General features: G+C 71.5%; 111 protein-coding genes and 1 pseudogene (1 of these 112 running past the window's edge). 27 read left to right on the top strand and 85 right to left on the bottom strand.

Annotated elements, in window-relative coordinates; genetic code table 11:
* Nucleotides 1-520: the 5' end (the start) of an ATP-binding protein gene (locus AC069X_RS00685; RefSeq protein ID WP_478723631.1), read on the bottom strand. Its footprint begins 587 nt before the window's first position; only the first 520 of its 1107 coding nucleotides appear in the window; the start codon lies at nt 518-520; its stop codon lies off the left edge, out of view.
* Nucleotides 521-654: 134 nt separating this feature from the next.
* On the opposite strand from AC069X_RS00685, the gene AC069X_RS00680 reads away from it, so the two are divergent.
* Both AC069X_RS00680 and AC069X_RS00675 read left to right on the top strand, forming a co-directional pair.
* A complete protein-coding gene (locus AC069X_RS00680; protein WP_478723629.1) occupies nt 655-1992 on the top strand; it encodes an SWIM zinc finger family protein in 1338 nt (445 codons plus the stop codon).
* Between the two features lie 304 nt (nt 1993-2296).
* Nucleotides 2297-3868 (top strand): DUF5691 domain-containing protein, encoded by a 1572-nt coding sequence (locus tag AC069X_RS00675; protein WP_478723627.1) that lies wholly within the window; start codon nt 2297-2299, stop codon nt 3866-3868.
* Between the two features lie 179 nt (nt 3869-4047).
* Here the strand turns inward: AC069X_RS00675 and AC069X_RS00670 are convergent, their stop codons facing one another.
* The gene (locus tag AC069X_RS00670) at nt 4048-4452 is read right to left on the bottom strand and encodes a cobalamin B12-binding domain-containing protein (RefSeq protein ID WP_478723625.1); all 405 of its coding nucleotides are present in this window, start codon (nt 4450-4452) and stop codon (nt 4048-4050) included.
* A gap of 210 nt (nt 4453-4662) precedes the next feature.
* Between AC069X_RS00670 and AC069X_RS00665 the strand changes: the two genes are divergently transcribed.
* Entirely contained in the window at nt 4663-5496 is an 834-nt protein-coding gene (locus AC069X_RS00665; RefSeq protein WP_478723623.1) for an alpha/beta fold hydrolase, read from the top strand.
* Between the two features lie 294 nt (nt 5497-5790).
* Nucleotides 5791-7368, top strand: a complete 1578-nt coding sequence (locus AC069X_RS00660) for a peptidoglycan DD-metalloendopeptidase family protein (RefSeq protein ID WP_478723621.1) — start codon at nt 5791-5793, stop codon at nt 7366-7368.
* A 106-nt stretch (nt 7369-7474) separates the two neighbouring features.
* Here AC069X_RS00660 and pcrA read toward each other — a convergent pair whose 3' ends face one another.
* Nucleotides 7475-9952, bottom strand: coding sequence for a DNA helicase PcrA (gene pcrA, locus AC069X_RS00655; protein WP_478723619.1), 2478 nt, complete (start codon nt 9950-9952; stop codon nt 7475-7477).
* Nucleotides 9953-10038: 86 nt separating this feature from the next.
* Here pcrA and AC069X_RS00650 point away from each other — a divergent pair, with 86 nt between their 5' ends.
* Together AC069X_RS00650 and AC069X_RS00645 are read left to right on the top strand one after the other, a co-directional pair.
* Entirely contained in the window at nt 10039-10395 is a 357-nt protein-coding gene (locus AC069X_RS00650) for a hypothetical protein (RefSeq protein WP_478723617.1), read from the top strand.
* A gap of 251 nt (nt 10396-10646) precedes the next feature.
* A complete protein-coding gene (locus AC069X_RS00645) occupies nt 10647-11699 on the top strand; it encodes a C40 family peptidase (protein WP_478723615.1) in 1053 nt (350 codons plus the stop codon).
* A 7-nt stretch (nt 11700-11706) separates the two neighbouring features.
* On the opposite strand, the gene AC069X_RS00640 is transcribed toward AC069X_RS00645, so the two are convergent.
* From AC069X_RS00640 to AC069X_RS00630, 3 genes are all read right to left on the bottom strand, one after another.
* The gene (locus tag AC069X_RS00640) at nt 11707-12819 is read right to left on the bottom strand and encodes an alpha/beta hydrolase (protein WP_478723613.1); all 1113 of its coding nucleotides are present in this window, start codon (nt 12817-12819) and stop codon (nt 11707-11709) included.
* Between the two features lie 85 nt (nt 12820-12904).
* On the bottom strand, nt 12905-13600 hold the full coding sequence (locus AC069X_RS00635) for a LuxR C-terminal-related transcriptional regulator (protein ID WP_478723611.1): 696 nt from the start codon (nt 13598-13600) through the stop codon (nt 12905-12907).
* The gene (locus AC069X_RS00630) at nt 13597-14892 is read right to left on the bottom strand and encodes a PspC domain-containing protein (protein ID WP_478723610.1); all 1296 of its coding nucleotides are present in this window, start codon (nt 14890-14892) and stop codon (nt 13597-13599) included. Before AC069X_RS00630 ends, AC069X_RS00635 begins: the two co-directional genes overlap by 4 nt.
* 131 nt (nt 14893-15023) lie before the next feature.
* Here AC069X_RS00630 and AC069X_RS00625 point away from each other — a divergent pair, with 131 nt between their 5' ends.
* Entirely contained in the window at nt 15024-16352 is a 1329-nt protein-coding gene (locus tag AC069X_RS00625) for a PspC domain-containing protein (RefSeq protein WP_478723608.1), read from the top strand.
* Nucleotides 16339-16563 carry a hypothetical protein gene (locus tag AC069X_RS00620; RefSeq protein WP_478723606.1) on the top strand — a complete coding sequence of 75 codons (225 nt, stop codon included), beginning with the start codon at nt 16339-16341 and terminating at the stop codon, nt 16561-16563. Before AC069X_RS00625 ends, AC069X_RS00620 begins: the two co-directional genes overlap by 14 nt.
* Here the strand turns inward: AC069X_RS00620 and AC069X_RS00615 are convergent.
* The 4 genes from AC069X_RS00615 to guaA form a co-directional block, all read right to left on the bottom strand.
* Entirely contained in the window at nt 16527-17018 is a 492-nt protein-coding gene (locus tag AC069X_RS00615) for a DoxX family protein (RefSeq protein WP_478723604.1), read from the bottom strand. The genes AC069X_RS00620 and AC069X_RS00615 overlap by 37 nt on opposite strands.
* A 19-nt stretch (nt 17019-17037) precedes the next feature.
* Entirely contained in the window at nt 17038-18294 is a 1257-nt protein-coding gene (locus AC069X_RS00610; RefSeq protein WP_478723602.1) for a hypothetical protein, read from the bottom strand.
* Nucleotides 18295-18388: 94 nt separating this feature from the next.
* On the bottom strand, nt 18389-19174 hold the full coding sequence (locus AC069X_RS00605) for a class II aldolase/adducin family protein (protein ID WP_478723600.1): 786 nt from the start codon (nt 19172-19174) through the stop codon (nt 18389-18391).
* A gap of 151 nt (nt 19175-19325) precedes the next feature.
* Entirely contained in the window at nt 19326-20918 is a 1593-nt protein-coding gene (guaA, locus tag AC069X_RS00600; RefSeq protein WP_478723598.1) for a glutamine-hydrolyzing GMP synthase, read from the bottom strand.
* A 336-nt stretch (nt 20919-21254) separates the two neighbouring features.
* Between guaA and AC069X_RS00595 the strand changes: the two genes are divergently transcribed.
* Nucleotides 21255-21551, top strand: coding sequence for a chorismate mutase (locus tag AC069X_RS00595; RefSeq protein WP_478724319.1), 297 nt, complete (start codon nt 21255-21257; stop codon nt 21549-21551).
* Nucleotides 21552-21854: 303 nt separating this feature from the next.
* On the opposite strand, the gene AC069X_RS00590 is transcribed toward AC069X_RS00595, so the two are convergent.
* The 6 genes from AC069X_RS00590 to AC069X_RS00565 all read right to left on the bottom strand — a co-directional run bounded on the left by AC069X_RS00590 (nt 21855) and on the right by AC069X_RS00565 (nt 33835).
* Nucleotides 21855-23465 (bottom strand): peptidase, encoded by a 1611-nt coding sequence (locus AC069X_RS00590; RefSeq protein ID WP_478723596.1) that lies wholly within the window; start codon nt 23463-23465, stop codon nt 21855-21857.
* A 181-nt stretch (nt 23466-23646) separates the two neighbouring features.
* Nucleotides 23647-25446, bottom strand: coding sequence for a GMC oxidoreductase (locus AC069X_RS00585; protein ID WP_478723594.1), 1800 nt, complete (start codon nt 25444-25446; stop codon nt 23647-23649).
* A gap of 9 nt (nt 25447-25455) precedes the next feature.
* Entirely contained in the window at nt 25456-27087 is a 1632-nt protein-coding gene (locus tag AC069X_RS00580; protein ID WP_478723592.1) for a succinic semialdehyde dehydrogenase, read from the bottom strand.
* A 125-nt stretch (nt 27088-27212) separates the two neighbouring features.
* On the bottom strand, nt 27213-28883 hold the full coding sequence (locus AC069X_RS00575; RefSeq protein WP_478723590.1) for a serine/threonine-protein kinase: 1671 nt from the start codon (nt 28881-28883) through the stop codon (nt 27213-27215).
* Nucleotides 28884-28997: 114 nt separating this feature from the next.
* Nucleotides 28998-31616 carry a protein kinase gene (locus AC069X_RS00570; protein WP_478723588.1) on the bottom strand — a complete coding sequence of 873 codons (2619 nt, stop codon included), beginning with the start codon at nt 31614-31616 and terminating at the stop codon, nt 28998-29000.
* A gap of 86 nt (nt 31617-31702) precedes the next feature.
* Complete coding sequence (locus AC069X_RS00565) at nt 31703-33835, bottom strand: serine/threonine-protein kinase (protein WP_478723586.1); 2133 nt, start codon at nt 33833-33835, stop codon at nt 31703-31705.
* Between AC069X_RS00565 and AC069X_RS00560 the strand changes: the two genes are divergently transcribed.
* Nucleotides 33741-34388, top strand: a complete 648-nt coding sequence (locus tag AC069X_RS00560; RefSeq protein ID WP_478723584.1) for a pentapeptide repeat-containing protein — start codon at nt 33741-33743, stop codon at nt 34386-34388. The two genes, AC069X_RS00565 and AC069X_RS00560, sit on opposite strands and share 95 nt — an antisense overlap.
* Nucleotides 34389-34474: 86 nt before the next feature.
* Here AC069X_RS00560 and AC069X_RS00555 read toward each other — a convergent pair whose 3' ends face one another.
* Nucleotides 34475-36181 carry a glycerol-3-phosphate dehydrogenase/oxidase gene (locus AC069X_RS00555; protein WP_478723583.1) on the bottom strand — a complete coding sequence of 569 codons (1707 nt, stop codon included), beginning with the start codon at nt 36179-36181 and terminating at the stop codon, nt 34475-34477.
* Between the two features lie 254 nt (nt 36182-36435).
* On the opposite strand from AC069X_RS00555, the gene AC069X_RS00550 reads away from it, so the two are divergent.
* Together AC069X_RS00550 and AC069X_RS00545 are read left to right on the top strand one after the other, a co-directional pair.
* Nucleotides 36436-37665, top strand: a complete 1230-nt coding sequence (locus AC069X_RS00550; RefSeq protein ID WP_478723581.1) for a nucleotide sugar dehydrogenase — start codon at nt 36436-36438, stop codon at nt 37663-37665.
* Nucleotides 37666-37871: 206 nt separating this feature from the next.
* The gene (locus tag AC069X_RS00545; protein WP_478723579.1) at nt 37872-38345 is read left to right on the top strand and encodes a hypothetical protein; all 474 of its coding nucleotides are present in this window, start codon (nt 37872-37874) and stop codon (nt 38343-38345) included.
* Nucleotides 38346-38419: 74 nt separating this feature from the next.
* On the opposite strand, the gene AC069X_RS00540 is transcribed toward AC069X_RS00545, so the two are convergent.
* The 4 genes from AC069X_RS00540 to AC069X_RS00525 form a co-directional block, all read right to left on the bottom strand.
* Nucleotides 38420-39544: a GuaB3 family IMP dehydrogenase-related protein gene (locus AC069X_RS00540; RefSeq protein WP_478723577.1), complete on the bottom strand. Its 1125-nt coding sequence runs from the start codon at nt 39542-39544 to the stop codon at nt 38420-38422.
* Nucleotides 39545-39688: 144 nt separating this feature from the next.
* On the bottom strand, nt 39689-41188 hold the full coding sequence (gene guaB / locus AC069X_RS00535) for an IMP dehydrogenase (RefSeq protein ID WP_478723575.1): 1500 nt from the start codon (nt 41186-41188) through the stop codon (nt 39689-39691).
* Between the two features lie 150 nt (nt 41189-41338).
* The gene (locus tag AC069X_RS00530; RefSeq protein WP_007265958.1) at nt 41339-41968 is read right to left on the bottom strand and encodes a sigma-70 family RNA polymerase sigma factor; all 630 of its coding nucleotides are present in this window, start codon (nt 41966-41968) and stop codon (nt 41339-41341) included.
* A gap of 342 nt (nt 41969-42310) precedes the next feature.
* Nucleotides 42311-42922: a response regulator transcription factor gene (locus tag AC069X_RS00525; protein WP_003948568.1), complete on the bottom strand. Its 612-nt coding sequence runs from the start codon at nt 42920-42922 to the stop codon at nt 42311-42313.
* Between the two features lie 379 nt (nt 42923-43301).
* Between AC069X_RS00525 and AC069X_RS00520 the strand changes: the two genes are divergently transcribed.
* Nucleotides 43302-43628 carry a WhiB family transcriptional regulator gene (locus AC069X_RS00520; protein ID WP_030298281.1) on the top strand — a complete coding sequence of 109 codons (327 nt, stop codon included), beginning with the start codon at nt 43302-43304 and terminating at the stop codon, nt 43626-43628.
* A gap of 126 nt (nt 43629-43754) precedes the next feature.
* Here AC069X_RS00520 and AC069X_RS00515 read toward each other — a convergent pair whose 3' ends face one another.
* Nucleotides 43755-44663: a LysR family transcriptional regulator gene (locus AC069X_RS00515; RefSeq protein ID WP_478723573.1), complete on the bottom strand. Its 909-nt coding sequence runs from the start codon at nt 44661-44663 to the stop codon at nt 43755-43757.
* 174 nt (nt 44664-44837) lie between these two features.
* Here AC069X_RS00515 and AC069X_RS00510 point away from each other — a divergent pair, with 174 nt between their 5' ends.
* Both AC069X_RS00510 and AC069X_RS00505 read left to right on the top strand, forming a co-directional pair.
* A complete protein-coding gene (locus tag AC069X_RS00510) occupies nt 44838-45611 on the top strand; it encodes an SDR family NAD(P)-dependent oxidoreductase (protein ID WP_478723571.1) in 774 nt (257 codons plus the stop codon).
* 73 nt (nt 45612-45684) lie between these two features.
* Nucleotides 45685-46377 (top strand): ester cyclase, encoded by a 693-nt coding sequence (locus tag AC069X_RS00505; protein ID WP_478723569.1) that lies wholly within the window; start codon nt 45685-45687, stop codon nt 46375-46377.
* Nucleotides 46378-46495: 118 nt separating this feature from the next.
* On the opposite strand, the gene groL is transcribed toward AC069X_RS00505, so the two are convergent.
* Both groL and groES read right to left on the bottom strand, forming a co-directional pair.
* The gene (gene groL / locus AC069X_RS00500) at nt 46496-48124 is read right to left on the bottom strand and encodes a chaperonin GroEL (protein WP_478723567.1); all 1629 of its coding nucleotides are present in this window, start codon (nt 48122-48124) and stop codon (nt 46496-46498) included.
* Nucleotides 48125-48234: 110 nt separating this feature from the next.
* Nucleotides 48235-48543: a co-chaperone GroES gene (groES, locus tag AC069X_RS00495; protein WP_030230757.1), complete on the bottom strand. Its 309-nt coding sequence runs from the start codon at nt 48541-48543 to the stop codon at nt 48235-48237.
* A 298-nt stretch (nt 48544-48841) separates the two neighbouring features.
* On the opposite strand from groES, the gene AC069X_RS00490 reads away from it, so the two are divergent.
* From AC069X_RS00490 to AC069X_RS00475, 4 genes are read left to right on the top strand one after another with little or no spacing between them, the layout of a single operon-like run.
* Nucleotides 48842-49522: a response regulator transcription factor gene (locus AC069X_RS00490; RefSeq protein WP_478723565.1), complete on the top strand. Its 681-nt coding sequence runs from the start codon at nt 48842-48844 to the stop codon at nt 49520-49522.
* Complete coding sequence (locus AC069X_RS00485) at nt 49515-50933, top strand: sensor histidine kinase (RefSeq protein WP_478723563.1); 1419 nt, start codon at nt 49515-49517, stop codon at nt 50931-50933. The genes AC069X_RS00490 and AC069X_RS00485 overlap by 8 nt, the downstream gene beginning before the upstream one ends.
* 53 nt (nt 50934-50986) lie before the next feature.
* Nucleotides 50987-52249 carry an LCP family protein gene (locus tag AC069X_RS00480; protein ID WP_478723561.1) on the top strand — a complete coding sequence of 421 codons (1263 nt, stop codon included), beginning with the start codon at nt 50987-50989 and terminating at the stop codon, nt 52247-52249.
* Nucleotides 52237-53664, top strand: a complete 1428-nt coding sequence (locus AC069X_RS00475) for an FtsW/RodA/SpoVE family cell cycle protein (RefSeq protein WP_478723559.1) — start codon at nt 52237-52239, stop codon at nt 53662-53664. The genes AC069X_RS00480 and AC069X_RS00475 overlap by 13 nt, the downstream gene beginning before the upstream one ends.
* A gap of 129 nt (nt 53665-53793) precedes the next feature.
* Here the strand turns inward: AC069X_RS00475 and AC069X_RS00470 are convergent, their stop codons facing one another.
* Nucleotides 53794-54204 carry a VOC family protein gene (locus AC069X_RS00470; RefSeq protein WP_478723557.1) on the bottom strand — a complete coding sequence of 137 codons (411 nt, stop codon included), beginning with the start codon at nt 54202-54204 and terminating at the stop codon, nt 53794-53796.
* Nucleotides 54205-54239: 35 nt separating this feature from the next.
* A complete protein-coding gene (locus tag AC069X_RS00465) occupies nt 54240-54548 on the bottom strand; it encodes a putative quinol monooxygenase (RefSeq protein ID WP_478723555.1) in 309 nt (102 codons plus the stop codon).
* Nucleotides 54549-54647: 99 nt separating this feature from the next.
* Between AC069X_RS00465 and AC069X_RS00460 the strand changes: the two genes are divergently transcribed.
* Nucleotides 54648-54995 (top strand): ArsR/SmtB family transcription factor, encoded by a 348-nt coding sequence (locus tag AC069X_RS00460; protein ID WP_478723553.1) that lies wholly within the window; start codon nt 54648-54650, stop codon nt 54993-54995.
* 41 nt (nt 54996-55036) lie between these two features.
* A complete protein-coding gene (locus AC069X_RS00455) occupies nt 55037-56086 on the top strand; it encodes an aldo/keto reductase (protein ID WP_478724318.1) in 1050 nt (349 codons plus the stop codon).
* 505 nt (nt 56087-56591) lie between these two features.
* On the opposite strand, the gene AC069X_RS00450 is transcribed toward AC069X_RS00455, so the two are convergent.
* Nucleotides 56592-57164, bottom strand: a complete 573-nt coding sequence (locus tag AC069X_RS00450) for a GNAT family N-acetyltransferase (RefSeq protein WP_478723551.1) — start codon at nt 57162-57164, stop codon at nt 56592-56594.
* Between the two features lie 494 nt (nt 57165-57658).
* On the opposite strand from AC069X_RS00450, the pseudogene AC069X_RS00445 reads away from it, so the two are divergent.
* Nucleotides 57659-57930 (top strand): annotated as a pseudogene (locus tag AC069X_RS00445) (hypothetical protein).
* Between the two features lie 511 nt (nt 57931-58441).
* Here AC069X_RS00445 and AC069X_RS00440 read toward each other — a convergent pair.
* Together AC069X_RS00440 and AC069X_RS00435 are read right to left on the bottom strand one after the other, a co-directional pair.
* A complete protein-coding gene (locus AC069X_RS00440; protein WP_478724316.1) occupies nt 58442-59311 on the bottom strand; it encodes a polysaccharide deacetylase family protein in 870 nt (289 codons plus the stop codon).
* Nucleotides 59312-59325: 14 nt separating this feature from the next.
* Nucleotides 59326-60273, bottom strand: coding sequence for a polysaccharide deacetylase family protein (locus AC069X_RS00435; protein WP_478723549.1), 948 nt, complete (start codon nt 60271-60273; stop codon nt 59326-59328).
* A gap of 90 nt (nt 60274-60363) precedes the next feature.
* Here AC069X_RS00435 and AC069X_RS00430 point away from each other — a divergent pair, with 90 nt between their 5' ends.
* A complete protein-coding gene (locus AC069X_RS00430; protein ID WP_478723547.1) occupies nt 60364-61545 on the top strand; it encodes a class I SAM-dependent methyltransferase in 1182 nt (393 codons plus the stop codon).
* A 106-nt stretch (nt 61546-61651) separates the two neighbouring features.
* On the opposite strand, the gene AC069X_RS00425 is transcribed toward AC069X_RS00430, so the two are convergent.
* The 5 genes from AC069X_RS00425 to tsaB form a co-directional block, all read right to left on the bottom strand.
* A complete protein-coding gene (locus tag AC069X_RS00425; protein ID WP_478723545.1) occupies nt 61652-62323 on the bottom strand; it encodes a hypothetical protein in 672 nt (223 codons plus the stop codon).
* A 106-nt stretch (nt 62324-62429) separates the two neighbouring features.
* The gene (locus AC069X_RS00420) at nt 62430-62711 is read right to left on the bottom strand and encodes a hypothetical protein (protein WP_478723543.1); all 282 of its coding nucleotides are present in this window, start codon (nt 62709-62711) and stop codon (nt 62430-62432) included.
* On the bottom strand, nt 62708-63859 hold the full coding sequence (gene tsaD / locus AC069X_RS00415) for a tRNA (adenosine(37)-N6)-threonylcarbamoyltransferase complex transferase subunit TsaD (protein ID WP_478723541.1): 1152 nt from the start codon (nt 63857-63859) through the stop codon (nt 62708-62710). Before tsaD ends, AC069X_RS00420 begins: the two co-directional genes overlap by 4 nt.
* Nucleotides 63852-64373 (bottom strand): ribosomal protein S18-alanine N-acetyltransferase, encoded by a 522-nt coding sequence (rimI, locus tag AC069X_RS00410; RefSeq protein WP_478723540.1) that lies wholly within the window; start codon nt 64371-64373, stop codon nt 63852-63854. The genes tsaD and rimI overlap by 8 nt, the downstream gene beginning before the upstream one ends.
* Nucleotides 64370-65032: a tRNA (adenosine(37)-N6)-threonylcarbamoyltransferase complex dimerization subunit type 1 TsaB gene (gene tsaB, locus AC069X_RS00405; RefSeq protein ID WP_478723538.1), complete on the bottom strand. Its 663-nt coding sequence runs from the start codon at nt 65030-65032 to the stop codon at nt 64370-64372. The genes rimI and tsaB overlap by 4 nt, the downstream gene beginning before the upstream one ends.
* A 135-nt stretch (nt 65033-65167) precedes the next feature.
* Here tsaB and AC069X_RS00400 point away from each other — a divergent pair, with 135 nt between their 5' ends.
* The gene (locus AC069X_RS00400; RefSeq protein WP_478723536.1) at nt 65168-65725 is read left to right on the top strand and encodes a hypothetical protein; all 558 of its coding nucleotides are present in this window, start codon (nt 65168-65170) and stop codon (nt 65723-65725) included.
* A gap of 92 nt (nt 65726-65817) precedes the next feature.
* Here the strand turns inward: AC069X_RS00400 and AC069X_RS00395 are convergent, their stop codons facing one another.
* From AC069X_RS00395 to AC069X_RS00355, 9 genes are all read right to left on the bottom strand, one after another.
* Nucleotides 65818-65994 (bottom strand): hypothetical protein, encoded by a 177-nt coding sequence (locus AC069X_RS00395; RefSeq protein WP_478723534.1) that lies wholly within the window; start codon nt 65992-65994, stop codon nt 65818-65820.
* A gap of 170 nt (nt 65995-66164) precedes the next feature.
* Entirely contained in the window at nt 66165-66719 is a 555-nt protein-coding gene (tsaE, locus tag AC069X_RS00390; RefSeq protein WP_478723533.1) for a tRNA (adenosine(37)-N6)-threonylcarbamoyltransferase complex ATPase subunit type 1 TsaE, read from the bottom strand.
* Nucleotides 66676-67920 (bottom strand): alpha/beta fold hydrolase, encoded by a 1245-nt coding sequence (locus tag AC069X_RS00385; RefSeq protein ID WP_478723532.1) that lies wholly within the window; start codon nt 67918-67920, stop codon nt 66676-66678. Before AC069X_RS00385 ends, tsaE begins: the two co-directional genes overlap by 44 nt.
* A complete protein-coding gene (alr, locus tag AC069X_RS00380) occupies nt 67865-69001 on the bottom strand; it encodes an alanine racemase (RefSeq protein WP_478723530.1) in 1137 nt (378 codons plus the stop codon). Before alr ends, AC069X_RS00385 begins: the two co-directional genes overlap by 56 nt.
* Before the next feature lie 263 nt (nt 69002-69264).
* A complete protein-coding gene (locus AC069X_RS00375) occupies nt 69265-70728 on the bottom strand; it encodes an NAD(P)H-hydrate epimerase (protein ID WP_478723528.1) in 1464 nt (487 codons plus the stop codon).
* Between the two features lie 3 nt (nt 70729-70731).
* Nucleotides 70732-71100 (bottom strand): holo-ACP synthase, encoded by a 369-nt coding sequence (locus tag AC069X_RS00370; protein WP_478723527.1) that lies wholly within the window; start codon nt 71098-71100, stop codon nt 70732-70734.
* 69 nt (nt 71101-71169) lie between these two features.
* The gene (gene glmS, locus AC069X_RS00365) at nt 71170-73029 is read right to left on the bottom strand and encodes a glutamine--fructose-6-phosphate transaminase (isomerizing) (protein ID WP_478723525.1); all 1860 of its coding nucleotides are present in this window, start codon (nt 73027-73029) and stop codon (nt 71170-71172) included.
* A 122-nt stretch (nt 73030-73151) separates the two neighbouring features.
* Nucleotides 73152-73928 (bottom strand): hypothetical protein, encoded by a 777-nt coding sequence (locus tag AC069X_RS00360; protein WP_478723523.1) that lies wholly within the window; start codon nt 73926-73928, stop codon nt 73152-73154.
* Nucleotides 73925-74701: a hypothetical protein gene (locus AC069X_RS00355; protein WP_478723521.1), complete on the bottom strand. Its 777-nt coding sequence runs from the start codon at nt 74699-74701 to the stop codon at nt 73925-73927. The genes AC069X_RS00360 and AC069X_RS00355 overlap by 4 nt, the downstream gene beginning before the upstream one ends.
* Nucleotides 74702-74999: 298 nt before the next feature.
* Here AC069X_RS00355 and coaA point away from each other — a divergent pair, with 298 nt between their 5' ends.
* Entirely contained in the window at nt 75000-76019 is a 1020-nt protein-coding gene (gene coaA, locus AC069X_RS00350) for a type I pantothenate kinase (RefSeq protein WP_478723519.1), read from the top strand.
* Between the two features lie 16 nt (nt 76020-76035).
* A complete protein-coding gene (locus AC069X_RS00345; protein WP_478723517.1) occupies nt 76036-77001 on the top strand; it encodes a DUF389 domain-containing protein in 966 nt (321 codons plus the stop codon).
* A 4-nt stretch (nt 77002-77005) separates the two neighbouring features.
* Here AC069X_RS00345 and glmM read toward each other — a convergent pair whose 3' ends face one another.
* The 41 genes from glmM to rpsL all read right to left on the bottom strand — a co-directional run bounded on the left by glmM (nt 77006) and on the right by rpsL (nt 105975).
* Nucleotides 77006-78364 (bottom strand): phosphoglucosamine mutase, encoded by a 1359-nt coding sequence (gene glmM / locus AC069X_RS00340; RefSeq protein WP_478723515.1) that lies wholly within the window; start codon nt 78362-78364, stop codon nt 77006-77008.
* A gap of 136 nt (nt 78365-78500) precedes the next feature.
* Nucleotides 78501-79016, bottom strand: a complete 516-nt coding sequence (gene rpsI / locus AC069X_RS00335; RefSeq protein ID WP_478723513.1) for a 30S ribosomal protein S9 — start codon at nt 79014-79016, stop codon at nt 78501-78503.
* 42 nt (nt 79017-79058) lie between these two features.
* Nucleotides 79059-79502: a 50S ribosomal protein L13 gene (rplM, locus tag AC069X_RS00330; RefSeq protein ID WP_045945297.1), complete on the bottom strand. Its 444-nt coding sequence runs from the start codon at nt 79500-79502 to the stop codon at nt 79059-79061.
* 236 nt (nt 79503-79738) lie between these two features.
* Nucleotides 79739-80998, bottom strand: a complete 1260-nt coding sequence (locus AC069X_RS00325; protein WP_478723511.1) for a glycosyltransferase family 87 protein — start codon at nt 80996-80998, stop codon at nt 79739-79741.
* A 50-nt stretch (nt 80999-81048) separates the two neighbouring features.
* Nucleotides 81049-82668, bottom strand: coding sequence for an ABC-F family ATP-binding cassette domain-containing protein (locus tag AC069X_RS00320; protein WP_478723509.1), 1620 nt, complete (start codon nt 82666-82668; stop codon nt 81049-81051).
* A 49-nt stretch (nt 82669-82717) separates the two neighbouring features.
* Nucleotides 82718-83569 (bottom strand): tRNA pseudouridine(38-40) synthase TruA, encoded by an 852-nt coding sequence (truA, locus tag AC069X_RS00315; RefSeq protein ID WP_478723507.1) that lies wholly within the window; start codon nt 83567-83569, stop codon nt 82718-82720.
* A gap of 97 nt (nt 83570-83666) precedes the next feature.
* Nucleotides 83667-84131, bottom strand: a complete 465-nt coding sequence (gene rplQ / locus AC069X_RS00310) for a 50S ribosomal protein L17 (RefSeq protein WP_215023458.1) — start codon at nt 84129-84131, stop codon at nt 83667-83669.
* Nucleotides 84132-84237: 106 nt separating this feature from the next.
* Nucleotides 84238-85260: a DNA-directed RNA polymerase subunit alpha gene (locus tag AC069X_RS00305; protein WP_007265920.1), complete on the bottom strand. Its 1023-nt coding sequence runs from the start codon at nt 85258-85260 to the stop codon at nt 84238-84240.
* 137 nt (nt 85261-85397) lie between these two features.
* A complete protein-coding gene (gene rpsK / locus AC069X_RS00300) occupies nt 85398-85802 on the bottom strand; it encodes a 30S ribosomal protein S11 (RefSeq protein WP_003956432.1) in 405 nt (134 codons plus the stop codon).
* 54 nt (nt 85803-85856) lie between these two features.
* A complete protein-coding gene (gene rpsM / locus AC069X_RS00295) occupies nt 85857-86237 on the bottom strand; it encodes a 30S ribosomal protein S13 (protein WP_007265919.1) in 381 nt (126 codons plus the stop codon).
* A 198-nt stretch (nt 86238-86435) separates the two neighbouring features.
* Entirely contained in the window at nt 86436-86549 is a 114-nt protein-coding gene (gene rpmJ / locus AC069X_RS00290; RefSeq protein WP_003956441.1) for a 50S ribosomal protein L36, read from the bottom strand.
* A gap of 73 nt (nt 86550-86622) precedes the next feature.
* Nucleotides 86623-86844, bottom strand: coding sequence for a translation initiation factor IF-1 (infA, locus tag AC069X_RS00285; RefSeq protein ID WP_003956442.1), 222 nt, complete (start codon nt 86842-86844; stop codon nt 86623-86625).
* Nucleotides 86845-86983: 139 nt separating this feature from the next.
* Nucleotides 86984-87835: a type I methionyl aminopeptidase gene (gene map, locus AC069X_RS00280; protein WP_478723504.1), complete on the bottom strand. Its 852-nt coding sequence runs from the start codon at nt 87833-87835 to the stop codon at nt 86984-86986.
* A 172-nt stretch (nt 87836-88007) separates the two neighbouring features.
* The gene (locus AC069X_RS00275) at nt 88008-88655 is read right to left on the bottom strand and encodes an adenylate kinase (protein ID WP_478723502.1); all 648 of its coding nucleotides are present in this window, start codon (nt 88653-88655) and stop codon (nt 88008-88010) included.
* Nucleotides 88655-89968, bottom strand: a complete 1314-nt coding sequence (secY, locus tag AC069X_RS00270; protein ID WP_478723500.1) for a preprotein translocase subunit SecY — start codon at nt 89966-89968, stop codon at nt 88655-88657. The genes AC069X_RS00275 and secY overlap by 1 nt, the downstream gene beginning before the upstream one ends.
* Nucleotides 89969-90153: 185 nt before the next feature.
* Nucleotides 90154-90609, bottom strand: coding sequence for a 50S ribosomal protein L15 (gene rplO, locus AC069X_RS00265; protein WP_478723498.1), 456 nt, complete (start codon nt 90607-90609; stop codon nt 90154-90156).
* A gap of 2 nt (nt 90610-90611) precedes the next feature.
* Nucleotides 90612-90794: a 50S ribosomal protein L30 gene (gene rpmD, locus AC069X_RS00260; RefSeq protein ID WP_005313525.1), complete on the bottom strand. Its 183-nt coding sequence runs from the start codon at nt 90792-90794 to the stop codon at nt 90612-90614.
* Nucleotides 90794-91396, bottom strand: a complete 603-nt coding sequence (gene rpsE, locus AC069X_RS00255) for a 30S ribosomal protein S5 (protein WP_007265914.1) — start codon at nt 91394-91396, stop codon at nt 90794-90796. Before rpsE ends, rpmD begins: the two co-directional genes overlap by 1 nt.
* A gap of 45 nt (nt 91397-91441) precedes the next feature.
* A complete protein-coding gene (gene rplR / locus AC069X_RS00250; protein ID WP_007265913.1) occupies nt 91442-91825 on the bottom strand; it encodes a 50S ribosomal protein L18 in 384 nt (127 codons plus the stop codon).
* A gap of 2 nt (nt 91826-91827) precedes the next feature.
* The gene (gene rplF, locus AC069X_RS00245) at nt 91828-92367 is read right to left on the bottom strand and encodes a 50S ribosomal protein L6 (RefSeq protein ID WP_478723496.1); all 540 of its coding nucleotides are present in this window, start codon (nt 92365-92367) and stop codon (nt 91828-91830) included.
* A 20-nt stretch (nt 92368-92387) separates the two neighbouring features.
* Nucleotides 92388-92786, bottom strand: a complete 399-nt coding sequence (rpsH, locus tag AC069X_RS00240) for a 30S ribosomal protein S8 (protein ID WP_007265911.1) — start codon at nt 92784-92786, stop codon at nt 92388-92390.
* Between the two features lie 224 nt (nt 92787-93010).
* Nucleotides 93011-93196: a type Z 30S ribosomal protein S14 gene (locus AC069X_RS00235; RefSeq protein WP_003956452.1), complete on the bottom strand. Its 186-nt coding sequence runs from the start codon at nt 93194-93196 to the stop codon at nt 93011-93013.
* A 5-nt stretch (nt 93197-93201) separates the two neighbouring features.
* Complete coding sequence (rplE, locus tag AC069X_RS00230) at nt 93202-93753, bottom strand: 50S ribosomal protein L5 (protein WP_030298216.1); 552 nt, start codon at nt 93751-93753, stop codon at nt 93202-93204.
* Nucleotides 93753-94064 (bottom strand): 50S ribosomal protein L24, encoded by a 312-nt coding sequence (gene rplX, locus AC069X_RS00225; protein WP_478723494.1) that lies wholly within the window; start codon nt 94062-94064, stop codon nt 93753-93755. The genes rplE and rplX overlap by 1 nt, the downstream gene beginning before the upstream one ends.
* Nucleotides 94065-94066: 2 nt before the next feature.
* Complete coding sequence (gene rplN, locus AC069X_RS00220) at nt 94067-94435, bottom strand: 50S ribosomal protein L14 (protein WP_003956455.1); 369 nt, start codon at nt 94433-94435, stop codon at nt 94067-94069.
* A gap of 98 nt (nt 94436-94533) precedes the next feature.
* Nucleotides 94534-94815 carry a 30S ribosomal protein S17 gene (gene rpsQ / locus AC069X_RS00215; protein WP_030008467.1) on the bottom strand — a complete coding sequence of 94 codons (282 nt, stop codon included), beginning with the start codon at nt 94813-94815 and terminating at the stop codon, nt 94534-94536.
* The gene (gene rpmC, locus AC069X_RS00210) at nt 94815-95039 is read right to left on the bottom strand and encodes a 50S ribosomal protein L29 (RefSeq protein WP_007265907.1); all 225 of its coding nucleotides are present in this window, start codon (nt 95037-95039) and stop codon (nt 94815-94817) included. Before rpmC ends, rpsQ begins: the two co-directional genes overlap by 1 nt.
* Entirely contained in the window at nt 95039-95458 is a 420-nt protein-coding gene (gene rplP, locus AC069X_RS00205) for a 50S ribosomal protein L16 (protein ID WP_007265906.1), read from the bottom strand. Before rplP ends, rpmC begins: the two co-directional genes overlap by 1 nt.
* A 5-nt stretch (nt 95459-95463) precedes the next feature.
* Nucleotides 95464-96303, bottom strand: a complete 840-nt coding sequence (gene rpsC, locus AC069X_RS00200; protein WP_007265905.1) for a 30S ribosomal protein S3 — start codon at nt 96301-96303, stop codon at nt 95464-95466.
* Nucleotides 96303-96650, bottom strand: a complete 348-nt coding sequence (rplV, locus tag AC069X_RS00195) for a 50S ribosomal protein L22 (protein ID WP_007265904.1) — start codon at nt 96648-96650, stop codon at nt 96303-96305. The genes rpsC and rplV overlap by 1 nt, the downstream gene beginning before the upstream one ends.
* Nucleotides 96651-96693: 43 nt before the next feature.
* On the bottom strand, nt 96694-96975 hold the full coding sequence (gene rpsS / locus AC069X_RS00190; RefSeq protein WP_007265903.1) for a 30S ribosomal protein S19: 282 nt from the start codon (nt 96973-96975) through the stop codon (nt 96694-96696).
* Between the two features lie 12 nt (nt 96976-96987).
* On the bottom strand, nt 96988-97824 hold the full coding sequence (rplB, locus tag AC069X_RS00185) for a 50S ribosomal protein L2 (protein WP_007265902.1): 837 nt from the start codon (nt 97822-97824) through the stop codon (nt 96988-96990).
* A gap of 39 nt (nt 97825-97863) precedes the next feature.
* Nucleotides 97864-98187, bottom strand: a complete 324-nt coding sequence (rplW, locus tag AC069X_RS00180) for a 50S ribosomal protein L23 (protein WP_007265901.1) — start codon at nt 98185-98187, stop codon at nt 97864-97866.
* Nucleotides 98187-98837 (bottom strand): 50S ribosomal protein L4, encoded by a 651-nt coding sequence (rplD, locus tag AC069X_RS00175; protein WP_042812330.1) that lies wholly within the window; start codon nt 98835-98837, stop codon nt 98187-98189. Before rplD ends, rplW begins: the two co-directional genes overlap by 1 nt.
* 4 nt (nt 98838-98841) lie before the next feature.
* Nucleotides 98842-99486 (bottom strand): 50S ribosomal protein L3, encoded by a 645-nt coding sequence (gene rplC / locus AC069X_RS00170; RefSeq protein WP_125594709.1) that lies wholly within the window; start codon nt 99484-99486, stop codon nt 98842-98844.
* A gap of 14 nt (nt 99487-99500) precedes the next feature.
* Nucleotides 99501-99809 carry a 30S ribosomal protein S10 gene (rpsJ, locus tag AC069X_RS00165; RefSeq protein WP_003948644.1) on the bottom strand — a complete coding sequence of 103 codons (309 nt, stop codon included), beginning with the start codon at nt 99807-99809 and terminating at the stop codon, nt 99501-99503.
* A gap of 456 nt (nt 99810-100265) precedes the next feature.
* The gene (locus AC069X_RS00160) at nt 100266-101408 is read right to left on the bottom strand and encodes a hypothetical protein (RefSeq protein ID WP_478723491.1); all 1143 of its coding nucleotides are present in this window, start codon (nt 101406-101408) and stop codon (nt 100266-100268) included.
* Between the two features lie 206 nt (nt 101409-101614).
* Complete coding sequence (gene tuf, locus AC069X_RS00155) at nt 101615-102808, bottom strand: elongation factor Tu (RefSeq protein WP_125603751.1); 1194 nt, start codon at nt 102806-102808, stop codon at nt 101615-101617.
* 150 nt (nt 102809-102958) lie between these two features.
* Nucleotides 102959-105091 carry an elongation factor G gene (gene fusA, locus AC069X_RS00150; protein WP_478723489.1) on the bottom strand — a complete coding sequence of 711 codons (2133 nt, stop codon included), beginning with the start codon at nt 105089-105091 and terminating at the stop codon, nt 102959-102961.
* A gap of 39 nt (nt 105092-105130) precedes the next feature.
* Nucleotides 105131-105601, bottom strand: coding sequence for a 30S ribosomal protein S7 (rpsG, locus tag AC069X_RS00145; RefSeq protein WP_007265894.1), 471 nt, complete (start codon nt 105599-105601; stop codon nt 105131-105133).
* A 2-nt stretch (nt 105602-105603) separates the two neighbouring features.
* Complete coding sequence (gene rpsL, locus AC069X_RS00140; protein ID WP_007265893.1) at nt 105604-105975, bottom strand: 30S ribosomal protein S12; 372 nt, start codon at nt 105973-105975, stop codon at nt 105604-105606.
* A gap of 401 nt (nt 105976-106376) precedes the next feature.
* Here rpsL and AC069X_RS00135 point away from each other — a divergent pair, with 401 nt between their 5' ends.
* Nucleotides 106377-108857, top strand: a complete 2481-nt coding sequence (locus tag AC069X_RS00135) for a YfhO family protein (protein WP_478723487.1) — start codon at nt 106377-106379, stop codon at nt 108855-108857.
* A 128-nt stretch (nt 108858-108985) separates the two neighbouring features.
* Here the strand turns inward: AC069X_RS00135 and AC069X_RS00130 are convergent, their stop codons facing one another.
* Nucleotides 108986-112885 carry a DNA-directed RNA polymerase subunit beta' gene (locus AC069X_RS00130; protein WP_478723485.1) on the bottom strand — a complete coding sequence of 1300 codons (3900 nt, stop codon included), beginning with the start codon at nt 112883-112885 and terminating at the stop codon, nt 108986-108988.
* Between the last annotated feature and the right edge of the window lie 185 nt (nt 112886-113070).

The raw sequence follows: 113070 nt of genomic DNA, 5'->3' as shown, positions 1-113070 counted from the left end.
CCTGGACGTCGGCCGGGATGCGGGTGAGCTCCTCGACGCGGGCGGTCATGCCCTCGGCCATGGCCCGCATGACGGGGCTGGGGACGAGGGCTTCGCGGCTGGGGCCGTGGGCGAGGAGGCGGGCGTAGTTCCAGCCGTAGCGGATGGCCTCCTCGGGGGTGCCGGCGGTGCCCTGGACCAGGAGGGTGGAGTCCCCGCTGACGGCGGCGGCGAGGTGTTCGGACACCCATGTCTTGGCGGTGCCGGGGACGCCGAGCAGGAGCAGGGCGCGATCGGTGGCGAGGGTGGTGACGGCGACCTCGACGATCCGGCGGGGGCCGACGTACTTGGGCGTGACGACCGTGCCGTCGGCGAGGGTGCCGCCCTGGAGGTAGGTGGCCACGGCCCACGGGGAGAGCTTCCAGCGGGCCGGGCGGGGCCGGTCGTCGTGGGCGGCGAGGGCTTTCAGTTCGTGTGCGAAGGCGTCTTCGGCGTGCGGTCGCAGTGCCTCGGATCCGCTGCCGTTCCCGTGCGTGGTCATGGTCCCCCTCCAGTGCTCGGCAGCCGCTCCCGACTGCTGGATCCACCGTGCACCATGCCACTGACAACGCCCCTTGTTCGGGGCGTCGTTGCAGGTCAGAGCGATTGTCAGTGGGGCTCTCTACGGTGGTTGACATGACTGAGCAGGGGGTCCGCTGGACGGCGGAACAGGTACTGGCTCTGGCTCCTGACGAGGCGTCGCGCAAGGCGGGGGGCAGGCTGGGCGGGGCGGGTCCGTGGTCGCAGACCGGAGGTTCCGCTTCCGGTGCGGTGTGGGGGTTGTGCAAGGGCAGCGGCAGTACGCCGTACCGGACGGTCGTCGACCTGACGGGGCCCGCGTACAAGTGTTCCTGCCCGAGCCGGAAGTTCCCGTGCAAGCACGCTCTGGGGCTGCTGCTGCTCTGGGCGGCGGAGGGGTTCGGCGATCCGGCCGGCGCCCCGGACTGGGCGGGGGAATGGCTCGCCGGGCGCGCGGCGAAGGCGTCGCGCCCGGCGGCCGGCCCGGTCGACGCGGAGGCCGCCCGCAAGCGGGCGGAGCGGCGGGCCGAGCGCGTCGGCGCGGGCGTCGCCGAGCTGGAGCAGCGTCTCGTGGACCTGCTGCGCGGCGGGATCGCCGGTCAGCAGCAGGCGGGCTACGCCCCCTGGGAGGAGGCCGCGGCCCGGATGGTCGACGCCCAGGCTCCCGGACTGGCGGCGCGCGTAAGGGAGTTGGGGGCAATACCCGGTTGCGGCCCCGGCTGGCCCGCCAGGATGCTTGAGGAGTTCGCGCTGCTGCACCTGCTGGACAGGGCCTGGCTGGGGGTGTCCGGGCTGCCGGAGCCGCTGGCCGCGACCGTCCGGAGCCGGGTGGGGCTGCCGTCCCCGGCGGAGGGTGAGACCGTCCGGGACCACTGGCTCGTACTGGCCCAGTACGACTCGGTGTCCCCGGACGGCCGGCTCACCACCCGTCGGATATGGCTGCGCGGGCTGGCGAGCGGACGCCCGGCACTGGTGCTGGACTTCGGCCCGCCCGGGCGGCCGCCGGGGCTGGCACTGCCCGTCGGACTGGTGCTGGAGGCGGAAGCCCGCTTCCGGCCCGGATCGGCGGGGCTGCGGGCGGAGTTGGGGGACCGTACCGCGGCCGCGGTGCCGGCCGCCCGCACTCCGCCCGGGGTGGGCACCGCCGAGGCCCTGGAGGCCTACGGGGCCGCGCTGCGGGAGGACCCGTGGCTGGAGTCCTGGCCGGTGGTGCTGGGCCCCGTGATCCCGATACCGGGTGAAGGGGGCGAGGCGGCCTGGCAGCTGGCGGACGCGCAGGGGACGTCCGCACTGCCGGTGGCGCTCGGGCAGGGCCGTTCGCGGTCCGGGCTGTGGCAGCTCGCCGCCCTCTCGGGCGGCGGGCCGGTCACGGTCTTCGGGGAGTGCGGCCACCGCGGCTTCAACCCGCTGACGGCCTGGCAGCCCGGCTCGGCCGAGCCGGTGGCCCTGGTCTGAGCCGCAGCGGAACCAACCGAGAAGACAGGGGGCCTGGGGGCCCGTATGCCGTCGGAGGGGGGCGGCGAGGGGAGGGACGGACGGGCGCGGGGGCGCCGGTCCGCGAAGAGCACGAGAAGCCGGGGGGCTTGAAATGAACGACAACCACGCCAGCTGAACGCACGCACACCGCGCACCGGCGGTCCGGTCCCGGGAAGGGGCCGGGACCGGACCGCCGGACGGCGCGGCCGACCGGTGGGGACCAGCGGAGACCGGCGGCGGGCCGCCGGGCGGTAACGGGCACGAGTGACGAGGGAGGGGTCCGATGGGCAAGGGTGACGAGGGGTCCGAGGCGTACCGGGACTGGGAGGAGCTGGTCACCGCCGCGCTGCTGGGTACCGAGCGGCGGGGCGGCTCACCGGAGGCGCTGCTCGACGAGGCGGCGGTGCAGACCCTGCGCCGCCGCGCCGGGCTGCGGCCCGCCGAGGCCGCCGGGCCGCCCCGGCCCGCCGCGCGCGATCCGCGCCCGGCGCCCCCGGACGCCGCCCGGCGCAGACTCGCACAGCTGCTGGCCGGCCGGACCGCGGCGGGCGGCGGGGGCCGGCGGGGGTCCGCCCCGGATCTGACGGAGCTGCTCCCGCAGTGGCTCGCGGCCGCCGCGCGGCACGGCTACCGTGCGCCGTCGGCCCTGGTCCCGGCACTGCTGGACGCCGCCCGGGCCCGGACCGACCTGCGCCCGCAGGCGCTGGCCCTGGCCGGAGCGCGGGGGCTGTGGCTGGCCCGGCTGAACCCGGAGTGGCGATTCGCCCTGCGCGGCGCGCCCGGGGGCACCGGGGAACTGCCCGACCCGGCCGACGGGGAGGCGGTGGCCCGGCTGTGGGAGGAGGGGCTGTTCGCGGAGCGGGTCGCCCTGCTCGGCGCCGTCCGGGCGCACGAGCCGGCGGCGGCTCCCCGGCTGCTGGCCACGACCTGGGCCACGGAGCGCGCCGAGGACCGGCTGATGTTCCTCGACTCGCTGCGGTCCGGGCTGTCGTACGGGGACGAACCCTTCCTGGAAGCGGCGCTGGCCGACCGCAGCCGCAACGTCCGGGCGACGGCCGCCGAGCTGCTGTCCGCGCTGCCCGCCTCGGCTCTGGCCGGGCGGATGGCGGAGCGGGCGCTGGCCTGCGTCGGTCCGGAGGCGGTGGTGCCCCCGGCGGAGTGTGACGCGGGGATGCTGCGCGACGGCGTGGTCAAGCGCCCGCCGGCCGGGCGCGGGGAGCGGGCCTGGTGGCTCGGGCAGCTGGTGGAGGCGGCTCCGCTGTCCTGTTGGCGGGAGCGGTTCGGCGGGCTCGGCCCGGCGGAGATCGTGGCCCTGCCGGTGGCGGAGGGCTGGGCGGAGGAGATACACGCCGCCTGGTGCCGGGCGGCGGTGCGCCAGCGCGATCCGGAGTGGTCGAAGGCCCTGCTGGGTCCCGCGTCGGCGCCGCCCGCGGCGGGCCCGGGCACGGCGTCGCTGGCGGAGCGGGCGAAGCTGCTGGAGACCCTGACCGAGGAGGAACGGGCCGGCTGGGTCGCGGAGTTCATACGCGCCCACGGGCTCTCGGAGGCCTTCCAGCTGCTCGGCGTCTGCCTGGTCCCCTGGGCGGGGGCGCTGGGCCGGGCTGTGGTGGACGCGCTGGACGCGGCGCGCGAGGCGGGCAGTTACCCGTGGAGCTTCAGCGGGGTGATGGGCCTGGCCGAGCGCTGCCTGGACCCGGCGGAGGCGGACCGGCTGGAGGCCCTGACGGCCGCCGCGCAGGAGCCCGCGGACGGGTCGCCGGGGGCCGCCGCCTACTGGGCCGAGGCCTTCCAGCGGCTGGTGGCCACGCTGCGGCTGCGCGCGGCGATGCTCGCCGAACTGACACCGGCGGCCTGAGCCCGGCGGCCTAAGGCCGACGGCCTGACCCCGGCGGCCGGTCCTGCGGCGGGGACACCGCGCGGGACCGGTTCCCTCCCCCGGATCCCCCGGACAGCGTCCCCGGGGGGCCGTCACTGCGCCCGCTCCTCCCCCGGCCCGCCGGGAGGTACCCCGGGCCGGGCTGGAGGGTGCCGGGGTCAGGCCTGGCGGACGTTGGCGTTGACCCAGTCCACGATCGAGGTGGTGGTGGCGCCGGGCGTGAAGATCTCGGCGACGCCCTTGGCCTTGAGGGGGGCGATGTCGTCCTCCGGGATGATCCCGCCGCCGAAGACCTTGATGTCCTCCGCGTCGCGCTCCTTGAGGAGGTCGATGACGCGGGCGAACAGCGTGTTGTGCGCCCCGGAGAGGATGGAGAGGCCGATGGCATCCGCGTCCTCCTGGATGGCGGTGTCCACGATCTGCTCGGGCGTCTGGTGGAGGCCGGTGTAGATGACCTCCATGCCGGCGTCACGCAGCGCCCGCGCGATCACCTTGGCGCCGCGGTCGTGGCCGTCGAGACCCGGCTTGGCCACCACCACACGGATCGGACCGGTCACACCCATCGCACTGCCTCCCGAGTGAACGAACGTTAAGTACAGCATTGCGCACGGCACCGTTTCACGGTCAACGGGGAGGGGGAAATCACACGTGGGACGCCGTTGATTCACCACCGCCCCGCCGCCCCGCCACCGCGCCGACAGCCGCACGGCATGGGGGTGGGGCCGCGCCGGCAGCACGGCCCCGCACCCGAATGGTCCAGGGGGAGGCCGTCCATGGGGATGACTTTCGCGCCGCTGCCCGTGCCGCGCTCGGGCGCCGCCCTGCGGGCGGCGGTCCTGGAGGCGGCGGTGCTCGCCGGGCACCTGCTCCTCTACCCCACGGGGATACGGGAGGAACGCCCTCGTGCCCTGCCTCCGGCCCGTGCACCGGGACAGCCGCCGCCCGTGCTGCTCCTGCACGGCTTCACCGACAACCGCTCGGTCTTCGTCCTGCTGCGCCGCGCCCTCGGCTCGGGCGGCCGGCGGCGCGTGGAGACGTACAACCACTCCCCCTTCACCCGCGATCTGCGCGTGACCGCCGGCCACCTCGCCCGGCGTGTCGAGGAGCTGTGCGAGCGCGGCGGTCAGGAGCGGGTGGACCTCATCGGGCACAGCCTCGGCGGGCTGGTCGCCCGGTACTACGTCCAGCGGCTCGGCGGCGACGCGCGCGTGCGGACGCTGGTCACCCTGGGCACCCCGCACGACGGCACCCGGGTCGCCCCCTTCATGGACGCGCACCCGCTGGTCCGCCAGATGCGCCCGGACTCCGAGGTGATGGCGGAGCTGCGCGCGCCCGCGCCCGGCTGCCGCACCCGGTTCGTGGCGTTCTGGAGCGAGTTCGACGCGCTGATGGCCCCCACCGGCACGGCCCGGATCGAGCACCCGGACCTGGACGCGACGAACGTGCAGGTCACCGGCATCGGGCACCTCGCCCTCCCCGTCCATCCCGCCGTCATCACCGCAGTCCGGCGCGCCCTCGACGGCCCGCTCCGCGCCGCGGACGCGGCGCCGCCGCCCGCGGAGAGCGCCCCCGCTCCTGGAACCGGGGACCAGAGCCTCGTCGTCTGAAGCCCCGCCCGTCCGACAGTGCGCGCACGCCCGCCCGTCTGCCCGTCTGCCCGTCTGCCCGCCCGCGCCTACAACACCGGTCGACCTCCAGTCGAACGAATTTCGAACTCAAGGCCAAGGCTCGGTCTCGCCGCGACCGAAAGACGGCCGAATGCCCGGTTCCGCTGAGGACGAAACCCCCGGAAGATTGTCGAGGCGAGTAACCGCCGGGTACAGTCACGCCACTGCTCTCCTCCGGTGAACCTTGAGTTCCCCGGCCACCCAGGCCCCACTGCCGAGGCGAAAGAGAAGTTGGTGAACGACCGCCCGACGTCGGGCCAGTACCCCGATTCGGGGTACGACGGCCTTTCCACCACCACTTTCGCTGGTGACCAGGGGTACCTGTCCTACGAAACGCAGGGCCAGGGGTATCAGTACGTCACAGACCCCGCCGCCTCCGGCAGTTATGGAACGTACGACGCGTACGGGGCGTACCCGTCCGCCGCCGGCACCGGCGCGTACGACAGCACCGCCTGGACGACGCCGGAGAGTTACCTGTCGAGCGTCCCGGCCCAGAGCGTCCCCGAGGACACCACGGGCCAGTTCGACGCGAGCGCCTGGAACTCCGCGACCGCCGACTACCAGCCGGCCTCCTACGGCTACGACTCCGCGGGCGTCGAGCAGACCGGCCACTGGACCCTCCCCGGCTACGGGCAGGAGACCGGCACCTACGACGCCACCGCCTGGAACGGCGGCGGCTCCGACGAGGTCCCGGCCACGGGCTACGAGGCCACGACCGTGGTCCCGGTGTTCACCGAGGCAGGCTCCGCGGAAACCGGCGGAGCGGGCGGCTACACCGACGCCGACGCGTACGCCGACACCCCCGCGTACGCCGGCACCCCCGCGTACGCCGACGCCGACGCGTACACCGATCCGTACGCCGACGACGAGACCTCCGTCTTCGAACCCCTGGCCGTCACGGCCGAGGACGAGCCGGACCTCCCGGACGCCCCCGTCCACGACATGCCCACGCAGGCCATGGCCGTCACCCCGGCGGCCGCCGCGCCCCGCGCCGGCCGCCGGGCCGGCGGCAAGGGCGGCAAGGGCGGTGCCGGCCGCAGCACCACCGCCAAGGCCAACCCCGCCGCCGGAAGGGGCCGCCGCAACCCGGCCAAGCGGTCCGCCCTCCTGACGGTGGCCGTGCCCTCGGCCTGCGTGATGGGCGTCGCGGGTGTCGCCGCCGCCTCCGTCGGCGGACTCACCGGCGGCGACAAGCCGGCCGAGGAGACGACCACGATGGCCGCCCCCGACCCGGCGTCGGTGAAGCCGGTCGAGGCGAACAACAAGCTCGACACGCAGCTGGCGGCGCTCAGCGCCGACGCCGGCGACTTCGCGGACCGCGCGAGCCGCACCCAGGAGCGCATCGACCTCAAGCAGCGCCAGGAAGAAGAGAAGAAGAAGCGGGCGGAGGAGGCGGCGGCCAAGGAGGCGGCCCGTCCCAAGTTCGCGGTGCCCGTCGCCCAGCGCGGCCTGAGCGCCAGCTTCGGCCAGGCGGGCGGCATGTGGATGTCGGTGCACACCGGCATCGACTTCCCCGTCGGCTACGGCACGCCGGTCATGGCCGCCACCGACGGCACCGTGCGCACCCAGTGGAACAGCGCCTACGGCAACATGGCCATAGTGACCTCCCCCGACGGCACCGAGACCTGGTACTGCCACCTCGGCAGCACCAAGATCCGCTCCGGCAAGGTCAAGGCCGGTGACGTCATCGCGTACTCCGGCAACTCCGGCAACTCCACCGGCCCGCACCTCCACTTCGAGGTGCGCCCCGGCGGCGGTTCCGCGGTCGACCCCGCGGCCTGGCTGCGCAGCCACGGCCTGGACCCGAGCTGAGCCGACGCCGGTGACGGGCCGGGGCCCCGAAGGCCCCGGCACCCCGCATCCGAACCCCGGCGCCCCGGGCCCCGGGCCCCAGGCCCCAGGCCCCAGGCCCCAGGCCCTACAGCTTCTGCACCGGCGCGTAACGCAGCAGCAGCCGCTTCGGCTTGGCGTCCCCGAAGTCGATGGTGGCCTGCGCGTCCGCGCCGGCACCCCGGACCTCCATGACCGTGCCGAGCCCGAACTGGTCGTGCGTGACCCGGTCCCCGACGGACAGCGCGACGACCGGCTTGTCGGCGGCCCGGCGCGTGGCGAAGCCGGACGGGCCGGACCGCGTGCGCGACGAGGACAGGAACGCCTCGGGCGAGGTCCCGAAGGAAGCCTTCCCGGAGGACGAGCCGTACCCGGAACCGCGCACCGGCCCCGCCGGCTTCTGCGCGGCGCCCGTGCGCTTCCACTGGAGGTACTCGGCCGGGATCTCCTCCAGGAACCGCGAGGGCGGGTTGTACGAGGGGGTGCCCCACGCGCTGCGCATGCCGGACCGGGTCAGGTACAGCCGCTCGCGGGCGCGGGTGATGCCCACGTAGGCGAGGCGGCGCTCCTCCTCCAGCTCCTTGGTCTGGCCGAGCGCGCGCATGTGCGGGAAGACACCGTCCTCCATGCCGGTCAGGAAGACGACCGGGAACTCCAGGCCCTTGGCGGTGTGCAGGGTCATCAGCGTGATGACGCCCGAGCCGTCCGTGTCCTCGTCCGGGATCTGGTCGGAGTCGGCGACGAGCGCGACCTGCTCCAGGAACTCCGCCAGCGTGCCCGGGTTGGACTCGTCACGGGCCTGCTCGAACTCCAGGGCCACGGCCGCGAGCTCCTGGAGGTTCTCGATCCGGGTCTCGTCCTGCGGGTCGGTCGACGCCTGGAGCTCGGCGAGGTACCCGGTGCGCTCCAGCACCGCCTCCAGCACGACGGCCGGGCCGGCGCCGGAGTCGGCGATCGTCCGCAGCTCCTCCATCAGCACGTTGAACCGCTTGACGGCGTTGGTCGAGCGGGCGGCCATGCCGAAGGCCTCGTCGACGCGCCGCAGCGCCTGCGGGAAGGTGATCTTCTCGCGGAGCGCGAGGGCGTCGATCATCGCCTCGGCGCGCTCGCCGATGCCGCGCTTGGGCACGTTCAGGATCCGGCGCAGCGGGACGTTGTCCTCGGGGTTGGCGAGGACCCGCAGGTAGGCCAGGACGTCCCTGACCTCCTTGCGCTCGTAGAAGCGGACACCGCCGACGACCTTGTACGGGAGACCGACGCGGATGAAGATCTCCTCGAACACGCGCGACTGGGCGTTGGTCCGGTAGAAGATCGCGACGTCGCCGGCCTTGGCGTCGCCGGCGTCGGTGAGCCGGTCGATCTCGTCGGCGACGAATTGGGCCTCGTCGTGCTCGGTGTCGGCGACGTAGCCGGTGATCACGGCGCCGGTGCCGGCCTGGGTCCACAGGTTCTTGGCGCGGCGGTTCTCGTTGCGCTCGATGACCGCGTTGGCGGCCGAGAGGATCGTCTGGGTGGAGCGGTAGTTCTGCTCCAGCAGGATCGTCGTCGCGTCCTTGTAGTCCTCCTCGAACTGGAGGATGTTGCGGATGGTCGCGCCGCGGAAGGCGTAGATCGACTGGTCGGCGTCACCCACCACGCACAGCTCGGCCGGCGGCAGGTCCGGGTAGCCGGGGCCGACCAGCTCGCGCACCAGCGTGTACTGGGCGTGGTTGGTGTCCTGGTACTCGTCGACCAGGACGTGGCGGAAACGGCGCCGGTAGTGCTCGGCCACGTCCGGGAAGGCCTGGAGGAGGTGGACGGTGGTCATGATGATGTCGTCGAAGTCGAGCGCGTTGGCCTCGCGCAGCCTCCCCTGGTACATCGCGTACGCCTGGGCGAGGGTCTTCTCGAAGCCGTCGGCGGCCTGGGCGGCGAAGGCGTCCTCGTCGATCAGCTCGTTCTTCAGGTTCGAGATCTTGGCGTTGAAGGACTTGGGCGGGAACTTCTTCGGGTCCAGGTCCAGGTCGCGGCAGACGAGCGCCATCAGGCGCTTCGAGTCGGCCGCGTCGTAGATCGAGAACGACGAGGTGAAGCCGAGCCGCTTCGACTCGCGGCGCAGGATGCGCACGCACGCGCTGTGGAACGTGGAGACCCACATGGCGTTGGCGCGGGGGCCGACCAGGCCCTCGACGCGCTCCTTCATCTCGCCGGCGGCCTTGTTGGTGAAGGTGATCGCCAGGATCTGGCCGGGGTGGACGTTCCGCGCGGACAGCAGGTGGCCGATGCGGTGGGTGAGCACCCGGGTCTTGCCGGAGCCGGCGCCGGCGACGATGAGCAGCGGCGAGCCGGCGTGCACCACGGCGGCGGCCTGCTGCTCGTTCAGCCCGTCCAGGAGGGTCGCGGGGTCGATGACGGGGCGCGGGGCGCCGTCCCGGTAGTACGCGTCCCCGCTCATGGGCAGGTCGAAGGCACCCCCGAAGAGGTCGTCCGCGCCGGGCTCCGGCTCGGGGTGCTCCTCGGGCGGCGGGGGGACCTCGTCGGAGGGGGTGAGGTCGGCCAGGAAGCTGTCGTCAAAGAGGCTGCTCATCGCCTTCCGAGTCTAGGGGGCGGGACCGACAGCCGGTCCCGCCCCCGGGAAATCCCGCGGAAACCGTGCCCCGTACGCTCGGCGGCATGACGGTTCTCACCAACATCTTCGTCGGCCTGCACATCATCGGCATCGCCTCCCTCCTCGGCGGGTTCCTGACCCAGATGAAGGCGATGGGCGCGGGCACGGCACGCTTCGTGCCCGCGATGCTGCACGGCGCGCTGACCATGCTCGTCACCGGCGTGCTGCTGGTGGGCTTCCGCGAGATGGGCGACGGCGCCCCGCTCAACCACGTCAAGATCGGCGTGAAGCTGGCGATCCTGTTCGTGGTCCTGGCGCTCGTCTACGTGAAGCGCGACGAGGAGCGGGTCGAGAAGGGCGTCTTCGCTGCGGTCGGCGGTCTGACCGTGGCCAACGTCTTCATCGCCGTCCTCTGGCGCTGAGCCTCCGGCCTCTGGCCTCCGGCCTCCGGCCTCCGGCCTCCGGAACGGAAACTCCGTCCTCCGGCGCTGAGGCGCCGGCCTGCGGAAGGGAAACGCCGTCCTCCGGCACCGCCCGGTCAAGCAAGATCCATTACCGGTCGGACGAGGACAGTTCCGGTCATCTCGTCATCTGCCCGTTACCTTCAGGTTTAGCGTCCTCCCCCAAGACCTCCCCGGTACCTACGGGACGAGCGGAAGGACGTGAGGCCCCCGTGGCCAGTCATCGAAAGCCCAGGCAGCGCCCGTTCTCCGGCGGCACCGTACGGACCGCCGCCACCCTCGCCCTCGCGGGCGCTGCCACGGCCACCGCCTTCGAAGGCACCTCGCACGCCGACCCCCAGGCCGGCCCCGCCCAGGTCAAGGCGGAGGTCGACCGGCTCTACGGGGAGGCCGAGGCGGCGACCGAGAAGTACAACGGGGCGAAGGCCGGGGCGGAGGAGGCCGAGCGGGCGCTGACCGGCCTGCGCGAGGAGACCGCCCGCAAGACGGACCGGCTGAACACCGCCCGCAGCGCCCTGGGCTCCCTCGCCGCCACCCAGTACCGCAGCGGCGGCCTGGGACCGGCCCTCCAGCTGGCCATGGCCTCCGATCCGCAGGACTACCTCGACCGGGCCGGCCTGCTCTCCCGGGCCGGCGACCGGACCGCCTCGGAGGTGGCCGCCGTCAAGCGCGGCCTCGACGAGGTCGGACGGCTGCGCGGCCAGGCCGCCGCCCGGCTCGCGGACCTGCGCGACCGGCAGCACGAGCTCGCCGAGCAGAAGGCCGTCATCGAGCGCAAGCTCGCCACCGCCCGGCAGCTGCTGGCCCGGCTCACCGCCGAGGAGCGGGCCGCGTACGAGGCCCGTTCCGGCACCGGAACGCCTGCGGCCGCGTCCGGGCCCGGCCGCCCCCAGTCACCGCCGCCGCCCTCCGACGGCTCCCGGGCCGCCCGCGCGGTGGCGTTCGCGTACGGCGCGATCGGCAAGCCGTACGTCTGGGGCGCGACGGGGCCGGGCTCGTACGACTGCTCCGGCCTGACCCAGGCGGCGTGGCGCGCGGCCGGGGTGTCCCTGCCCCGCACCACCTACACCCAGATCAACGCGGGGCGGCGGGTCTCCCGGGACCAGCTGGCCCCCGGGGACCTGGTCTTCTTCTACTCCGGGGTCACCCACGTGGGCATGTACGTCGGCAACGGCCAGATGATCCACGCCCCGCGCCCCGGCTCCACGGTCCGGCTGGCGCCCGTCGCCTCCATGCCCTGGGCGGGCGCCTCCCGTCCCGCGTGAGGGGCGGCTACGGCGTCTTGACCTGCTGGCTGAGCCATCCGAAGGTCTGCGGGAGCTGCTTGGACCACGCCTCCAGGTTGTGGCCGCCGGTGATCTTCTCCGCGTGCACCGTGGTCGGGCTCTGCGCGAGCGCCTTGAGGTCCGTACCGGACAGGTAGCCGTCGTGCTCGGCGCCCGACATCCACAGCGCGACCGGCGGCGGGGCCGGCTGGGTCCTGAGCAGTTCCTTCAGGTTGTGGGCGCGGCGCAGCTCCGGGTCCTTGGCCACCAGCGAGCTGGGCTCCTGGCCGGGGTCGTTGTAGCCGGAGAGGGAGACGGCGGCGCTGTAGCGGTCGGGGTGCAGGATGGCCAGCTTGGCGGCGCAGTACGCGCCCGCCGAGTAGCCGGCGATGCCCCAGGTGCGGGCCTCGTCGGAGGCGCGGAAGTTGTCGGTGACCATCTTGCGGACGTCGACGCTGAACCAGCTGTCGGCGTTGACCTTGCCGGGGATGTTGGCGCAGCCGGTGTCGCCGTTGCCCAGCAGCATGGCGCGCGGGGAGACCAGGATGAAGGGCTGGACCTTGCCCTCCTTCATCAGCGGCTCCAGCACCTCGTGCGCCTTGAGCCCCTGGAACCAGGACTTGCCCGTGCCGGGTATGCCCGGGATCAGCTCGACGACCGGGAACTTCCTGTCCTTGTGGGCGGGGTCGTCGTACTGCGGCGGCAGCCACACCAGGACGTCGCCCTTGACCCCGGAGATCTTGCCGTCGAGCTCGGTCTTCTTCACCCGCCCGCCGAGGCCCTCGACCGGTACGAACTCCTGGCGTGCCTTCGGCTCCTGCCTGACCTGTTCGGCCTTCTTCCCGCCCATGCCGTCGGGGCCGAGGTCGGGGGCGGCCTGGACGTACGTGCCGGTGCCCATCAGGTCGGCCCAGGAGACGTAGAAGTTCATCTCCCGGTTGAGCCCGACGAACACCAGGGCGACCGCGGTCACCTGCGCGAAGACCACCATCACGGCGCGGACGGCGACGCGTGCCGCGGCGGGGCCGCGCACCTTGCTCCACACGGCCAGCGGCAGGACGACGGCGATCACGGTCAGGGCGACCGCCGTCGCGAAGAGGGGGGTCCCCGTCAGGCTCATCACGCCACCCAAGAGTCGGGTGCGCCGCCTTCCGGTTGCCCCCCGCGCCTGCGGCGTGGATCACATCCGGCCGGGTCGGGCCGGATCAGACCAGCCGGCGGGCCGTCGCCCAGCGGGTCAGCTCGTGCCGGTTGGAGAGCTGGAGCTTCCTGAGGACCGCGGAGACGTGCGATTCGACGGTCTTCACCGAGATGAACAGCTGCTTGGCGATCTCCTTGTACGCGTACCCGCGCGCGATCAGCCGCAGTACCTCGCGCTCGCGCTGGGTGAGCCGGTCCAGGTCCTCGTCGACCGGCGGGGCGTCCGTGGAGGCGAAGGCGTCCAGGACGAAGCCGGCCAGGCGGGGCGAGAACACCGCGTCCCCGTCCTGGACCCGGAAGACGGAGTCCACCAGGTCGGTGCCGGTGATGGTCTTGGTGACGTAGCCGCGCGCACCGCCGCGGATGACGCCGATGACGTCCTCGGCGGCGTCCGACACGGACAGCGCGAGGAACCGCACCGGGTTCTCAGCCGCCGCCATCAGCGGGGCGCAGCGCCGCAGCACCTCGACGCCGCCGCCTCCGGGGAGGTGCACGTCGAGGAGGACCACCTCGGGGCGGGTGGCGGTGATGACGGTGACGGCCTGGTCCACGTCGGCGGCCTCGCCGACGACCTCGACCCCGGTCCGGGCGGTCTCGCCGATCTCGGCCTGGACGCCGGTGCGGAACATCCGGTGGTCGTCGACGAGGACCACCCGGACCCTCCTGCTCGCGCCGCCGGTGGTCGCGTTGTCCTCGGTCATGCTGTCTTCGCCGCCCTCTCCATCTCCAGCTCGACTACCGTGCCGCCGTCGGGTGCGGACCGCAGCGTCGCGGTCCCCCCGTTGCGCTGCATCCGGCCGATGATCGATTCTCGTACGCCCATGCGGTCGTCCGGTACCGCGTCCATGTCGAAGCCCGGTCCGCGGTCCCGTACGGACACGAACACCGTCTGGCCCTCGACCTCCGCGTACACCTGGACGGGGCCGCCGTCGCCACCGTACTTGGCGGCGTTGACCATCGCCTCGCGCGCGGCCTGGATCTGGGCGCCCAGCTTCTCGTCGAGCGGGCAGTCTCCGACGACGACGACCTCGATCGGGACGCCGTGGTGGTCCTCCACGTCCGCGGCGGTCTTCTTCACGGCCTCGGCCAGGGTGGCCGGCTCCTCGGCCTCGTCCTTGCCGGTGCCCTCGGGCTTGTACAGCCAGTTGCGCAGCTCCCGCTCCTGGGCGCGGGCCAGGCGGCGGACCTCGCCGACGTCCTCGGCGTTGCGCTGGATCAGGGTGAGGGTGTGCAGCACCGAGTCGTGGACGTGGGCGGCGACCTCGGCGCGCTCCTGGGCGCGGATGCGCATGAGGCGCTCCTCGGAGAGGTCCTGGGTCATGCGGATCAGCCAGGGTCCGGCGAGCAGGGCTATGCCGACGAGGACGGCGAGGACGGCGGTGAGGAGGTTGCCGAGCTGGGCCGCGGAGCCGCGTACGACGATGAACACGGTCAGGCCCACCCCGACCAGGACGACGCCGGCGAGCGCGCGGGCGGCCTGGAAGACGCGCTTGCGGCGGTCCCCGGCGCTGCTCCAGTGGGCGCGGCGGGCGTTGTCGGCCTGGCGCCAGACGAGGACGACCCCGGCCCCGACGAGCAGGGTGGGCCAGATGTAGCGGCCGTTCTCGCCGCCGAAGCGGAGCTGGGAGAAGAAGATGCCGGCGCCGACTGCCAGCGCGATCAGGCCGGAGACCGCTCCCTTGTCGGGCTTGCGCAGGCGGCGGGTGCCGTCGTCGAAGCTCTCGAAGAAGGAGTGGTGTCCGGTCTTGCCGCCCTGGCCGAGCGGTACGAAGACCCAGAACGCCGCGTAGAGCAGGACGCCGAGCCCGTCCCCGAACGTGAACGTGCCGAGGAAGGCGAGCCGGACCCAGATCACGGGCAGCCCGAGGTGTCCGGCGAGGCCGCGCGCGACCCCGCCGAGCATCCGGCCGTCCGCGCTGCGGTACAGCCTGCGCTGCGGGACGTCCTCCTGGTCGGGGGCGTGGGGGATGCGTGGGGCGGCGACTGCGGGCATGTCACCAAGGGTCACACGCCCGGGCGCGGCCCGGCATCAGGGCATCCCCCCAGTTCGGTAGGGGGGATATCAGGGTTGCGCCAGGGTCGGGCCCGGTGCCGCGGGCCCGCACCGCCCGTCACCATGGACACATGACCGACGTACACGACGCCCCGTCCGGGGGCACCTCCGGGCCGGGTCCCGGGGACGATCCGGGGGCGCCCGCCCCCGCCGAGCGGCCGCCCCTGCGGCGCGGCAGGCGCGACAAGGTCCTCGCGGGCGTGTGCGGCGGCCTCGGCCGCTACTTCGACCTGGACCCGGTGGTGTTCCGGATCGTGCTCGGGGTGCTCGCCGTCACCGGCGGCGTCGGTCTGATCTTCTACGGCTTCGCGTGGCTGCTGCTGCCCCTGGAGGGCGAGGAGGACAGCGAGGGCAAGCGGCTGCTGACCGGCCGGGTCGAGGGCGCCACCCTGGCGGCCGTGTTCACCGCGCTGGTGGGCTGCGCGCTGTTCCTGTCGATGCTGGACAACGGGGTGATGGGCGCCTTCTCGGTGCTGGTCGTCCTGGCGCTCGGCGGGGCCTCGTACTGGTCCCGGCAGCGCCGCGGCGCTGCCGTCCCGCAGGCGCAGGCGCAGGCGTCGGCCGCGCACCGTCCGGCGCCGCCCGAGACGCAGGCGCCGCCGGTGCCGGGCAGCCCCTCCTGGTGGCGGGACCCGCTGGTCAAGGACGGCACCACGGGCCCTGTCGGTTCGAGCGGCTACCTGTGGGGGCCGGACGACGAGGGCTCGGACCGGGACCGGCCGGGCGCCGGCCCGGCGAAGCCCCGGCGCGGCGCGGCCGCGCGGTCGCGCGGCGGCATCGGCGGCCGGGTGTTCGTGCTGGCCCTGCTGGCGGGGGCGGCCGGCACCGCCGCGGTGTGGGAGGACAGCACCCTCGGGCACGCCCTCCAGGTGGGCCTGGCGTCCGCGCTGGCCGTCTTCGGGCTGGGTCTGGCGGTCAGCTCCGTCAAGGGCCGCACCGGTTTCGGCACGGTCCTGCTCGGCCTGCTCACCGCCGGGCTGCTCGCGGGGGCGATGGTGCTGCCGCGTGAGATCGGCACCGACTGGCAGGACGTGGCCTGGCGGCCGGCGGCGGTGGCCGACGTACGGCCCGCGTACGAGGCGCGGACGGGGTTGGCGACCTTGGACCTGAGCCGCCTGGACGTGCCCAAGGGGACCACCGTGACGGTGCGCGCCTCCATCGAGGCGGGCCGGCTGAAGGTGGTCGTGCCCCGGGAGGTCACCGCGCAGGCCGACGTGTCGATCCGGGTCGGGGACATCGAGATGCCCGGGGACACCGGCCCCGGCATCCGGATCAAGAGCGGCGGGGAGAACCGGCGGGCGACCCTGCCCCCGGCGGCCGGCACCGAGGCCGGCGGGACGATCGAGCTGCGCCTGGAGGCGGGCGTGGGACAGGTGGAGGTGGCCCGTGCGGCGTCATGAGTTCCAGCCGGGACGGCTGCTGGCGGGGCTGGTCCTGACCACGGCGGGGGTGCTCTACCTGCTCGACGCGGCCGGCGAGGCGGACGTGCCGTGGTTCCTGGTGGTCCCGTTCGCGATGGGCGGGCTGGTGCTGGCCGCGCTGGTCGGTCTGGTGACGTACGCCGTACGCCGGGATCAGCGCGACCGGATCATCGAGTCGAACGACCAGTAGGGCGCCCCCGCGAGGACCAGCGGGGTCCAGGCCATCAGGTAGGCGAGGTCGTTGCCGTAGTAGTACGGGGTGACGGCCCAGGAGACGGTGAGCCACAGGCTGAGCGAGATCAGCAGTCCGCCGGCGGCGGCGATCCGGGTCAGCACCCCGGCGAGGACGCCGAGTCCCACGAGGAGTTCCCCGATGGCGATGGCGACGCCGAAGCCGACGGGGGCCTTCAGGGCCAGGTCCACCAGGGCCGGGACGGCGGAGGTGTCGCGCACCCCGCGCATCATCTCGCCGATCGAGCCGCTGCCGGTCTCGGCGAGGAATCCGGCGGCCGTCAGCTTGTCGATGCCCGCGTAGACGAAGGTCACGCCGAGGAAGATCCGCAGCGGGAGGAGCGCGTAGCGGGTGGCCCGCTCCTTGAGCGGGGTGGTCCGCTGCCCGGATGGGGCGTCAGTTCGGGTCGTCACGCCCCCATGTCTACCCCGTTCACTCGGCCACGTCGATGATGCAGCGGTTGGATTCCACCCCGGCGGCCGTGACGACCTGGATGTCCACCCGGCCGGGCTCGACCTCCGCGGGCACGGGGACGGTGAGGACCGAATCGGAGGGGTTGGTGAACCCGCCGGCGACGGGGACGAGCGGCACGTGCACGTGGACCGCCCCGACCCGTACGACCAGCCGGGCGAGCATCTCGGGGGTCCGCGCGCCGGGCGGTACGAAGCCGACGCCCCGGATCTCGATGTCGTCGCCGGGCCGGACGGCCGCGTCGATGTCCCCGGGTTCGCGCCGGCGGACCACCGAGAGCACCAGCGGGCGGCTGCCCTCGGCGTACTTCGCCGCGAGGTACACGGCCGCCGACAGCGCCACCAGCAGGGCCAGCGCCCACGGCAGGTGCGGCAGCCGGTCGGGGAAGCGGGCCAGCGTCACCGCCGCGTAGGCCAGCACGACCGTGGAGACGAGGACGTACTGCGCGTCCGGGAAGCTGCCGCGGCCGTCGTCGTCGGTGAGCAGGTCCACGCCGCGCGGCCGGTCCGCCGGGAGCTTCTGGAGCCGCTGCCCGGCGATCCGTACGCAGACCACCCGGCGCACCAGCACCGCCACCGCCGAGGTCAGCGCGACCACCGACAGCAGCGGCAGCGCCCGCCCCAGCGCGAACCCCTGGTACAGGGCTTCGCGCGCGGGGCCGGGCGGGGAGGCGGCCAGCCGCAGCGCGGGCAGCAGCGCCGCGAACGCGGTCAGCACCAGCCAGGCGCTCGGCACGGCCTTCGAGGTGGACAGCCGGTTGTCCTCCCCGACGACCGGCGCCAGCAGCCCGCCGCGCAGCGACTGGGCGCGGGCGGCGACGGTGAGCAGCCCGGCCAGGACGAGGGCGGCGAGGAGTCCGGCGGTGCGGGCGGTGGACCAGCCGGTGCCGACGGCGGTGGCGACCTGCACCAGCAGCAGGACCCCGGCGGCGATCCACAGGGCGAGGACGGCCCGCCGCGAGAACAGGTACAGCCAGGAGTTGCCGGCCTCCCGTCCGCGGTCGGCGACCGTGCGGGCGGACAGGGTCAGCTCGTCGGAGACCCACTGGCGGGAGGCGCCGAGGGAGTGGGCGACCGCGGCCGGCACGCCCTGCCCGGCGGCGAACTCGTCCCGTTTCTCCAGGAACGCGGCGACCGCTCTGCGGTGCCCCTCCCGCGCGCAGTCGTCGCAGGCGCAGACGGCGGTATGGGTACTCCGGGACATCTCTTGGACAGCCACGTGCGTGCCGCCTCTCTGAACTACGGTGCAATGCCAGCGAATTGTGCACCACTGCGGCAGTGCTCCGGATTGCGCACGATGTCAGAGCAGGTGATTAACGGTTCATGATGTTGACGCCACCGTCCGCGACGGTCTGCCACAGCGGCTGGTAGCTCACCCAGGCGGCGAGGTCGCCGCCGAACCGGGCGCGGGTCGCCCGGGCCGCGCGGTGGTCGACGGGCACGGGTTTGCCGGCCGCCCGGGCGGTCAGCTGCACCCGTGCGGCCCGCTCGGCCGCGATGAACCACCAGGCGGCCGCGTCGACCGAGCCGCCGACCGTCAGCAGCCCCTGGTTGCGCAGGACCAGTGCCTTGTACGGGCCGATGGCGCGGGCGATCCGGCCGGGGTCGGCGGCGCCGTCGCCCGGGTACTCGTCCAGGAGCGCGTGGTCCTCGTAGAAGGCGCAGGCCTCCTGGGTGACCGGGGCCAGCAGCTCGCCGAGGCAGGCCAGCGCCCTGCCGTACGGGCCCTGCGTGCGGACCACCGCGACCGCGTCGGGCCGGGCCCGGTGCACGGCGGCGTGCACGGCGAAGGCCAGCTCGTTGAGCCGCCGGCCGCCCTCCAGCACCCGCCCGTCCCCGTCGGCCAGCAGCAGGTCCTCCGGGCGCAGGCCGACGAAGGCCCGGCCGAAGGGGTTCACCCAGTAGCAGTCCTCGAACTCCGGGTCGCGCGCGGTGACGTGCCCCGAGACGCCGTCCTCGTACCCGAGGCGCCCCAGCAGCCGCAGCGCCCCGGCCAGCCGCTCCTTGCGGTGGGCGCGCTCCTCGGCGGGGTCCTCGTGCACGGGCGGCATCTCGAAGGCCAGCCGGTCCACCGGCACGGGTACGGGTCGATCCGGCATGCGCCCTCCTTCGGGTGTCGACGGCGCGCGGCCGTGCGCGGCGCAAGCTACCGGGGCCGCCCCGAAGTGGCCAGAGCGCGGCGGCGGGAAAGGCGGAAGCCGCCGCCCCCTCGCAGGGGGCGGCGGCTCCGGCGCGCACGGCGGGTGGGGACTACTCCCACTCGATGGTGCCCGGGGGCTTGCTGGTGCAGTCCAGGACCACGCGGTTCACGTCCGGCACCTCGTTGGTGATGCGGGTCGAGATCCGGGCGAGCACCTCGTACGGCATGCGCGTCCAGTCCGCGGTCATCGCGTCCTCGGAGGAGACGGGGCGCAGCACGATGGGGTGGCCGTAGGTGCGGCCGTCGCCCTGGACGCCCACGCTGCGGACGTCGGCGAGCAGGACCACCGGGCACTGCCAGATCTCGCGGTCCAGGCCGGCGGCGGTGAGCTCGTGGCGGGCGATGGCGTCGGCCTCGCGCAGCAGGTCCAGGCGCTCCTTGGTGACCTCGCCGACGATGCGGATGCCGAGGCCGGGGCCGGGGAAGGGCTGGCGCTGGACGATCTCCTCGGGCAGGCCGAGCTCCTGGCCGACCATCCGGACCTCGTCCTTGAACAGCTGGCGCAGCGGCTCGACGAGCTCGAACTCGATGTCGTCGGGCAGGCCGCCCACGTTGTGGTGGGACTTGATGTTGGCGGTGCCGGTGCCGCCGCCGGACTCCACGACGTCCGGGTACAGGGTGCCCTGGACGAGGAAGGCGACCGCCGGGCCGTCCTCCTGGAGGATCTCCAGCTGGGCCTGCTCGAAGACGCGGATGAACTCGCGGCCGATGATCTTGCGCTTGGTCTCCGGGTCGGAGACGCCGGCCAGCGCGGTCAGGAAGCGCTCCTGCGCGTCGACGACCTTCAGCTGGACGCCGGTGGCCGCGACGAAGTCCTTCTCGACCTGCTCGGTCTCGCCCTTGCGCATCAGGCCGTGGTCGACGTACACGCAGGTCAGCTGGGAGCCGATGGCCTTCTGCACGAGGGCCGCGGCGACCGCGGAGTCCACGCCGCCGGACAGTCCGCAGATGGCGCGCTTGTCACCGACCTGCGCCTTGATCGCGGCGATCTGCTCCTCGACGATGTTGCCGGTGGTCCAGGTGGGCTTCAGGCCCGCGCCCCGGTAGAGGAAGTGCTCCAGGACCTGCTGACCGTGCGTGGAGTGCATCACCTCGGGGTGGTACTGCACGCCGTACAGCTTCTGCTCGTCGTTCTCGAAGGCCGCGACCGGGACGACGTTCGTCGACGCGGTGACGGTGAAGCCCTCGGGGGCGGCGGAGCAGGCGTCGCCGTGGGACATCCACACCGACTGGTGCTCGGGGGTGCCCTCGAAGAGGGTGGAGCCGGTCTTGGAGACGGCCAGCGGGGTACGGCCGTACTCGCGCGCGCCCGTGTTGTCGACGGTGCCGCCGAGGGTCGTCGCCATCAGCTGGAAGCCGTAGCACATGCCGAAGACGGGGACGCCGGACTCGAAGAGGCCGCGGGCGTCGTCCAGGCGCGGGGCACCCTCCTCGTACACGGAGGACGGGCCGCCGGAGAGGATGATCGCCTTCGGGTCCTTGGCGAGCATCTCGGCCACGGGCATCGTGCTGGGCACGATCTCGCTGTAGACGCGGGCCTCGCGGACTCGGCGGGCGATGAGCTGGGCGTACTGCGCGCCGAAGTCGACGACGAGGACCGTGTCCGGGGCGCTGTCGTGGGCGGCGGAGGGTGCTTCTGGCACGGGACGGCCTTCCGGCGGAAAGAGGTGGCTGTTTTGTCGATTCTACCGGTGGCGCCGACCGCCGGTTTGTCGCACCATCCGAGGCCCACGTCACGGCCGGGGCGCCCGGCCGTGACGTGGACGCGCCGCCGCCGGGGCGTCTCAGCATCCGGGCCCGGTTGGCCGGGGCGCGGGCAGGGGGGCCATAATCCACACCATGCGCAAGCAGCTGAGCTTCCTCTTTACCTATGGCACCGGCCGGTCCGGTCGCCATGGGTCCGCGTGATGCTCGCTTGAGCCGCTGACTTCCCAGAGCGCCCCGGTCCGACAGGACCGGGGCGCTCCGCGTTTCCGCTCCTGTCGGCCACCACCCACCACAGGAGAGACGCCATGAGCACGATCACCACCACCCCCGAGCAGCTGATCGCCGGATCCCGCGAGCGGATCGACGCCCTCGACGACCGGATCATCGGGCTGATCCAGGAGCGGATGGCCGTGTCGGCCGTCATCCAGGAGGCCCGGATCGGGGCGGGCGGGCGGCGGGTGCACCTGTCGCGCGAGATGGAGGTGCTGTCGCACTGGAGCGACGCCCTCGGCAAGCCCGGGACCGCCCTGGCGATGACCCTGCTGGAGCTGTGCCGGGGACGCGTCTGACGACACGGTCGCCCGTTCGTCACCCGTCCGGGCCGTGACCGGCCCCGGGAGTCTTCGTTGGTGAGGTTGTCCGTGCCAGCCAGGCGCGGGAAGCAGCACCACGCGTGGCTCCACGGGAGCGATGAGGCGCGACGCCCGACGGCGCGCGTCGTGGGACCTCGCTCCCTCCGCGTGACCGGACGGCAGGGGACAGCAGCCCGGTCACCCATGAGGACGGCCGGCCCGGGGGACGCCCCGGGCCGGCCGTTCGCCTTTCCGCCCTCCCGCGCGACTCCGCCGCCGAGCGGCTACGCGGCTACGCGCCTACGCGTGCGCGCCGCCGTTGGCGCGGCGGCGGAAGGACAGGTACAGCGCGGCGCCGACGGCGGTCAGGCCGGCGCCGGCGATGCCGACCAGGCCGGCCGTGCTGCCGGTGGAGGCCAGCGGGCCGCCGGTGCGGCCCGCGGCGGCCGAGGCGTTGTTGCCGCTGGTGGCTCCGGTGCTGCTCCCCGCGGAGGCCGAGGCGCTCGCGGAGGTGCTCGCCGAGGGGCTGCCGGAGGTGGAGGGGCTCGGCGACTTCGTCGGGGTGACCGTCGGGTTCGCCGTGAACGCGGCCTGGTTGTTGGCCAGCTCCGGGTCGAAGCGGTGCTTCTCGGGCTCGCCCTTCGCGCCGAGGCGGCCGACGGTGATGGCGCCCTTGGCGTCCTTGACGGCCTTCTCGATCTTCAGCTCGAAGGGGAAGGCGAGCTTCTCCTTCTCCAGCACGGACGCTCCGGTGGCGCAGCGGTACAGCCCCGGCTGCGCCTCGCGGCAGGCGGCCGGAGCCGTGAGGACCTTCACGCCCTTCGGGAGGAGGACGTCGACCACGGCGGCGGGGCCGGTGCCGGTGACCCAGGCGGGGCCGTTGTTGCGTGCGGCGACGACGGCCTTGACCCTCGCTCCGGCGGCGCCCTTGACGGTGAGGGGCTCGGCGGCGAAGTCGGCCCGGTTCGGCACGGTGAGCTCGACCACGCGCTTGTTGTCGGCCGGGTTCAGGTCGGGAGCGGCCTCCGCCTTCTTGCGGGCGGTCAGCTTCCGGCCGACGACGGTGGTGGCGGCGGCGCCGGCCGCGTCGGGCGCCTTGGCGTCCGGCGCGTTCTGCGGGTCGCCCGCCGGGTAGATGCCGTAGCCGAAGCGCTCGTCGAGGGCGTGCGCGCCGGCCTTCAGGTGCAGCGGGCTGTCGCCGGCCAGCTCGTAGGTGGCCTTGGCCTCGAAGTCCCCTTCGACGGTGCAGACGGCGGTGGTCGAGACGCGGGTGGTGCGGTAGGTGCAGTTGTCGTACCGCTCCGGGAACTCCAGGCCACGGGTGGCCTCCAGGTGCAGGACCACCCCCTTCGCCGGCTGCGTGCCGTCGTTGCGGAACGCGAGGGGCACGGCCTGGCTCTCGCCCGGCTTCGGGTCCTTCTTCAGGTTCAGGTCCCGCATGACCAGGTCGGGGCCGCCGATCGTGAGGGTGGTCCCGGCGGCGGTGACGGTGGCTCCGGCGGCCGTGCCGGTGACCGCGAGCCGGCCCGAGGCTCCGTCCCGGGCGTCCTTCACGGCGGTGGCCACCAGCTCCACTCCGGCGTGGGGGCCCGTGTCCTTGCAGACGAGGGTGGTCCCCTTGTCCTCGCACTTCCTGCCCCCCGCCGCTTCCTTCACGGAGGCGATGCCGGCGAGCTTGGCCAGGTCGACGGTGAAGGTGAACTCGCCGCCGAAGGAGCCGGTGTCGCCCAGTCGGAAGGACATGGACACCGGCTGCGGGGTGCCCGTCGCCGGGTGGGGCCGGAGGGCGAGGGCGGTCGGCCCGTCGAGGCGGAAGACGGGGTCCGCGGATTCGGCGGCCATCGCGGTGGGGGTGGTCAGCCCCACGGCCACCAGGCCGCACGCGGCCAGCAGGGAGATGCGCTGTCTCATGCCCCCCTTGACCCCCGGACCACCGTCGCGGTTGCGCTTCCGACCGTGTGACCGACACCACAGCCCGCAGCAAAGGATTCCGGTACAACCTTTTTCGGCAACCGCCTGTCCACTCTTGTACTGCGGTGAGTACCGCGCTCGGAGGGGGAGCGCGGTGCTCGCCGCGGTCGTGTTCCCGGCGTCAGCGCTCGGGTTCCGGTTGCCTCGGCGGGACTTCGGGGACCGCGAGGAACGGCAGCCGCAGCGCCCCGAAGGCCTCCTCGGGCACCGCCGGACGGGCCGGCTCCACCGCCTCCAGCCGCTCGTACGCCTCCCCCTGCGCGGGCCGCCGGTCCGCCTCGCCCTTGTTGGGCCAGTACGACATCGCCCGCTCCGCCTGCGCCGTGATGGTCAGCGACGGGTTGACCCCGAGGTTCGCGGAGACCGCCGAGCCGTCCACCACCGAGATGTCCGGGTGCCCGTAGAGCCGGTGGTACGGGTCCACCACGCCCTCCGCGGCGGAGGCGCCGATGGGGCAGCCGCCGAGGAAGTGCGCGGTCAGCGGGGTGCCCATCAGCTCGCCGATGTTGCTGCCGGGGAAGCCGTTGATCTCCTCGGCCAGCAGGGTCGCCGCCTCGGTGGCCTCCGCGATCTGCACCGGGTTGGGCGCGCCGTGCCCCTGGCGGGCGGTCAGCAGGCCTTTTCCGAGGCCGCCGGGCTTGCGGTAGGTGGTCAGGGAGTTGTCCAGGGACTGCATGACGAGGCCGATGATGGTCCGCTCCGACCAGCGCCGGTTCGACAGGGAGCGCAGCAGCTGCACCGGGTGGGTGGCGGTGCGGGCGAACCAGGCCCGTACCCGGTGCGTGGCGTGCGGCACCTGGAGGATCGTCAGGAACCCCATGGCGTTGGAGCCCCGGCCGTAGCGGACGGGCTCGATGTGTGTGTCGGCGTTGGGGTGCACGGACGAGGTGATGGCCACGCCCCGGGTGAAGTCCGCCCGTGCCGCGCCGCCGTGGCGCCTGCGGTAGCGGCGGTCGTCGGTCTGGGCCCCGACCAGGCCCTCGGAGTTGGTCCGGGTCAGGTCGCCGAGCCGGTCGGAGATCCGCGGCAGCTCGCCGAGGTCCTTCATGGTGTGCAGCAGGGTCTGGGTGCCGTACGTGCCGGCCGCGACGACCACGTGCCGGGCGCGCAGCACCTGGGCCTTGCCCCCGCGGCGGTCGGAGGTGGGGACGATCCGGACGCGGAGGCCGCCGTCGGGGTGCTCGGAGAGGGCGGTGACGGTGGTCATGGGACGGATCTCCGCCCCGGCCTTCTCCGCGAGGTACAGGTAGTTCTCGCCCAGGGTGTTCTTCGCGCCGTGCCGGCAGCCCGTCATGCACTCCCCGCACTCGGTGCAGGCCCTGCGGGCGGGTCCCACGCCTCCGAAGTAGGGGTCGGGGACCTCCTGGCCGGGGCGGACCTTCTGCTGTCCCCGGGCGTCGGCGCCGTCGCCGAAGAAGACGCCGACCGGGGCCATGTGGAAGGAGTCGCCGACGCCCATCCTCTCGGCGACGGCCTTCAGGTGCACGTCGGAGGGGGTGAGCGTCGGGTTGAGCCGTACGCCGAGCATCCGCTTGGCCTGGTCGTAGTACGGGGCGAGTTCCGCCCGCCAGTCGGTGATGGACGCCCACTGGCGGTCTTCGAAGAAGGCGGCGGGCGGCACGTACAGGGTGTTGGCGTAGTTGAGGGAGCCGCCGCCGACCCCGGCGCCGGCGAGGACCATCACGTTGCCGAGCAGGTGGATGCGCTGGATCCCGTACAGCCCGAGGGCGGGCGCCCACAGGTAGTTGCGCAGGTCCCAGCTGTTGCGGGGCAGGTCCTCGCGGGTGAAGCGGCGTCCTGCCTCCAGGACGCCGACCCGGTAGCCCTTCTCGGTGAGGCGGAGCGCCGCGACGGATCCGCCGAAGCCCGATCCGATCACGATGACGTCGTAGTCGTACGAGGAGTCGCTGTCGTGCGGCACGGGTTCCCCTTAGCGCAGTCGGAGGGCCTTGAGGACCTTGAGGCTGCTCGTCATGAAGCGGGCGTACTGCTCGTCGTCCATGCCGAGCGAGGGGGCCATCGGGAGCAGCCGCTGGTGGGCGACGGTCTGCGCCTCGGTGTACTTGAGGATGCCCTCGGAGCCGTGGCGGCGGCCGAGGCCGGAGTCCTTCATGCCGCCCATGGGGGCCTGGGCGCTGCCGTAGGCGGGGGCGTAGCCGTCGTTGATGTTGACGGTGCCGGTGCGCAGCCGGGCGGCGACGGCGTGGCCGCGGCGGGCGTCCTTGGTCCAGACGCTGGAGTTGAGGCCGTAGGCGGTGGCGTTGGCCTGGGCGATGGCCTCGTCCTCGTCGGTGAAGCGGTAGATGGAGACGACCGGGCCGAAGGTCTCCTCGGCGCAGACCGACATGGGGGCCTCGACGCCGTCGAGGATGGTGGGCTCGTAGAAGAGGGGGCCGATGTCGGGGCGGGCGAGGCCGCCGGCGACGAGGGTGGCGCCCTTGGCGACGGCCTCGTCCACGTGCCGCCGTACGGTCTCCAGCTGGCGTTCGCCGACGAGGGAGCCCATGTCGGCGCCGTAGGCGAGGGAGGCGCCGAGCCGCATGGCCTTCGTGCGGGCGGCGAAGCGCTCGACGAAGGCGTCGGCGATCGAGGCGTGGACGTAGAGCCGCTCGATGGAGATGCACAGCTGTCCGGCGGAGGAGAAGCAGGCGCGGACGGCGCCGGCGGCGGCCTTCTCCACGTCGGCGTCGTGCAGGACGAGCATGGCGTTCTTGCCGCCGAGTTCGAGGGAGACGCCGACCAGGCGGGCGGCGGCGCCCTGGGCGACCTCGCGGCCGGTGCGGGTGGAGCCGGTGAAGGAGACGTAGTCGGCGTGGCGGACCACCTCGGGGCCGACGACGGGACCCTCACCGAGGACTATCTGGAAGACCTCGGCGGGCAGTCCGGCCTCGATGAGCAGGTCGCGGGCCCACAGGGCGGTGAGCGCGGTCTCGGTGTCGGGCTTCATGACGACGGCGTTGCCCGAGACGAAGGCGGGCAGGGCGTCGCCGACGGACAGTTCGAGGGGGTAGTTCCAGGGGGCGATCTGGCCGACGACCCCGCGCGGCTGGCGCAGCTCGGTGACCTTGGTCAGGGTGGGCATGGCGCCCGTGTGGCCCTTGGGCCGCAGGTAGGAGGGGGCCTTGCGGCCGTAGTGCCGGGCGGCGACCGCGACGGCCTGGACCTCTTCGTGGGCGTGCAGGCGGGCCTTGCCGGTCTCCAGCTGGATGAGGTCGAGGACCTCGGACTGGCGGGCGAGGACCAGGTCGTGGAAGCGCAGGAGTACGGCGGCCCGTCGGCGTACGGGGACGGCGGCCCAGGCGGGCTGGGCGGTGCGGGCCCGCGCGAAGGCGGTGGCCACGTCCTCGGGGGTGGCCTCGGGCAGGTCCGCCAGCTTGGCCCCGGTGAAAGGGGTGTGGTTGGCGGTCCGGCCGGAGCCGATCACTCCGCGGGTGAGCCGGGCGACCAGGGCGGGGGTCACCACGTCGGCGGCGGTACGGGCGCCTGCCGGGGCCGGGGCGACCGGGTTGGTGGGCTGCGGTGCGGAGCGGAGGGGGGCGGCGGGGGCCTGCGAGTCCGTCATGGCGGTGAGCGTATTGCGCGGCCGGGCCTTTGGGTACCCGTGGGTAACCGGATTTTGCCAAATCTGCCAGCGATCGCTGGCAGGATGGCCGGGGAGGGCGGCCCGGTTCCCCTCGCGGGGTGGGCTCAGCTCCCCTTCCCGGCCGGCTCCCAGCCGCTGAGCACGGTGTCGAACTGCTGGCGGGTCGTGGCCCAGTCCGCCGCGGGGCCCGTCATGTAGATCGCGTACTCGGTGCCGTTCGGGGCGTAGTACATCTGCTCGATGGCGCGGCGCGGCCCGGCGTGCACCCCCTTCTCGGTCCACGTGAAGTCCCACAGCACGGCATCGGTGCTCCCCCGGAAGGTGTTCGGGGCGAGCTTCTGCCGCTTGTAGTCCGTCCGCTTCGCCACCTGCTTCTCCAGGTCGAGCACGTGCGCGTACGGGTCCTTGAAGTCCGGGGTGCGGTCGGCGGCGATCCGGATGTAGTGCTTGCCGTCGTCCCCGGTGTAGTCGATCTGGTCGCCGAACACCTGGCGCTTCCAGCCCTTGGGGACGAACAGCGTGAAGCCCTCCGGGTCCGTGACCTTCTCCCACCCGGCCGGCGGGGTGGCGGCCTTCTGGCCGGTCTCGCCGTTCTCGCCCGTCTGGCCGGTCTGGCCCGTCTGGCCGGTCTGGCCGCCGGTGGCACTCGCGTTCTTGTCGGAGCCGCCGCCCTTGTCCGCGTCCCCGTCGTCGCCGGTGAACTTCAGCAGCCCGAACACCGCGCCGCCGCCGAGCAGCGCCGCGACCAGGGCCACCGCGGCGGCCCGCCGCAGCCGGCCCGGCGGGCGCACGGCGGGGGCCGTGGGCCGCTCGGGCAGGGCGGTGGCCGGGGCAGGGGCGGGCGCGGGGGCGGGCTCCGGCGCCGGGGGCACGGCCGCCTGCGCGGAGGCCCGCTCCTCGTCGCTCACCGCGCGCGTGGGCACGTACGCCTGGGCCGCCTTCGGCTCGCGGCCCTCCATCGCCTCCAGCAGCATCCGCTCGGCCTCCGCCGCCGAAGGGCGCTCGGCCGGGTCCTTGCGCAGCAGCGCGGTGATGACCGGGCCCAGGGGGCCGGACTGGCGCGGGACGGGCGGCTCGTCGTTCACCACCGCCTGGAGGCTGGAGATGGGCGACGTACGGCGGAAGGGCGAGCGCGCCTCGACGGCCGTGTACAGGGTGGCGCCCAGCGACCACAGGTCGGAGGACGGGTCGGGGGCGCCGCCCGTGACCCGCTCCGGGGCCAGGTAGTCGATGGACCCGACGAGTTCACCCGTCCGCGTGATCGACGAGTCGCCCTCGATCGCCGCGATCCCGAAGTCCGTCAGCAGCACCCGGCCGTCCTTGGCCAGCAGCACGTTGCCCGGCTTGACGTCCCGGTGCATCACGCCGACCGCGTGCGCCGCGCGCAGCGCGCCCAGCACGTGCAGGCCGATCCGGGCCGCTTCGCGGGGCTCGATCCGCCCGGCCGCCTTCGCGGCCTCCGCGAGGGAGGGGCCGTCGATGTGCTCCATGACGATCCACGGCCGGTCGTCGTGCTCCAGCACGTCGTGGACGGTGACGACCGCCGGGTGCTGGATCCGGGCCGCCGCCCGGGCCTCCTTCTGCGTACGGGCGTGCATGACCTCCCGGTCGGCCTGCGAGACGTACAGCCCCGCCGTCAGCTCCTTGACCGCGACCGTCCGGTGCAGCAGCTCGTCGTGCGCGCGCCACACCTTGCCCATGCCACCGCTGCCGATGGGCTCCACGAGCCGGTACCGGCCCGCCAGCACCGCACCCGCGCCTGTCTGCTGTTCCACGAATTCCCGCCGCTCTGTGCACTCCACGCCAGATTACGGAGCCCACGGGCACTGCCGGAACCGAGCGGGGCCCGTAAGCCGGCACTGTGACGCAATCGCCGTACTGATCGCCCGTCAGCCCCCGGATTTGTAACTCGCCGTCGCCTTCTCGAAGACGTCGGTGACCTTGTCCTGGTTGTCCTCCGGTCCCGTCACCATCACGACGTGGTAGCTGCCGCCCAGCGCGACGACGAAGTTGCGGGCGAACAGGGACCGGCCCGCCGCGTCGATCCAGGTGTAGCGGCCCGTCACCCGCAACTGCTGGCCCACCTTGGTGGACTTCACGTCCCCGCCGGAGGCCCAGGTGGAGTTGCGGTACGGGGCCAGCTCGGGCTCCTTGTCCTTCTGGTAGCCCAGCGGATCCGGACTCCCGCCCTCCACCCGGTCCCGGCCCGGTACGACGATCAGGGTGAACTGGCCCTGGGTATAGCGCACCTGCCCGGCCTCGTTGATGGACTGCCGCTCCCAGCCGTTGGGCACCGCGATGCTGAAGTGCGCCGGGTCCTGCTGGACGGTGTACCCCTCCGGCGCGGGCGCGTCGCCCTGCGGGGCGGGCTTCGACTCCGGGGCTCCGCTCGGGGCCGGGCCGGGGGTCTGCGCGGGCTTGGACGCCGGGCCCTGCTGGGGGCTGCCCGGGCCGGAGGCGGAGGCCGCCGGGCTCTGGGCGGCGGTGGGCTGCTGCCCGGCGTCCGTCGCGCGCGGCATGAAGAGCACCGCGTACGCCACCCCGCCCACGAGCAGGGCCATGACGCCGCCCAGCAGGAGGCGGCCGAGGGAGCGCGGCTTGCGGGGGGCCGCGGGGTTGCGGTGGCGCCCGTGCAGGTCGCCCCGGCGGCGCGGGACGGGCAGCCGGGCCGGGTCCGGCTCCGGCAGCGGGAGCCCGGCGAAGTCCCCGTCGGGCTCGGGGGCGGAGCGGACCAGCGAGCGCAGCCAGCCGCGGAGCTCCTCGAAGTCGGGCCGCTCGGCGGGGTCCTGGCGCAGCAGGGACTCCACGACGGGGCGCAGCGGGCCGCAGTCCTCGGCGAAGGCGGGCGGCTCGGCGCAGACCATCTCGACGAGCTCGGCGACGCTGTCCTCGGGGTACGGGGCGTGCCCCTGGACGGCGCGGTACAGCAGGGCCCCGAGGGCCCAGAGGTCGGCGGCGGGGCCGACGGGCGCGGCCAGCTGCCAGTTGCCGTGGACGGGGCCGGCGGCCTGCTCGGGGGCCCAGCGCTCGGTGAGGGGGCCGACGACGGCCATCCGGGTCTGGCGGGCGCGCTCGGCGTCGAGGCCGGTGCGGGGACCGCCCCAGGCGCCGCCGGCTTCGCGCGGGCGGGCTTCGGGGGCCGGGAACGGGCGCGGGGCCGGGCGGGGGGCCGGCACCGGGGTGCGGGCGGGCGCCGGGGGCGCGGGCGGCTCGGCCTGGCGGTAGCCCTGTGGGAGGGCGAGCTGCGCGGGCAGCGCGGGCCGGGCCGGCTCGACGGGCGGGCCGGGCCGCGGCGGCTCCGGCTCCGGTCCGGGCCGCTGCCGAGGCGGCTCCGGACGCTCCGGCGGCTGGGGCTGCGTCGGCCGCTCCGGCTGCTCCGGCGCGGGCTGCGGCTCCGGCGGCTGCGGCTGCGGATGCGGCTCCGGCGGCTGCGGCTGCGGGTCGGGGCCGGCCTGGCGGCGCGGGCCCACCCCGTGCCAGGGCGTGGCGGCGGCGGTGTCCGGCCCCCCGTACGGGTACGCGTACTCCTGCGGCAGGTTGGCCCCGGTCGGCGGCAGCACCGGCACCACCACCGGGCCGCGCTCGCCGCGCTGCCGCGCCACCTCGGCCGTCGCGGCCCGGGTCCCCGCCCGGTACGCGGCGATGGTCCCGGCGCGGGCGGCCGCCTCGGCGGCGGCCGGGTCCTGCCCGGCCGGTGCGGTCCGCGCGGGCGGCCCGTCCTGCCGGGGCGCCGGCGGCGGGACGGGCCGGGACGGCTCGGGCTCCGGCTCCGGCTCCGGCTCCGGCGTGATGTGGTCCGTGTAGCGCGGCCCGGTGTCGTAGCCCGGCGCCACGAGCGGCGCGTACCGGGGCTCCTCGTCCCGGACCTCCGCCGGCGCGGGGCCCGGGGGCGCCGGGGTGCCCCAGGCTCCGTCCGCGTCCCCGCCGGGCTCCCCGGTGTCCGGCGGCGGCACCGGGTCGTACCCGCACAGGGCCTCCTCGGCGGCGCCGGCCGCCAGGCCCGTCAGGACGACCCGTCCGTCCTCGCATATCAGCACGGTCCGGGCCGTGATGTTGCGGTGCGTCCAGCCGTGGGCGTGCAGCACCCGCAGCGCGGTCAGCACGTCGGAGGCGACCTCCGCCGCCCGGTACGGGTTCAGCGGTTCGTCGGCGATCAGCGCGGCCAGCGGCCTGGCGGGGACGAGTTCGCTCACTATCCACAGCGAGCCGTCCTCCTCGAACACGTCGAAGACCTGGTCGAGGCGGGGGTGGTCCGGCACGGAGGCGGCCGCCTGCGCGGCGGCGATGGCCCGCCGGACGGCGGGGAGTTCCCCGGCGGCCACGGTGTGCGCCGGGGTGCCGTCGAGCAGCTCCGCGTCCACCACCTCGGGCAACGGCACCTGGCAGACGAGGACTTCCTGCCCACTGCGCGTGTCGAAGGCGCGGGTCTCTATCAGCTCGTACTCGTCGGACGGCGGAATCGGCAGACGGTAGCGGCCGGACAGGATCCGGCCGGCGTAGTCCTCCACATCGCCTCCCCCGAGTGCGGTCCCCCATGGCCCGCTGGACACGATACGTCGCCGGGGGCGCCCGCGTCCCGGGCTTGCGAGGGCCGTCAGCCCAACTGCTGGAAGGTCTGGAACGCGGTGTTGCGCAGCTGCGTGCATTCGGGGCCGTCCCACTGGTCGGCGGCGCAGCTGATCATGATGGCGTAACCGTGCGTGGCGTCCGTCTTGAAGCCCCGGTCCAGGACGCGGACCCGCACCCCCTGCTGCTCCCGCTCGAACTCCCAGTCCGCGACGGTCGGGTAGCCCCGGTACTCCACGGTGTCCAGGCGGATCTGGCGGTAGCCCTTGCTGCTGCTCGCGACGGCGGGGGCGAGCTTGGCCCAGGCCAGGCGGGCGTCGTTGCCCGGGCTGTTGGTGTAGTCGACCTGGATCCTCGGGAAGCCGCCGTCGCGGCTGTATATCGCGCCGGAGTTCTCACCGGCGGTGTCGGTCTGGCGGAAGCCCTCGGGCATCGCCATGGAGAAGTGGTACCGCAGGTCGGTCACGGTGGTGAAACCGGCCGGGAGTCCGGCGCCGGGGCCGCCCGGGCTGGCTCCCTGCCCCTGACCCTGACCCTGGCTCTGCCCTTGCCCCTGACCCTGGCCCTGGCCCTGGTCGGTGGCGCCCGGAGTGCCGCTGGGCGCGGGCGTGCCGGGGGTGCCGCTCGGGGTCGCGCCGGCCGAGGAACCGGCGGACGCGGCCGGCGCGTTGCCGGCGGAGCCGCCCGGCGAGGGGCTGCCGGACACGGCCGGAACGCCGCCGCCCTTGCCCTCGTTCTTGCGGCCGTCGGACTTGTCGCCGCCCTTGACCATGTAGGCGATGAGCGAGCCGACCACGGCGAGGACGACGACCACGGCGGCTATGGCCAGCACGATGGTGCGGCGCGGCACCACGTCGGTGATCGAGGCCCCGGCCTGCGCGGGCCGGGCCGGCGGGGCCTCGGCCGCGGCGGCGGTGGCCGCGGCCTGGGCGGCGGCGGCCTTGCGGGCGGCCTTCAGCGCGGCACGGGTGCGCTCGCGCTGTTCCCGCTCACGGCGCTCGCGTTCCTTCTTCGCCGCCTTCTCGGCCGCCGCGTCGGCCTTGGTGAGGGAGATCGGCCGGGTCTCCTCGACCGGCGGGAGCGGATCGGGCTGCGCGGGGACGGCGGGCTCGGGGGCGTTGACCACGGCGGTGAGCATCGTCCGCGCCTGCTCCTCGGCGAGGCGCCGGGCCGGGTCCTTGACCAGCAGTCCGTAGATGACCTCGGTCAGCTGCGGGCCGGCGTTCCGCGGCGGGTCCACGGGCTCGGTCATCACGGCGGTGAGGGTGGCGAGCGCGTTGCCCTTGTCGTACGGGGGCACGCCCTCGACGGCCGCGTACAGCAGACCGCCGAGGGACCACATGTCGGCGGGCGGGCCGGGCTTCTGGCCGCGGGCGCGCTCCGGGGAGATGTAGGAAGGGGCGCCGACGAGCATGCCGGTGGAGGTGATGGAGGGGTCACCCTCCACCTGCGCGATGCCGAAGTCGGTGAGCACGACGCGGCCGGAAGCGGCGATGAGCACGTTGGACGGCTTCACGTCACGGTGCAGGATCCCCTGGCGGTGCGCGGCGCGGAGCACGTCGAGCACGGCCAGGCCGACCTCGGCCGCGCGCTGGGGGGTCAGCGGGCCGTTCTCCCGGATGAACTCGGCGAGCGAGGGGCCCTCGATGAGCTCCATGACGATCCAGGGGCGGGCGTCCTCGTCGACGACGTCGAAGACGGTGACGGCGCCTTCGCTGCGGATGCGCGCGATGGCCTTGGCCTCGCGGAGCGTCCGGGTGATGAGGCGGCGCTTCTCGTCCTCGTCGACGCCGTTGCCGAAGCGGAGTTCCTTGACGGCGACGGTCCGGCCGAGGACCTCGTCCTCGGCGCGCCATACGGTGCCCATGCCGCCCTTGCCGAGCACGGCGCCCAGCCGGTACCGCCCGGCCAGCAGCCGCCCTTCGCGCCGCGCGTCCTCGGCGGCCTCCTCGGCGTCGCCCTCGCCACCGGCGGGCGCGGCCTTCGCCGGGGCGCCGGCGGGCGCGACGGCACCCGCCGCCGGCTCGTCCGCCGCCTGCGCGGCCCCGGCCGCGTCCGCACCGGCCTTGGCGGACACCGGCTTCTCCACCGACACCTTCGCGGGCACGTCCTTCGCCGCAGCCGCCTTGCCGGGCGCGTCCTTCGCCGGCACGTCCTTCACGGGCGCGTCCTTCACGGACTCACCCTTCGCCTCAGCCACCTTGCCGGGCTCACCCTCGCCGGGCTCACCCTTCGCGGGCGCGTCCTTCACGGGCGCGTCCTTCGCCGAAGCGCCCCCTGCCACGGCCGCCTTCGCGGGAGCGGCCTTGCCGGGCTCACCCTTCGCGGGAGCGGCCTTGGCGGGAGCGTCCTTCCTGGGTTCCGTCGCCGGTTCCGCGTCCTCGGCGGGCCCGGCCGCCTTCGACACCGACGCCTCCGCGGCGGCATCGGACCCGGCGGTGTCCTCGGGTTCCGCTTCGGCGTCGGTGGCCTTCTCCGCGTCAGAACGCGGCTCCGTCACGGACGCAGGCTCGCTCCCGGCCGTGCCGGAGCGCGGCCGGGGCACAGCGGCGGGCTCCGCAGCGGCGGCGGAACCGGCAGCCCCGGCCCCGCCGTCCGGCTTCGCCGCAGGCGCCCCGGCAGACGACTCGGTGTGCTCCGGCTTCGACATGCGTCCCCTCTGCGATCGTGCAGCCTGCCCCGGCTGCCTCGGCAGCCGCCGGGGGGCACGGTAATCCACCCCGGCAGAAACCTCATTGTTGCTCACTCCGCATCCGACGGGAGCCCCGGGGCCGCCGGTTCCCCCTCCTGTATCTCGGAGTTACAACGGGACGATGTCGGGCGCCCCCAGCCGCGCCGCGTCCGCCGTCTGGTCGTCCGGCTGGCGCTGCGATTCCCGCTCCGCCTGTACCCGCTTCTCGTAGTGCTCGATCTCCTTCTCGATCTGCTGCTTGTCCCAGCCCAGCACCGGAGCCATCAATTCCGCGCACTGGCGGGCCGATCGCGTCCCCCGGTCGAAGGTCTCGATGGAGATCCGCGTCCGCCGCGTCAGGACGTCGTCCAGGTGCCGGGCCCCCTCGTGCGAGGCGGCGTAGACGATTTCCGCCCGCAGGTAGTCCTCCGCGCCGGTCACCGGCTCCCCCAGGGCCGGGTCGGCCGCGATCAGGTCGAGCAGTTCCTCCGACAGCGATCCGTACCGGTTCAACAGGTGTTCCACCCGCGCCACATGGAGTCCCGTCCGCGCCGCGATCCGGGCGCGGCCGTTCCACAGGGCGCGGTAGCCCTCGGCGCCCACCAGCGGCACGTCCTCCGTCACGCACGCCGCGACCCGCTGGTCCAGCCCGTGCACCGCCTCGTCCACCGCGTCCTTCGCCATGACCCGGTACGTCGTGTACTTGCCTCCCGCCACCACCACCAGCCCCGGCACCGGGTGGGCCACGGTGTGCTCGCGCGAGAGCTTGCTCGTCGCGTCCGACTCCCCGGCCAGCAGCGGCCGCAGGCCCGCGTACACGCCCTGGACGTCGTCCCGCGTGAGGGGCACCGCCAGCACCGAGTTCACGTGCTCCAGCAGGTAGTCGATGTCCGCGCTCGACGCCGCCGGGTGCGCCTTGTCCAGGTCCCAGTCCGTGTCGGTGGTCCCGACGATCCAGTGCCGGCCCCACGGGATCACGAACAGCACCGACTTCTCGGTCCGCAGGATCAGTCCGGTGCTGGAGTGGATCCGGTCCTTGGGGACGACCAGGTGGATCCCCTTCGACGCCCGTACGTGGAACTGCCCGCGCTCCCCGATCAGCGCCTGGGTGTCGTCCGTCCACACACCGGTGGCGTTCACGATCTGTTTGGCGCGGATCTCGTACTCGCCGCCGCCCTCGACGTCGCGCACCTTCGCCCCGACCACCCGCTCGCCCTCGCGCAGGAAGCCGACCACCCTCGCCCGGTTGGCGCAGTGCGCCCCGTACGCGGCGGCCGTCCGGACCAGCGTGGTGACGTAGCGCGCGTCGTCCATCTGGGCGTCGTAGTACTGCAGGGCGCCCACCAGCGCGTCCTTGCGGAGCGCCGGGGCGATGCGCAGGGCGCGCTTGCGCGAGAGGTGGCGGTGGGTGGGCAGTCCGCGCCCGTGCCCGCTGGAGACGGACATCGCGTCGTACAGGGCCACGCCCGAGCCCGCGTAGAACCGCTCCCAGCCCTTGTGCTGGAGCGGGTACAGGAAGGGCACCGGTTTCACGAGGTGCGGGGCGAGCCGCTCCAGCAGCAGCCCGCGTTCTTTCAGCGCCTCCCGTACGAGGGCGAAGTCGAGCATCTCCAGGTAGCGCAGGCCGCCGTGGATCAGCTTGCTCGACCGGCTGGAGGTCCCGGAGGCCCAGTCACGGGCCTCCACCAGACCTGTCGACAGGCCTCTGGTCACGGCGTCGAGCGCGGTGCCCGCGCCGACCACCCCCGCGCCGACGACCAGGACGTCCACTTCCCGCTCGGCCATCCGGGCGAGCGCCTCCGCGCGCTGCGCCGGTCCCAGTGTCGCTGTCCTCACGGCTGCCTCCCGTTGGTGCGGGCCGTACCCGCTCGGTGCGGGTGATCCCGCTCACATCCCCCGCTTCCTGATTCTGACCGGCCGCACCGACATCAGCCACCGCCTGTGGACAACACAACGGCAACCACCACCCCACAATGCGACATATCTGTCATATATACGCCTAGTCTGACATTGCGCCAGCTCCAGAGGTCCACAGGACTTGCGCGCACCGCCCCCTCATGCATGCCAGGGAAGGGAAGGGACGGCCCCCCATGCCCGCAGATCTCGCCGTCATCGGCCTCGGCCACCTCGGCCTCCCCCTCGCCCAGGCGGCCGTCGCCGCCGGAATCGAGACCGTCGGCTACGACAGCGGCCCCGCCACGGACAGCACCCTCACAGCCGCCGAGATCCGCCGCATGTCGGCCGCCGGATTCCGGGTCACCACCAACCCCGCCGAACTCGGCCGGGTCCGCACCGCCGTCATCTGCGCCCCCACCCAGCTCGGCGCCGACCGCGCGCTCGACCTCGGGGCCGTCGGCGAGGCCGGCCGCACCCTCGCCGCCCGGCTGCGCCCGCACACCACCGTCATCCTGGAGTCCGCCGCCCACCCCGGCGTCACCGAGGACTACCTGCGGCCCATCCTCGAAGAGGGCTCCGGGCTGCGGGCCGGCCGGGACTTCCACCTGGCCTACTCCCCCAGCCGCCTCGACCCCGGCAACCGGACGCACACCATCTCCAACACCCCCAAGGTGATCGGCGGCCTCACCCCCGCCTGCACCGAATCCGCGCACGCCTTCTACGCCCGCCTCACCGAGAAGGTCGTCCGCGCCCGCGGCCTGCGCGAGGCCGAGACCGTACAGCTGCTGGAGACCAACTACCGCCACGTCAACATCGCCCTGATGAACGAGATGGCCGTGCTCTGCCACGACCTCGGCGTCGACCTCTGGGACGTCATCCGCTGCGCCGAGACCAAGCCCTACGGCTTCCAGGCCTTCCGCCCCGGCCCCGGAGTCGGCGGCCACGGCGTCCCCCTCGACCCCAACTACCTCCCCCACACCACCCGCACCCCCGGCCACCCGCTGCGCATGGTCGGTCTGGCGCAGGAGATCAACAACCGGATGCCGCAGTACGTCATCCAGCGCTGCGCCACCCTGCTGAACGAACACGGCAAGTCCGCGCGCGGCGCCCGCGTCCTCCTCCTGGGCGTCACCTACAAGCCCGACCTCGCCGACCAGGAGGGCTCACCGGCCGGCGAGATCGCCAGCCGGCTCCTCGACCTCGGGGCGCTGATCAGCTACCACGACCCGTACATCGCGGGCTGGCGGGTCCGCGACCAGCCCGTGCCGCGCGCCGACTCGCTCTACGAGGCCGCCGCGAACGCCGACCTGACGATCCTGCTCCAGCACCACCGCACGTACGACATGCAGGGCCTGGCGGTGAAGGCCCAGCTCCTCCTCGACACCCGCGGCGCGAGCCCGGCCGGCGCGGCCCACCGCCTCTGACGGACCCCACCGGCCCGGCCACGGCCCCGGCCACGGGCCGGGCCGGGCAGGGCAGGCTCCGGTTCCGGTTCCGGTTCGGCTTCGATCATCCGACCGAAATCCCCTCCTGGAATGCCGGGGTCCCCTGTTAGCCTGCGGCGTCACTTATCTCGCACTTACGCCTGACGGGCACCCGTGCGTCCGAATCCCTGGGGGGGATTTCCCGTATGAGCCAGAACTTCCAGCCGCCCGCACCCTCCTCCTCCACCGAGGTCCCCGCCCCGGCCCCGGCCCGCGGCGGCAACGTCGCCCTCGGTGTGGTCGCCGCGGTCGTGGCGGCGCTGGCCTCGGCGGCCGCGTACGGCGGCATCATGAACGCCATCGACCGCGAGATCGGGTACGCGGCCGCGGGCGTCGGCCTGCTGGTGGGTCTGGCCGCCGGCAAGATCGGCGGTCGCAACCCGGTCCTCCCGGTGGTGTCCGCCCTGCTCTCCCTCGGCGCCGTGTACCTCGGCCAGCTCTTCTTCATCACGCTCGCGATGGCCGACTTCGGCAACATGGGCGCACTCGACGTCCTCGACAAGATCGGCGTCACCGGCCTGAACGACGTCTGGAAGGAGGGCATGGACTTCATGACCCTCGTCTTCCTCGGCATCGGCGGCTTCGTCGCCTTCGGCGCCGCCAAGAAGGTCGGCGACTGACCGGACGCCCCGCGCACGCCGGAGGGCCGGCACCCCGAGCGGGGTGCCGGCCCTCCGGCGTGCGTACGACAGGGTCAGCGGCTGTGCTGCGAGTCCGCGACCGTGACCTCGACCCGCTGGAACTCCTTGAGCTCGCTGTAGCCGGTGGTGGCCATCGAGCGGCGCAGCGCGCCGAAGAGGTTCATCGAGCCGTCGGGGCTGTGCGACGGGCCGGTGAGGATCTCCTCGGTGGTGCCGACGGTGCCGAGGTCGACCTTCTTGCCGCGCGGCACGTCCTCGTGGACGGCCTCCATGCCCCAGTGGTTGCCCTTGCCGGGGGCGTCGGTGGCGCGGGCCAGCGGGGAGCCCATCATCACGGCGTCGGCACCGCAGGCCACGGCCTTCGGGATGTCGCCGGACCAGCCCACGCCGCCGTCGGCGATGACGTGGACGTAACGGCCGCCGGACTCGTCCATGTAGTCGCGGCGGGCCGCGGCCACGTCGGCGACGGCGGTGGCCATCGGGACCTGGATGCCGAGGACGTTGCGCGTGGTGTGCGCGGCGCCGCCGCCGAAGCCGACGAGGACGCCCGCGGCGCCGGTGCGCATCAGGTGCAGGGCCGCCGTGTAGGTGGCGCAGCCGCCGACGATGACCGGGACGTCGAGCTCGTAGATGAACTGCTTGAGGTTCAGCGGCTCGGCGGCGCCGGAGACGTGCTCGGCCGACACGGTGGTGCCGCGGATCACGAAGATGTCCACGCCCGCCTCGACGACGGCCTTGGAGAACTGGGCGGTGCGCTGCGGGGAGAGCGCGGCGGCGGTCACGACGCCGGAGTCGCGCACCTCCTTGATGCGCTGCCCGATCAGGTCGGCCTGGATCGGCGCGGCGTAGATCTCCTGGAGGCGGCGGGTGGCCGTCTCCTCGTCCAGCCCGGCGATCTCGTCGAGCAGCGGCTGCGGGTCCTCGTAGCGGGTCCACAGGCCTTCGAGGTTCAGCACGCCGAGGCCGCCGAGCTCGCCGATGCGGATCGCGGTCTTCGGGGAGACCACCGAGTCCATGGGGGCGGCCAGGAACGGGAGCTCGAAGCGGTACGCGTCGATCTGCCAGGCGATCGAGACCTCCTTCGGGTCCCGCGTACGCCGGCTGGGGACGATGGCGATGTCGTCGAAGGCGTACGCCCGGCGGCCGCGCTTGCCGCGCCCGATCTCGATCTCAGTCACGTGTGGTGGCCTTTCCTCTGGGTCTGCCCGTCCAGTATCCCCGAACGTCGGGTGACCGCGTTCCGGTGACCGCTGTACGGACGACCGGGGCACGCCCGAGGGGGCGGGCCCGTGCGGGCCCGCCCCCTCGGGCGGTCATCGTGTTCAGCTCATCCGGCTGTAGTTCGGTGCTTCCACCGTCATCTGGATGTCGTGCGGGTGGCTCTCCTTGAGGCCCGCCGAGGTGATGCGGACGAAGCGGCCCCGGTCCTGGAGCTCGGGGACGGTGCGGCCGCCGACGTAGAACATCGACTGGCGCAGGCCGCCGACCAGCTGGTGGACGACCGCGGAGAGCGGGCCGCGGTAGGGGACCTGGCCCTCGATGCCCTCGGGGATCAGCTTGTCGTCGCCGCCGACCCCTTCCTGGAAGTAGCGGTCCTTGGAGAAGGACTTGCGCTCGCCGCGGGACTGCATCGCGCCGAGCGAACCCATGCCGCGGTACGACTTGAACTGCTTGCCGTTGATGAAGAGCAGCTCGCCCGGGGACTCCTCGCAGCCCGCGAGCAGCGAGCCGAGCATCACCGTGTCGGCGCCCGCGACGAGGGCCTTGGCGATGTCGCCGGAGTACTGGAGGCCGCCGTCGCCGATGACGGGGATGCCCGCGGCCTTGGCGGCGAGGGAGGCCTCGTAGATGGCGGTGACCTGCGGGACGCCGATGCCGGCGACCACGCGGGTGGTGCAGATGGAGCCGGGGCCGACGCCGACCTTGATGCCGTCGCAGCCGGCGTCGATCAGGGCCTGGGCGCCGTCGCGGGTGGCGACGTTGCCGCCGATGACGTCGACGGAGGAGTTCGACTTGATCTTGGCGACCATGTCGCCGACCAGGCGGGAGTGGCCGTGGGCGGTGTCGACGACGATGAAGTCGGCGCCCGCCTCGATCAGCGCCTGGGCGCGCTCGTACGCGTCGCCGGCGACACCGACGGCGGCGCCGACCAGCAGGCGGCCGTCCTTGTCCTTGGCGGCGTTCGGGTACTTCTCGGCCTTGACGAAGTCCTTGACCGTGATGAGGCCCTTGAGGATGCCCGCGTCGTCGACCAGCGGCAGCTTCTCGATCTTGTGGCGGCGCAGCAGCTCCATGGCGTCCACGCCCGCGATGCCGACCTTGCCGGTGACCAGCGGCATCGGGGTCATGACCTCGCGCACCTGGCGGCTGCGGTCCGACTCGAAGGCCATGTCGCGGTTGGTGACGATGCCGAGCAGCTTGCCGGCGGGGTCGGTGACCGGGACGCCGGAGATGCGGAACTTGGCGCAGAGCTCGTCGGCCTCGCGCAGCGTCGCGTCCGGGTGGACCGTGATCGGGTCGGTGACCATGCCGGACTCGGAGCGCTTGACCAGGTCGACCTGGTTGGCCTGGTCGGCGATGGAGAGGTTGCGGTGCAGCACGCCGACGCCGCCCTGGCGGGCCATGGCGATGGCCATGCGGGACTCGGTGACCTTGTCCATGGCGGCGGACAGCAGCGGAACCTTCACCCGGACGTTGCGCGAGATGAGGGAGGAGGTGTCGATCTCGTCCGGAGCCATGTCCGACGCGCCCGGCAGCAGCAGCACGTCGTCATAGGTCAGTCCGAGCGTGGCGAATTTGTCGGGCACTCCGTCGGCGGTCATGACACCTTCCCAAATGGTCTTGCTCAGCGCGGATGTCCATGCTAACGGGATCCCGGCACGTCTCATTCCACGACCAAGATCAACCGAGATTTTCGTCGTTTCCTACGATGGAAATGCCGCGAAACGGAACGTGGACCTCCGGGGCGGCGGTCACTGTTCCGCGAGCGCGCGGAGCCGGCTGAGGGCCCGGTGCTGGGCCACCCGCACCGCGCCCGGGGACATGCCGAGCATCTGGCCGGTCTCCTCGGCGGTCAGCCCGACGGCCACCCGCAGGACGAGCAGCTCGCGCTGGTTCTCCGGCAGGTTCGCGAGGAGCTTCTTGGCCCAGGCCGCGTCACTGCTGAGCAGTGCGCGCTCCTCCGGGCCCAGCGAGTCGTCCGGCCGCTCCGGCATCTCGTCGGAGGGCACGGCCGTGCTCCCCGGGTGGCGCATGGCGGCCCGCTGGAGGTCGGCGACCTTGTGCGCGGCGATGGCGAAGACGAAGGCCTCGAAGGGCCGGCCCGTGTCCCGGTAGCGGGGCAGCGCCATCAGCACGGCGACGCAGACCTCCTGCGCGAGGTCCTCCACGAAGTGACGGGCGTCACCCGGGAGCCGCGACAGACGGGTACGGCAGTAGCGCAGGGCGAGGGGGTGCACGAAGGCCAGGAGGTCGTGCGTGGCCTGCTCGTCCCCCTCGACGGCACGGCGTACGAGCGCGCCGACGGCCCCGGCGTTGCCGCCTTTGGCGGCGCCGGTGGGGCCTGTGGCCGCTGGGGACCCCAGGGCCTCGTCGTCGCGCATCAATCCATGGTGCCTTGGCGCGGGAGCGTTCGCGGCACCGTGGTCCGTGTTGTGCATCGAAGCGTTATGAGCGGGTGCGCCGGAACTCGTCATTTGCGCCCTCCCCTCCGCTCGGCCCGAATCGTCGTCCCCGAGGACTCGACCTCTCCAAGAATGCGGCACACCATCAAGGATGCGGCATCGCGCCCGAAGCGACACGTCCCCCGGATTGTGCCCCGCCAATCCCCGGCGGAACACCGGGTGCGGCGGGACTTCCGCACCGGCGGCGCCGGCGGACGCCTGCCGCCCCGCCCGCCTCGTGGCGGACGGGACCGCGCCGGCCGCCGGCCGCCGGTGTCGCGGTCAGCGGACGAGACCCCAGCGGAAGCCGAGCGCCACGGCGTGCGCCCGGTCGGAGGCCCCGAGCTTCTTGAACAGCCGGCGGGCGTGCGTCTTGACCGTGTCCTCGGAGAGGAAGAGCTCGCGCCCGATCTCCGCGTTGGACCGGCCGTGGCTCATGCCCTCCAGCACCTGGATCTCGCGCGCGGTCAGGGTGGGGGCGGCCCCCATCTCGGCCGAGCGGAGCCGGCGCGGGGCCAGCCGCCAGGTGGGGTCGGCGAGCGCCTGGGTGACCGTGGCCCGCAGTTCGGCGCGCGAGGCGTCCTTGTGCAGGTACCCCCGGGCGCCGGCGGCGACCGCGAGGGCCACGCCGTCCAGGTCCTCGGCGACCGTCAGCATGATGATGCGGGCGCCCGGATCGGCGGACAGGAGCCGGCGGACCGTCTCGACACCGCCCAGGCCGGGCATCCGTACATCCATCAGAATCAGGTCGGAGCGGTCGGCGCCCCAGCGGCGGAGGACTTCCTCGCCGTTGGCAGCCGTCGTCACACGCTCGACGCCGGGCACGGTGGCAACCGCGCGACGGAGCGCCTCTCGGGCAAGCGGGGAGTCGTCGCAGACGAGGACGGAAGTCATGACCGCCCTCCGCAGCTGCTGATGCGCGTCACCTTGAGCCTCCAGGCTGGTACGTATCGTCACCTGTGCGGTCGATGCCCTCGGACACCTGTCCGGGAACCTCTCGTTTCAACCGCACTCGCTCTCTCAACGATGGTCACTCGAAAGAGTTACGGGTCGGACGGACACCTTCGGCACTCTACGTGAGGAAGCGATCACCGCGCCGGAGCCACGAGTCAGCCGTCCTCCATCTGGAGGTATGCCCTATTTGGCGGCTTTCCTTCCGTTTGCCATGTGTCTGAGGCTAGGGTCCCAATGAGTCATATTTACATCTACTAAGACAGTAGGTGTGGAGACATGGACCGTATCCGCGTAGTACCCGGCACCAAGAGGACTACCAATGGCAGATTTCTCCCGCCTCCCCGGACCGAACGCCGACCTCTGGGACTGGCAGCTGCTGGCCGCCTGCCGCGGAGTCGACAGCTCCCTCTTCTTCCACCCGGAAGGCGAGCGGGGCGCGGCCAGGAGTGCGCGCGAGGCCTCGGCTAAAGAGGTCTGCATGCGCTGCCCGGTGCGTTCGGAATGCGCCGCGCACGCACTCGCCGTCCGCGAGCCCTACGGGGTGTGGGGAGGGCTCACCGAGGACGAACGCGAGGAGCTGATGGGCCGCGCACGGCACCGGCTGATCCCCGCGTCCAGCACGATCGGCCCCGTCCCACCGCACTGACGGCCGGTCCGACCCGGACGGACACCCACCCGAAGGAACGTTCCCTCAGATCCGCGCGCGCTCCCGGGCGCGTCGCCACGGCTCAGGTGCGGGCCGTCACCCGTCCGGCCGTACGCCCCCGTACGGTCAGCGCGCGGCGGCCCGCACCAGCTCGCCCAGGGTCGCCGCCACCGCTGGTACGCGCGCCAGGTCCGGCAGCGTCAGCGCCACGACCTCCCGCTCCACGGCCGGCTCCACGGCCAGGGTGCTCACGCCCTTGGCCCGTACGGACTCCACCGCCAGCTCCGGCAGCACCGCCACCCCGAGGCCCGCCCCGACCAGCCCCACCACGGCCGGGTAGTCGTCGGTGGCGAAGTCGATGCGCGGGGTGAAGCCCGCCCCCTCGCACACCTCCACCAGGTGGCGGCGGCAGCGCGGACAGCCCGCGATCCAGGGCTCGCCGGCCAGCTCGGCCATGCCCACCCGCTCGGCACCCGCCAGCCGGTGCCCGTCGGGGACCAGCCCGACGAGCCGGTCGGTCAGCAGCGGGGTGACCACCAGGTCCTCCCACTCGGCCGCGCTCGCCGCCGCCGGGCCGTCCCCGCCGTAGCGGAAGGCCAGCGCCACGTCGCAGTCGCCCTCGCGCAGCATCTCCACCGAACGCGGCGGCTCCGCCTCGACGAGGGAGATACGGGTGCCCGGGTGCTCGGCGCGCATCGCCGCCAGCGCGGTCGGCACCAGGGTGGAGCTGCCGCTGGGGAAGGAGACGAGCCGGACCCGGCCCGCGCGCAGCCCGGCGATGGCCGCGACCTCCTCCTCGGCGGCCGTCAGGCCGGCCAGGATCCCGGCGGCGTGCCGCACCAGGGCCTCCCCCGCCTGCGTCAGCCGCATCTCCCGGCCGGTGCGCACCAGCAGCGGGGTGCCGGCCGACTGCTCCAGGGCCTTCATCTGCTGGGAGACGGCGGGCTGCGTGCAGCCGAGCTCGCGGGCGGCGGCGGAGAAGGAACCGGTCCCGGCGACAGCGCGCAGGATCCGGAGGTGGCGTGCCTCAATCACCCTTCGAGCATAAGACCGGCTTTGACGAAGGCGCCAACCCCCCAGTCGCCGCTTTGAGCGGGAGGGCCGGCGGAGCCGTGGCCGGGGCCCCGGGCGCGGCTGCCGGGGAACACGGGATCGCACGCGCGTACCCGCCATGACACGGGAGCCGGCCCGGGCGGCTATTTTGCGCACATGACGACTGCGCTGATCACTGGATCCACGGCGGGCATCGGCGCCGCCTTCGCCCGGCGGCTCGCTTCCCAGGGCCACAACCTCGTACTGGTGGCCCGCGACACCAAGCGGCTGGCCGAACAGGCCACCGAGCTGCACGACCGGCACGGCATCGAGGCCGAGGTACTGGCCGCCGACCTCTCCACCGAAGAGGGCATCGCGGCCGTCGAGACCCGCCTCGGCGACCGTACGCACCCGGTCGACCTGCTCGTGAACAACGCGGGCTTCGGCAACAAGGGCCGCTACCTCGAAGTCTCCATGGCCGACGAGCTGACCATGCTGAAGGTGCACATCGAGGCGGTGCTGCGGCTGACCTCGGCGGCGACGGAGTCGATGCGCTCGCGCGGGCGCGGCGGCGTCATCAACGTGGCCTCGGTGGCCGCCTTCGTGCCGCGCGGCACCTACGGCGCCAGCAAGGCCTGGGTCGTGCAGTTCACCCAGGGCGCGGCGCGGGACCTCGGCGGGTCCGGGGTGCGCCTGATGGCCCTGTGCCCCGGTTTCGTGCGGACCGAGTTCCACCAGCGGGCGGGCATGGGGACGGACAACATCCCGGGCTGGCTGTGGCTCGACGCGGACAAGCTGGTGGCCGCCGCGCTGGCCGACCTGGCGCGCGGCCGGACCGTCTCGATCCCGGACCCGCGCTACAAGGCGCTGATGGGCGTGGTGAAGCTGACGCCGCGGGGGCTGCTGGGCGGCGTGTCCTCCCGTACCGGGCGCAAGTACGGACCCCAGTGACCCACCGGTAAACGGAGCGAAAAGGTGAATCCTCCCTAAACTGGACATGTCCCATCCAGCACGGGAGCCCACCATGACATTCGTACAACTGGTTGATTACAGGACTCACCAGCCCGAGGCGATGAACGACCTGCTGGACAAGTACGTCGCGCAGAGCCAGGGCAAGCGCACGGTCACCCACAGCATCGTGGGCAAGGACCGCGAACAAACGGACCACTACGTGAACTTCGTCGAGTTCCCGTCGTACGAGGAGGCCATGAAGAACTCCAACCTCCCCGAGACGGACCGGATGTTCCACGAGATGGTGTCCCTGTGCGACGGCATGCCGACCTTCACCAACCTCGACATGGTCCGCGACGAGCACCTCAACACCCTGCTGGCGAACCGGATGTACGACGACATCGCAATGAAGGGCGAGATGTCCGTCATCGAGGAGATCTTCGCCCCGGACTACCACGACCACGACGTCTCCAACCCCGAGGACAAGCACGGCTACGCCGCGATCCGCGAGGACGTCGAGATGTGGCGCGCCGCCTTCGACTTCACCTTCACCCGTGACGCCCAGATGGCGCAGGACGACTACGTCACCACGCTGTGGACCTGGACCGGCACGCACAAGGGCGAGTTCATGGGAGTCGCCCCGACCGGCAAGACCTGCACGATGACCGGCACCACGGTCTTCCGATGTCAGGACGGCAAGATCAAGGAAGGCTGGTGGCACTACGACGCCATGGCCGTGATGCGGCAGCTGGGCATCATGAAGTGACGCCCGCCCGGGCGGCCCGGGCATGCGGCCCGGGCATGCGGCCCGGGCATGCGGGAAGGCCCCCGTCCCACCGTGTGAACGGCGGGACGGGGGCCTTCCGTCGAAGCGCGCGGACGCGTCAGTGGCTGTGGCCGTGACCGTGGCCGTGACCGGCGTCGGCCTCCTCCTCCGCCGGCTTCTCGACGACCAGGGTCTCGGTCGTGAGGAGCAGGGAGGCGATGGAGGCGGCGTTCTCCAGGGCGGAGCGGGTGACCTTGACCGGGTCGATGACGCCGGCCTTGACCAGGTCGCCGTACTCACCGGTGGCGGCGTTGAAGCCCTGGCCCTTGTCGAGCTCGGCGACCTTCGAGGTGATGACGTAGCCCTCGAGGCCGGCGTTCTCGGCGATCCAGCGCAGCGGCTCGACCGCGGCGCGGCGGACGACCGCGACACCCGTGCCCTCGTCGCCGGCCAGACCGAGGTTGTCCTCCAGGACCTTGACGGCGTGGACGAGCGCGGAGCCACCGCCGGAGACGATGCCCTCCTCGACCGCGGCGCGGGTCGCGGAGATGGCGTCCTCGAGACGGTGCTTCTTCTCCTTCAGCTCCACCTCGGTGGCGGCGCCGACCTTGATGACGCAGACGCCGCCGGCGAGCTTCGCCAGGCGCTCCTGCAGCTTCTCGCGGTCCCAGTCGGAGTCGGTGGACTCGATCTCGGCCTTGATCTGGTTGACGCGGCCCGCGACGTCAGCGGCGTTGCCGCCACCGTCGACGATGGTCGTGTCGTCCTTGGAGATGGTCACGCGGCGCGCGGAACCGAGGACGTCCAGACCGGCCTGGTCGAGCTTGAGGCCGACCTCTTCGGCGATGACGGTGGCACCGGTGAGGGTGGCCATGTCCTGGAGCATCGCCTTGCGACGGTCACCGAAGCCCGGGGCCTTGACGGCGACCGCGTTGAAGGTGCCGCGGATCTTGTTGACGACGAGGGTGGAGAGGGCCTCGCCCTCGACGTCCTCGGCGATGATCAGGAGCGGCTTCGAGCCACCGGCCTGGATGACCTTCTCCAGCAGCGGCAGGAGGTCCTGGATGGAGGAGATCTTGCCCTGGTTGATCAGGATGTACGGGTCGTCGAGGACGGCCTCCATACGCTCCTGGTCGGTGACCATGTAGGGGGACAGGTAGCCCTTGTCGAAGGCCATGCCCTCGGTGAACTCGAGCTCCAGGCCGAAGGCGTTGGACTCCTCGACGGTGATGACACCGTCCTTGCCGACCTTGTCCATCGCCTCGGCGATGAGCTCGCCGACCTGGGCGTCCTGCGCGGAGAGCGCGGCCACGGCGGCGATGTCGGACTTGTCCTCGATCGGGCGGGCGGTCGCGAGGAGGTCCTCGGACACGGCCTTGACCGCGGCGTCGATGCCCTTCTTCAGGGCGGCCGGGGAGGCGCCGGCGGCGACGTTGCGCAGACCCTCACGGACGAGCGCCTGGGCCAGCACGGTGGCGGTGGTGGTGCCGTCACCCGCGATGTCGTTGGTCTTGGTCGCCACCTCCTTCACCAGCTGCGCGCCGAGGTTCTCGTACGGGTCGTCCAGCTCGACCTCGCGGGCGATGGTGACACCGTCGTTGGTGATGGTGGGGGCGCCGAACTTCTTGTCGATGACGACGTTGCGGCCCTTGGGGCCGATCGTCACCTTGACCGTGTCGGCAAGCTTGTTGACGCCGCGCTCGAGGGCGCGACGGGCGTCCTCGTCGAACTTCAGGATCTTCGCCATGGGAGCGGTTCAGCCCTCTCGAAAACTAGGTTTAACGAACCGCGCCCCTCGCCGCCCGGCAATCAGCGGGGTGACCAGGGGCGCAGCTCAAGCAAACTTCTTGAAGCGAATTACTTCTCGACGATCGCGAGCACGTCGCGGGCCGAGAGGACGAGGTACTCCTCGCCGCTGTACTTCACTTCGGTGCCGCCGTACTTGCTGTACAGCACGATGTCGCCGACGCTGACGTCCAGCGGGAGACGCTGGCCGTCCTCGAAGCGGCCCGGGCCGACCGCGAGGACGACGCCCTCCTGGGGCTTCTCCTTCGCGGTGTCCGGGATGACCAGGCCGGAGGCCGTGGTCTGCTCGGCGTCGAGCGGCTGGACCACGATGCGGTCCTCAAGCGGCTTGATGGCAACCTTGGAGCTGGCGGTCGTCACGATCCGACCTCCCCCTTCGGAGATCCGGGGTTAACTGTCTGAGGTGGCGACCAGGTCGATCCGTCGTCGCGGGTGCCGGACCTGCCTGTCGCTGTGTTGGCACTCACCGGGGGCGAGTGCCAGGTGCGAGACTATTCCGGCGATTAGCACTCGGTCAAGCGGAGTGCCAACACGGTCCGCCGGTTCCACGTATTCCGGCCGCCGAACCCCCCGTTCGGCTGAACCCCGACCCGGCCGGCACTGCCCCGCCGGGCGCCGGGGCCCGGGGATCCGCTGCCCGGTATGTGAGGCTTGGGGGGTGCGCATCCTCGTGGTCGAAGACGAAGAGAACCTGGCCGAATCCCTCCGTCAGGGCCTGTCCGCCGAAGGCCACCGCGTCGAGGTCGCCCACGACGGCCACCGCGGCCTCGAACTGGCCCTCACCGGCGGCCCGTACGACGTCGTCGTCCTCGACCGGATGCTCCCCGGCACCGACGGCACCGGGATATGCGCCCGGATGCGCGCCCACGGCGACCCCACCCCCGTCCTGATGCTGACCGCCCGCGACGGCGAGTACGACGAGGCCGAGGGCCTCGACGCCGGCGCCGACGACTACCTCACCAAGCCCTTCTCCTCCGTGGTCCTGGCCGCCCGCCTGCGCGCCCTCGTCCGCCGCGCGGCCGCCCCCGAACCCCCCGTGCTCCGGGCCGGGGACCTCTTTCTCGACCCTCCGGGCCGTCGCTGCCGCCGCGGCACGCACGACATCGAACTCACCGCCCGCGAGCTGGGCGTCCTCGCCTGCCTGATGCGCCGGCCCGGCACGGCGGTCCCCAAGCAGGACGTCCTCGACGAGGTGTGGGACTCCCCGCACGGCATCGACCCGAACATCGTCGAGGTCTACGTCTCCTCCCTGCGCAGGAAGATCGACGCCCCCTTCGGCCGCCGCTCCATCCTCACCGTCCACGGCACCGGCTACCGGATGGCGCCCGACGGTGGGTAGCGGGAGCCCGCGCGTCGGCGGCCCGCGCGTCGCAGGTCCGCGCGTCGGCGGTCTCCGGGCGCGGACCGCCCTTGCCGCCGCCCTCGCGATGGCCGCGGTCCTCGCCGCCGGCGGGCTGTGGCTGTACACCCTCATGCGCGCCAACCTCCTCGACAACACCACCGGCCGCACCGAGCTCGCCGCGCGCAAGGTCGCCGCCCAGCTCGACACCCGGACCCTCCCGCCCGGCGGCCGGCTGCCCGCGCCCGAGGGCGGGGTGGACCTGGTCCTCGTACGGGACGCCCGGGGCCGCGAGGTCGCCAGCACCGCCGCCGGAGCGCCCAAGGACCCGCCGCGCCTCGACGGGCTCCGCCCCGGGCCCGGCCAGGACTCCCGCTCGGCCGTACTGCCGCCCGCCCGCCCCGGCGCGCAGCGGCACGTGGTCGTCGCGGTCGAGGCCCCCGGCCCGCCGGACGCGCACGACCCGCACACCGTGTACGCGGTGACCGTGCTCGGCGACGTCGACGACGCCACCCGCGCCGTCGCCACCGGCCTCCTCCTCGGCGCTCCCCCGCTGACCGCCTTCGCGGCGGCCCTCGCCTGGTGGGCCACCGGGCGCGCGCTGCGCCCCGTCACCGCGATCCGCACCGGGCTCGCCGCCGTCACCGCGAGCGAGCTCGGCCGGCGCGTGCCCGACCCCGGCGGCGCCGACGAGATCGGCCTGCTGGCGCGCACCGTCAACGACACCCTCGACCGGCTGGAGCGCTCGGACGCCCGGCAGCGCCAGTTCACCGCCGACGCCTCGCACGAGCTGCGCAACCCCCTGGCCGCGGTGCGCTCCCGGCTGGAGGTGGCCCTCGCCATGCCGCGCCCCGACCGGGCGTCGGTCGCCGCCGCGCTGACCGACACCGAGCGGCTCCAGCGGATCGCCGCCGACCTCCTCCTGCTGGCCCGCCTCGACGGCGGACCCGCGCCGCGCCCCGAGCCGGTGGACCTGGCGCTGCTGGCGGCGGAGGACGCGGCGCGCCGGCCCGCGCCCCGGGTGCCGCTGCGGCTGGAGGCGCCCGCGCCCGTACCGGCGTACGGGGATCCGGCGCGGCTGGAGCGGGCCCTCGCCAACCTGGTGGACAACGCCCTGCGGTACGCGGACGCCGAGGTGGTGGTGCGGGCGGCCGCGCGGGACGGCTGGGCGGTGCTGGAGGTCGCCGACGACGGCCCGGGGATCCCGCGGGCGGACCGGGACCGGGTCTTCGAGCGGTTCGTACGGCTCGACGCGGACCGGGGCCGGGCCGGCGGCGGCACCGGGCTGGGGCTGGCCATCACCCGCGAGATCGCCCGGGCGCACGGGGGCGGCGTACGCGCCCTGGCGGGAGCCGGGGGGCGGGGCGCGCGGCTGGAGCTGCGGATCCCGTCGGGGCGGGGCGGCCGCTGACCGGGGTCGGGTTTCAGGATTCCTTCAGCGCCGCTGCGTCAGGATCGGGCGGTATGAGTGCGCGACGGAGGAAGACCACCGGCCACCGCAGGCCCTCCCGGCGCCGGCGGCTCGGGCGCACGCTGCTGCTCACGGGCTGCGCCCTGGCGGTGATGGCGGGCGGCGGCATCTGGTACGCCTACCACGACCTGGCCGCCGGCATCGGCAGCTCCAAGGCCCTGGACGGCGCCGAGAAGTCCGCCCACGGCGATGTGAACATCCTGCTGCTCGGGCTGGACAGCCGCCGCGACCAGAACGGCGAGCCGCTGCCGGAGCAGGTCCTCGACAAGCTGCACGCCGGCGGTTCGGACATCGGCGGCTACAACGCGAACACCATGATCCTGCTGCACGTACCGGGCGACGGCGGCGAGGCGAAGGCCTTCTCGATACCGCGCGACGACTTCGTGCAGATGGCGGGAGAGACCCCGGGCCACAAGGACAAGATCAAAAAGGCGTACGGGCTGGCGAAGGCGGCGAAGGAGGAGCAGCTCTCCCGGCAAGGGGTCAAGGACCGCCGCCGGCTGGAGCGGGAAGGGCGCGAGGCGGGGCGCAGGGCGCAGATCGAGACGGTGCGGAACTTCCTGGGCGTCCCGGTCGACCACTTCGCCGAGCTGAACCTGGCGGGCTTCTACCACCTGGCGGACGCGCTGGGCGGCGTACCGGTGTGCCTGAGGAAGCCGGTGAAGGACAGGTACTCGGGCGCCGACTTCCCGGCGGGCCGGCAGACCCTGAACGGGCAGCAGTCCCTGGCCTTCGTACGGCAGCGGCACGGTCTGGCCGGGGGCGACCTGGACCGGACGAAGCGGCAGCAGGCCTTCCTTGCGGGTGCGACGCAGAAGCTGAATTCGGTGGGGACCTTCGCGGATCCGGTGAAGCTGATAAAGCTGATCGACACCGCGAAACAGGACGTCGTGACGGACGAGGGGTGGGACCTGATGTCGTTCGTGAAGCAGGCGAAGAACCTCTCCGGAGGCAAAGTGCAATTCACGACACTTCCGGTGGAGGGCTTCGGAAGGAACCATGGGGAGGACATCAACGTCGTAGATGATATGAAGATAAAGCGCCTCATTGCCGAGCAGATCGGTCCCGGTCCGACCACTGCGACGACCCCGGGTGCGCCGGACGCCGTGCCGTCCGCTTCCGCTTCTTCCCCGTCCCCGTCCGCCACTTCCTCGCCCCCGTCGTCCGCCCCGCCGCCGCCCGCGCCCGCCCCTGCGCCGCAGGAGGAGAAGGAGAAGGACGTCATCGACGGCGGCGGCGTCCCGTGCGTGGACTGAGGCCCTCGTCGGTGTCGGGCGCCCGGCGCCGCACCGAAGCACTGCTGCTCGCCCTGGTCATCGGCACCGCCGTCTTCGGCCACGTCAGCGCCGGACTCGCCATGAACGGCGAGCTGCCGCAGCACCTCACCAGCTTCGTGATCAGCATGACGCTGCTGTCACTGGTGGGACACCTGGGGATCCGCCGGTTCGCGGCGTACGCGGACCCGCTGATCTTCCCGCTCGCCATGCTGCTGACCGGGCTCGGGCTGGTGCTGATCCACCGGCTCGACCAGGGCTACATCGAGCGGTGGAACTCCGTGGCCAACGCGCCCGACCAGCTGATGTGGACGGTGGTCGGGGTCGCCGCGTGCCTGCTGGTGGTGGCGCTGCTGCGCGACCACCGGCTGCTCCAGCGGTTCATCTACATCACCATGGCCGTCGCACTGGTGCTGCTGATCGCGCCGGCGTTCTTCGGCGCGGACACGTACGGCGCGAAGCGGTGGATCATCCTCTTCGGCTTCTCGCTCCAGCCGGGCGAGTTCGTGAAGATCATGATCGCGATCTTCTTCGCGGGGTACCTCGTCATCCACCGCGACTCCCTGGCGCTGACGGGCCGGAAGTTCCTGGGCATGCGGCTGCCGCCGATGCGCCAGCTCGGGCCGATCATCACGGTGTGGATCATCTCGCTGCTCGTGCTCGTCTTCGAGCGCGACCTCGGCACGTCGCTGATCTTCTTCGGCGTCTTCGTGGTCATGCTGTACGTGGCCACCGAGCGCACCAGCTGGATCGTGTGCGGCCTGCTCATGGCGGCGGTGGGCGCCTTCGTGGTGGGCTCGACCGAACCGCACGTCAAGGCGCGCGTCGCCGCCTGGCTGAACCCGCTGGCGATCTACTCGCCGAACCCCCCGGAGGGCCTGAACTCGGAGCAGTCCGCGCAGGCCCTGTTCAGCTTCGGCACGGGCGGCGTCTCGGGCACCGGCCTCGGGATGGGTCACCCGGAGCTGATCAAGTTCGCGGGGCGCAGCGACTTCATCCTGACGACCGTGGGCGAGGAGCTCGGCCTGGCCGGGGTCATGGCCGTCCTGATCGTCTACGCCCTGCTGGTGCAGCGGGGCCTGCGGATGGCGCTGGCCGCGCGGGACCCGTTCGGCAAGCTGCTGGCGGTGGGCCTGGCGGCGGCACTGGCGCTCCAGGTCTTCGTGGTCGCCGGCGGCGTGACGGGCCTGATCCCGCTGACCGGCAAGGCCCTGCCCTTCCTGGCGAAGGGCGGCTCCTCGCTCCTGGCCAACTGGATCATGATCGCCCTGCTGCTGCGCATCAGCGACAGCGCGGAACGCCAACGCGAAGCGGACGCCCGCGGCCCGGCGGAAACCACGATCACCCCGGTGGTGGCGGGCGCGGGAGCGGCGGGCGCGGGAGCGGCGCTTCGGTAGGGGCTCTCGGCGCGGGCCGAGAGCCGGAGCCGGGGGGGCGGTGGGGCGATGGGCCGGTGAGGCGTTGGGCCCGTGGGGCGTTGGGCCCGTGGGGCGTTGGGCCCGTGGGGCGTTGGGCCCGTGGGGCGACTAGTCGCGCTCGGGCCAGACGGGGCCCTGATCGGTCCAGGTGACACCCTTGTTGCGGCAGAGGCAGAAGGGGTGGCCGATGGGGTCGACGTAGACGCGGAAGCCGTAGCCGTCGGGGTCGACGCAGTCCCGCCGGAGGGTCGCGCCGAGGGCCAGGACACGACCCTGTTCGGCCTCGATGTCGTCGACCTCGAAGTCGAGGTGGAACTGCTTGGGATGCTCGCTGTCGGGCCACTGCGGGGCGCGGTAGTCCTCCACCTGGATGAAGGCCAGTTCGATCTCGCCGAACCGGATGCCGGCCCAGTGCTCGTTGCTGCCCTCCTTGACCGGGAGCCCCGTCACCTCGGAGTAGAAGGCGGCCAGCTTCATCGTGTCCGGGCAGTCGATGATGAAATCGGTCAGTCGCAGCATTCCGCGATCTTGCCACAAGGCCGGAAGGGCAGGGCCTAGTGGCCGTGCGGGCTGCGCATCTCCACGAAGCGGAGCTCCAGGTCCGTGGCCAGGTAGTCCATCCGGCGTTCCCAGAACTCCCGCAGGTGCGGCAGCGCCAGGTGGGCGTCCAGGTCGGCCTGGCTGCGCCACACCTCGTAGAACACGAAGACGCCGGGCTCCTCGCGGTCCTCGTGGAAGTGGTACTCCAGGCAGCCCGGCTCCCGCCGCGTGGGCTCGACGAAGGAGAGCAGAAGCTCCATGAGCTCCGCGGCGCGTTCGGGCTTGGGGCGGGCGACGCCGACGACTGTGACGAGCTGGTCCATCAAGGTTCTCCCCCACAGGTAGGTACGAGCTGGTTCGTACCTCTCGGACGGTAGCAGCCGCCGGAGGTAAGATCCAGTCCATACCTGAGGGAGGTCGCCATGCCCGACGACGAGGGCCATCCGGACGTCGAGGAGATCGCGCTCGGCAAGGTGCTGTCCGCACTCGCCGATCCACTGCGCCGCCGCGTGGTGCGCGAGCTGGCCACCGCCCCCGAAGGAACGGCGCGCACCTGCGCCTCCTTCGCCCTGCCGGTCTCGAAGGCGACGGTCACCCACCACTTCCGCACCCTGCGGGAGGCCGGCCTGATCCACCAGGTCGACCGGGGCAACAGCCGGATGGCAGGCCTTCGCCGAGCGGACATCGAGGCCCGCTTCCCCGGACTCCTCGCCATCCTGACGGCCGAACCGGACGACGGGGCCGCCGGGCCGCCGGCCGCGAGGGGTTGACCTGGAGTCCGCTCGAACTCCTAGAGTCCGCCGGTATGACCATGCGATACCGAAACCTGGGCGGCACCGGCATCGAGGTGAGCACGTACTGCCTCGGCACGATGATGTTCGGCGCGATCGGCAATCCCGATCACGAAGACTGCGCGCGCATCATCCACACCGCCCTCGACCAGGGCATCAACTTCGTCGACACCGCCGACATGTACTCCGCCGGCGAGTCCGAGACGATCGTCGGCAAGGCGCTCAAGGGGCGCCGGGACGACGTCGTACTCGCCACCAAGGTGCACTTCCAGATGGGCGAGGGCCGCAACCGCAGCGGCAACTCGCGGCGCTGGATCACCCGGGCCGTCGAGGACAGCCTCCGGCGCCTCGACACCGACTGGATCGACCTGTACCAGGTACACCGTCCCGACCCCTCGACCGACATCGAGGAGACCCTGGCCGTCCTCGGCGACCTCGTCCGAGCCGGGAAGATCCGTGCCTTCGGCTGCTCCACCTTCCCCGCCGCGGAGATCGCCGAGGCACACCACGTCGCGGAGCGCCGCGCGCTGCCGCGTCCGCGGACCGAGCAGCCGCCGTACTCGATCCTCGCGCGCGGCATCGAACGGGACGTCCTGCCCGTCGCGCAGCGCCACGGCATGGGGGTGCTGACCTGGAGCCCGCTGGCGTCCGGCTTCCTGAGCGGCAAGCACCGGCTGGGCCGTGACATCGACATGACCACGGGCCGGGCGGCGCTGCACCCCGCGCGCTTCGACATGTCCATCCCGGGGAACGTCGCCAAGCTGGAGGCCGTCGAGAAGCTCGCGGAGGTGGCGGACGGGATCGGCCGGACGGTGCCGGAGCTCGCCCTCGCCTTCCCCCTCGCGCACCCGGCCGTCACCTCGGTCATCATCGGCCCGCGCACGGCCGGGCAGCTGGAAGCCGCGCTGAAGGGGGCCGACCTGGTCCTGGACGACGCGGTGCTGGACCGGATCGACGAGATCGTCCCGCCGGGCACCAACCTCTACCACCCGGACGGCGTCTGGCAGCCACTCGCCCTCACCGACCCGTCCCGACGCCGCCGCCCGCTCAACGACCGCGCGGCGGGGTAGGGGGGCGGGGGCTGGGGCTGCCCACCCCCTCGCCTGCCGGGCGGGGTGCGGGGGCGGTGGCCCCTGGGGCGGGGTCGGGGAGGGGCTGGGGGTTTCCCGTCAGTCCCATCGTCGTTCCGTGTCGTGCCGGCCTGTCAAGGGCGCTCCTTCGTCGCGTCACTTCGTGATCGCCTTCGGCGACCCTTGACAGCCCGACCCGCCCCGGAAAGCCGAAAGACTGCCGGGAAACCCCCAAAAGAACGGTCACGGGGCAGAAGAGGGAGGAGCGGGTCCCTCAGTGCTGAGGCGAGGGGCCGGGAGCCGGCCCGCCGGGCATCCGGGCGGCCTTGAGCACTGATTCAGGGCCGGGGGCCCGGCTACCTGCAAGGGAGGTTGATCAGAGCGACCTGCGGACCACCCAAGCGCGATGGATCGCTACGCGCTCCTCCCGGATTGGCGTCCGGCGGCCGTCCGGGGCTGATGCGTGCATCAGAGGCAGCGGTGCGCGGGACAGCCCCGGCGGGTGTCACCGGGGCGGCAGGAGCATGGCGTCGTAGACCGGCGATTCGGGGGCGTGCTTGATGCGGCCGATCACTTCGTAGCCCCAGCGCGGGTAGGCGGAGCGGGCGGGCTCGTTGTCGACGATGCAAGTGAGGGTGGTCCAAGGCTCCTGGCGGCCACCGACCATCGTGTCGTGGAGGGCGCGGCCGAGTCCTCGGCCGGCGTGGGTGGGGAGGACCATGAGTTCCCTCAGCCAGAACACGTCGCCCGCTTCTGCGGCCTTCCTGGCATCTGCGGGAACCTTCTCCTCCCTCAGGAGGGATTCCCACCAAGCACGGTCCGGGGTGAGGGTCACGCCGTGGACGTACCCGGCGAGGGTGCCGTCCGGCAGGTGCGCGGTGACGACCTCGAAGCCGTCCATGTCGTAGGCGGCCCGCAGGCGGGAGTCATAGGTCTCCACCGAGAAGAACGGGTCGCCCGCGTAGGGAGGGGTGTCGTACACCTCGGCGTAGACGGCCAGCAGTTCGTCCGTGATCGAACGGGCCCGGTGGGCGGCATCGCGGGTGAAGCTGATCTCGGTGAACGTCCGCGCGGTCATCGGAACTCCGTTCATGCGATGTGGGTGGTGAGCAGGTCCATGGTCGCCAGGGCCTGTGGGGCATTCTGGACCTTCTCGAACGAACACGAGCCGGCGACGCGGACGGGTAGACGTCTGTCCGGCTTCGATCAGCCGCAACGACTCCTTTGCAGCCACATCCGTACGATCGAGATCGGCGGTACCGAGGGCCGCCCGCGCCAGCCGTGCCAGACACATGCCCCTCCACCGCCTGGAGCGCCCGGTCCTGCGACGATTCACTTCTCGCTACCTACGAACTGCTGGCGAGGTGACCATGCGTGTGATGTCTCACGAGACTGCCCGCGTCGAAGACCCAACCTGTCCCGCCGGCCACGTGCTCTGCGCTGGACGGTCAGCCATGATCCGGTCCACTGCCGGCAGCGAACCCCCGAGCTGGATGTGTCCGCTGCGGACTCCCTGGACACCGTGATCCTGCCCCCCCCTGGCCGCGCGCATCGTCCTCAAAGGGCTGCTCAATGGGTGAGCGCTACGAGTACCTGCCCCATCGGCTTCTGTGTCGTCGCGTCCGCGATATCGCATCCGGCGCGGAGGGCGAGCTGATGGCCGTGATCAACGAGAACGTTTCGGACACGACCGCCGAGCACTGGATGGAACTCGCCTACGTTCGCGGCGCGTCCGGTCGGGAGTTCTCCACCGCCGTCGCCAACATCGAGCCTGCCTGACGTCATTCGTAGATCATGATCAGCCCCGGACGGCCGCCGGACGCCAATCCGGGAGGAGCGCGTAGCGATCTGCCGCGTCTGCCGGCTCCCAGGTCGATCTGTTCGTCCTCTCCTGCAGGTATCAGCCCCGGACGGTCGTCGGACGCTTGGCCGGGAGGAGCGCGTAGCGATCCGTCGCGCTTGGGTGGTCCGCAGGTCGCTCTGATCAACCTCCCGTGCAGGTAGCCGCACCCCCGGCCCTGAACCGGGGTTCAAGGCCGCCCGGATGCCCGGCCGGCCATGGCCCGGTCCCTCGTCTCGTCCATGACAGGCCCGTCCCTCCCTCTTCTGCCCCGTGACCGTTCTTTTGGGGGTTTCCCGGCAGTCTTTCGGCTTTCCGGGGCGGGTCGGCCTGTCAAGGGTCGCCGAAGGCGATCACGAAGTGACGCGACCGAAGGGAGCGCCCTTGACAGGCCGGCCCGACACGGAACGACGATGGGACTGACGGGAAACCCCCAGCACCTCCCCGACCCCGCCCAAGGGGATACCGCCCACCGCACCCCGCCCGGCAGGAGAGGGGGTGGGCAGCCCCGCCCCCTACAGGTAGTCCTCCAGGCGGCCTATCTTGTAGCCCTGGTCCTGGATCCGCTGGAGCATGCGGGTCGTCATCTGGGTTTCCGTCGCGCCCTTGAGTTCCGACGGGCCGCGGAAGTGGGCCAGGACGATGTCGCCGGGTTTGAGGGCGGAGCCTTCCGCGTACTGGAAGTCGTTGATCTGCATCGACGCCCGCCACAGGACCACCGTCTGGGCCCCGCATTCGGCGGCGGCCTTGAGGGTGTCGTCGTTGTAGTTGCCGAACGGCGGGCGGAAGAGGGGCGGGCGCTTGCCGAAGCGTTTCTCCAGGTGGTCCTGCTGCCCGCATATCTCCTTCTTCTGCGCCGCGTAGGGCAGGGTGCGGAGGTTCGGGTGGGTCAGGGTGTGGTTGTTTATCGTGCTGCCGGAACCGTTGTCGCGGAGCTTCTCGAAGTGGCCGTAGTCCGAGGAGGCCACGTTGTCCGTCAGGAACATGCTGATCGGCAGCTTCAGTTCCGCCGCCATCTTCAGGAACTCGGGGTCTTTCTCCGCGCCGTCGTCGAAGGTCAGGAAGACGACCTTCTCCGTCGGCGCGACGGGTATTCGGTCCAGTACGGCGGCCTTGCCCGGGGCGGCCTTGGGGAGTTGCGGCCGCTGGGCAGGCTTGGGGGCGTACTGGAGGGGGGCCTTCAGACCCCACTTGCGGTAGGCCTCGTCCCCCGCCGAACCGGCCTGCGCGGAGCTCGCCGCGGGGGCCGGTGCGGACGGGGAGGCCGACGGGGACGCGGTGTCCTGCGCGGTCTTGCGGCCCAGCCGTTCGATGGGATCCACGCTGTTCCCGCATCCCGTCAGGGACAGCGCGAGCGCGCCGGCCGTCAGCGTCCCGGCCACCAGCCGGCGCGCGTACCTCACAAGTAGTCCTCCAGGCGGGCCACGGCGTATCCCTTGTCCGTGACGGTCTTCATGACATGACGGATCATGTCAGGCATCGTGCCCTTCCAGTCTTCCCGGCCCCGGAAGTGCGTGAGGATGATGTCGCCCGGGTGCAGGTCGCGGTCCCATTCGCGGTAGTCCATGCGGTTCACGAACGCCTCGGCGTTCCACAGCGGAACCGCCTTGATGCCGCACGACTTGGCGGCCTTCAGGGTGTCCTGGTTGTAGTTGCCGTAGGGCGGGCGGAAGAGCGTGGGCCGCTTGCCGAACTGCTTCTGGATGGTGTCCTGCTGGCCGCAGATCTCCTCGCGCTGCTGCTCGTAGGAGAGTCCTGGCATGTAGCGGTGGTTGAGGGTGTGGTTGTTCAGGGTGACGCCCGCCGCCTGCATCTCCTTGAAGTAGGGGTAGTTCTCGCGCACGAGGTAGTCACTGAGGAACGCCGTGTACGGGATCTTCAGCTCCCGCATCATCCTGATGAACTCGGGGTCCTTCTCGGCCCCGTCGTCCACGGTCAGGAAGACGACCTTGTCCTCGGTGGGGATGGTGGTGAAGACCGGGGGCAGTTCGTCCTGGTCCTCGACCTCGAAGCCCTCCCGCGTGGTGATCTCGGGCTTCTCCTTCGGCGCGGGCGGGGCCAGGAGCGGCGTCTTGGCGAGCCGCCACTTCTTCGCCATGGCGATCCGGGCCTGCTGGGCGGCCTTGAGCTTCTCGGCGGGGTTGGCGAGCGCGCCGGCCGCGCCGCCCGCCTCCGCGCCCTGGCCGGGCTTGCCCTTGGCCGGCTTCTCGGGCTCCGTGGCGCCGCACCCCGTGCCCAGGGCGGCGACCAGCAGTGCGGCCAGGGCCACCCCGTACCGGCCGCGCGGGTATCCCGTGGGCCGGTGACCAAACTGCGAAGTATTTCCCTTTTGTCGTACAAGCTGCATAGCTGCGGATCTTTTCACCACGCGGCTCGCCGCCCCGGACGACACCACGGCCGGACCCCCGCCTTCCACCGGCTGGCCCACAATGGACCGGTGACCCCCGAAGACTTCGCCGCGCTCCTCACCCCCGAGGGCCGCGCTCTCCTCGACTCGCTCCGCGACTACGACCCCGCCCAGGAGCTGGCCGTGGCCACCCGGCTGCGCCGCGAGCACCCCGCAGGGCTGGTGTCGGCCGCGCTGGGGCAGGCCCGGCTGAGGCAGCGGGCGGTGGCGAAGTTCGGGGCCGAGGACGCGTTCCGGATGTACTTCACGCCCGGCGGCGGTGAGATGGCCACCCGCGCGCCGGTGGCCGCGTACCGCGCCGAGCGGCTCGCGGCACTGGGCGTACGGAGCGTCGCGGACCTGTGCTGCGGGATCGGCGGGGACGCGCTGGCGCTGGCCCGGCGCGGGATCCGGGTGCTGGCGGTCGACCTCGACCCCCTGACGGTGGCCGTGGCCCGGGCCAACGCCGAGGCGCTGGGGCTGGCGGACCTGATCGAGGTCCGGGAGGCCGACGTGACGGCGGTCGACGTGTCCTCGTACGACGCCGTCTTCGTCGACCCCGCGCGGCGGGGCGGGCGCGGCCGCGTCTTCGACCCGGAGTCGTACTCGCCGCCGCTGTCCTGGGCCGTGGAGACGGCCCGCGCGGCGAAGGTCGCGGCCATCAAGATCGCGCCCGGGATCCCGCACGAGGCGGTGCCCGCCGAGGCCGAGGCCGAGTGGATCTCCGACCACGGGGACGTGAAGGAGGCCGTGCTGTGGTTCGGCACCGCCCCCGGCACGGTACGGGCCACCCTGCTGCCGGGGCCGGTCGGGCTGGAGACCGCCGAGCCGCTGCCGGACCCCGAGGCGGGGCCGGTGGGACGCTGGCTGTACGAGCCCGACGGGGCCGTGATCCGCGCGCACCTCGTCGCGGAGGTCGCCGGGCAGCTGGACGGGCGGCTGATCGACCCGACCATCGCCTACATCACCGCCGACGAGCTGCGGGAGACGCCGTACGCGACGGCGTACGAGATCACGGACGTGCTGCCGTTCGGGCTGAAGAAGCTGAAGGCGCTGCTGCGGGAGCGGGGGGTCGGGATCCTGACGGTGAAGAAGCGGGGGTCCGCGATCGAGCCGGAGGAGCTCCGCAAGAAGGTCAAGCCGCAGGGGCCGAACTCCGCGACGGTGTTCCTCACGCGGGTGGCGGGGGCGCCGTCGATGCTGATCGGCCACCCTTCCCCCGGCCGGGGGTAGCGGGGTCCCGCCGCCGCCCCGCCCGGGTGGCGGCCGGTCCGACGGGGCCCGGCGCCCCGAGCGCCGGCGGGGCCGAAGCCGGCCGGCTGCGCGAGCCGGCCCCGGGTCAGGCGCCGGCGAGGCTGGAGTTCGTTGCCCGGAGGGCGGGGCGGTCCGGCGGCCGGGGGGCGGGGGTGTGGGTCCAGCGGTGGTACGCCGCCGCCTTGGCCAGGCCCAGCAGGGCGGTGATCCACAGGATCATGCCGAAGCCCGTGAAGTACGCCACCTCCCCGTACGTGTCCGTGCCCGGGCGCGCCCCGGCGGCCGACGCGAAGGCCAGCCACAGCCCGAAGCCGCCCAGCGCCAGGGAGGCCGTCAGCCACACCGCGCTGCGGGCCGGGGCGCGCAGGCGGGCGTCGGTCTCGGGGTCGGGCCCCGCCAGGACCCAGGCGCACAGCAGCTGCCGCATCCGCCGCTCCTGCCGGGCGCCCCGCGCGAAGCGGAGCCCCGCCCACAGCAGTACGGCGGCCCCGGCCGCGGAGCACGCGACGCCGCCGAGTCCGCCCGGCCCGCCGCCCGCCTCGAAGGCCGTCACGGCCAGCCCGAGGAGGGTCCAGCCGAGCGAGAAGGCCGCCGCGACGCCCCAGAGCGACAGCAGCCGCCCGAGCCCCAGGTTCCGCCGGCTCAGGTCCGCGAGGAAACGCGCACGGTCGGCCCGTACGACGCCCTCGTCCAGCCACTCGCGCAGGTGCGCGGGCGGCGGCGGAGGCGGAAGCTCACGGCCAGGGAGTGTCGGCATGCGCATGACCCTAACGGCGGTGCTTCGAGCTTCACCGCAGCACTCCTCGACCTGCGGCCCGACCTGCGGCCCGACCTGCGCCCCGACCAGCGCCCCGACCAGCGCGTCAGCCCGTACCGGCGCCCGTGGTCTCCACCGACTCGAACCGCCAGCGGTGCACCGCCCGGGTGATCAGGTCGGCGGCCGGTTCGGGCAGCTCGGGCAGCTCAGCCGCCAGGCCCTCCGGGGCCTCCCACCAGGTGATCACGAGCACCCGGTCCTGCGGGGCGCGCAGCACCTCGCGGCGTACCGGCTCCCGGGCGAGGACCTGCGCCCGGGCCCACTCCATGAGCTCGTTGCCCCGGCCCTCGACGGCCCGGGCCTCCCACATCAGCGCGACGGTGCTCACGAGTAGAGGTTGTCCTTGCTGAGCTCGTGCACGTGGTCGTGGTCGTGCGAGTGCCCGTGGCCGTGCCCGTGCCCGTGCCCGTGAGAGTCCCCGTGCTCGTGCGACGTGCCCGGCACGTGCGGGTCGGTCACCGGCAGCGAGGAGTCCGCCGACAGGTCCCAGTCGGAGGCCGGCCGGTTGCGCTTGACCATCTCCGCGCCCAGCGCCGCGACCATCGCGCCGTTGTCGGTGCACAGCTTCGGCCGCGGCACGCGCAGGATGATGCCCGCGGCGTCGCAGCGCTCCTGCGCGAGCGAGCGCAGCCGGGAGTTGGCCGCGACGCCGCCGCCGATCATCAGGTGGTCCACGCCCTCGTCCTTGCACGCGCGGATCGCCTTGCGGGTCAGCACGTCGACCACGGCCTCCTGGAAGGACGCCGCCACGTCGCGCACCGGCACCTCCTCGCCCGCGTTGCGCTTGGCCTCGATCCAGCGGGCCACCGCCGTCTTGAGGCCGGAGAAGGAGAAGTCGTACGCCGCGTCGCGCGGCCCCGTCAGCCCGCGCGGGAAGTTGATGGCCTTCGGGTCGCCCTCCTTCGCGAGCCGGTCGATGACCGGACCGCCGGGGAAGCCCAGGTGCAGCACGCGCGCGATCTTGTCGAAGGCCTCGCCCGCCGCGTCGTCGATGGTGGCGCCCAGGGGCCGTACGTCGCTGGTGATGTCGGGGGCGAGCAGCAGCGAGGAGTGCCCGCCGGACACGAGCAGCGCCATGGTCGGCTCGGGCAGCGGCCCGTGCTCCAGCTGGTCGACGCAGATGTGGGAGGCGAGGTGGTTGACCCCGTACAGCGGTTTGCCGAGCGCGTACGCGTACGCCTTGGCCGCCGAGACGCCGACCAGCAGCGCCCCCGCGAGGCCCGGACCTGCGGTGACGGCGATGCCGTCGAGGTCGCGGGCGCTGACCCCGGCCTCCTTCAGGGCGCGCTCGATGGTGGGGACCATCGCCTCCAGGTGCGCGCGGGAGGCCACTTCGGGCACGACCCCGCCGAAGCGGGCGTGTTCGTCGACGCTCGACGCGACCGCGTCGGCCAGCAGGGTGGTGCCGCGGACGACGCCGACGCCGGTCTCGTCGCAGGAGGTCTCGATGCCGAGGACGAGCGGTTCGTCAGCCATTGCTCTCACTGCTCTCAGGGTTTTCGGTTCTGGTCTGTGCCGGGTCGGTCAGGCGCATCACGAGCGCGTCGACGTTGCCGGGCTGGTAGTAGCCGCGCCGGAAGCCGATCGGCTCGAAGCCGAACCGCTCGTAGAGCCGCTGGGCGCGGGTGTTGTCCACCCGTACTTCCAGCAGCACCTCGGCGCATTCGAAGGCGGTCGCGGCGCGCAGCAGGTCGGTGAGGAGCCGGGCGCCGAGGCCCGTGCCCCACTGGTCCTTGGCGGCGGCGATGGTCTGTACGTCGCCCAGGTCGCCGGCGGCGGCCAGTCCGGCGTAGCCGACGAGGCGGCCGGTCCCGGGCTCTTCGGCGACGACGTAGTGGCGGGTGGCCCGTGCGCCGCGCGCGTGGGCGAGTTCGGACCAGAACATCCCGGCCGACCAGGCGTCGTCGGGGAAGAGCTCGTGTTCCAGCTCCAGCACCGGTTCGATGTCCCACCAGCGCATCTCGCGGAGCACTGCGGTCGGGGCCGTCACTGCGGGGTGACCACCTTGTAGTTCTTGGGGACCTGCGCGTCGGGGCGGCGCAGGTAGAGCGGGGTCGGAGGGAGGAATTCCGCACCCGTCGCGAGGCGTTCGGCGGCCAGGGCGGCCAGGGCCGCGGCCGACTGGTGCACGGGGCCGCGCGCGTCGGGGAAGACGTCCGGGTAGAGGGCGGCGCCCTGGCCGACGGCCGGGAGGCCGGCGACCTGCTCGGCGATGTCGGCCGGGCGGTCGACGGCGGGCTCGCCGGCCCGGGTGCGCGGGTCCTCGTAGCGCGCCCAGTAGACCTCCTTGCGCCGCGCGTCGGTGGCGACGGTGAAGGGGCCCTCGATCCCGGCGGTTCCCGCGGCGTACGCGAGCCCGTCGAGGGTGCACAGGCCGTGTACGGGGACGCCGAGGACGGCGGCGAAGGTGGAGGCGGTGACGAGGCCGACGCGGAGTCCGGTGTAGGGGCCGGGGCCGACGCCGACGACGATGCCGGTGACGGCTTCGAGCTTGATCCCGGCCTCGGCGAGGACCTGGTCCACGGAGGGCAGCAGGAGCTCCCCGTGGCGGCGGGCGTCGACCTGGTTCGACTCGGCGAGGACGGATTCCCCGTCGTGCAGGGCGACGGTGACGGCGGGCGTGGCGGTATCTACGGCGAGCAAGAGCACGCGAACAGCCTACGACTCCCCGGCCCCAGGGCCTTGCGGCCGGTCGGGACGGGGCCCGGCTGCTACCTTTCGACCGGGTACACACGCGGGTCGCCCGAGAGTTCGACGATCCGGGGCGCGGAGAGGTGGAGCAAGGTGGCAAGCAGCAGCTCGGGAATCGTGGCCGGGCTCACCGCGGCGGCGCTCGTCGCCATCGGCTTCCTGGGCTACCAGGCCTCCGCGACGGCGCCCGCGCTCCCCGCGAAGCCCGCCGGGCAGGCTCCGGCCGCGGCCCAGAACCAGCCCCCGGCCAAGCAGGAGCCGGCGAAGCCGGCGACGGTGCCGGCCGACTCGGGGACGGGCGTGCGGGTGGTGTACGCGGTGTCCCAGAAGAGGGTGTGGCTGGTCACGGAGGACGGCAAGGAGCCGCGGACGTTCACGGTCATGCCGAGCACGGTGCACCCGGCGCCCGGTAACTACGTGGTCACCTCCCGCGCGGCGACGGTCACCGGCACGGACGGGGTGCCGATCGAGCACGTCGTGCGGTTCACCACCACCGAGGGAATCGCGATCGGCTTCAGCGCCCGCGTGGACGGCACGATGCCGGAGCCGGACCTCTCGAAGAAGACCGGCGGCATCCGCATGGCACGCGCCGACGGCGACGCGATGTGGGCCTTCGCGACGCGGGACACGAAGGTCGTCGTCATCGCCTGACGGTGCCCCTGGTGTCCCTGGTGCCGCCCCCGGCCGGGGGCGGCGCGCACGACGCGCCGCACCACGCGGGGTGATTCACCCGAACGTGGGTATCAGGCCGCTTCCGGTTCAGGGGCGGCCTGTTCCGCGTCCTCGCCGCGCACGGCGTCCGCCTCCGGTTCCGCCTCCGTGCGGGCGGGCGGCGTGGACACCGCCGTGGCGGCCACGCCCGCCGCGAGCAGGGCCCGCATGGACACGACGGGCGCTCGCTCTGCTCCTGCTGCCGACATGGCTGCCTCCTGAGACCCCGGGACGCCGCACTTAGGTAACCCTAACCAGCGCTCGGTACCATGTCATCACGCGAGCCCGCGCCAACGCAATATCTTCCCGACGACTTGTCGGTACGTTGTCGGACGGGTGGCCGGAACCACGGCGGTGCGGCGGTGCGGCAGTGCGGCGGCTACCGCGCGGACAGCGCCGCCAGCTCCGCGCCGGCCCACCGCGCGCCGACGCCGCGCAGCGCGACCTCGCGCACGTCGTCCAGGACCTCCTCGTGGCCGACGGCGCGCCCGATCACCACGTGCAGCCGGTCGTCCGAGAGCTCCTCGACCTTGCCGTCGCCCCACTCCACGACGACCACGGACTCGGGCAGCGAGACGTCGAGGTCCAGGTCCTCCATCTCGTCGAGCCCGCCGCCGAGCCGGTACGCGTCCACGTGCACCAGTGGCGGACCGTCGCCCAGCGACGGGTGGACCCGGGCGATCACGAAGGTCGGCGAGGTCACGGCCCCGCGCACGCCGAGCCCCTCCCCCAGCCCCCGGGTCAGGGTGGTCTTGCCCGCGCCGAGTTCGCCGGTCAGCAGGACCAGGTCGCCGGGGCGCAGCAGGCCGGCGATCCTGCGGCCCAGCTCCTGCATGGAGGCGGGCGAGTCGACGGTGATCAGGGTTTCTGCGGCGGCCTCGGCCAGGGCCTCAGCGGCCGGGCTGCGCGGCGCTTCCCGCGGTACTTCTTCCATGTCCCCCAACGTTAGCCGTTGCGGGCAGGGCTCCGGTCCGCGCCAGGAGACCGGTCAGCAGGCCGGTCACGATGTCGGGGCGCTCCAGCATCATCAGGTGCCCGGTGTCCTCCAGGACCACCAGCTCGGCGGCGGGCAGCTCCTCCTTGATGGTCACGCTGTGCCCGGCCGGGGTGATCATGTCCCGGTCGCCGGCGACGACGGTGACGGGCATGTCCGCGAACCGCTGGAGGGCGGCGCTCTTGTCGTGGGTCTGGAAGGCCGGGTAGAACTCCGCGACCACGTCGATCGGGGTCGCCTCGATCAGCCGCTCGGCGAAGCGCGCCACGCCCGGGTCCACGTCGCGGGAGCCGAAGGAGTACATCTTGATCATGCCGGCGAAGAGGTCGGCGGTGGCCCTGCGGCCCTTCTCCACCAGTTCGACCTGGGAGCCGAGCGCCTTCAGCACACCGGGCAGGATGCGGCGCACCGCGCCCAGTCCGAGGGAGGGCAGCCCGTACGTCACCTCGTCGAGCCGGCCGCTGGAGGTGCCGACGAGGGCCACGCCGAGCACGCGGTCGCGCACCAGCTCGGGGAACTGCTCGGCGAGCGCCATCACGGTCATGCCGCCCATGGAGTGGCCGACGAGGACGAGCGGGCCCTCGGGCGCGGTGGCGTCGATGACGGCCTTCAGGTCGCGGCCGAGCTGGTCGATGGTCACCGGCTCGCCGTCGGCCTGGGCCAGGCCCCGGGCGCTGCGGCCGTGGCTGCGCTGGTCCCAGTACACGGAGCGGACGACTCCGCGCAGCGCGGCGCGCTGGAAGTGCCAGGAGTCCTGGGCCAGGCAGTAGCCGTGGCAGAAGACGACGGTGGCGTCCTCCGCCGGGCTCCGGCGCCGCAGCCGGCGCTTCTTGCCGCCCTCGGGCAGCTCGTCGACCTCGTAGTACAGCTCGGTGCCGTCCTCGGCGCGGCAGACGCCCTCGGTGCCGCGCAGGGAGCCGTAGTCCCCGGCGGCGTCGAGCGCGAGGCGCGCCTTCATCCGGATGCCGCGCCCCACGGTGATCCGCTCGACCGCGACACCGGCCGCGGCGCCCGCCGCCAGCACGCCGATCGCGGCGCCGGCCCAGCCGGCCTTGCGCCAGTTCTCGCTCACGACGTCGCCGCCCTCACTCGCCGAGGTAGACCCGGGGGACCCGGCCTCCGATACGGGTGACGATCTCATACGCGATCGTGTGCGCCGCTTGAGCCCAGTCCTCGGCGGTCGGCTCGCCGCGTTCGGCGTCCCCGAAGAAGACGGCCTCGTCGCCGGCTTCGGCGAGGTCCTCACCGAGGTCCACGACGATCTGGTCCATGGCGATCCGTCCGGCGGCCTGGCGGACCTTGCCGGCGACGAGCACCGGCCCGCGGCCGGAGGCGCTGCGCGGGAGGCCGTCGGCGTAGCCGGCGGGGACGAGGGCGAGGTGGGTCTCGGCCCCGGTGACGTAGTGGTGGCCGTAGCTGACGCCGTGCCCGGCGGGGACGGTCTTGACCAGCGCGAGGGAGGCCTTGAGGGTCATGGCGGGGCGCAGGCCGAGCTGGGCGGGGGTGCCGAGTTCGGGTGAAGGGGACACGCCGTAGACGGCGAGGCCGGTGCGCACCAGGTCGAAGTGGCTCTCGGGGAGGGTGAGCGTCGCGGGCGAGTTGGCGATGTGCCGCACCTCGGGGTCGACGCCCTCCTTCTCCGCGTAGGCCAGCATGTCGCGGAAGGCGTCGAGCTGAAGCCGGATGGACGGGTGGCCGGGCTCGTCGGCGCACGCGAAGTGGGACCAGACGCCGGTGACCCGGACGGTGCCCTCGGCCTGGGCGGCGACGGCCGCGCCGACCAGTTCGGCCCAGTCGGCGGGCTGGCAGCCGTTGCGGCCGAGGCCGGTGTCGGCCTTGAGCTGGATACGGGCGGTACGGCCGGCCGCGCGGGCGGCGGCCCGGACCTCGTCCAGGGCCCACATCCCGCTGACGGACACGTCGATGCCGGCCTCGACGGCTTCCCGCCAGGGCCCGCCGGGGGTCCAGAGCCAGCACATGATCCGGCCCTCGACGCCGGCGGCGCGCAGGGCGAGCGCCTCGTCGGGGGTGGCGGTGCCGAGCCAGGTGGCACCGGCCTCCTGTGCTGCGCGGGCGCACTGGACGGCACCGTGCCCGTAGGCGTTCGCCTTGACGACGGCCATCAGCTCGGCCCGGGGTGCCCGCGCGCGCAGGGCGCGTACGTTCTCCCGTACTGCGTCAAGATCGATCTCGGCGTACACGCGCATCGGTGTCTCGTTCATCGCCCACAGTCTCTCAGAACCCGTACCCGCCGGTGATCGGGCATGGTTCGCCCGTATTTCCCGACTCGCCCCCCGGCCCCGCCGGCGTTCGAGGCGCGGAAGCCGGCGCGCAGCCCCCGGAAGGGGTCCGGGCCCGGCCCCGCCGGCGTTCGACGCGCGGAAGCCGGGGCGCAGCCCCCGGAAGGGGGTCCGGGCGCAGCCCGGGGAACGGTGGAAGGGCGGGGAGGGGCCGGCACCGCAGGGCCGGCAACCCCGGCCGGGGGTCAGGCGCGGACCGACCGCCAGGCACCCGGCAGGGCCTCGGCCACCTCCTGCGCCACCACCGGCGCCCCACCGCCGGCCGGCCCCCCGGCCGCCAGCCGCCCGGCCAGCCCGTGCAGGTACGCGCCCACCGACCCGGCGTCCACCCCGCCCAGCCCACCCGCCAGCAGCGCCCCCGCCAGCCCGGACAGCACGTCCCCGCTCCCGGCGGTGGCCAGCCACGGCGTACCCGTCGGGTTCACCCGCACGGCCGCACCCCCGCCCCCGCCCCCGCCTCCGCCTCCGCCTCCGCCGGAGGCGATCAGCGTCGTCGACCCCTTCAGCAGCACCGCCGCCCCGTACCGCCCGGCCAGCTCCCGCACGGCGGCCAGCCGCCCGGCCTCCACCGACTCCCGCGGCACCCCCAGCAGCGCCGCCGCCTCCCCCGCGTGCGGGGTCAGCAGGGTCGCCGCCCGGCGTCCCCGCACCACCGCCGGGTCCAGCCCGCGCAGCCCGTCCGCGTCGACCAGCACCGGCACGTCCCGGTCGGCCAGGGCCCGTTCGACCTCGGCGGCCCGCCCGGACCCGAGCCCGGGACCGACCACCCAGGCCTGCACCCGCCCCCGCCCGACCAGCACTTCGGGGTGGCGCGCCAGCACGGCGTCCGCCGCCGGGCCCACGTACCGCACCGCGCCCGCGCCGCCCCGCAGGGCCCCCGCCACGGCGAGCACGGCCGCGCCGGGGTACTCCTCCGACCCGGCGACGACCCCGACGACGCCCCGCCGGTACTTGTCGCTGGACGCCCCGGGCACCGGCAGCAGCCGCGCCACGTCGGCGTGCTGGAGCGCCTCCAGCTCCGCCGCCGGGCCGCCGGGCAGCTCCAGCCCGATGGGGACGAGCCGCACCGCGCCCGCCCGCGAGGCCCCGGGGTCGATCAGCAGCCCGGGCTTGTACGCGCCGAAGGTCACCGTGACATCGGCCGACACCGCAGGGCCCCCGACCTCCCCAGTGTCCGCGTCGACCCCGCTCGGCAGGTCGACGGCGACCACGAGGGCCCCCGCCGGGATCTCCTCCACCAGCGCGGCCGCGGCCGGCCGCAGCCCGCCCCGGCCGCCGATGCCGGTGAGCCCGTCCAGGACGAGGTCGGCCCGCGCGGGCACCGACCCGGCGACCCGTCCCCCGGCGGCCCGCAGCGCGGCCAGCCCGCCCGGGTGCAGCCGCGCCGGGTCCATCGGCACCGCCGTCACCCCGGCACCGCGCCGCGCGAGGCGGGCGCCCGCGTACAGCGCGTCGCCGCCGTTGTCCCCCGGGCCGGCCAGCAGCACGACCCGGGACCCGTAGACCCGGCCCCGGCGCCGCGCCAGCAGCTCCGCGCACACGGCGGCCAGCCCGGCCGCGGCCCGGGCCATCAGGGCGCCTTCCGGCAGCCGTGCCATCAGCTCGCGCTCGGCGGCCCGTACGGTCTCCACGCTGTAGGCGGTACGCATGGACTAACCTTCGGCGATCACCACGGCCGACGCGATGCCGGCGTCGTGACTCAGCGAGATGTGCCAGGACTTCACGCCGAGCGCCCGCGCCCGGGCCTCGACCGTCCCGGACACCCGCAGCCGGGGCTGCCCGGTGTCCTCCACGTAGACCTCCGCGTCGGTCCACAGCAGCCCGGCGGGCGCGCCCAGCGCCTTGGCCAGGGCCTCCTTCGCCGCGAACCGGGCGGCGAGCGAGGCGGTTCCGCGCCGCTCGCCGCTCGGCAGCGTCAACTCGGAGTCGAGGAAGAGACGCCGGGCCATCTGCGGCGTCCGCTCCATCGCCGCGCCGAACCGCTCGATCTCGGCCACGTCGATCCCCACACCGACAATCACAGCAAAACCCCCACTACTCCACGGTCACCACGGCGTCCACCGGCCGGCGACCCGCTCCGCTCGCTTCGCTCACTCCACGGTCACCGACTTCGCGAGGTTACGCGGCTGGTCCACCTCGTTGCCGCGCGCCGTCGCCAGCTCGCACGCGAACACCTGGAGCGGCACCGTCGCCACCAGCGGCTGGAGCAGCGTCGGGGTCGCCGGGATCCGGATCAGATGGTCGGCGTACGGGACCACGGCCTCGTCGCCCTCCTCCGCGATCACGATGGTCCGCGCCCCGCGCGCCCGGATCTCCTGGATGTTCGAGACGATCTTGTCGTACAGGACCGAACGTCCGCGCGGCGACGGCACGACGACCACCACCGGCAGGTCCTTCTCGATCAGCGCGATCGGCCCGTGCTTGAGCTCGCCCGCCGCGAAGCCCTCGGCGTGCATGTACGCCAGCTCCTTGAGCTTGAGCGCACCCTCCAGCGCCACCGGATAGCCCACGTGACGGCCCAGGAAGAGCACGGTGTCCTTGTCGGCGAGGGAGCGCGCCAGCGCCCGTACCGGCTCCATCGTCTCCAGTACGGTGTCCACCGCCGCGGCGATGTCCGAGAGCTCCCGGATCACCGCCCGGATCTCGTCGCCCCACTTGGTGCCCCGCACCTGCCCGAGGTACAGCGCGACGAGGTAGCAGGCGACCAGCTGTGTCAGGAACGCCTTCGTCGAGGCGACGGCCACCTCCGGGCCGGCGTGCGTGTACAGCACGGCGTCCGATTCGCGGGGGATCGTCGAGCCGTTCGTATTGCAGACGGCCAGCACCTTGGCGCCCTGCTCGCGCGCGTGCCGCAGCGCCATCAGGGTGTCCATGGTCTCGCCGGACTGCGAGATCGCGATCACCAGCGTCCGCTGGTCCAGGATCGGGTCGCGGTAGCGGAACTCGCTGGCCAGCTCCGTCTCGCACGGGATGCGGGTCCAGTGCTCGATGGCCAGCTTCGCGATCATGCCCGCGTGGTACGCCGTACCGCACGCCACGATCACGACCTTGTCGACCTCGCGGAGCACCGAGGCGGGGATGCGCACCTCGTCCAGGGTCAGCAGGCCGCTCGCGTCGATCCTGCCCAGGAGGGTGTCGGCGACAGCCTTCGGCTGCTCGGCGATCTCCTTGAGCATGAAGTAGTCATAGCCCCCCTTCTCGGCCGCCGAGGCGTCCCAGTCCACGTGGTACGCCCGCACGGTCGCGGGCGCACCGTCGAAACCGGTCACCGTGACCCCGTCGCGGCGGAGCTCGACGACCTGGTCCTGCCCCAGCTCGATCGCGGACCGGGTGTGGGCGATGAACGCGGCCACGTCCGAGGCGAGGAAGTTCTCACCCTCTCCAACGCCCACCACCAGGGGGGAGTTCCGGCGGGCGCCGACCACCACGTCCGGCTCGCCGGAGTGCACCGCCACCAGGGTGAACGCCCCCTCCAGCCGCCTGCACACCCGCCGCATCGCCTCCGCGAGCCGCCCCTCCCCGGCGGCGGCCGCGTCGAAGTGCTCGGCCAGCAGGTGCGCCACGACCTCGGTGTCCGTCTCGGACTCCAGCCGGTGCCCGCGCTCGGCCAGTTCGGCGCGCAGCGCGGCGAAGTTCTCGATGATGCCGTTGTGCACGACCGCCACCCGGCCGGAGTTGTCCAGGTGGGGGTGGGCGTTGACGTCCGTGGGCCCGCCGTGGGTGGCCCACCGGGTGTGCCCGAGCCCCGTGGAGCCGGCCGGCAGCGGCCGGCTGACCAGCTCCTTCTCCAGGTTGACCAGCTTTCCGGCCTTCTTGACGTTGGCGAGGGCCCCGTCGGCGAGCACGGCGACTCCGGCCGAGTCGTAGCCGCGGTACTCCAGCCGCTTCAGTCCGGCGATGACCACATCGAGCGCAGACTGCGCTCCTACGTAACCCACAATTCCGCACATAGGCGGCAGCGTACGCCGTGGCCGCCCCCGTGCCCCGTACCCGAACAAGACGAAAACCCCGCCCCGGGGAATCCACCGGAGCGGGGTTGACGACGTTTCGGAACGGCCGTTCGACGGCCCGCTCAGCGCAGCTTGCGCAGCTGCGCCTCGACCACCGGGCCCGCGAGTTCGGCCGCCCCGGAGTCCCGGCCGGCGACGAGGTTCGCGAGGGTGCCGCCCTTGCGCACCACCATCAGCTCGGTGACGTGCCGCTCGCCGTCCTGCTCGGACTCCACGGTGTACGCGACCGCCTCGTCACCGCCGTGCGCGGCGTGCGGCACGACCCGGGTCACCTTGACGGTCACCCCGTCGGCCGTCGCGGAGTACCCCGCTCCGCACGCCTCGCCGGAGGCGCGCAGCTCGGCGAAGTGACCGCCCGCGGTGTTCCCCGCGTACGAGCCGAGGGTCACCGCCGTCACGGTGGAGCTGGCCGCGTCCTGGGCGGCGGCCCGCTTCTGCCGTTCGGAGGCGTCCTGCGGCAGCGCCACCGGCACGGCGACGACCGAGGCCCTGGCCCAGCCGGTCCGCCCGGTCGGCAGGAACCCGGTGGCCGCGTACGCCACCTCCCGGCACTCGGGCCGGTCGACGCTCACCAGCGGGCTGTCGCCGCTCTCGGGGCTGACCCTGTGGTCGACGAGGTCCGCCTGAGCGACGATCAGCCGGGCGGGCGGCTCCTGCGCCGCCTTCGCCTTGGCGCCGCGGGCGTCCGGCCCGGCGGACGCGTCCGCCACCGCGGGCACGATCTCCACCACCATGCCGGGCCGCGCCGTCCCGCACCCCGTGGCGAGGGCGGCCAGCGTCAGCCCCGACACCGCCGAGGCACCCACCGCGGCCATGCGCCGCGCGCGTGGTGGTCTCATCCGAGCTTCTTGGTCTGGGCCTCCACGACCGCCTTCGGCGGCTGCGCGGCCTCACCCGTCACGCTCAGGCCCTCGAAGGTGGCCAGCGTGGCGCCCTTGCGCACGACGACGAACTGCATGCTGCCCTTCGCGCCGCCCGGCAGCTCCAGCACCAGCTGGAACGCCAGGGACTCGTCCCCGGCGGTGACGGGGGCGGAGGGCACGACCTTCTGGACCTTGGTGGTCCGGGCGCCGTCGATGGAGGCGTACCCGCCGGCGCAGGCCGTGCCCGCGGCCTTCAGCGCCGCGAAGGCCTCCTCGGCGCCCTTGGCGCCGTACGCGTCGAGGACGACGGAGGTCCCCGTGACGCCGGCCGTGTCCTTCAGCTCGGCGAGCTGCTCGTCCACGGTGGCGCCGGACCCCAGGGGCTTGCGCTTCTCGTCGACGGTGGCCACCACGGTGCCGGACGGCTTGCCGATCGGCACGAGGCCCTGGAGCTGGACCAGCGGCTTGCAGGCGGGCTTGTCGGAGTCGACCTTGCGCGCCGGGTCGTCCTTCGGGGAGTCCGGCGCGACCTTGTACTGGGGCAGGTCCGCCTGGTTCACCAGCAGCGGGGCCAGCTCGGCGGCCGACTTCCCCGCAGCGGCCGACGCGGAGGCGGCGGCCCCCGGCTTCGCCTTCCCCTCGGCGCCGCCCTGCGCGCCGGCGTCACCGGAGCCGCAGGCCGAAACCAGCAGGCTCAGCGACACCCCGGACGCCGCCAGGACAGCACGATGGACATGACTCGTACCCACGAAGACTTCCCCCCAGAAAAGAACACCACCGGGACGCTGGTCGACGCCACGGTGATGTTCAATGTACGACTCGATCGATCACCTGATCGGCGTTCACGGCGATCCCGCCGAATCGTGATGCGCACGAGACCGGCCAGGCCTCCGATCGATATGTACTCGTGTACAACCCGTCCCGGACCCGCTCCGGAACCGCCCCCGCCCCGCCCCACCGCCGCCACCTGGAGTTCCCCCGGCGGCCACCGCGCCACGTGACCGACCCCACCACCCACTCGGGCCCCCGAGCCCCGACAATGGCTGTGTGATCACCTCGCCGACGCGTTGTACGCCGGACCGCGCAACGGAGCGCCCCGGTCCCCGCCGGGCCCAGGACCCGTCCCCGTACGTCGACCTCACCCGGGCCGAGTGGAGCGCCCTGCGCGAACGGACCCCGCTGCCCCTGACCGCGGAGGAGGTCGAGCGGCTCCGGGGCCTGGGCGACGTCATCGACCTCGACGAGGTGCGGGACGTGTACCTGCCGCTCTCCCGCCTGCTCAACCTGTACGTCGGCGCCACCAGCAACCTCCGCGGCACCCTGAACACCTTCCTCGGCGACGCCGGCAACGGCCACGGCGCCCAGCAGGGCACCCCCTTCGTCATAGGGGTCGCCGGCTCCGTCGCCGTCGGCAAGTCCACCGTGGCACGTCTGCTCCAGGCCCTCCTGGCCCGCTGGCCCGAGCACCCGAGGGTCGAGCGGGTCACCACGGACGGCTTCCTGTACCCGATGAAGGAGCTCCAGCGCCGCGGCCTGACCTCCCGCAAGGGCTTCCCCGAGTCCTACGACCGGCGCGCGCTGACCCGCTTCGTCGCCGACATCAAGGCGGGCAAGGACGAGGTCAGGGCACCCGTCTACTCGCACCTGATCTACGACATCGTGCCGGACGAGGAGCTCGTCGTGCGCCGCCCGGACATCCTGATCGTCGAGGGGCTCAACGTCCTGCAGCCCGCCCTGCCCGGCAAGGACGGCCGCACCCGCGTCGGCCTCGCCGACTACTTCGACTTCAGCGTGTACGTGGACGCGCGCCCCGAGGACATCGAGCGCTGGTACCTGAACCGGTTCCGGAAGCTGCGCGAGACGGCCTTCCAGAACCCCTTCTCCTACTTCCGCAAGTACACCCAGGTCTCCGAGGAGGAGGCCCTGGAGTACGCGCAGACGATGTGGCGGACCATCAACAAGCCCAACCTGCTGGAGAACGTCGCACCCACCCGGGGCCGGGCCACCCTCGTCGTCCGCAAGGGCCCCGACCACAAGGTGCAGAAGCTGAGCCTGCGCAAGCTGTAGTGGCTATGGTGCGGGAATGCTGCATCTGCGGATGATCACCCCACCCCACCTCACGAAGGACGTGCTCGGGCTCATCGACGGCACGGTCGGCACCACCCACGTGGTCGTCCTGGCAGGCGCCGCCCGCGATCCGGAAGGCGACGTGGTCCTGTGTGACGTGGCCCGCGAGTCGGCCGACGAGCTGCTCCAGGAGATGCGCGGACTCGGCATCGACCGCGACGGCTCGATCGCCGTCGAGAACATCGACCTGTCGATCTCCGCCCGCGCCGACGCGGCCGAGGAGGAAGCTCCCGGAGAGGGTGCCGACGCGGTGATCTGGGAGCAGCTCGCCGAGGCCACCCACGAGGAATCCACCCTCACGATCACCTACAGCGCCTTCATGATCGTCGCGACGATGATCGCGGCCTGCGGCGTGGTCCTGGACAACGCGATCCTGATCGTGGGCGCGATGGCGGTCGGCCCGGAGTTCGGCCCGCTCGCCGGGGTCTGCACGGGACTGGTGGAGCGCAAGCCGAGGCTCGCGGGACGCTCGCTGGTCGCGCTGCTGGTCGGCTTCGCGGCGGCGATCGCGGCGACGACGGTGTTCAGCCTGGCGATGGATTGGCTGGGCCTCTTCCACCTGGGCATGCTCGACAACCCGCGGCCGAACACCAGCTTCATCTGGCAGCCCGACCCCTTCTCGTTCGTGGTGGCGCTGCTCGCCGGTGTCGCCGGCATGCTGTCGCTGACCTCGGCGAAGGCCGGCGCCCTGGTCGGCGTGGCGATCTCGGTCACCACCGTCCCGGCGGGCGCCAACGCCGCCGTCGCGCTCAGCTACGGCGACTTCGGCCAGATGTGGGGCTCGGCCGAACAGCTGCTGCTGAACCTGGGCGGCATCATGCTGTCCGGGACGCTCACCCTCATCGCCTGGAAACTGCTGTGGCGCACCCAGGCGAGCCGGATGTTCCGGAAGCCGGGTGCGCCACGGGGCGGCGCGGGGTGAGTTCCTAGCCGAGCGCCGACTTCACGGCGTCGGCGAGCCGGCCGGCGACCGTACGGGCCTGCTCGATGTCGGCGGCCTCCACCATCACCCGGACGAGCGGCTCGGTACCGGAGGGGCGCAGCAGCACCCGGCCGGTCGAGCCCAGCTCGCGCTCGGCGTCGGCGACGGCCGCGGCAAGCTCGGCGGAGGTGGCGACCCGGGACTTGTCCACGTCCGGGACGTTGATCAGGATCTGCGGCAGCCGCTGCATCACCCCGGCCAGGTCGGCGAGGCTCCGGCCGGTGGCCGCGACCCGGGCGGCCAGCATCAGGCCCGTCAGGGTGCCGTCGCCGGTCGTCGCGTGGTCGAGGATGATCACGTGGCCGGACTGCTCGCCGCCCAGCGCGTAGCCGTGCTCCTTCATGGCCTCCAGCACGTACCGGTCGCCCACGCCGGTCTGCACGACCTGGATGCCCTCGGCCTCCATGGCCAGCTTGAAGCCCAGGTTGGACATGACGGTGCCGACCACGGTGTTCTCGCGCAGCTGCCCGGCCTCGCGCATGGCCAGCGCCAGGACGGAGAGGATCTGGTCGCCGTCGACCTCGGCGCCGGTGCCGTCCACCGCCAGGCAGCGGTCGGCGTCGCCGTCGTGCGCGATGCCGAGGTCGGCTCCGTGCTCGACCACGGCCTGCTTCAGCAGGTCCAGGTGGGTGGAGCCGCAGCCGTCGTTGATGTTCAGGCCGTCGGGCTCGGCGCCGATCGTGACGACCTCCGCGCCGGCCCGGGCGAAGGCCTCGGGCGAGACGTACGCGGCGGCGCCGTGGGCCTCGTCCAGGACGACCTTGAGGCCGTCGAGGCGGTTGGGGAGGACCCCGATGAGGTGGGCGACGTATTTGTCGAAGCCCTCGTCGTAGTCGGAGACGCGGCCGACGCCGGAGCCGGTGGGGCGCTGCCAGGGCGCGCCCGTGCGGTGCTCCTCGTACACGGACTCGATGCTGTCCTCCAGCTCGTCGGCCAGCTTGTGGCCGCCGCGCGCGAAGAACTTGATGCCGTTGTCGGGCATGGCGTTGTGGCTCGCGGAGAGCATCACGCCGAGGTCGGCGCCCAGCGCACCGGTGAGATACGCCACCGCCGGGGTGGGCAGCACACCGACGCGCAGGACGTCCACGCCGGCGCTGGCGAGGCCGGCGACGACCGCGGCCTCCAGGAACTCGCCCGACGCGCGCGGGTCGCGGCCGACCACCGCGGTGGGCCGGTGGCCCTCGAAGGTGCCCGCCTCGGCCAGTACATGTGCGGCCGCCACGGAGAGGCCGAGCGCGAGCTCAGCCGTCAGGTCCGCGTTGGCGACGCCTCGTACACCGTCCGTCCCGAAGAGTCGTCCCACTGTTGTCCTCCCGAGTTCAAGCTTCGCTTGGTGACCGCTAGTGACAGTTGTTTGCCGCTTTTGGCGGTAAACGAACCGCCCCGGCAGCACGGAGAGTGCTGCCGGGGCGGTTTCGTTGCTGAACAGCAGGCGCAGATTAACGCTTGCTGTACTGCGGAGCCTTACGGGCCTTCTTGAGACCGGCCTTCTTGCGCTCGACCGCACGGTCGTCGCGGGAGAGGAAGCCGGCCTTCTTCAGCGCCGGGCGGTTGTTGTCCACGTCCGCCTCGTTCAGCGCGCGGGCCACGCCGAGGCGCAGGGCGCCGGCCTGACCGGAGACGCCGCCACCCGCGATGCGGGCGATGACGTCGTAGCGGCCGTCAAGCTCCAGGAGCTTGAAGGGCTCGTTGACTTCCTGCTGGTGCACCTTGTTGGGGAAGTAGTCCTCAAGGGTGCGACCGTTGATCTTCCACTTGCCGGTGCCCGGAACGATCCGGACGCGGGCGATGGCGTTCTTGCGACGGCCCAGGCCGGCGGCCGGCTGGGGGTCACCGAAGCGACCGGCAAGCGACTCGGAGGTGTAGTCGCCCTCGACGACGACGTCCGACTCGGTGGTGTACTCCTCGACGCCCTCGAACTCGTCGATGGGGGTCTCGGCGGTGGTCTCGGCCACGATGCTCCTCAGAATTCTCTACGTCTTAGGGGGTGGCCGGAACTACTGCGCGACCTGGGTGATCTCGAACGGCACCGGCTGCTGGGCAGCGTGGGGGTGCTGGTCGCCCGAGTAGACCTTCAGCTTCGAGAGCATCTGACGGCCCAGGGAGTTCTTCGGGAGCATGCCCTTGACGGCCTTCTCGACGGCCTTCTCCGGGTTGTTCGCCAGGAGGTCGTCGTAGCGCACCGAACGCAGACCGCCCGGGAAGCCGGAGTGGCGGTACGCCATCTTCTGGGACGCCTTGTTGCCGGACAGGTGCACCTTGTCGGCGTTGATGACGATGACGAAGTCGCCCATGTCCATGTGGGGGGCGTAGGTCGGCTTGTGCTTGCCCTTCAGGAGGGCAGCGGCCTGGGTCGCCAGACGGCCGAGGACGACGTCCTGGGCGTCAATGACGAGCCACTGGCGCGAGATGTCGCCGGGCTTGGGGCTGTACGTACGCACGCGTATGCCTTCGCTTCTTCAGTGGTGGGTCATCCCATAGGGCGCTAGCCCCGCGGGAAGGGTCCTGACAGGGTCACCACGGACGATCACGACAGCCCTCGTTCACATCGGGGACGCACCCGAGTGAAAACCGCTGGTCATCGGTCCGGTGGACCGGCGTAAGGCCCTTTCACGTGAGAATGAGAAAGCCAATACGCATAACAAACCAGCAGGATACCCAAGCAGACCCGTACGGGTCAAAACGCGGTCCGCGATGCCGATTCTGCTGGCGTCGCGGCGCACTCCGGTTCGGTCCTGGGTGGGGACCCCGCAGTTGTTACGGGTTCCAGAATAACCCGACCGGAGAGCAGCGCACGACGCCCCAGCAGAACCGCGAGTCCGCAGAGGGTGGCGCAGTCCTTGAACGCGCGCCTCTTGTGGGCCAGCTCCGAGGGCCACGGGACCAGCGCCATCTGGGGCGTCAGGGCCAGCCAGAACCAGGGCGAGCGCGGCACCGAGCCCGGCCGCACCACCGACGCCAGCAGCAGCGGCAGCACCACCAGCAGGTAGTGGTCGAAGGACGGCCGCGACACCAGGAATGCGGCGAGCATCACCATGCAGGCCGTCTCCGCCAGCCGCAGCTCTCCCCCGTCGGCCTCGGCGGAATCCGGCCGCAGCCAGCGCCGCCGGGCACCCCACAGACCGGCCCCGGCCCCCGCGAACGCCACCACCACCGCCACCGCCGCCGGCACCCCCAGCCGCGGCAGCACCGCGATCGGCGAGGCGTCCCACGGCAGCGCGTACTCGTCCTGCCCCTGGAACAGGAACGGCAGCGTCTTCGTGAAGAACAGCGTCGGGCTCGGCATCACCAGCGCCCCCGCCAGCGACATCCCCACCGGCACCAGCACCGCCACCGCCAGCCCCCGCCACCGCCGGGCCAGGACGAAGAGCACCCCCAGCGGCACCAGCATCGGCTTGCAGGCGATCGCCAGCCCCACCACCAGGCCGGCCGCGCACCACCGCCGCCGGTGCGCGAGCAGCACGGCCAGCGGCAGGGCCGCCGCCGAGACGGCCGTCCAGTTCCCGATCAGCACGAGGTTCACGTACGGCTTGTACGCCAGGGCCAGCACCGCGAAGCCCCCGACCGCCAGCCGCGACCGCAGCGGCACCGAGAACAGCCTCAGCGCCGCCAGCCAGCCCGCGCCCAGCAGCCCGGACATCCCGAGGGGCAGCAGCCAGCGCAGCACCTCCCGCGGCAGCAGCGCCTCGGGCACCGCGATCAGCACCGCGCTGGGCAGGTACAGGAACCGCTCGTCCTCGTACGGGGAGCCACCGTCCAGCAGCGTCCGCGCGGCCTTGACCACGAACGCGTTGTCGGAGCCCCAGTTCGCCCGCAGGCTCGTGGACACCGCGATGAACAACAGGACCCCGACGGAAGCCACCCGCCAGAGCCGCGGGGCCGGCCCGGTCAGCCAGGCGGTCACCCGCGCCGCCCCGGACGGCCGCCGCCACCGCATGAGCCAGACGCTCGGCCGCAGCCCCACCGCACTCCCCCTCGGTCCGCGCGTCAGCGCTTGCGCTCGACCCTGCGCTCGTCCCAGACAGGTTCCTGAGTCTCCCGCACCACACCGTCCGAACCGAAGACCAGAAAACGGTCAAAGGTCCGGGCGAACCAGCGGTCGTGCGTCACGCACAGCACGGTCCCCTCGTACGACTCCAGACCGTCCTGCAGGGCCTCCGCCGACTCCAGGTCGAGGTTGTCCGTCGGCTCGTCCAGCAGCAGCGCCGTCGTCCCCGCCAGCTCCAGCAGCAGGATCTGGAAACGGGCCTGCTGCCCGCCCGACAGCCGCTCGAACTTCTGCTCGCCCTGCCGCTCCAGCTCGTAGCGGCGCAGCACCGCCATCGCCGCGCCGAGCGGCTTCGCCGCCTCCGTCCACAGGATGTCGACCAGCGTGCGCCCGAACAGCTCCGGGTGGGCGTGCGTCTGCGCGAAATGGCCGGGAAGCACCCGTGCGCCCAGCTTCCAGTCCCCCGTGTGCTTGACGTCCTCGCCCGCCAGCAGCCGCAGGAAGTGCGACTTGCCGGAACCGTTCGAGCCCAGCACCGCGACCCGCTCCCCGTAGAACACCTCCAGCGAGAAGGGCTTCATCAGCCCCGTCAGCTCCAGGTTCTCCACGGTCAGCGCCCGCACGCCCGTCCGGCCGCCCTTCAGGCGCATCCGGATCTCCTGCTCGCGCGGCGGCTCCGGCGGCGGACCTGCCTCCTCGAACTTCTGGAAACGGGTCTGCATCGCCCGGTACCGCGAGGCCATGTCCGGGCTGCTCGCCGCCTGGTTGCGCAGCCGCAGCACCAGGGCCTTCAGGCGGGCGTGCTCCTCGTCCCAGCGGCGCTTGAGCTCCTCGAACCGGGCGAAGCGCTCCTTGCGGGCGTCGTGGTACGTGTCGAAGCCCGCGCCGTGCACCCAGACGTCCGTACCCGTCGGGCTCGGCTCCAGGCTGATGATCTTCTCGGCGGCCCGCGACAGCAGCTCCCGGTCGTGCGACACGAACAGCACGGTCTTGCGGGTGGCCTTCAGCTGCTCCTCCAGCCACCGCTTGCCCGGGACGTCGAGGTAGTTGTCCGGCTCGTCGAGCAGCAGCACCTCGTCCGGCCCGCGCAGCAGCGCCTCCAGCACCAGCCTCTTCTGCTCACCGCCCGACAGCGTCCGCACCTCCCGGAACTGCGCCCGGTCGAACGGGATGTCCAGCGCGGCCGTCGTACAGACGTCCCACAGGGTCTCCGCCTCGTAGCCCTGTACGTCGGCCCAGTCGCTCAGCGCCTGCGCGTACGCCATCTGCGCGGCCTCGTCGTCCACCGTCAGGATCAGCTGCTCGGCCCGGTCCACCGCCTTCGCGGCTTCCCGGACCCGCGGCTGCGCCACCGAGACCAGCAGGTCGCGCACGGTCGTCTCGTCCCGGACCGATCCCACGAACTGCGACATCACCCCGAGGCCGCCGCTGATCGCGACCCCGCCGCCGTGCGGCTGGAGCTCGCCTGAGATCAGCTTCAGCAGGGTGGACTTGCCGGCGCCGTTCGCCCCGACCAGGGCCACCACCGACCCCTCCCCCACGCGGAAGGAGACGTCGGGGAGCAGCACCCGCCCGTCGGGAAGGTAGTACTCCAGGTGGCTGGCTTCGAGATGTCCCATGCCGGGCATTGTCCCCGCCCGGCCGGGCCGGACCCAAACGGGTTACGGGTCAGCAGCAGCCCTTGCCCGGCAGGGTGCGCATGTTCCGCGCCTCCTTGCTGCGGGCGGCCAGCAGCTCGTCCGCCGGGTAGCCGACCTCCTCCAGGGTCAGCCCGTGCGGCTTGACCACGTGCACCGAGGAGTCCCGTACGGCGGCGGCCAGCACCTGCCCGGGCCACTCGACGGGCCGGTGCCCGTCGCCCACGTGGAGGAGGGCGCCGACCAGCGAGCGGACCATGTTGTGGCAGAACGCGTCCGCGCGGACCGTGGCGGTGACGATGCCGTCCTCGGCACGCTCCCAGCCGAGCTCCTGGAGCGTGCGGATGGTCGTGGCGCCCTCGCGCTTCTTGCAGTACGCGGCGAAGTCGTGCTCGCCGAGCAGGGCCTGCGAGGCCGCGTTCATCGCGTCCACGTCGAGCGGCCACTGGTGCCACAGGACGTGCCCGCGCCGCAGCGGGTCGACGCCGGCCTGGTGGTCGCCGACGCGGTAGGCGTACCGGCGCCAGATCGCGGAGAAGCGCGCGTTGAAGCCCTCGGGGGCCTCGGCGGCCTTCCACACCCGTACGTCGTGCGGCAGCCGGCCCGCGAGGCGGCGCAGCAGCTTGTCGTGGTGCTCGGCCCACACCTCTTCGGCGAGGTCGAACTGCGCGACCTGCCCGCGCGCGTGCACCCCGGCGTCGGTACGCCCGGCCACGGTCAGCTCGACGGGCTCCTTGAGCCGCATCACGGTCTGCAGGGCGCTCTCCAGCTCGCCCTGGACGGTCCGCAGCGTGCGCTGCTTCGCCCAGCCGGAGAAGTCCTTGCCGTCGTAGCTCAGGTCCAGCCGTACCCGGACGTGCCCGGGCTCCACCTCGTCACTCACGTGACAGATCCTCTCAGACGTGCGGAAACGCGGAACGGGCCCGCCCCGGGAGGGGGCGGGCCCGTTCAGAGCCTTCTCAGCGTGATCCCGGAAGGGATCAGGCCTCCTTGGTCTCCTCGGCGGCGGGAGCCTCGGCGGCCTCGGCCTCCTTGACGGCACGCTTGGTGGCGGCCTCGGCCTCACCGGTGGCCTGCTGGGCCACGGTCAGGGCCTCGACCAGCTCGATCACGGCCATCGGGGCGTTGTCGCCACGACGGTTGCCGATCTTGGTGATGCGCGTGTAACCACCGGGGCGGTTCTCGTAGCGCGGGGCGATCTCGGTGAACAGCGTGTGCACGATGCTCTTGTCCGTGATCGTCTGCAGCACCAGGCGACGGTTGTGGATGTCGCCCTTCTTGGCCTTGGTGACCAGACGCTCGGCGTAGGGACGCAGGCGGCGGGCCTTGGCCTCGGTGGTGGTGATGCGGCCGTGCTCGAAGAGGGCCTTCGCGAGGTTCGCGAGGAGGTGCTTCTCGTGCGCGGCGGAGCCGCCCAGGCGGGCACCCTTTGCGGGACGCGGCATTGTTACTCCTTCAAATCTGCACCGGCCGTGTCAGGTACCGGAGTCAGTTCCCTCAGGCGGTCGCGAGAGGGTGGGTGCGGGGGGCGCGAGCCCCCCGCAAGCTCTTCTAGTACTGCTCGGTCTCGACGAAACCGGCGTCCGCGTCGTCGTCGGCGCCGAAGGCGTCGGCGGCGGCGGTCGGGTCGAATCCGGGCGGGCTGTCCTTGAGGGCCAGGCCCATGCCGGCCAGCTTCGCCTTGACCTCGTCGATCGACTTCGCACCGAAGTTGCGGATGTCGAGCAGGTCGGCCTCGGAGCGGGCGACGAGCTCACCCACGGAGTGGATGCCCTCGCGCTTGAGGCAGTTGTACGACCGAACGGTGAGCTCCAGCTCCTCGATCGGCAGCGCCAGGTCGGCGGCCAGGGCGGCGTCCGTGGGGGACGGGCCCATGTCGATGCCCTCGGCGTCGATGTTGAGCTCGCGCGCCAGACCGAACAGCTCGACCAGGGTCTTGCCGGCGGACGCCATGGCGTCGCGCGGGCGCATGGCCTGCTTGGTCTCGACGTCGACGATCAGCTTGTCGAAGTCGGTGCGCTGCTCGACTCGGGTCGCCTCGACCTTGTAGGTGACCTTGAGGACCGGGCTGTAGATGGAGTCGACCGGGATGCGGCCGATCTCCTGGCCCAGCTGCTTGTTCTGGACGGCGGAGACGTAGCCGCGACCGCGCTCGACGGTCAGCTCCATCTCCAGCTTGCCCTTGCCGTTGAGCGTGGCGAGGACCAGGTCCGGGTTGTGCACCTCGACACCGGCCGGGGGCGCGATGTCGGCGGCGGTGACCAGGCCGGGGCCCTGCTTGCGCAGGTACATCACGACCGGCTCGTCGTGCTCCGAGGAGACGACCAGCTGCTTGATGTTGAGGATGATGTCCGTGACGTCTTCCTTGACGCCCGGCACGGTGGTGAACTCGTGCAGGACGCCGTCCACGCGGATGCTGGTGACAGCGGCACCCGGGATGGAGGACAGGAGGGTACGGCGCAGGGAGTTGCCGAGGGTGTAGCCGAAGCCCGGCTCCAGCGGCTCGATCACGAACCGCGAGCGGTACTCGTCGACGACCTCTTCGGTCAGCGAAGGACGCTGAGCGATAAGCATGTCTTTTCCTTCATTCGTGGACGCCCACTATTTGACGCCCGACGGGTAAAGCCAGGTACAGCAAGGGTACGGGCGGTACGGCCCCCCGAAGGGGTACGTACCGCCCGGACACTCAAAGACGCACAGGCGTCGCTGCGTCAGACGCGGCGGCGCTTCGGCGGGCGGCAGCCGTTGTGCGGGGTGGGGGTGACGTCCTGGATCGAGCCGACCTCGAGGCCGGTGGCCTGGAGGGAGCGGATCGCGGTCTCACGGCCGGAGCCGGGACCCTTGACGAAGACGTCGACCTTGCGCATGCCGTGCTCCTGCGCGCGGCGGGCGGCCGACTCGGCGGCCATCTGCGCGGCGAAGGGGGTGGACTTGCGCGAGCCCTTGAAGCCGACGTGGCCGGCGGAGGCCCAGGAGATCACGTTGCCGGACGGGTCCGTGATCGAAACGATGGTGTTGTTGAACGTGCTCTTGATGTGGGCGTGCCCGTGAGCGACGTTCTTCTTTTCCTTGCGGCGCACCTTCTTGGCAGCGCCCTGACGACCCTTGGGGGGCATCTCTTACTCCTACGGGAGGTGGTCGGTCCTACAGCGCAAGACCGCTGAACAGGACTACTTCTTGCCCGGCTTCTTCTTACCGGCGATCGCGCGACGCGGGCCCTTGCGGGTACGCGCGTTCGTGCTGGTGCGCTGACCGTGCACGGGCAGGCCACGACGGTGGCGGATGCCCTGGTAGCACTGGATCTCGATCTTGCGGCGAATGTCGCCCTGGATCTCGCGGCGGAGGTCACCCTCGGTACGGAGGTTGGCGTCCACGTACTCGCGGATCTTGACGAGGTCCTCTTCGGCCAGGTCACGAACGCGGGTGTTCGGGTTCACGCCGGTGGAGGCGAGGATCTCCTTGGACCGGGTGCGCCCGATACCGAAGACGTAGGTGAGTGCGATCTCCACACGCTTTTCGCGCGGGATGTCAACACCGGAAACGCGTGCCATTCAATGGCTCCTGTGTGTTCGGGGGTCTTCCGCAGAACCGATCCCGACCGCCGACCACCCTGCTGGGCAGTGGTACGTCCGGGTCCCCGGCCCCCGCCGGAGGTGCCGCCGGCCCTTCTCAGGGCTGGGCGGGTTCTGCGTATGTACGTTTTCTTACGTCGCGCGAAGAACTGCGTAGTGCAGGTCGGTCGGCGTGCGTCAGCCCTGGCGCTGCTTGTGGCGCAGGTTGTCGCAGATGACCATGACCCGACCGTGGCGGCGGATCACCTTGCACTTGTCGCAGATCTTCTTGACGCTCGGCTTGACCTTCATGTTGGTGAGGTTCTCCGGGTCAGTGCCACCACCCGCACCGGGACGGATGCCCAGGCAGGAGTGAGGACAAGATCTACTTGTATCGGTAGACGATCCGGCCACGCGTCAGGTCGTACGGAGACAGCTCCACAACGACCCGGTCATCGGGGAGGATGCGGATGTAGTGCATACGCATCTTGCCGCTGATGTGCGCGAGGACCTTGTGACCGTTCTGGAGTTCCACCTTGAACATGGCGTTCGGGAGGGACTCGATCACGGTGCCCTCGATCTCGATGGCACCTTGCTTCTTGGCCACGCTTCGCCTTTCGAATCGGCTACCTTGATCGGCCCACAGGCATGGAAATGCACGTGAGCCGACGAGTCAGTCTACGTCAGGGCACCCAGAAAGACGAATCCGGAAAGTTTGCCCATGAGTCTAGATCATTAAGCGACGGCTACCCGAGGGGGTCCGGGGCCGTGGTGACCCCGTACTCCGCGAGCTTCGCCTTGCCGCAGTCCGGGCTGGTCAGGACGATCGGGCCGGCCTCCGTCAGCGCCACCGAGTGCTCCCAGTGCGAGGACCAGGTGCCGTCCGTGGTGATGACCGTCCAGTCGTCCGCGAGGACCTCCGTCTGGGCCGTGCCCAGGGAGACCATCGGCTCGATCGCCAGGCACAGGCCCGGGACCAGCTTGATGCCCTTGCCCCGCTTGCGCGAGACGTAGTTCAGCAGGTGAGGGTCCATGTGCATCTCGGAGCCGATGCCGTGGCCGCCGTAGTCCTCGATGATCCCGAACTTCCCGAGGCTGTGCTCACCGGTCGAGGGCCGGGGCTGGCGCTTGATGTAGCCCTCGATCGCCTTCGAGATGTCCACCAGGCGGTTGCCGGGCTTCATGGCCGCGATGCCGGCCCACATCGACTCCTCGGTCACCCGGGACAGCTCGATCAGCTCCGGCGCGTGACCGGTGCCGACGAAGGCCGTGTAGGCCGCGTCGCCGTGCCAGCCGTCGACGATGGCGCCCGCGTCGATGGAGATGACGTCGCCGTCCTTGAGGACGGTCTTGTCGTCCGGGATGCCGTGGACGACGACCTCGTTCACCGAGGTGCAGATCGTCGCGGGGAAGCCCCCGTAGCCGAGGAAGTTCGACTTGGCCCCGGCGTCGGCGATCACCTTCCGGGCCACCATGTCCAGGTCCCTCGTCGTGGAGCCCGGCACGGCCGCCTCACGGGTCGCCGCGTGGATCGCGGCGACGACCAGCCCTGCCTCCCGCATCTTCGCGATCTGCTCGGGGGTCTTCAGCTGAACCATTGAAACGGGCCTTCCCTCTTCTGCGGCCGGACCGCCGCCGCCTTCGCGGAGGTGGTTGCCCTCCGCTGTGGTACCTCGATTATCGGCTGACGCCACACGCCACCCTGCCACGCAGACGGCCGCGGCGCCCTTGAGGACACCGCGGCCGTACTGTCGGTCACGAACCGATGGACTACTTCTTCAGGGCGTCCATCGCCCGCTTGGTGATCTCGTGCACCTCGCCGAGGGCGGAGATGGTCACCAGCAGGCCCTGGGCCTTGTAGTAGTCGATGATCGGCTCGGTCTGCGTGTGGTAGACCTCCAGCCGGTTGCGGACCGTGGCCTCGGAGTCGTCGTCGCGCTGGTAGAGCTCGCCGTCGCACTTGTCGCAGACGCCCTCGACCTTCGGCGCCGCGTAGATCACGTGGAAGACGTGCGCGGAATCCTTGCGGCAGATCCGCCGGCCGGCGATCCGCTTGACGACCTCGTCCTCCTCGACCTCCAGGTCGAGGACGGCGTCCAGCTTCATGCCCGCACCGGTGAGCATCTCGTCCAGGGCCTCGGCCTGGGCGACGTTGCGCGGGAAGCCGTCGAGCAGGAAACCGCCCGCCGCGTCCGGCTGCTGCATCCGGTCCTTGGCCATGCCGACGGTGATCTCGTCCGGGACGAGCTCGCCCTTGTCCATGAACGACTTCGCCCGGCGGCCCAGCTCGGTGTTCTGGCTGATGTTGGCGCGGAAGAGGTCGCCCGTGGAGATGTGCGGGATCGACAGGTTCTTGGCGAGGAACGCGGCCTGCGTTCCCTTGCCCGCCCCGGGGGGTCCGACGAGGACGATTCGCATCAGCGGAGGAACCCTTCGTAGTTGCGCTGCTGGAGCTGGCTCTCGATCTGCTTCACGGTTTCCAGACCCACACCCACGATGATGAGGATGCTCGTCCCGCCGAACGGGAAGTTCTGGTTCGCTCCGAAGCCGGCCAACGCCATTGTCGGCACAAGAGCGATCAGACCCAGGTACAGCGACCCCGGCCAAGTGATCCGGTTGAGTACGTAGCTCAGGTACTCGGCGGTAGGCCGGCCGGCGCGGATGCCCGGGATGAACCCACCATACTTCTTCATGTTGTCCGCAACTTCCTCGGGGTTGAACGAGATCGCCACGTAGAAGAACGCGAAGAAGACGATCAGGAGGAAGTAGGTGGCGATGTAGTACGGGTGGTCGCCCTTGACGAAGTGCTTCTGGATCCAGGTCGCCCAGCCGGCCGTCGAGCCGCTGAACTGCACGATCAGCGCCGGGATGTACAGCAGCGACGAGGCGAAGATGACCGGGATGACACCGGCCTGGTTCACCTTGAGCGGGATGTAGGTGGACGTACCGCCATAAGCACGGCGGCCGATCATGCGCTTCGCGTACTGGACGGGGATCCTGCGCTGCGCCTGCTCGACGAAGACCACCAGGGCCACCATCGCGAGGCCCACCAGGATGACCACGCCGAACTCCACCCAGCCATCAGCGATCTTGCCCTGGAGCTTGATGGTCCAGAGAGCGCCGACGAAGCCGGCCGCGATCGAGATGAACATCAGGATGGACATGCCGTTGCCGATGCCGCGGTCGGTGATGAGCTCACCGAGCCACATGACGACACAGGTGCCGGCGGTCATGGTGACCACCATGACGACCGTGGTGAAGATCGAGCGGTCCGGGACGATCTCACGAGCGACCGGGCAGGTGCCGAACAGGGCGCCGGTCCGCGCGGTGGCGACCAGGCCCGTGCCCTGGAGGATCGCGAGTGCGACCGTCAGATAGCGCGTGTACTGGGTGATCTTCGCCGTGCCGGACTGTCCCTCTTTCTTGAGGTTCTCCAGCTTCGGGATGACCACGGTCAGCAGCTGCAGGATGATGCTCGCCGTGATGTACGGCATGATGCCGAGCGCGAAGATCGTGATCTGCAGCAGCGCACCGCCGCTGAACATGTTGACGAGACCGAAGAGGCTGTTGCTGCTCCCCATCTGGTCCACACAGATCTGAACGTTCTTGTAGCTCACGCCGGGTACCGGGATGTGGGACCCGAGCCGATACAGCACGATGATGCCGAGCGTGAAGAGCAGCTTCTTGCGCAGGTCGGGCGTCTTGAACGCCCGGGCGAACGCGGTGAGCACGGTGCCTCCTGCGACCCCCGCGCTACTGCGTCAGAGGTGACGGTCTGAGGATCGACGATTACGTACAAGCAAAGGTGCAGGCCACCTTACCGGCGACTGCGTCCCCCGTGGAACGACCAACCGGGGATGCCCCATATGTGAGGCATCCCCGGTCGGGTTTCTAGCTATTTGTCACAGAGTTCGTCTTAGACGAGCTCGGTCACGGTGCCGCCGGCGGCGGCAATCTTCTCCTTGGCGGAGGCGGAGACGGCGTCAACCGAAACCGTCAGCGCCACGGAGATCTCGCCCTGGCCCAGGACCTTGACGAGGCTGTTCTTGCGAACCGCGCCCTTGGCGACCAGGTCGGCCACCGTGACCTCTCCACCCTCGGGGTAGAGGGCACCGAGCTTGTCCAGGTTGACGACCTGGAACTCGGTGCGGAACGGGTTCTTGAAGCCCTTGAGCTTCGGCAGACGCATGTGGAGGGGCATCTGCCCACCCTCGAAGCGCGTCGGAACCTGGTAGCGGGCCTTCGTACCCTTGGTACCACGACCAGCCGTCTTACCCTTCGACGCCTCACCGCGACCCACACGGGTCTTCGCGGTCTTGGCACCGGGGGCGGGACGGAGGTTGTGGGCCTTCAGCGGGCTGTTCTCAGCCATGATTAGTCAACCTCCTCAACCGTCACGAGGTGGCGGACGGTGTGCACCATGCCGCGGAACTCGGGGCGGTCCTCCTTGACGACCACGTCGTTCAGGCGCTTGAGCCCGAGCGAACGGAGGGTGTCGCGGTGGTTCTGCTTGCTGCCGATGTACGACTTCGTCTGCGTGATCTTGAGGCGGGCCATCAGACACCCGCCCCAGCGCGCGCACGAAGCAGAGCCGCGGGGGCGACGTCCTCGAGCGGCAGACCACGGCGAGCCGCGATCTCCTCGGGACGCTGCAGGCCCTTCAGGGCCTCCACGGTCGCGTGCACGATGTTGATCGCGTTGTCGGAGCCGAGCGACTTCGACAGGATGTCGTGAACGCCGGCGCACTCCAGAACGGCGCGCACCGGGCCACCGGCGATAACACCGGTACCGGGGGAAGCAGGCTTCAGCAGGACAACGCCGGCCGCCTTCTCGCCCTGGATCGGGTGCGGGATGGTGCCCTGGATGCGGGGAACCTTGAAGAAGTTCTTCTTGGCTTCCTCGACGCCCTTGGCGATGGCCGCGGGAACTTCCTTGGCCTTGCCGTAACCGACACCTACGGTGCCGTCACCGTCACCCACCACGACGAGCGCGGTGAAGCTGAAGCGACGACCACCCTTGACAACCTTGGCGACACGGTTGATCGCGACAACGCGCTCAACGTAAGCGGTCTTCTCGGCGGCAGCGCCACCGTCGCGACCCTTCCGGTCCCGCCGCTCGCCGCCACCGGCACCGCTGCCGCGGCGCTGGGGTCCAGCCATTGGATTACCTCTCTCTGTTACGTCCGTGAGTCCCGGAACCGGGGCTTAGAACTTCAGCCCGGCTTCGCGGGCGGCGTCAGCCAGAGCGGCAATGCGCCCGGCGTATCGGTTGCCACCGCGGTCGAACACGACGGTCTCGACACCCGCGGCCTTGGCACGCTCGGCGACGAGCGCGCCGACGGCCTGGGCCTGGGAGCTCTTGTCGCCCTCGCCACCGCGGATCGAAGCGTCCAGGGTCGACGCCGACGCAAGGGTGTGACCCTTGAGGTCGTCGATGACCTGGGCAACGATGTTGCGGTTGGAACGCGTCACGACGAGGCGCGGACGCTCCGCCGTACCCGAGACGTTCTTGCGGATGCGGATGTGGCGGCGAGCCTTGGCAGCGCGCTTGTACGCGTCGCCCTTGGCGATCTTCACACCGTATGCCATGGCTACTTACCAGCCTTTCCGACCTTGCGGCGGATGACCTCGCCGGCGTACTTGACACCCTTGGCCTTGTACGGGTCGGGCTTCCGCAGCTTGCGGATGTTGGCGGCGACCTCGCCGACCTTCTGCTTGTCGATGCCCTCGACCGAGAACTTGGTCGGGGACTCGACCTTGAACGAGATGCCGTCGGGCGCCGTGACCAGGATCGGGTGGCTGTAGCCGAGCTGGAACTCCAGGTCGGAGCCCTTCGCGGCCACGCGGTAACCGACACCGCTGATCTCGAGAGCCTTGACGTACCCCTGGGTCACGCCGGTGATCATGTTCGCCACCAGCGTGCGGGACAGGCCGTGCAGGGCCTTGTTCTGACGCTCGTCGTTCGGACGGGTGACGTTCAGAACGCCGTCCTCACCCTTGACGATCTCGATCGGCGCGGCGACGGTGTGCGTGAGCAGACCCTTGGGGCCCTTCACCGCAACCGTGCGGCCATCGATGGTGACGTCCACACCGGCGGGAACCTGGATGGGGAGCTTGCCGATTCGCGACATTGCTTTTCCTCCGTTCCCGACTACCAGACGTAGGCGAGGACTTCCCCACCTACGCCCTTCTTGCCTGCCTGCTGGCCGGTCAGGAGACCGTGCGACGTGGAGATGATCGCCACGCCCAGGCCACCGAGGACCTTCGGCAGGTTGGTGGACTTCGCGTACACGCGCAGACCGGGCTTCGAGATCCGCTTGATGCCCGCGATGGAGCGCTCACGGTTCGGCCCGAACTTCAGCTCGAGGACGAGGTTCTTGCCGACCTCGGCGTCCTCGACCTTCCAGCCGGTGATGAAACCCTCCTGCTTGAGGATCTCCGCGATGTGCGACTTGATCTTGCTGTGCGGCATCACGACGGTGTCGTGGTACGCCGAGTTAGCGTTACGCAGACGCGTGAGCATGTCTGCGATCGGGTCAGTCATGGTCATGAAGTGGCCTTCGGCCTCTCTCGCCGGGGTTTCCTGTATGCGCCATCCCTCTCCCCGCTCAGAGGCGGGACGGGTGCGGTGCGGGGACCTACGGCGTAGTAAGTCGTTATGGGCGGCGGACGCCCAACCACACAAGCCTAAGGCATGCGCGGCCGGGCATCCGCCGACCAGATGCTTACCGAGAGTCTCTGGTACTTCCCCAAGTCCTTACGGACGGGAGGGAATTACCAGGAGCTCTTGGTCACGCCCGGCAGCTCGCCACGGTGAGCCATCTCACGAAGGCAGACGCGGCACAGGCCGAACTTGCGGTACACGGAGTGGGGACGACCGCAGCGCTGGCAGCGGGTGTACGCACGCACACCGAACTTGGGCTTGCGGGCAGCCTTCGCGATGAGAGCCTTCTTCGCCATCTCGCTTACGCCTCCTTGAAGGGGAAGCCGAGGTGACGAAGGAGGGCGCGGCCCTCGTCGTCGTTGGTCGCCGTGGTGACCACGGTGATGTCCATACCCCGGGTACGGTCGATCTTGTCCTGGTCGATCTCGTGGAACATGACCTGCTCCGTGAGACCGAAGGTGTAGTTGCCACGGCCGTCGAACTGCTTCGGCGACAGACCGCGGAAGTCACGGATACGCGGCAGCGCGAGCGACAGCGTACGGTCCAGGAACTCCCACATGCGGTCACCACGGAGGGTGACGTGGCAGCCGATCGGCTGACCCTCGCGCAGCTTGAACTGCGCGATGGACTTGCGGGCCTTCGTGACGGCCGGCTTCTGACCGGTGATCGTCGTCAGGTCGCGGATGGCACCGTCGATCAGCTTCGAGTCACGGGCGGCGTCGCCGACACCCATGTTCACGACGATCTTGACGAGACCGGGGATCTGCATGACGTTCTCGTAGGAGAACTCCTCACGCAGCTTGCCCGCGATGTCCTCGCGGTACTTCGTCTTCAGACGCGGAGTGGTAGCCATCAGATGTCCTCACCCGTGCGCTTGGCAACGCGGATCTTGTTGCCCTCGTCGTCGAAGCGGTAACCGACGCGGGTGACGACCTTCTTGCCGTCCTTCTCCACAACCAGCTGAACGTTGCTGACGTGGACCGGGGCCTCGGTGATCACGATGCCGCCGGCCTGGTTCTGGCCAGCCTTGGTGTGCTTCTTGACCCGGTTGACACCCTCGACGAGGACGCGGTCGTCGGCGGGGAAGGCCGCGATGACCTTGCCCTGCTTGCCCTTGTCCTTACCGGTGATGACCTGGACCAGGTCGCCCTTCTTGATCTTCATGCTTACAGCACCTCCGGCGCGAGCGAGATGATCTTCATGAACTTCTTCTCGCGCAGCTCACGGCCCACGGGGCCGAAGATACGGGTGCCGCGAGGGTCGCCGTCGTTCTTCAGAATGACGGCGGCGTTCTCGTCGAAGCGGATGTACGAGCCGTCCTGGCGGCGGCGCTCCTTGACGGTGCGAACGATGACCGCCTTGACGACGTCACCCTTCTTCACGTTGCCACCGGGGATCGCATCCTTGACGGTGGCGACGATGACGTCACCGATGCCCGCGTAGCGGCGACCGGAGCCACCGAGAACACGGATGCAAAGGATCTCCTTGGCACCAGTGTTGTCGGCGACACGCAGTCGCGACTCCTGCTGGATCACGTCTATCTCCTGTTTGTCTGCCGGTTCCCGGCCGGGGCTTCAGAGAAGCCCCGGCCGAGCCTGGCGGAACGAACCTGAAGGGTTACCCCTTCAAGTAATTACTTGGCCTTCTCGAGGATCTCGACGATGCGCCAGCGCTTGCTCGCCGACAGCGGACGCGTCTCCATGATGAGGACGCGGTCGCCGACGCCGGCAGCGTTCTGCTCGTCGTGCGCCTTGAGCTTGTTGGTACGGCGGATGACCTTGCCGTACAGCGCGTGCTTCACGCGGTCCTCGACGGCGACGACGACGGTCTTGTCCATCTTGTCGCTGACGACCAGGCCCTCACGGGTCTTGCGGAAACCGCGCTCGGTCTTCTCAGTCACGTTGTTCTCGCTCATCAGGCGTTCTCCACCGTCTCGATACCGAGCTCACGCTCGTGCATCAGGGTGTAGATGCGAGCGATGTCCTTACGGACGGACTTGAGCCGGCCGTTGTTCTCCAGCTGGCCGGTGGCCGCCTGGAAACGGAGCTTGAACAGCTCCTCCTTGGCCTCGCGCAGCTTGGCAACGAGCTCCTCGTTGCCGAGCTCGCGGAGCTCGGACGCCTTGGTTCCCGTCGCCATCACGACTCACCTGCCTCGCGCTTGACGATGCGGCACTTCATCGGCAGCTTGTGGGCCGCACGAGTGAGAGCCTCACGCGCAATCTTTTCGTTCGGGTAGGACAGCTCGAACATGACCCGGCCCGGGTGCACGTTCGCGATCCACCACTCGGGGGAACCCTTACCGGAACCCATGCGGGTCTCGGCAGGCTTCTTCGTCAGCGGACGGTCCGGGTAGATGTTGATCCAGACCTTGCCGCCACGCTTGATGTGGCGGGTCATCGCGATACGAGCCGCCTCGATCTGGCGGTTCGTCACGTAGGCGGGGGTGAGCGCCTGGATGCCGTACTCGCCGAACGAGACCTCAGTACCGCCCTTGGCCATACCGCTGCGCTTCGGGTGGTGCTGCTTGCGGTGCTTGACCCTACGAGGGATCAGCATGTCGGTCAGGCCTCCGTTCCGGTGCTCTCGGCCGGAGCGGCGGCGGGAGCGTCGGCCTTGGGGGCCTCGGCACCAGCAGCCTGCTGCGGCTTGCGGCCACCACGGCCGCCGCGCTCGCCACCACGGCCACCACGGCCGGCGGGACGGTCGCCAGCGCCGGCGCCACGGGCCGGGCGGTTACCCGCACGGGCCGCAGCGTTCTCGGCGCGAACCTCGGCGATGTTCTTGACGTCGCCCTTGTAGATCCAGACCTTCACACCGATACGGCCGAAGGTGGTCTTGGCCTCGAAGAAGCCGTAGTCCACGTTCGCGCGCAGCGTGTGCAGCGGCACACGACCCTCGCGGTAGAACTCGGAGCGGGACATCTCGGCGCCGCCGAGACGACCGCCACACTGGATCTTGATGCCCTTGGCGCCGGCCTTCATGGTGCCCTGCATGCTCTTGCGCATGGCACGACGGAAGGAGACGCGGGAGGAGAGCTGCTCGGCAACGGCCTGGGCGACGAGCTGAGCGTCGAGCTCGGGGTTCTTGACCTCGAGGATGTTCAGCTGGACCTGCTTGCCCGTGAGCTTCTCGAGGTCACCGCGGATGCGGTCGGCCTCGGCGCCACGGCGGCCGATGACGATGCCGGGACGGGCGGTGTGGATGTCCACACGCACGCGGTCACGGGTGCGCTCGATCTCAACCTTCGAGATGCCGGCGCGCTCCATGCCGGACGTCATCATCCGACGGATGGCGACGTCTTCCTTGACGTAGTCCTTGTACAGCTTGTCGGCGTACCAACGCGACTTGAAGTCGGTGGTGATGCCGAGTCGGAACCCGTGCGGGTTTACCTTCTGGCCCATTACCGGGAACCTTCCTTGCTGCTGACGACCACGGTGATGTGGCTGGTCCGCTTGCGGATCCGGTAGGCACGGCCCTGGGCACGCGGACGGAACCGCTTCAGGGTCGGGCCCTCGTCCACGTACGCCTCGCTGATGACCAGCGTGGAGGCGTCCGGGTGGTTGTAGTTGTGCGCGGCGTTGGCAATGGCGCTGTCCAGCACCTTGCCGACCGGCACGCTCGCGGCCTGCGGGGCGAAACGCAGGACCGCCTGAGCCTCCGTGGCATCCATGCCACGGATGAGGTCCACCACGCGGCGGGCCTTCATGGGCGTGACGCGGATGTACCGCGCCTGGGCCCTGGCTTCCATGGTTGTCCCTTCGGTGTTAGTCATAGTCGTAACCACCCCGCGATTAGCGGCGCTTCGACTTCCGGTCGTCCTTGACGTGGCCGCGGAAGGTGCGAGTCGGCGAGAACTCGCCGAGCTTGTGGCCGACCATCGACTCGGTGACGAACACCGGGACGTGGGTCTTGCCGTTGTGCACCGCGATCGTGTGACCCAGCATGCTGGGGATGATCATCGAGCGACGGGACCAGGTCTTGATGACGTTCTTGGTGCCGGCTTCGTTCTGGGCGTCCACCTTCTTTACGAGGTGGTCGTCGACGAAGGGCCCCTTCTTGAGACTGCGCGGCATCTAAACCCGCTCCTAGCGCTTCTTGTTCGTCTTGCGGCGGCGGACGATGTACTTGCTCGAAGCCTTCTTCGGCGAGCGAGTACGACCCTCCTTCTGACCCCACGGGGAGACCGGGTGGCGACCACCGCTGGTCTTGCCCTCACCACCACCGTGCGGGTGGTCAACCGGGTTCATCGCGACACCGCGGACGGTCGGGCGGACGCCCTTCCAGCGCATGCGGCCGGCCTTGCCCCAGTTGATGTTCGACTGCTCGGCGTTGCCGACCTCGCCGACCGTGGCGCGGCAGCGCGCGTCGACGAGACGGATCTCACCGGACGGCATGCGGAGGTGGGCCATCACGCCCTCCTTCGCGAGCAGCTGCACGGAGGCACCAGCCGAACGCGCGAACTTGGCGCCGCCACCGGGGCGGAGCTCGATCGCGTGGATCGTGGTACCGACCGGGATGTTGCGGAGCGCGAGGTTGTTGCCCGGCTTGATGTCGGCCGTGGGGCCGTTCTCAATCCGGTCACCCTGCTGCAGACCGCGCGGCGCGATGATGTAGCGCTTCTCGCCGTCGGCGTAGTGCAGCAGCGCGATGCGCGCGGTGCGGTTGGGGTCGTACTCGATGTGCGCGACCTTGGCCGGCACGCCGTCCTTGTCGTGACGACGGAAGTCGATCACGCGGTAGGCGCGCTTGTGGCCACCGCCCTGGTGGCGAACGGTCACACGACCGGTGTTGTTACGGCCGCCCTTGCTGTGCAGGGGGCGGACCAGCGACTTCTCCGGCGTGGACCGCGTGATCTCGACAAAGTCGGCGACGCTGGAGCCACGACGGCCCGGGGTCGTCGGCTTGTACTTGCGGATACCCATTTCTCAGTCCTCGTCCGATTCCGGACGACTAGACCTCCGTTAGGAGGCCTGGCCGCCGAAGATGTCGATACGGTTGCCCTCGGCAAGGGTCACGATGGCGCGCTTGGTGTTGGCGCGCTTGCCGAAACCGGTCTTGGTGCGCTTGCGCTTACCCTGACGGTTGATCGTGTTGACCCCGGTGACCTTGACCGAGAAGACCGCCTCGACGGCCTGCTTGATCTGGGTCTTGTTGGCGCCGGGCGCGACGATGAACGTGTACTTGTTCTCGTCCAGCAGCGCGTAGCTCTTCTCCGAGACGACCGGCTTGATCAGCAGGTCGCGCGGGTCGGTGAAGGTCTTGCTGGTAACGGTCGCCTCAGACATCAGGCCTCGTTCCCTTCGGTCTCATCGGCCTTGGGGCCAGACACGAAGGACTCGAGCGCGGCCTGGGTGAAGACCACGTCGTCAGAGACGATCACGTCGTACGTGTTCAGCTGGCCCGGCTCCAGGATGTGAACCTGGGGCAGGTTGCGGGCGGACAGCCACGCCAGCTCGTCAGAGCGCTCGGCGACCAGGAGCAGGTTCTTGCGCTCCGAGATCTTGCCGAACAGCGTCTTGGCGGCCTTCGTGGAGGCGGCACCCTCGACCACGCCGGTGACGACGTGGATGCGGGAGTGACGCGCACGGTCCGAGAGGGCACCGCGGAGGGCGGCGGCCTTCATCTTCTTGGGGGTCCGCTGCGAGTAGTCACGCGGCACGGGGCCGTGGACGACGCCACCGCCGGCGAACTGCGGAGCGCGGGTCGAACCCTGACGCGCGCGGCCGGTGCCCTTCTGGCGGTAAGGCTTCTTGCCACCACCACGGACTTCGCCACGGGTCTTGGTCTTGTGCGTGCCCTGACGGGCAGCTGCCAGCTGGGCGACGACGACCTGGTGGATCAGCGGAACGCTGGTCTTCGCGTCGAAGATCTCCGCGGGGAGCTCGACGGTACCGGCCTTGTCGCCTGCCGGCGAAAGGATGTCAATGGTGCTCATTACCTCAAGCCCCCTTGGCCGCGGTACGGACCAGGACGAGGCCGCCGTTCGGACCGGGGACCGCGCCCTTGATGAGGAGCAGACCCTTCTCCGCGTCAACCGCGTGGATGGTCAGGTTCTGGGTGGTGACGCGCTCGTTACCCATGCGACCGGCCATGCGCATGCCCTTGAAGACACGCCCAGGGGTGGCGCAGCCACCGATCGAACCGGGGGAGCGGTGCTTGCGCTGCACACCGTGACCGGCGCCGAGGCCCCGGAAGTTGTGCCGCTTCATGACACCGGCGAAGCCCTTGCCCTTGCTGTTGCCCGTGACGTCAACCTTGACGCCGGACTCGAAGATCTCAGCGGTGATCTCCTGGCCGAGCGTGTACTCGCTGGCGTCGGAGGTGCGGAGCTCCACCAGGTGGCGGCGGGGGGTCACGTCGGCCTTGGCGAAGTGGCCCTTGAGGGGCTTGTTCACCTTGCGCGGGTCGATCTCGCCGAAGGCGATCTGGACCGACTCGTAGCCGTCGGTGTCGTTAGTACGGACCTGGGTCACGACGCAGGGGCCGGCCTTGACGACGGTCACCGGGACGACACGGTTGTTCTCGTCCCAGACCTGGGTCATGCCGAGCTTCTCGCCCAGGACGCCCTTGATCTGCTTTGCCATCTTCTCGACGCCTCTCAGAGCTTGATCTCGATGTCAACGCCGGCCGGAAGGTCCAGGCGCATCAGCGAGTCAACGGTCTTGGGCGTCGGGTCGAGGATGTCGATCAGGCGCTTGTGCGTGCGCATCTCGAAGTGCTCGCGCGAGTCCTTGTACTTGTGCGGCGACTTGATGACGCAGTACACGTTCTTCTCAGTGGGCAGCGGCACCGGGCCCGCGACCGACGCACCAGTGCGGGTCACCGTCTCGACGATCTTCTTCGCCGAGGAGTCGATGACCTCGTGGTCGTAGGCCTTGAGCCGGATGCGGATCTTCTGTCCCGCCATGGCTACTCCGTAGTCCTGTCTCTGTGTGGAAACGCTCTGGCTCCCGGTGGGCCGCAGGAGGAGCTCCCGCAGCCTTTCTCCGACCCACGCGGTCGGGCGTGTCGCACTCCCTCCACAGAAAATTCCCATACGGAAATTCCCTCATCCAAGGGGGTGCGGTCCCTGGACCGCGCATCGGGGGAAAGACACCCGCCGAGTGCCTGGTGGGAACCGTGCTGTCACTTCCCAGAAGATTCCCGTACGTCCGTCCTCATTGCTGCCCCGAGAGGCAGATTAAGGACGACGAGTACTGTGGGACTCGCTTCCGGTCCTCCCGGCGGGAGGCGCGCAGCATCGGTACTCAACCGAGCAACTTGAGTAGTCTGCCATACGAGACACGTACCTGGCCAATCGGGCCGAAGAGAATACCCCGCCGCGCGGACACGTCAAACCGCGCCACACGGCGGGGACCCCAGGTCAGGACCTCGCCAGGTTCCTGCACCCCTCGCCGTGAATGTCCCCGCTGCGGTCGTACGGATCCGAGGCCGGCCCGGAGGGCTGTGTTCCGCCCGGCGCGTCCTGCGGGAAGTCCGGGTGCAGGAAACCCCGGTCCGTCTCGCACCGCACGTTCGACCACTCCGCCTTGTACGTGTGCAGCTGGAGCCGGCCCTCGGTGGCCCGCCAGCGCGACGGGTCGAGCACGGAGAAGGTGATCTGCCGGCGCACGATCGTCCGCTGCACGCTCCCGTCCCCCCTCGTCATCGGGTGCACGAAGGTGTAGTCGGTGACCACCAGCACCTCCCCGGGCTCCCCCGCCTCCGCGCGCATGCTGCCGCGCACCTTGACCACGGAGCCGGCCGGGCGGACCTCCGCGGGGTCGAAGCGGGTGAACAGGACGACGGGGTCGTCCTCGCCGCCGGGCCGCGCCAGGGAGCGCTCCACGCGCTGCGGGACCTCCGGCTGCCGGGGGTCCAGGAGCGCCAGCGCCGGCTCCGGGCGCTCGCCCCGCAGGGTGGCCGGCTCGAGATTGGCCGTGACCAGGAACCGCTTCGCCTTCGCGAGCGCGTCCGCCACCGCAGCCTCGGACATCCAGCCGACGGCCTTCGCGGCCGGGACCTCGATACCGGCGGCGCCCTCGGCCCACTGGAGGGCCGGCGAGCCGCGGAAGGGCTCCTTCAGGGTCGGGCGGTCCGGGTGGACGGCCTCCGGCGGGCCGGTCGGACGTACGGACTCGCCCGGAAGGGGCGGGGCCTCAGCGGCTGCCCGACGGGCTTCGGCCGTCCCGGTCAGCCGGTCGATCAGCAACTCGGGCCGTACGACGACCAGCGCCAGGGCCGCGACGCCCACGATCGCCGCGGTCGCCTTCAGGCCCCGCCGGCGCCGCCGCCGGGCCTCCACGTCCTGCCAGGCCGGTCCCGTCCGCCACCCCGGAGGCTCACCCGGCGCGGGCCCGCCACGACGCCCGAACGGGCCGCGCCGCCCGGCGGCCCTGGCCCGCTCCTCCTCCTCGCGCCGCAGCCGCTCGGTGACCATCCGCGCCCGCGCGGAGGGCTCCTTGGGCGCGTCCCCGCCCCCGTCCATGAGCTGCTCGCTGAACCGGGCCCACTCCTCGTCGGACATCCCCGGCCCCTCGGCGTCCTGCCGCCCCATGCTTCCCCACCCCGAACGTCCGTGTGCGATCCGTGCCGGAGCCTCTCACGGCCCCCCGCCCATCATTACCCGGGGGTACGACAAAGGGCCCCTCCCCCACCGCCGGAGCGGTGGGAAAGGGGCCCTCGCCTTGAACAAGGTGCCCGCTGGTGCGGACTACCAGGTCAGAACACGAATTACTTCGTGATCTTGGTGACCTGGCCGGCGCCGACGGTGCGACCACCCTCACGGATGGCGAACTTCAGGCCCTCCTCCATGGCGACCGGCTGGATCAGCTGGACGGACATGTCGGTGTTGTCGCCCGGCATGACCATCTCGGTGCCCTCGGGGAGGGTCACGACGCCGGTCACGTCCGTGGTACGGAAGTAGAACTGCGGGCGGTAGTTGTTGAAGAACGGGGTGTGACGGCCACCCTCGTCCTTCGACAGGATGTACGCGGCGGCCTCGAACTCGGTGTGCGGCGTGACCGAACCGGGCTTGATGATGACCTGGCCGCGCTCGACGTCCTCGCGCTTGATGCCACGGAGGAGCAGACCGACGTTCTCACCGGCCTGGCCCTCGTCGAGCAGCTTGCGGAACATCTCGATGCCGGTGACCGTGGTGGTGGTCTTCTCGGTCTTGATGCCGATGATGTCGACGGTCTCGTTGACCTTCAGGACACCACGCTCGATACGACCGGTGACGACGGTGCCACGACCGGTGATCGTGAAGACGTCCTCGACGGGCATGAGGAACGGCTTGTCGGTGTCACGCGGCGGGGTCGGGATCGACTCGTCGACGGCCTTCATGAGGCCGAGGAGCTTCTCGCCCCACTCCTTGTCGCCCTCGAGCGCCTTCAGCGCGGAGACCTGGACGACCGGGAGGTCGTCGCCCGGGAAGTCGTACTCGGAGAGGAGCTCACGGACCTCGAGCTCGACGAGCTCCAGGATCTCCTCGTCGTCCACCATGTCGGCCTTGTTCAGGGCGACGACGATGTACGGAACGCCGACCTGGCGGGCCAGGAGCACGTGCTCCTTGGTCTGCGGCATCGGGCCGTCGGTGGCGGCGACCACGAGGATCGCGCCGTCCATCTGCGCGGCACCGGTGATCATGTTCTTGATGTAGTCCGCGTGACCCGGGCAGTCGACGTGGGCGTAGTGACGCGCCTCGGTCTGGTACTCGACGTGCGCGATGGAGATGGTGATACCGCGCTGGCGCTCCTCAGGAGCCTTGTCGATCTGGTCGAAGGCCGAGGCCTCGTTCAGGTCCGGGTACGCGTCGTGCAGCACCTTGGTAATGGCGGCCGTGAGGGTCGTCTTACCGTGGTCAATGTGACCGATGGTGCCGATGTTGACGTGCGGCTTAGTCCGCTCGAACTTCGCCTTCGCCACGGGGGTCCTCCTGGAGAGTGGTTCTGTACGCCTTACAGATCGGCGCCAGGTGATCTTTGCTGGAAAGCCGGGTTCCCCGGGGCAACGGGAGGGTTGCTCCTGTTGCCCCAGAGGCTCCGGTGACAAGCCTAAAGCGTGTACTCGGAAGAGTTACTCGCCCTTGGCCTTCGCGATGATCTCCTCGGCGACGTTCCGGGGAACCTCGGCGTAGGAGTCGAACTGCATCGAGTAGCTGGCGCGACCCGAGGTCTTGCTGCGGAGGTCTCCGACGTAGCCGAACATCTCCGAAAGCGGCACGAGGCCCTTGACGATCTTGGCTCCGTGACGGTCCTCCATGGCCTGGATCTGGCCACGGCGGGAGTTGATGTCACCGATGACGTCGCCCATCGACTCCTCCGGCGTGGTGACCTCGACGGCCATCATCGGCTCGAGGAGCACGGGAGAAGCCTTGCGCGCGGCCTCCTTGAAGGCCTGCGAACCGGCGATCTTGAAGGCGAGCTCGGAGGAGTCGACCTCGTGGTAGCCACCGTCGAGAAGCGTGACGCGAACGCCCGTCATCTCGTAGCCGGCGAGGATGCCGAACTGCATGGCTTCCTGCGCACCGGCGTCGACCGAAGGGATGTACTCCTTCGGCACGCGGCCACCGGTGACCTTGTTGACGAACTCGTACGCCGGACCATCGGCGTCCGTGATCGGCTCGATCGCGATCTGCACCTTGGCGAACTGACCGGTACCACCGGTCTGCTTCTTGTGGGTGTAGTCGTGACGCTCGACGGCCTTGCGGATCGTCTCGCGGTAGGCCACCTGCGGCTTGCCGACGTTGGCCTCGACCTTGAACTCGCGCTTCATACGGTCGACCAGCACCTCGAGGTGCAGCTCGCCCATACCGCCGAGGATGGTCTGGCCCGTCTCCTCGTCCGAGTGAACGTGGAAGGAGGGGTCCTCCTCCGCGAGACGCTGGATGGCGACACCCAGCTTCTCCTGGTCACCCTTGGACTTGGGCTCGATCGCGACCTGGATGACCGGCGCCGGGAAGTCCATGGACTCCAGGATCACCGGGGCCTTCTCGTCGGAGAGGGTCTCACCCGTGGTGGTCTGCTTCAGGCCCATGACGGCGACGATGTCGCCGGCGCCCACCGAGTCGATCTCCTCACGCTTGTTCGCGTGCATGCGGTAGATCTTGCCGATGCGCTCCTTCTTGCCCTTGACGGAGTTCAGCACCGCGGTGCCGGCCTCCAGGCGGCCCGAGTAAACCCGGACGAAGGTGAGCTTACCGAGGTGCGGGTCGCTCATGATCTTGAACGCGAGCGCGGCGAGGGGCTCCTCGTCGGACGGCTTGCGCTTCACGACGACCTCGGCGTCACGGACGTCGTGGCCCTCGATGGCCTCGATGTCCAGCGGCGACGGGAGGTAGCGCACGACGGCGTCGAGCAGGGGCTGGACGCCCTTGTTCTTGAACGCCGTACCGCAGAACACCGCGGTGATCGTGGCCTCGCCCTTGCCCTTGCCGGAGCCGAGGATGATGCGACGCACGGCGGCGTGCAGCTGCTCCTCGGAGGGCTCTTCGCCCTCGAGGAAGAGCTCCATCATCTCTTCGTCGTTCTCGGCGACCTGCTCGACGAGCTTGCCGCGCCATTCCTCGGCCAGCTCGGTGTGCGTGGCCGGGATGTCGACGACGTCGTACATCTCGCCCTTGGTGGCCTCGGCGGACCACACGAGAGCCTTCATGCGGACGAGGTCGACGACACCCTGGAAGTCGGCCTCGGCACCGATCGGGAGCTGCATGACGATCGGAACCGCACCGAGGCGGTCCTTGATCATGTCGACGCAGCGCATGAACTCGGCGCCCGTACGGTCGAGCTTGTTGACGAAGCAGATGCGCGGGACGCCGTAGCGGTCCGCCTGACGCCAAACGGTCTCGGACTGCGGCTCCACACCGGCGACACCGTCGAACACGGTGACGGCACCGTCGAGGACGCGGAGCGAACGCTCCACCTCGACGGTGAAGTCAACGTGACCCGGGGTGTCGATGATGTTGATGGTGTGGTCGACGTCCTCGAGCGGCCAGTGGCAGGTCGTCGCGGCGGACGTGATCGTGATGCCGCGCTCCTGCTCCTGCTCCATCCAGTCCATCGTGGCAGCGCCGTCGTGGACCTCACCGATCTTGTACGACACACCGGTGTAGAACAGGATGCGCTCGGTGGTGGTCGTCTTGCCCGCGTCGATGTGGGCCATGATGCCGATGTTGCGCACCTTGGCCAGGTCAAGCGAAGTGGTAGCCATATCGGCTCAGTCTTCTCTCGGTCTCGATGTGGGTTGGGACTACCAGCGGTAGTGCGCGAAGGCCTTGTTGGACTCGGCCATCTTGTGCGTGTCCTCACGCTTCTTGACGGCCGCACCGAGGCCGTTCGAGGCGTCGAGAAGCTCGTTCATGAGGCGCTCGGTCATGGTCTTCTCGCGACGGGCGCGGGAGTAACCCACGAGCCAGCGGAGGGCCAGGGTCGACTGGCGACCCGGCTTGACCTCGACGGGGACCTGGTAGGTCGCGCCACCGACACGGCGGGACTTGACCTCGAGGGACGGCTTGACGTTCTCCAGCGCGCGCTTCAGCGTGATGACCGGGTCGTTGCCGGTCTTCTCGCGGAGGCCTTCCATGGCGCCGTAGACGATGCGCTCGGCGGTGGAGCGCTTGCCGTTCAGGAGGATCTTGTTGATGAGCGAGGTCACCAGAGGAGATGCGTAGACCGGGTCGATGATGACCGGGCGCTTCGGGGCGGGGCCCTTACGAGGCATTCTTACTTCTCCTTCTTGGCGCCGTAGCGGCTGCGGGCCTGCTTGCGGTTCTTGACAGCCTGGGTGTCAAGCGCACCGCGGATGATCTTGTAACGAACACCCGGCAGGTCCTTCACACGGCCACCACGCACGAGCACGATCGAGTGCTCCTGCAGGTTGTGTCCCTCACCCGGAATGTAAGCGGTGACCTCGATGCCGGAGGTCAGACGCACACGCGCGACCTTACGGAGCGCCGAGTTCGGCTTCTTCGGGGTGGTCGTGAACACACGCGTGCAGACGCCGCGACGCTGGGGCGAGGCCTCGAGCGCGGGAGTCTTTGTCTTCTCGACCTTGTCCTGCCGGCCCTTACGGACCAGCTGCTGGATCGTAGGCACTACTTCTCCGGTTTCTGTGTGCCGTGTAGTGAAGCTAACCTGGAACTTTGCCGACCCACGCGGTCGGGTGTGTCGGACCCGGCGGACCCCTCCGCAGGTGCGGAAGGACGCATGGATCGCGGTGGCCGTCGGGTCTCGCGTGCGGTTGATGGACACGCACGGGAGCCCAGGCACACCCCAGGCACAAGGTCTGAGCGTACCCACCGCATCCACTCCGGTCAAAACATAAGCCGCGCCGCCGCCCCCGCGACGACCGCACAGCTCAGGCGCCACACGGGCGGGCGCCACCGGACCGGGGTGGCCGCGCGGAACCCGCACCGCCGTGGTAGGGAGGGCGAACTACACTGCCCAGCGAATCCCAGCGAGTCAGTCCAAAACGTACGAGCGCCAGGAGCAGGACATTGGGGACGGTCACATCGGAGCCGACGACGGCGGAATCCCCGCCCCCCGCCGGCGGCCGCTCCCCCTGGTCACGGCGGCGCGCCGCGCTCCCCCGGCTGTACGCGCCCCTGCTGGCCTTCCTCGTCACCTCGGGCGCCTTCTGCGCGGCCTGGGCGGCGCGGGGCACCTTCCCCTTCGGCGACACCGGCCGGGCCATCAACGACCAGGCCAACCAGTACGTGCCCTTCCACCGCGCCCTGTGGGACCTGGTCCACGGCCAGGCCGCCGGCGACCTGCTGTTCACCTGGCGGGGAGGCTTCGGACAACAGTTCCTGTCCGACTACTACACCTACCTCGGCAACCCCTTCTCCTGGCTCGCCGTCCTGGTGCCCCGCGAGCACGTCGACCTCGCCGTCTTCGTGATCACCCCGGTGACGATGGGCACGGCCGCCGCCGTGATGGCCGTCTACCTCGGCAAGCTGCACCCCGGCCCGTGGTGGCAGCGCGGGGTGCTCGGAGCCACGTACGGCCTGTGCGGCTGGGCACTGAGCGACGCCTCGTACATCCCGATGTGGCTGTGGGGCCTGGTGGCGCTCCCCCTCCTCGGCATCGCCGTGGAGTGGTGCCTGGAGGGCCGCCGCTGGCCGGGGGTGGCGCTGCTGGTCGCCCTCGCCTGGTTCGGCAACTTCTACACGGCCATGATGGCCACGATGGCCGCCTGCGTCCTGCTGGCCGTCCGTCTGATCACCCTGGACCTGACGGGCGCGCAGCGCCTGCGCGCCCTCTGGCGCGCGGCCACCGCGGCGGCGACCGGCATCCTCCTCACCCTCCCCCTCCTCCTGCCCTCGTTCCTGTCCAGCGGGGCGGCGCAGCCCACCAAGGCCGGTGCCTTCGACCCCGTCCGGATCGAGATCTTCCTGGCGGGCATGCTCCCCGCCACCCACCTGTGGGGCGGCCGGCCGCGCCTGTACGTGGCCTCCCTGGGCCTGATCCTCGCGGGCTCCTTCCTCCTCAACACCCGGATCGCGGCCCGTACCCGCCTGACGTGGGGGGCGGCCACCCTCCTCGTGCTCGTCTCCTTCCAGTTCCCGCCGACGCAGTACGTGTGGCACGGCCTGGCGGTGCCGAACGGCAACCCGTACCGGGAGGCGTTCGTCTTCAGCGGGATGGTCGTCGTCGTGGCCTGGCTCGCCCTGGCCCACCGCCCCCGCCCCCTGCACCTGGCGTCGGCGGCGGGGCTGCTGGTCCTGGCCACGTTCGTGCTCCGCCACACGAACGACTTCGGCGGCTGGACCTGGCCGGCCGTCCTCGGGGGCGGCGCGGCCTCCCTGCTGGCCCTCACCCTCCTGGCCCTGGGCGAACGGCGCCGCGCCCTCGTACCGGTCGCGGCCGTCCTCATGGTCGGCGTGGTCTTCGCCGAGTCGACGGTCGCGGCGGCCAACGCGGACGCCCGCCGCTCCCGCGAACGCTGGGCCCACCCGGCGGCGACCTCGAACCGCTCGATCACCGAGCACTTCGAGGCGGTCCGTCAGGTGGACGGCTGGCCCGCCTACCGGACGGACTCGGGCGCGCCGCAGACCTCGTACAACGACGCCCTCGCGCTCCGGGCGGAGGGCCCGCAGTACTACAGCAGCTACCTCCCCGAAGCCACGTACCAGGCCCTCGAACCCCTCGGCTACGGCTTCAAGAACGACGGCCGGACCTTCTTCGGCGCCGACAACCCGGTGCTCGACGCGATCTTCTCGATCGGCGCCCGGGTCCGCCCGGGCACCACCCCCGGCACCTGGACGGCCACCCGACAGCCGGCGCCTCCCCTGGTCACCCTCCGCACCACCCCTTACACCTCCCCCAACCCGGCCGGCTCGGTCTACGCCCACCAGGAGAACGTCCTGGGCGCCACGGTCTACGAGGTCCCCCGGACCACCCGGACGGGCACCGCCACCACCCAGACGTACGCGGCCCAGTGCACCCCGGGCTCGGAGGCCTACTGGTACTCCCCCTCCCTGTACGGCACCCTGCGCGGCGGCGACGCCACCCGGGCCCTGGAGGACCGCATGACGGGCGTCGTCCCCCTGGGGCCGGTCCCCGCCTCGGGCCGCCTGGAGGTCACGGTGGAGACCCGCACGGAGAACGCCGACGCCGGCGCCCACCCGGTCGGCTGCCTGAACCGCTCGGCCCTGACCGCGGCGGTCGGCCGGCTCACCACCACGGGCGCCACCTCGGTCGAGGTCGGCGGCCACACCCTGGAGGCCACCCTCCCCCCGAACGCCACCGGCACCGCGGTCCTCGCCGTCACGAACGTCCCCGGCTGGCAGTGCTCGGCCCCGATCCGCGACCACCACGGCCTGCTCGCCCTCCCGGTCACCCCGGGTACCCGCCACCTGTCCTGCACCTTCACCCCGAAGGGCCTCACCCCGGGCCTGACGGCGGCCGCCCTGGCCCTCCTCACCCTGGCCTCGGTCACCACGGCCGGCTACGCCAGGCGCCGCCGCGGCGCCTGACGGAGGGCAGGGCCGGCGGCCCCGGGCCGCCGGCCTCCCGCGCCCCCGCGGGCCCCGCGGGCCCCGGACACGACGAAGCCCCCTACCGCTCCTCTCGGAGCGGTAGGGGGCTTCGCGCTGAGGCGCTATCAGCCGTTGTACGGGCCGTAGTCGTAGTCCTCCAGCGGGACGGCCTGGCCGGAGCCGGTGCCGAAGGGCGAGTAGTCGATGTCGTCGTAGCCGACGGCCGAGTACATCGCGGCCTTCGCCTCCTCGGTCGGCTCGACCCGGATGTTGCGGTAGCGGGACAGGCCCGTACCGGCCGGGATGAGCTTACCGATGATGACGTTTTCCTTGAGGCCGATGAGGCTGTCGGACTTGGCGTTGATCGCCGCGTCCGTCAGGACTCGGGTCGTCTCCTGGAAGGAGGCGGCCGACAGCCAGGATTCCGTCGCCAGCGAGGCCTTGGTGATACCCATCAGCTGCGGACGGCCGGAGGCGGGGTGACCGCCCTCGGTGACCACACGACGGTTCTCGGTCTCGAACTTCGAGCGCTCGACGAGCTCGCCCGGCAGGAGCTCCGCGTCGCCGGACTCGATGATCGTCACGCGGCGCAGCATCTGCCGGATGATGATCTCGATGTGCTTGTCGTGGATCGACACGCCCTGCGAGTTGTAGACCTTCTGGACTTCGCCGACCAGGTGGACCTGGACGGCACGCTGGCCGAGGATGCGCAGCACGTCGTGCGGGTTGGTGGCACCCATGGTGAGCTTCTGGCCCACCTCGACGTGGTCGCCCTCGTGCACGATGACCTTGGCGCGCTTGGAGATCGGGAACGCCGTCTCCTCGCTGCCGTCGTCGGGCGTGATGACGATCTTCTTCGTCTTCTCGGTCTCCTCGATCCGCACGCGGCCGGCGGCCTCGGAGATCGGGGCGACACCCTTCGGGGTACGGGCCTCGAAGAGCTCGACGACACGCGGCAGACCCTGCGTGATGTCGTCACCGGCCACACCACCGGTGTGGAAGGTACGCATCGTCAGCTGGGTACCGGGCTCACCGATGGACTGGGCGGCGATGATGCCGACCGCCTCGCCGATGTCGACGAGCTTGCCGGTGGCCAGCGAGCGGCCGTAGCAGAAGGCACAGGTGCCGACCGCGGACTCGCAGGTCAGGACCGAGCGGGTCTTGACCTCCTCGACGCCGTTCGCGATGAGGGCGTCGATGAGCACGTCGCCGAGGTCCACGTTCGCCGGCGCGATGACCTTGCCGTCGATGACGACGTCCTCGGCCAGCATGCGGGCGTACACGGAGGTCTCGACGTCGTCCGCCTTGCGGAGGACACCCGTCTCGTCCTTGACACCGATCTTGAGCTTGAGGCCGCGCTCGGTGCCGCAGTCCTCCTCGCGGATGATGACGTCCTGCGAGACGTCCACCAGACGACGGGTGAGGTAACCCGAGTCGGCGGTACGCAGGGCGGTGTCCGCCAGACCCTTACGGGCACCGTGCGTGGAGATGAAGTACTCCAGAACGGTGAGGCCCTCACGGAAGGACGCCTTGATCGGACGCGGGATGGTCTCGTTCTTCGCGTTCGACACCAGACCACGCATACCGGCGATCTGTCGCATCTGCATCATGTTTCCTCGGGCACCCGAGTCAACCATCATGAAGATGGGGTTCGTCTTGGGGAAGTTCGCGTTCATCGCCTCGGCGACCTCGTTGGTCGCCTTGGTCCAGATCGCGATGAGCTCCTGCGTGCGCTCGTCCTTGGTGATCAGACCGCGCTCGTACTGCTTCTGGACCTTCTCGTCCTGCGCCTCGTAGCCCGCGACGATGGCCTTCTTGGCCTCGGGCACGACGACGTCGGAGATGGCCACGGTGACGCCCGAACGGGTCGCCCAGTGGAAGCCGGCCGCCTTCAGGTTGTCGAGCGTCGCCGCCACGATGACCTTGGGGTAGCGCTCCGCCAGGTCGTTGACGATCTCGGAGAGCTGCTTCTTGCCCACCGAGTAGTCGACGAACGGGTAGTCCTCGGGCAGCAGCTCGTTGAAGAGCGCACGGCCCAGGGTCGTCTTCAGACGGAAGCTGTCGCCCGGCTGGAACTCCTGCTCGCCCTCCTCGGCGACCGGCGGCACCCAGCCGCGCGGCGGGATGGTGCCCACCGGGAAGCGGATGTCGACGGACGACTGCAGCGCGAGCTCGCCGGCGTCGAACGCCATGATCGCCTCGGCGGTCGAGCCGAACGCGCGGCCCTCGCCCTTGACGTCACGGAGCTCACCGTCGGTGGTCAGGAAGAACAGACCCAGGACCATGTCCTGCGTCGGCATCGTGACCGGACGGCCGTCGGCCGGCTTGAGGATGTTGTTCGAGGACAGCATCAGGATGCGGGCCTCGGCCTGCGCCTCCGCGGAGAGCGGCAGGTGGACGGCCATCTGGTCACCGTCGAAGTCCGCGTTGAACGCGGTGCAGACGAGCGGGTGGATCTGGATGGCCTTGCCTTCGACCAGCTGGGGCTCGAAGGCCTGGATGCCGAGACGGTGCAGCGTGGGCGCACGGTTCAGCAGCACCGGGTGCTCGGCGATGACCTCTTCGAGCACGTCGTACACGACCGTGCGGCCGCGCTCGACCATGCGCTTCGCGCTCTTGATGTTCTGCGCGTGGTTCAGGTCGACCAGGCGCTTCATCACGAACGGCTTGAAGAGCTCCAGCGCCATGGCCTTGGGCAGACCACACTGGTGCAGCTTCAGCTGCGGACCGACGACGATCACGGAACGCGCGGAGTAGTCCACGCGCTTGCCGAGCAGGTTCTGACGGAATCGACCCTGCTTGCCCTTCAGCATGTCGCTGAGGGACTTCAGCGGACGGTTGCCGGGGCCCGTCACCGGGCGACCACGACGGCCGTTGTCGAAGAGGGCGTCGACCGCCTCCTGGAGCATGCGCTTCTCGTTGTTCACGATGATCTCGGGGGCACCGAGGTCGAGAAGGCGCTTCAGGCGGTTGTTGCGGTTGATGACGCGGCGGTACAGGTCGTTCAGGTCGGAGGTCGCGAAGCGGCCACCGTCCAGCTGCACCATCGGACGCAGGTCCGGCGGGATGACCGGGACGCAGTCCAGGACCATGCCCTTGGGGCTGTTGCTGGTCTGCAGGAACGCGGAGACGACCTTGAGGCGCTTGAGCGCACGGGTCTTCTTCTGGCCCTTGCCGGTACGGATGATCTCGCGGAGGCGCTCGGCCTCCTCCTCCAGGTCGAAGGACTCCAGGCGCTTCTGCAGCGCCGCGGCACCCATCGAGCCGTCGAAGTACGTGCCGAAGCGGTCACGCAGCTCGCGGTAGAGCAGCTCGTCGCCCTCGAGGTCCTGGACCTTGAGGTTCTTGAAGCGGTTCCACACCTCGTCGAGGCGGTCGATCTCGCGCTGGGCGCGGTCACGGAGCTGCTTCATCTCGCGCTCGGCGCCCTCGCGCACCTTGCGGCGCACGTCGGCCTTGGCGCCCTCGGCCTCGAGCTCGCCCAGGTCGCTCTCGAGCTTCTTGGCACGGCCTTCGAGGTCCGCGTCACGGCGGTTCTCGATCTGCTGGCGCTCGACGGAGACGTGGGCCTCCAGCGACGGCAGGTCGCGCTGACGACGCTCGTCGTCGACGAACGTGATCATGTACGCGGCGAAGTAGATGACCTTCTCGAGGTCCTTCGGCGCGAGGTCCAGCAGGTAGCCCAGGCGCGACGGGACGCCCTTGAAGTACCAGATGTGGGTGACGGGAGCGGCGAGCTCGATGTGGCCCATCCGCTCACGGCGCACCTTGGCGCGCGTGACCTCGACGCCACAGCGCTCACAGATGATGCCCTTGAAGCGGACACGCTTGTACTTGCCGCAGTAGCACTCCCAGTCCCGGGTGGGACCGAAGATCTTCTCGCAGAAGAGTCCGTCCTTCTCGGGCTTGAGGGTGCGGTAGTTGATGGTCTCCGGCTTCTTGACCTCGCCGTGCGACCAGGTTCGGATGTCGTCCGCGGTGGCAAGGCCGATCCGCAGCTCGTCGAAGAAGTTGACGTCGAGCACTGTGCGTCAATCCCTCTTTCGGGGTCGAGTCTCAATCATGGTCTGAACGGTCCCGGGGGCGGGGGGGGGGGGGGGGGGGGGCCCCCCCCCCCCCCCCCCCCCCCCCCCCCCCCCCCCCCCCCCCTCCCTTTCCCCAACTCTCCCTTTTCCCTCTGTTGTCTTTTCCCTCTTCACCCTTGTTTCCC

This window comes from Streptomyces sp. NPDC043896 (genome assembly GCF_056435605.1).
The sequence above is the reverse complement of the archived record's forward strand: the minus strand, read 5'-3'. Positions and strand labels throughout refer to the sequence as shown.

Coding starts and splice junctions, on each gene's coding strand:
- AC069X_RS00680 (WP_478723629.1), top strand. CDS start 655: ATGACTGAGCAGGGGGTCCGCTGGACGGCGGAACAGGTACTGGCTCTG.
- AC069X_RS00675 (WP_478723627.1), top strand. CDS start 2,297: ATGGGCAAGGGTGACGAGGGGTCCGAGGCGTACCGGGACTGGGAGGAG.
- AC069X_RS00670 (WP_478723625.1), bottom strand. CDS start 4,452: ATGGGTGTGACCGGTCCGATCCGTGTGGTGGTGGCCAAGCCGGGTCTC.
- AC069X_RS00665 (WP_478723623.1), top strand. CDS start 4,663: ATGGGGATGACTTTCGCGCCGCTGCCCGTGCCGCGCTCGGGCGCCGCC.
- pcrA (WP_478723619.1), bottom strand. CDS start 9,952: ATGAGCAGCCTCTTTGACGACAGCTTCCTGGCCGACCTCACCCCCTCC.
- AC069X_RS00650 (WP_478723617.1), top strand. CDS start 10,039: ATGACGGTTCTCACCAACATCTTCGTCGGCCTGCACATCATCGGCATC.
- AC069X_RS00640 (WP_478723613.1), bottom strand. CDS start 12,819: ATGAGCCTGACGGGGACCCCCCTCTTCGCGACGGCGGTCGCCCTGACC.
- AC069X_RS00635 (WP_478723611.1), bottom strand. CDS start 13,600: ATGACCGAGGACAACGCGACCACCGGCGGCGCGAGCAGGAGGGTCCGG.
- AC069X_RS00630 (WP_478723610.1), bottom strand. CDS start 14,892: ATGCCCGCAGTCGCCGCCCCACGCATCCCCCACGCCCCCGACCAGGAG.
- AC069X_RS00625 (WP_478723608.1), top strand. CDS start 15,024: ATGACCGACGTACACGACGCCCCGTCCGGGGGCACCTCCGGGCCGGGT.
- AC069X_RS00605 (WP_478723600.1), bottom strand. CDS start 19,174: ATGCCGGATCGACCCGTACCCGTGCCGGTGGACCGGCTGGCCTTCGAG.
- AC069X_RS00590 (WP_478723596.1), bottom strand. CDS start 23,465: ATGAGACAGCGCATCTCCCTGCTGGCCGCGTGCGGCCTGGTGGCCGTG.
- AC069X_RS00580 (WP_478723592.1), bottom strand. CDS start 27,087: ATGACGGACTCGCAGGCCCCCGCCGCCCCCCTCCGCTCCGCACCGCAG.
- AC069X_RS00550 (WP_478723581.1), top strand. CDS start 36,436: ATGCCCGCAGATCTCGCCGTCATCGGCCTCGGCCACCTCGGCCTCCCC.
- AC069X_RS00545 (WP_478723579.1), top strand. CDS start 37,872: ATGAGCCAGAACTTCCAGCCGCCCGCACCCTCCTCCTCCACCGAGGTC.
- guaB (WP_478723575.1), bottom strand. CDS start 41,188: ATGACCGCCGACGGAGTGCCCGACAAATTCGCCACGCTCGGACTGACC.
- AC069X_RS00530 (WP_007265958.1), bottom strand. CDS start 41,968: ATGCGCGACGACGAGGCCCTGGGGTCCCCAGCGGCCACAGGCCCCACC.
- AC069X_RS00525 (WP_003948568.1), bottom strand. CDS start 42,922: ATGACTTCCGTCCTCGTCTGCGACGACTCCCCGCTTGCCCGAGAGGCG.
- AC069X_RS00520 (WP_030298281.1), top strand. CDS start 43,302: ATGGCAGATTTCTCCCGCCTCCCCGGACCGAACGCCGACCTCTGGGAC.
- AC069X_RS00510 (WP_478723571.1), top strand. CDS start 44,838: ATGACGACTGCGCTGATCACTGGATCCACGGCGGGCATCGGCGCCGCC.
- AC069X_RS00505 (WP_478723569.1), top strand. CDS start 45,685: ATGACATTCGTACAACTGGTTGATTACAGGACTCACCAGCCCGAGGCG.
- groL (WP_478723567.1), bottom strand. CDS start 48,124: ATGGCGAAGATCCTGAAGTTCGACGAGGACGCCCGTCGCGCCCTCGAG.
- AC069X_RS00480 (WP_478723561.1), top strand. CDS start 50,987: ATGAGTGCGCGACGGAGGAAGACCACCGGCCACCGCAGGCCCTCCCGG.
- AC069X_RS00470 (WP_478723557.1), bottom strand. CDS start 54,204: ATGCTGCGACTGACCGATTTCATCATCGACTGCCCGGACACGATGAAG.
- AC069X_RS00465 (WP_478723555.1), bottom strand. CDS start 54,548: ATGGACCAGCTCGTCACAGTCGTCGGCGTCGCCCGCCCCAAGCCCGAA.
- AC069X_RS00460 (WP_478723553.1), top strand. CDS start 54,648: ATGCCCGACGACGAGGGCCATCCGGACGTCGAGGAGATCGCGCTCGGC.
- AC069X_RS00455 (WP_478724318.1), top strand. CDS start 55,037: ATGCGATACCGAAACCTGGGCGGCACCGGCATCGAGGTGAGCACGTAC.
- AC069X_RS00450 (WP_478723551.1), bottom strand. CDS start 57,164: ATGACCGCGCGGACGTTCACCGAGATCAGCTTCACCCGCGATGCCGCC.
- AC069X_RS00435 (WP_478723549.1), bottom strand. CDS start 60,273: ATGCAGCTTGTACGACAAAAGGGAAATACTTCGCAGTTTGGTCACCGG.
- AC069X_RS00425 (WP_478723545.1), bottom strand. CDS start 62,323: ATGCCGACACTCCCTGGCCGTGAGCTTCCGCCTCCGCCGCCGCCCGCG.
- tsaD (WP_478723541.1), bottom strand. CDS start 63,859: ATGGCTGACGAACCGCTCGTCCTCGGCATCGAGACCTCCTGCGACGAG.
- AC069X_RS00395 (WP_478723534.1), bottom strand. CDS start 65,994: ATGTCGGCAGCAGGAGCAGAGCGAGCGCCCGTCGTGTCCATGCGGGCC.
- tsaE (WP_478723533.1), bottom strand. CDS start 66,719: ATGGAAGAAGTACCGCGGGAAGCGCCGCGCAGCCCGGCCGCTGAGGCC.
- AC069X_RS00385 (WP_478723532.1), bottom strand. CDS start 67,920: ATGAGATCGTCACCCGTATCGGAGGCCGGGTCCCCCGGGTCTACCTCG.
- alr (WP_478723530.1), bottom strand. CDS start 69,001: ATGAACGAGACACCGATGCGCGTGTACGCCGAGATCGATCTTGACGCA.
- AC069X_RS00375 (WP_478723528.1), bottom strand. CDS start 70,728: ATGCGTACCGCCTACAGCGTGGAGACCGTACGGGCCGCCGAGCGCGAG.
- glmS (WP_478723525.1), bottom strand. CDS start 73,029: ATGTGCGGAATTGTGGGTTACGTAGGAGCGCAGTCTGCGCTCGATGTG.
- AC069X_RS00360 (WP_478723523.1), bottom strand. CDS start 73,928: ATGAGACCACCACGCGCGCGGCGCATGGCCGCGGTGGGTGCCTCGGCG.
- AC069X_RS00345 (WP_478723517.1), top strand. CDS start 76,036: ATGCTGCATCTGCGGATGATCACCCCACCCCACCTCACGAAGGACGTG.
- AC069X_RS00325 (WP_478723511.1), bottom strand. CDS start 80,998: ATGCGGTGGCGGCGGCCGTCCGGGGCGGCGCGGGTGACCGCCTGGCTG.
- AC069X_RS00320 (WP_478723509.1), bottom strand. CDS start 82,668: ATGGGACATCTCGAAGCCAGCCACCTGGAGTACTACCTTCCCGACGGG.
- rplQ (WP_215023458.1), bottom strand. CDS start 84,131: ATGCCGCGTCCCGCAAAGGGTGCCCGCCTGGGCGGCTCCGCCGCGCAC.
- AC069X_RS00305 (WP_007265920.1), bottom strand. CDS start 85,260: ATGCTTATCGCTCAGCGTCCTTCGCTGACCGAAGAGGTCGTCGACGAG.
- rpsK (WP_003956432.1), bottom strand. CDS start 85,802: ATGCCCCCCAAGGGTCGTCAGGGCGCTGCCAAGAAGGTGCGCCGCAAG.
- rpsM (WP_007265919.1), bottom strand. CDS start 86,237: ATGGCACGCGTTTCCGGTGTTGACATCCCGCGCGAAAAGCGTGTGGAG.
- rpmJ (WP_003956441.1), bottom strand. CDS start 86,549: ATGAAGGTCAAGCCGAGCGTCAAGAAGATCTGCGACAAGTGCAAGGTG.
- map (WP_478723504.1), bottom strand. CDS start 87,835: ATGGTTCAGCTGAAGACCCCCGAGCAGATCGCGAAGATGCGGGAGGCA.
- AC069X_RS00275 (WP_478723502.1), bottom strand. CDS start 88,655: ATGCGAATCGTCCTCGTCGGACCCCCCGGGGCGGGCAAGGGAACGCAG.
- rplO (WP_478723498.1), bottom strand. CDS start 90,609: ATGGCTGAGAACAGCCCGCTGAAGGCCCACAACCTCCGTCCCGCCCCC.
- rpmD (WP_005313525.1), bottom strand. CDS start 90,794: ATGGCCCGCCTCAAGATCACGCAGACGAAGTCGTACATCGGCAGCAAG.
- rpsE (WP_007265914.1), bottom strand. CDS start 91,396: ATGGCTGGACCCCAGCGCCGCGGCAGCGGTGCCGGTGGCGGCGAGCGG.
- rplR (WP_007265913.1), bottom strand. CDS start 91,825: ATGGCATACGGTGTGAAGATCGCCAAGGGCGACGCGTACAAGCGCGCT.
- rplF (WP_478723496.1), bottom strand. CDS start 92,367: ATGTCGCGAATCGGCAAGCTCCCCATCCAGGTTCCCGCCGGTGTGGAC.
- rpsH (WP_007265911.1), bottom strand. CDS start 92,786: ATGACCATGACTGACCCGATCGCAGACATGCTCACGCGTCTGCGTAAC.
- AC069X_RS00235 (WP_003956452.1), bottom strand. CDS start 93,196: ATGGCGAAGAAGGCTCTCATCGCGAAGGCTGCCCGCAAGCCCAAGTTC.
- rplE (WP_030298216.1), bottom strand. CDS start 93,753: ATGGCTACCACTCCGCGTCTGAAGACGAAGTACCGCGAGGACATCGCG.
- rplX (WP_478723494.1), bottom strand. CDS start 94,064: ATGAAGATCAAGAAGGGCGACCTGGTCCAGGTCATCACCGGTAAGGAC.
- rpsQ (WP_030008467.1), bottom strand. CDS start 94,815: ATGAGCGAGAACAACGTGACTGAGAAGACCGAGCGCGGTTTCCGCAAG.
- rpmC (WP_007265907.1), bottom strand. CDS start 95,039: ATGGCGACGGGAACCAAGGCGTCCGAGCTCCGCGAGCTCGGCAACGAG.
- rplP (WP_007265906.1), bottom strand. CDS start 95,458: ATGCTGATCCCTCGTAGGGTCAAGCACCGCAAGCAGCACCACCCGAAG.
- rpsC (WP_007265905.1), bottom strand. CDS start 96,303: ATGGGCCAGAAGGTAAACCCGCACGGGTTCCGACTCGGCATCACCACC.
- rplV (WP_007265904.1), bottom strand. CDS start 96,650: ATGGAAGCCAGGGCCCAGGCGCGGTACATCCGCGTCACGCCCATGAAG.
- rpsS (WP_007265903.1), bottom strand. CDS start 96,975: ATGCCGCGCAGTCTCAAGAAGGGGCCCTTCGTCGACGACCACCTCGTA.
- rplB (WP_007265902.1), bottom strand. CDS start 97,824: ATGGGTATCCGCAAGTACAAGCCGACGACCCCGGGCCGTCGTGGCTCC.
- rplW (WP_007265901.1), bottom strand. CDS start 98,187: ATGTCTGAGGCGACCGTTACCAGCAAGACCTTCACCGACCCGCGCGAC.
- rplD (WP_042812330.1), bottom strand. CDS start 98,837: ATGAGCACCATTGACATCCTTTCGCCGGCAGGCGACAAGGCCGGTACC.
- rplC (WP_125594709.1), bottom strand. CDS start 99,486: ATGGCAAAGCAGATCAAGGGCGTCCTGGGCGAGAAGCTCGGCATGACC.
- rpsJ (WP_003948644.1), bottom strand. CDS start 99,809: ATGGCGGGACAGAAGATCCGCATCCGGCTCAAGGCCTACGACCACGAG.
- AC069X_RS00160 (WP_478723491.1), bottom strand. CDS start 101,408: ATGTCCGACGAGGAGTGGGCCCGGTTCAGCGAGCAGCTCATGGACGGG.
- fusA (WP_478723489.1), bottom strand. CDS start 105,091: ATGGCTACCACTTCGCTTGACCTGGCCAAGGTGCGCAACATCGGCATC.
- rpsG (WP_007265894.1), bottom strand. CDS start 105,601: ATGCCTCGTAAGGGCCCCGCCCCGAAGCGCCCGGTCATCATCGACCCG.